The organism is Hymenobacter antarcticus (genome assembly GCF_039539545.1).
Classification (GTDB): domain Bacteria; phylum Bacteroidota; class Bacteroidia; order Cytophagales; family Hymenobacteraceae; genus Hymenobacter; species Hymenobacter antarcticus.
Genome location: NZ_BAABDI010000004.1, coordinates 63,521 through 178,863, shown reverse-complemented (window position 1 = coordinate 178,863; position 115,343 = coordinate 63,521). Strand labels below are relative to the sequence as shown.

The following is a 115,343-nucleotide window of genomic DNA, read 5'->3' as shown; positions in this document are numbered from 1 at the left end:
ATTTGCTCTCGAACATGATGGGCGCAATGGATGCGCGCAACGCCGACGAGGGCCGCAGCTTCCTGAGCAAAAAGGGCGGCGGCAACAAGAAGGGCGAGAAAGTTTTTGACGAGCGGGTGACCATCTACTCCGACCCCACGCACCCCGACGTGCCCGACCTGACTTTCAGCGGCGACGGCCGCCCGCAGCAAAAGGTGACCTGGGTGGAAAAAGGCGTGGTGAAGAACCTCTACACCTCGCGTTTCTGGGCCCAGAAATCGGGCGTGCCGGACATCGCGCCGCCCGGCGGCTGGATTATGGCTGGCGGCACGCAAAGCACCGCCGACCTCATCAAGGGCACGGCCAAGGGCATTCTGGTCACGCGCCTCTACTACATCCGCGCCGTGGACCCGCAAACGCTGCTCTATACCGGCCTGACGCGCGACGGGACTTTTTACATCGAAAACGGCGTCATCAAATTCCCGGTGAAAAATTTCCGCTTCAACGAAAGCCCGGTTATTATGCTGAATAACCTGGAAGCCATCGGCAAGCCGGTGCGGTTGGGCGGCAACCTGGTGCCGCCGCTCAAGATTCGCGACTTCACCTTCACCAGCCTGTCGGACGCGGTGTAGAGTGGCATGGTGCTATTCGTAGCGAAAAAGGTCGTCATGCTTCATCTGGCGTCCGCTTGTCGAAGCATCTCTATCTCAATAATAGTCAATTACTTGCGCGGTAGAGATGCTTCGGCTGCGCTCAGCATGACGTTCTAAATTTAAAAACACTTATGAAAAGACGCGACTTTGTGGGACTGACCAGCCTGGCGGCCGGTGCCTTATTTCTCCCCAGCCTGCCCAGCCTGGGCGGCACCCTGGTTGACCCCGCCCGGCTGCTGGAACCGGGGGCCGACGTGGCCATGAAAAAGCGCCTCGCCGATGCCGGCCTGAACGCCGCTAAAGCCGCCGGCGCGTCCTATGCCGACGTGCGCATTGGCCGCTACCTCAACCAGGGCATTTTCACCCGCGAAAAGCAGGTGCAGAACATTGCCAGCACCGAGAGCTACGGCGTGGGCATCCGCGTAATTGCCAATGGGACCTGGGGCTTCGCCTCCACTAACAACGTGACCGAAACCGGCATCGCCAAAGCCGCGCAGCTGGCCGTGCAAATCGCCAAGGCCAACTCGAAAGTGCAGAAGGAAAAGGTGCGGCTGGCCCCGCAGGCCGGCTTCGGTGAGGTGAGCTGGAAAGCGCCCATTCAGCAGAATGCGTTTGAGGTGCCCATCAAGGACAAGGTGGATTTACTGTTGAGCGTGAACGCGAAGGCCCTGGATTTGGGCGTGTCGTTCATCAACTCGGTACTGTTTCAGGTGAACGAGCAGAAGTATTTCGCCAGCACCGACGGCTCGTATATCGACCAGGATATTCACCGGATTTACCCCACGTTCGGGGTCACGGCCATTGACCGGGCCAGCGGCAAGTTCCGCTCGCGGCAGGCCATGAGCTCGCCCGTGGGCATGGGCTACGAGTACCTCACACCCAAGGCCGCCGACAAAGTGGCCGGCCCCACGGGCTCCGACATTGTGGGCTATAAATACAGCTACGATATGCTGGAAGACGTGGTATCGGCCGCCAAGCAGGTGAAGCAGAAGCTGAGCGCCAAGTCCGTCACGCCCGGCAAGTACGACCTCGTGCTCGACCCGCACCACCTGGGCCTGACCATCCACGAAAGTGTGGGCCACCCGCTGGAGCTCGACCGCGTGCTGGGCTACGAGGCCAACTTCGCCGGCACCAGTTTCGCCACCCTGGAATGGAAGGCCAAGAACATTCCCTACGGCTCGAAAGTGGTGAACATCGTGGCCGATAAAACCCAACCCAACACCCTTGGCGCGGTGGGCTACGACGATGAAGGCGTGAAAACCAAGCGCTGGGACCTCATCAGGGAAGGCCAGCTGGTGGACTATGAGAAAATCCGGGACCAGGCGCATATGGTGGGCCAGAAGGAGTCGGACGGCTGCTGCTACTCGCAGTCGTGGGCCGATGTGCAGTTTCAGCGCATGCCCAACGTGAGCCTGCAGCCCGGCAAAGCCAAGCTTAGCGTCGACGAGCTGGTGAGCAAGGTTGATAAGGGCATTTACATTGCCGGCAACGGCTCGTTCTCCATCGACCAGCAGCGGTTCAACTTCCAGTTCGGCGGGCAGGTATTCTACGCCATCGAGAAAGGGAAAATCACCGAAATGCTGGAGGACGTGGCCTACCAGGCCAACACCCAGGAATTCTGGAACTCCTGCGCCGGCTCGTGCGACGAGAGCGACTTCCGCTTCTTCGGCGCTTTCAATGACGGCAAGGGCCAGCCCAGCCAGAGCTCGGCCGTAAGCCACGGCTCGGCTACGACGCGGTTTAATGGCGTGAACGTGATTAATACGGCGCGGAAAATCGGGTAGAACATCACTCCCCTCCTCAGATGAGGAGGGGATGTGAGCGCCAATGAGGCGCGAACAGGGGTGGTTGAACTCGTTGAACGACACCCGAACCACTTCGCCCCCACGATGCAGTCGCCTACAACCACCCCAGTTTCAGCTTCGCTGAAACGTCCCCTTCTTGGTAAGGAGGGGAGTTTGTTCTCACAACTCAACTACAAACCAATGGCCATTCTCTCCAAAGACGAAGCCCAAACGATACTAAAAAAGGTCCTCAGCTTCAGCACCGCCGATGAGTGCGACATGACGCTGACCGGCGACATCGGCGGCAACGTGCGCTCGGCGCGCAACTCCATCAGCACGGCCGGGGCGAATGAAAACATCTCGCTGGCCGTGGAAAGCCGCTTCGGCAAACGGAGCGGCGTAGCCACCTGCAATGAGTTCGACGAAGCCACCCTGCGCCGCTGCGTGCAGCGGGCCGAAGGAATCGCGCGTCTCGCGCCCGAAAGCCCGGAGTATATGCCGCTGCTCGGGCCCCAGGCCTACCTCGATGGCAGCCGCTCTTTCGCCGCGGCCACGGCCGCCATCGACCCCGACTACCGCGCCCGGCAGATTGGAGCCAGCATGGCCCTCTGCGACCAGAAAAAACTGAGCTCGGCGGCCTTTCTCAACGACTCGGTGGGCTTTGTGGCCAAGCGCAACTCCAAGGGCCTGGAGGCTTACCAACAGGTTTCAAATATCACGTTTTCGGTGACGGTGCGCACGCCCGACGGTACCGGCTCGGGCTACGCCTCGGGCGATTATGTGGACGCCAGCAAGATGGACGCCGCCCGCTTCACGAAGATTGCCGCTGACAAGGCCGCATCCTCGATGAAAGCCCGCGCCATTGAGCCCGGTAAATACACCGTGATTATGGAGCCCAACGCGCTGCTCTCCAACGTCGACACGTCGCTGCTTGGGGCCCTGATGGGCGCGCTGGATGCCCGCAACGCCGACGAAGGCCGCAGCTTCCTCAGCAAGAAGGGCGGTGGCAACCGCAAGGGCGATAAGCTGTTCGATGAGCGGGTGACCATCTACTCCGACCCGTTGAATGCCGAAATCGGCGACCTGACTTTCAGCGGCGACGGCCGCCCGCTGCAGCGCACCACCTGGATTGAAAAAGGCGTGGTGAAGAACCTCTACTCCTCCCGCTATTGGGCCCAGAAAGCCGGCATTCCCGACCTGCCCCGCCCCAACGGCTGGATTATGGAAGGCGGCACCCAAAGTACCGCCGACCTCATCAAAGGCACCGCCAAGGGCATTCTGGTGACGCGCCTGTGGTACATCCGCCCCGTCGACCCGCAGACACTGCTTTTCACGGGCCTCACGCGGGACGGCACGTTCTACATCGAAAACGGCCAAATCAAGTTCCCGGTGAAGAACTTCCGCTTCAACGAAAGCCCGGTCATTATGCTCAATAATCTGGAAGCCATCGGCAAGCCGGTGCGGTTGAACGGCAACCTGGTGCCGCCGCTCAAGATTCGGGACTTCACGTTCACGAGCTTGTCGGACGCGGTGTAAATCAGAACGGAGTATTTTTTGAACGTCATGCTCATCTAGTGTCCGCGTAGTCGAAGCATCTCTACCGCTTCGTATGAGCCATTCAACGAAGCGGTAGAGATGCTTCGACTACGCGGACACTAGATGAGCATGACATTCCGAAGCCACCAATCTGCTTAGAATGGTGGCTTTTTCCGTTGCTGGTATGGCTCGGGCAACTTACAGCCTGCCAACGGCATCTGCCTGCTTGGGCGCAGGCATTCCTCGCCTATCTTGCGGCCTCCTCTCCTACTTTCTGCGATGAAGTTTTTCCTGATTGCCGGCCTGCTCCTGGCCAGTACCATCCAGCCCGCCGCCGCGCAGTCGCGCCTCACGGGCAAAGTGCTGGATGCCGCCACCGGCCAGCCGGTGCCCTACGCCAGCGTTTCGGTGCTGAACACCACCGCCGGCACCACCAGCAACGCCGAGGGCGAGTTTGAGTTGAAGACCACGCTGCCGGGCCGGCTGGTGGTATCGGAGCTGGGCCATGAGCGTGACACCGTGGCCGTGGCGGCCGCTACCCAGCCCCTGCTGATTCGGCTGCAACCCGCTTCGGTGTTGCTGCCCGAAGTGCAGGTGGGCAGCTACCTCGGCGATTTGATTGCGCAAGCCTACCGCCAGCTGCGCAAAACCCACGACCAAAAGCAGTATGGCCAGGCTTTCTACCGCCAGGTTACCCAACTGGATGGGGATGCCACCGAGGTGCAGGAAATGGTGTGGAACGCGGCCAGCAGCAGCGCCGGCGTGGAAGGCACGGCCCTGGCGCAGGGGCGCTTCGCCAAGAAAAAAGGCCTGCTTAACTTCAACAATTTCTCGGTGTACACCAAGGGCAAGGCCCTCTACAGCGCTAAGGAAGACAGCAGTACGCAAAAAAGTATCATTGGACTCCGCGTGGCTGATTACCTAACGCTACGGCTGCTTGGCGTAACGCAAGACGGCACCCATCAGTTGGTCGAAATCGGCTTTGCCAGCAAGTCGAATGCCGGGGCCCATGGCAGCATGGTTATCGATGAGACGACGCATCAAATACTGCGCGTACGCGTCACACTCACGGCTCTTAACACCAAGTCCACCAACCCCATGTTCAAATTCAAGGACGAAGCTTTGCAGTTGGAATGGGGGTTCCAGCCCCGGCCGGGCGGCGCGGCTACGCTGGACTACCTGAAAGTGGATTACCAAACCAACCTGGGCCGGGTGATGAAGCCCGACCTGCCTATTCACGTTACCTCGTTTGCGTACTTTTATAACGGCCGCGCCACCCCCGATGCCAGCGTGACCTATGCCCCCGTCAAAGGCGGCGAAGTAGACCTGGCCGCCATCAGGCAAACGACTTACGACCCCGCTTTCTGGCAAAATAATGCAGTTGTGAAACGTACGCCACTGGAGGACCAGGTCATGAAATCCTTCGAGCAGAAAGGCGCTTTCGGCACCATGCTCACCCCGTGATTTAACGGTTAACGGTTAGTGATTAACGGTTAATATCGAGTTGCAATTTCAAGGCATTTATTTCCTGCTGACCATTTGTAATTAACCGCTAATCATTAACCGCTAACCGTTAATCGTTAACCACTAATCATTAACTGCCAACCACTAAAAAAACACCTTTTTTTTCTGCACCTTATGAAAAGACGCGACTTTGTGGGCCTGACCGGCCTCGCCGCCGGAGCCCTGTTTTTGCCGAGCCTGCCGGGCTTTGGCTACGCACCCGTGGACCCCGCCCGCCTGCTGGAGCCGGGAGCCGATGTCATCGTGAAAAAGCGGCTGGCTGATGCCGCGCTCAACGCCGCGAAAACGGCCGGCGCGAGCTACGCCGACGTGCGCATTGGCCGCTCGCTGAACCAGTACGTGTTCACGCGCGAGAAGCAGGTGCAGAACATTGTGAGTACCGAGAGCTACGGCGTGGGTATTCGGGTGCTGGTGAATGGCTGCTGGGGCTTCGCCTCGACCAGCGTGGTGACCGAGGCCAGCCTGGCCGCCACCGCCCGCGTGGCCGTCGACATTGCCAAGGCCAACCGCCTGGTGATGAAGGAGCCCGTGCAGCTGGCCGCCCAGCAGGGCTACGGCGAAGTGAGCTGGAAAACGCCCATCCAGCAAAGCGCCTTCGAGGTGCCGGTGAAGCAGAAAGTAGATTTGCTGCTGGCCGCCAACGCCGCCGCCCTGGATGCGGGTGCCAACTACATCAACTCGGCCCTGTTTCAGGTGAACGAGCAGAAGTATTTTGCCAGCACCGACGGCTCGTATATCGACCAGGACGTGCACCGGCTCTGGCCCACGTTCTCGGCCACGGCCGTGGATACCAAGACCGGCAAATTCCGCTCGCGGGAGGCGCTGAGCGCGCCGGTGGGCCTGGGCTTCGAGTACCTCACGCCCAGCGCGGCCGAGCAGATTGCCGGGCCAGCCGGCACCGGCACGGTGGGCTACAAGCTACGCTACGACATCCTGGCCGATGCCGCGATGGCCGGCAAGCAAGCCAAAGCCAAGCTGACCATGAAATCCGTCACGCCCGGCAAGTACGATTTGGTGCTCGACCCCGGGCATTTGGGCCTCACGATTCACGAGTCCGTGGGGCACCCCACGGAGCTCGACCGCGTGCTGGGCTACGAGGCCAACTTTGCCGGCACCAGTTTCGCCACCTTGGAATGGAAGGCCAAAAACCTGCCCTACGGCTCGAAAGTAGTGAACATCGTGGCCGACAAGCTGCAGCCCGGCTCGGTGGGCAACGTGGGTTACGACGACGAGGGCGTGAAAACCCGCGAGTGGGACCTCATTAAGGAAGGCAAGCTGGTGAACTACCAGAAAATCCGGGACCAGGCGCACATCGTGGGCCAGAAGGAATCGGATGGCTGCGCCTACGCGCAGTCGTGGGAGGACGTGCAGTTCCAGCGCATGCCCAACGTGAGCCTGCGCCCCGGCCCCGCCAAAATGAGCGTGGATGAGATGATTAAAGGGGTTGACAAGGGCATTTACATTGCCGGCGCGGGCTCGTTTTCCATCGACCAGCAACGCTTCAACTTCCAGTTTGGCGGGCAGCTGTTCTTTGCCATCGAGAAGGGCAAAATCACGGAGCCGCTCGAAGACGTGGCCTACCAGTCGAATACCCAGGAATTCTGGGGGGCCTGCGCGGGCAGCTGCGACCAGTCGGACTACCGCATTTTCGGCACCTTCTTCGACGGCAAGGGCCAACCCAGCCAGGTATCGTCGGTGAGCCACGGCTCGGCCACCACGCGCTTCAACGGCGTGAACGTCATCAACACCGCCCGGAAGGTGTGATGCAAGAACAACCACTCCCCTCCTCAGATGAGGAGGGGATGTTTCCGCGCAGCGGAAACTGGGGTGGTTGAATTGATTGAACGGCACCCGAACGAGTCTCGGAACGACATCCGCGTGAGTCGTTCGGGTGTCGTTCAACACCCCAACCACCCCCGTCCGAGCCTGCGGCTCGAACATCCCCTCCTTGGTAAGGAGGGGAGTTTTTTCCACCTTCCCAAACCTGCAAAATCAACATCATGGCTATTCTCTCTAAAGACGAAGCCCAGACGCTCCTCAAAAAGGTCCTCAGCTACAGCACGGCCGACGAGTGCGCGGTGTCGCTGAACGGGCGCACCATGGGCAACATTCGCTACGCCCGCAACAGCGTGAGCACGGCCGGCGCGGCCGATACCGTGTCGCTGGCAGTGGAGTCGCGCTTCGGCAAACGCTCCGGCATTGCTACCTGCAACGAGTTCGACGACGCGGCTCTGCGCCGCTGCGTGCAGCGAGCCGAAGAAATCGCGAAGCTCGCGCCCGAAAGCCCGGAATACGTGCCGCTGCTCGGCCCCCAGACCTTTCTGAGCCCGCCCTCCACCGCTACCACGCTGCTCACGGCCGCCACTCGTGCCCAGGCCGCCGCCGACAGCATGGCCCTGTGCGCCGCCAAAAATCTCACCGCCGCCGGCTTTCTTGATGGCGGCACCCGGTTCCAGGCGCTGCGCAATTCCAAAGGGCTGGAAGCCTACCAGCAGTCGACCAACACCGACTTTTCGGTAACGGTGCGCACCGCCGACGGCCGCGGCTCGGGCTACGCCATTGCCGACGTGACGGACCCAGCCAAGCTCAATGCCAAAGCCCTCACCCAGCGCGCCGCCGACAAAGCCCTGGGCTCGGTGAACGCCAAGGCCATTGAGCCGGGAAAGTACACCGTGATTCTGGAGCCCGCCGCGCTGATGGACGGCGGCGACCTCTCGCTGCTCGGCGGCCTGATGTACGGCCTCGATGCCCGCTCGGCCGACGAGGGCCGCAGCTTCATGACCAAGAAGGGCGGCGGCAACCGCAAGGGCGAAAAGCTCTTCGACGAGCGCATCAACATCTACTCCGACCCCATGAATGCGGAGGTGCCCGGCAGCGCCTTCGACGGCGAGGGCCTGCCCACCAAGCGCCTGAGCTGGATTGAGAAAGGCGTGGTGAAGCAGCTGTACTACTCGCGCTTCTGGGCCGAGAAAAACAAGATGGCCGCCACGGCTTTCCCCAGCGGCTTCATCATGGCGGGCGGCACGCAAAGCACGGCCGAGCTCATCAAGGGCACCGCCAAAGGCATTCTGGTCACGCGCCTCTGGTACATCCGCGAAGTCGACCCCCAAACGCTGCTCTACACCGGCCTCACGCGCGACGGAACGTTCTACATCGAAAACGGGAAAATCAAATTCCCGATTAAAAACCTGCGCTTCAATGAGAGCCCGATTATTATGCTGAATAACATCGAGGCGATTGGGAAGCCCCAGCGGCTGGCGGGGTGTATGATTCCACCGCTGAAAATCCGGGATTTCACGTTCACGAGCTTGTCGGACGCGATTTAGGCTGAGCAAGAAAAGCAGAACGTCATGCTGAGCGTAGCCGAAGCATCTCGCGTGTGGTAGTAACTCAATCAATTGGATTACTTGAGCACGCGAGATGCTTCGGCTACGCTCAGCATGACGTTCTGGTTTTCCTTATTTCCCGCCAAATTGCAGCGCCGCGTACACCTGAAACACCCGGTTCTGCAGCCGTGGGTCGTTGATGCCCGACAGGTTTTTCGCGTCATTAATATCATTAAGCCCGGCTACCAGCCGGCCGCCCAGCGATAGACTGCCACCCAGCTTTAGCCCCACACCACCCACCACGCTGAAATCGTTGCGCTTGAACTCGCTGGTAGCCGGGCGCGACTCGTTGCCGTAAGCCGGCTGGCCATTTGGCGTGAAACCCACCTGCATCGTGCCCGACTTACTGGCGCTGAGCAGCACGCCGTACTGCGGCCCGGCCTCCACGAATACCGGCCCTAGGGTGAGTTTGAGCAAGATGGGCACCGTGAGGTAGTGCAGTTCGCTGTCGTAGTTGGTGAAGGCTGATTTCAGGTTGCCACCGGCTACCGAATACTGCACCTCGGGCTGAATGGACAGCGGCCCGAACAGGTTAGCCTCGTAGAAGGCCCCGACGTGGTAAAACGGTTTGTACGACGCGCTTTCGCCGTCGCGGCCGGTGAGCTCCGCTACGTTTAGCCCGCCTTTAATCCCGAACTGTGCCTGGGCCAGCGGCGTAATGAGCAAGCTCAACACCCCAATAATCAGCAGCTTTTTCATAGGACAAAGGAGTATATAGTGAGTGCGGTGAACCGGGGGCGGCCGATGATTCAGCAGTAGCTTCGCCGGCGGCTATGCCAGTTGGGTAAGCCGTAAAAGTAAATACCGCGCCGGCTGGCCAGAAAGTTGCGCGCTGGCTCGAAGCTGAAATACAGGGGCCCTGCCTCGGTTTAAACGCTGATAATTCAACGCCAAAGCAACTCGTTTATTTTTAGTCCGACTATCGCTCAGGCGCCCGGCTTACTCGTCCTAAATTTTCTTACGCTTCTACTTCGTCCGCTGTGCCCGCTGCCCCTTTCACTTTCGTGCGCCTGAAATACCACTCCGGCGACTGGGATGCCGTGGATGAGCGCATGCCGGCCAACTTGCTGCACTCGCTGGTACAGTACACCAAAGTACCCATCGACCCCAAAGAAAAAGTGGTGGCCCTCGATAGCCCGGAGCTGTTCAACTACCCGTTCTGCTACCTCTCGGGCCACCGGCTGGTGCAGTTTTCCAGCGCTGAGAAACAGAACTTTACCCAGTACGTGCGCAACGGCGGCTTCGTATTTGTGGACGACTGCAATCACGACATCGACGGCCTGTTTGCCCGCTCCTTTGAGGAGCAGATGCGCCAATGCTTCGGGGCCACTGCGCTCAGGAAAATTCCCAAAACCCATCCGATTTACTCCCAGTTTTTCACCTTCAAAGACGGTCCGCCCAATACCGGCTTCGAGCTGAATGGCTGGGGCGACGACCTCGTGCACGACTACCTGAAAGCTGTGGAAATAAAAGGCCGCATCGGCGTGCTGTATTCCAATAAAGACTACGGCTGCGAGTGGGACTACGACTTCCGCAACAAGCGTTTTTTGGCGGAGGACAACACGAAATTTGGGGTAAATATTCTGCTGTATGCCCTGACTTAGAACCGACTACAGAAACAGTCATGCTGAGCGAAGTCGAAGCATCTCTACCTCAGTAGTAATCAATGCTAGCACAGCGAAGCGGTAGAGATGCTTCGACTTCGCTCAGCATGACCGTTTTGCCCTTCCTCCAAATATCCGAATGACCGAACAAGAAGTAAACTCCCTGCTAGCCAAGCTACCGGTTCTCAAAGCCGAAATCGGCAAAGTCATTGTCGGCCAGGAAACTGTGCTGGATGAAGTGCTGGTGGCTTTACTAGCCGGCGGCCACGCGCTGCTCGAAGGCGTGCCCGGCCTGGCCAAAACCCTGCTGGTGCGCACGCTGGCCGCCGCCACCGATTTGCCCTTCCGCCGCATCCAGTTCACCCCCGATTTGATGCCCACCGACATCCTCGGCACCGAAGTACTGGAGGAGGACCACGGCACCGGGCACCGCTCATTCAAGTTCAATCCCGGCCCCATTTTCGCCAGCCTGGTGCTGGCCGATGAAATTAACCGGACACCGCCCAAAACCCAGGCCGCGCTGCTCGAAGCCATGCAGGAAGGCCACGTTACCTACGCCGGGCAGGAGCACGCACTGCCCAAGCCGTTCTTCCTGCTGGCCACCCAAAACCCCATCGAGCAATCGGGCACCTATCCCCTGCCCGAAGCCCAGCTCGACCGGTTTTTGCTCTACGTACGCATCGGCTACCCCACGGCCGACGAGGAGCTGGCCGTGCTGCGCGGCACCACCGGCGCGGCTGGGCAGGCCGTGCAGCCAGTGCTGGGCGGGGCCGACATCCGGGCCCTGCAGGCGCTGGTGCGGCAAGTCAGCCTCAGCCCCGAGCTAATGGATTTTGTGAACCGGCTGGTGCGCGCCACGCGGCCGGCTACGTCGGAAGTGAAGTTTATTAAGGACTACGGGCGCTGGGGCGCGGGGCCTCGGGCGGGGCAGGCGCTGATTCTGTGTGCCAAAGCGCGGGCCCTGCTGCACGGCCGCTTCGCCGCCACGCTGGAGGACATCCGCACGCTGGCTCCGCCGGTATTGCGCCATCGGGTGCTGCTTAATTTTAATGCCGAAGCGGAGAACCTGACTACCGATGATGCCGTGGTGGAATTGCTGAAAGCGGTTCAGGTTTAATCGTAGCGCGGACTTTGTAGTCCGCACCATTTTCTGATTCCCAACTACTCGCGGACTACAAAGTCCGCGCTACATTATGCTCTCCCCCGAACTACTGCACGGCCTGCACAACCTCTCCCTGGCCGCCCGGCAAGCGGCCGAGGGCTTCCTGAATGGCGCGCACGCCAGCCGGCGGCACGGCGCGGGCATGGAGTTCAGCCAGTACCGGCCCTACCAGCCCGGCGACGACCTGCGCCGCCTCGACTGGCGCCTGGCGGCCCGCTCGGACCGCTACTATTTGCGGGAGTCCGAAATCGATACCAGCCTGACCGTGCACCTGCTGCTCGACGCCAGCGCCAGCATGAACCACCGCGACGACAACGGCCTCACCAAGCTCGACTACGCGCGGCTGCTGCTGGCCGCGCTGTCCTACCTCGCCACCCAGCAAGGGGATGCCGTGGGCCTCACCATTCTCAGCCCAACCGGCCTGCGCCACCTGCCGCCCCGCGCCGATGCCCGCCAACTCCCGCGCCTCTACCACGCCCTCGAAACCGCCGAGGCCGCGGGGCGCTTCCCCGACACGGCCACCCTGGCTCCGCTCACGGCCCGGCGGCAGCGCGCCCTCACAGTCTGCGTGAGTGATTTGTATGAGTCGGAAGCTGAAATCAGCACTCTGCTCACCCGCCTGCGGGCTACCAGCGGCGACGTTCTGCTACTGCATTTATTATCCCATAACGAGCTTACATTCACCTACCAGGGTGCGGTTACCTTCCGCGATTTAGAAAGCGGCCAAACCCTGCAGATTGATGCCGACCAGCAGCGCCCGGCTTATCAGCAGCAGTTGCAACAGTGGCTGCGCGACACGGCCCAAACCGCCCGCCGCCAGGGCTTCGACTACCACCAGCTCAGCACCGCCGAACCGCTGGACCAAGCCATCCGAGAGTTTCTGCGGCGGCGAAATACTATAAACTGACCCAACCGAAACGGCACGCGCAGGTCTTCATCCGGACTTTAACTTCAATCGCCTTCTTTGTTCACGCTCCTCAATCCGTTTGCGCTGCTGGCCCTTCTCGGCCTTTTGGTGCCGGTGGCCATTCACCTGTGGAACCGCCGGCCGGGCCGCGAAGTGGCCGTGGGAAGCCTGCGCTGGCTGGCAGCCGGGGCCAACCGCCGCCTGCGCAACCTGAAGCTGGAGCAGGTGTGGCTGCTGCTGCTCCGCGCCGCGCTGCTGGCCGTGCTGGCCGTGGCCGTGGCGGAGCCCGTGTGGCGGCAGCGGCAGCCAGCCAGCCGGGGCCAGGTACTGCTGAGCCCCGAGGTGCTGGGCACGCCCGCTTTCACGGCCCTGCGGCCAACCATCGACTCGCTTCGGCGGCGGGGCTACGTGGTGCGCTGGCTGGCGAATGGGTTTTCTCGGGTGCCGAGTGGCGCTTGGCGAGCTGATTCGGCAGTCCGGCGCGGTGGCTCAATGGCGGGAAAGGCAACGGATGCCGAGCAGTCAAAAGGCTTTGCCTGGGCGCGTATGCAGGAGGCGGCCGACGTGTTTTCGGGCCAGCCGCTTTTTGTGGTGACATCGGCGGCAATGCGGAATTTTCAAGGGATTCACTCCCCGCTGCCCACGGCTGTGACTTGGCAACTACTTCCCAATGGTGTTGCCAACACCTGGCTGCAGGCCGCGGCCTTGCGCGCCGACAGCCTGCAGCTGCAGCTGCAGCTGGGCCAAAGCAATGAAATGCAGACCTCATTTCGGCTGGTTTCGGTGGCCCGGCCCCAGCCGGGTGCGGAACTGCGCGTGACCGGGTTGCCTGCATTGCGGTTTGAGAAGGACGCAACAGGGAGCCAATTGAAACCGTTGCGAATTAGTGGAGACACCCTGGCAAATCCAGCGCTGACCATCCCAGTGCGCACCCAGCCTTTGCACGTTATTATCTACGCAACAGCTGACTACGCGGCAGATGCGCGCTACCTGCGAGCGGCGCTGCGGGCCGCGGCCGTTGGCCTGCCCGTGCCGTTGGCTCTCACCACGACGGCCCAAATCCCTACTTCAACCACGCCTGCCGATTGGCTTTTCTGGCTGAGCGATGCGCCCCTGCCCGCCGAATGGCGCACCGCACTCAGCAAAGGCACCAAAATCTGGCAGGAAGCCCGAGGCGCAGGAGTGGCCGATACGGCAACCCTGGCAACCAACGAAGCTGTAGCAGCGGCAGTCGTCGTGTTCCGAAGAGACAAAATTGTGCCCCTGAAAACGGCCCTGCCGCTTTGGACGGATAGCCAGGGACGGCCCGTACTTACGCGCCAGGCGCAGGACGCCGGGGCGATTTACCAACTTCACACCCGTCTGGACCCAGCGTGGAGTGAGCTGGGCGACGACCCGGCCCTGCCCGCCCAACTGCTGGCGCTGTTGCAGCCAGCGCTTACCGACGGCCCTCCTGCTCCCGAAACGGCCCTCGACCAGGCGTTGGCAACCCAGGACCAGCGCGTACTTGACCCCGCGCAGCTTTTCAACGGCAGCGCTTCGCCAGCGAAAACAAACCCAGCCCCACTAATGCGTTTAACACCAGCGTTTCGCGTCACCGATTTGCGGCCCTGGCTGGTACTGGCCGCCGGGCTGCTGTTCCTGCTCGAACGCCTGCTCGCCCGCCGACGGGAAGTCCGGACCTTGTCTTCGCCACTATCATGAGCCAGGTACTTGATTCTTCGCTGACGACGGATGTAAACCAGGCCCGGCAGGCGCTTCGGGCCGTGGGCCGGCGCTACGTGGCCCGGCGGGTGGCGGCAGTGCTATTGCCGGCACTGGCCGGGGCGGCGCTGCTGGCAGTAGTGGGTGGGCAGTGGCCGGCAGCGGGGCCAGCGCTGGTGGTAGCGGCCAGCTTAGCTCTGGCTTTAATTGGATGGCAGCTGTGGCGCTTGCGGCAGGTGCGGCCCGCTACCATTACCCCCCGGCTCGACCGGCAGTTTGCGGAGCTGGAGGATAGCAGCGGCCTGCTGCTGCGCACTCCCGCAGACCTGAACTTACTGGAACAGCTTCAGCAGCAGCGGGTGGCACGGCGCGTGGGCGAGCTACGGGCAGCCGATGCGCTGACCTTACCCGTGGATTTTCGAAAAGCCGCGTGGCTGACGGGGATATTGATTCTGACCAGCGCCGTGGCCTGGTGGTGGCCAGCGGCGCAAACCGAAAAGCAGTCCGCCGGAGTACCCATTCACTTTTCAAATCCCAGTAAGCCCGCGGTGGCTGGTCAGGTGGTGCCCCGCATCACCGAAACGCAGCTGCTGGTAACGCCGCCGGCCTACACGCGCCTACCGGCTTTTGCCCCGGCGCAAGGCTCGTTTCAGTGCCCACAGGACGCCCGGGTGCGCTGGCAGGTACGCGTGAGCGGCAATGCGCGACAAGCCCCTGAGCTGGAGCTGGGCCGGCAGCGGGTGAGGCTGCGGCCCGTGACCGGGCAAGCCGGCACGTTTTTCACCGAGCAGCTGCTCACCAGCTCCACCCTGTACCGGCTGCGGTTCGCGGGCACGGTTTCGGATGATTATGCCATTGATGTGCGGCCCGACCAGGCCCCGGTCCTGCGCATCATCACCCCCAAATCCTACACGCTGGTAGCCGCCATCGGCCAGCGGCCCGAGGTGCCGATACGGGCCTCGGTGCGCGACGACTACGGCCTGAGCCGGGCCGAGCTGGTTATCACCGTGGCCCAGGGCCAGGGCGAGGCGGTGAAATTCCGGGAGGTGCGGCGCGATTTGAGCGCGAGCCTGGGCGGCAATTCCGCGCAGGCCACGCTCACCAGCCAGCTCAGCCTGCCCAACCTGGGCCTGACGTACGGCGACGAGCTCTACTTCTACCTCACGGCCCGCGACAACCACGGCCACACCACCCGCACCGATGCCTACCTCGTGCAGTGGCAGGACACGGCCGTGACCGACAGCCCTACCGACATGGGCATGGGCGTGAAAGTAGCCCCGGCCTACTTCCGCAGCGAGCGTCAAATTATCATCGATACCGAAAAGCTCATCGCCGAAAAGCCCAAGCTGGATGCTGCCACCGTGGCCAGCCGCGCCAACGACCTGGGCTTCGACCAGCAGAGCCTGCGCCTGCGCTACGGCAAGTTTATGGGCGAAGAATCGGAAGCCGGCATCGGGGCCCAGGCTCCGCGTTCGCCCATTGCCGAGGATGATGACGCCCCCGCCAGCCCCACCGCCGAGGCCCCGGAGCAGCACGATGAGCACGACGGCCACGACCACGGCAGCGCGCCGGTTTCGCCCGCCAAGGCCTCGCCCACCGCCGAAACCGACGCCTTGATGGACCCCTACATCCACAAACACGACGACTCCGAAACGGCCGACTTCCTGGAGCCCGCCGTGAAAGCCAAGCTCCGCGCCGTGCTCGACCAGATGTGGGCGGCCGAGCTGCGCCTGCGCACCGGCCAGCTCAAAGAAGCCCTTCCCTACGAGTACCGCGCCCTGCGCCTGCTCAAGCAGGTGCAGCAGCAAACCCGCGCCTTCGTCAAAAAAGCCGGTTTCACCCCGCCGCCCATGCCCGAAGCTACCCTGCGCCTCACCGGCGAGCTGGCCGGGGCCGCCGTGCCCCGCCGCCAGCAGATGCTGCCGGCTCCCGCCACCCAACCCACCGTGCGCGCCGCCCTGCGCTGGCTGGCCGCTGCCGATAGCGGCCAGCCCGGCCGCCCCGCCGATGCCGCGCTGCTCGACCAGGCCGGCACCGCCCTGGCCGGCGCGGCCCTGAGCCGGCCGGGCGCGTACCTGCCAGCCCTGCGGGCCTTGCGCGAGCTGGGGGCCGATGTCCGGGCCGGGCGACCCACCCGCGCCGCCGCCCGGCAGCCCGTCGCCCGCGCCCTCACCGATTTGCTGGCTGCCCCCACGCCCACGCCCCCCGCGGTGCCCGCCCCCGACCGGCTGGCCCGGCGCTACTTCCAGGAATTAAGCCGCTAGTCCGTTGCCCACTCTGTCCCCGAATCCGGTTATTTATTACGGCCTGCTGGCATTTTGCCTGCTGCTTGGCCTCGGGCTGATGGTAATGGCCTGGCAGCGCCCCCGCCAGCGGCAGCGCGTGGCGCGCATGCTGGCCGGCGCGGTAGCCGCGGGCGCGCTGTGGCTCACGGCGTTTCCGCCCTTGCGCCACCTGCCCGCCGCCCGCGCCGAAGCCATTCTGCTCACCGACAGTTATTCGCCCGACACCCTGCGGCAGTTATTGCGGCAGCTGGGCGCGGGCACGCCGGTCTGGGCTTATGGCGACGTAAAATTGCCTCCTAAAGCCAAGCCGCTGGCCAGTCTACTCACGCTGGCCGAGCAGCGGCCGGCCCTGCGCCGCCTGCACGTACTGGGCCAGGGCCTGTCTGCCACCGAATTGCCCACGCTTGGCCAACTACCGTTGCGGCTGCACCCAGGCGCGCCCTTCGGGGGCTTCCGCACGGCTTTCTGGCCGGCAAAGCTGAGTTTGGGGGAAGCCCTGAAAGTAGAAGGCTCCGTGACGGCACTGGCCGGGGCTGGCTCGGCCTGGGTGGTTTTGCGCGCCGCCGGCACCGGGCGCGACTCGGTGAAACTACCCACCGGAAGCGGGGCCTTTCGGCTGCGGTACCAGCCCAAAGCCGCCGGGCTGGCTACCTACGAATTGCTGCTGCGCCGACCAAATCAGCCGCTGTACACGGAGCCCGTTCCCGTCGAAATCACCACGCCCACGCTGCCGGCCGTGCTGCTGCTCACCGCCACGCCTTCCTTCGAATTCAAGTTCCTGAAAAACTACCTGGCCGAAGCCCATTACCCAGTGGCCCTGCGCACCAGCGTGAGCCGGGGCCTGGTACAAACCGATTTCACGAACCAGCCCGCCCTGGCCCTCGACCGCCTCACGCCCGCGCTGCTCACTCGTTACCAAGTCCTGATTGCCGATGCGGCCACGCTGGCCGCCCTTACTGCTGCTGAAACCCAGGCGCTGCAAGCCGCGGTCGGCGCGGGTCGCCTCGGTCTCATCACATTAGCTGAAGCGGCGCCCCTGCCGCGCGCCGTGCCCGGCCGCGCCGACTTCACCATTCGGGCCCGCCCTGCGGCTCCGGCCGCGCTCCCAGCCCTTAGCTGGCCCGATGCGCCCGGCGAGGCGCGCGCCCCGCTGCCCGCCCAGCTTCAGCCCCATCCCAACCTGCGCCCCCTCATCACCGGGCCCAACCGGGTGCTGGTGGCCGCCAGCCGGCGCGTGGGCCTGGGCTTTGCCGTGGTTTCGACGGTGCCCGAAACGTTTCGGTGGGCCCTGCAAGGACACGCCCCCGTGTACGCCTCGTTCTGGAACCGGCTGCTGACAGCCGCCGTGCCGCCCGCCCCAATGGCGGCCATCTGGCGCACCGGCACGCGCTGGCCGCGAACTTACCAGCCGCTTTCACTGCACCTGACCGCAGCCTTCCCCAGCGCGCAGCCAACCGTAGCGGCGCTGGCCGGTGGCCCCACCGCCCGGTTGGCCCTGCGCCAGGATGCCCGCCTACCCGAGTGGAGTACGGCGCAGTTCTGGCCCGGCGCGGCGGGCTGGCACCAGGTACGCGGGCCCCAACGGGCTACCCACAATTTCTACGTGTACCCCGCTGCTGCCTGGCCGGGTCCGGAACTGGCGGAACGCCGGCAGGCAGCAGCGCAAAGAACCACTGCATCGGCAGCTTCTCAGGCAGCTCAAGTCACCATCACGGAGCCGTGGCCGGCCGGCTGGTTTTTTGGTTTGTTCCTGCTGGCGGCCGGGTATTTGTGGTTGGAAGAAAAGCTATAAGAAGCGGTTTTGAAGCTGGGATGTAGCGCGGACTTTGTAGTCCGCGTCTGGTTCGTCCAGACGCGGACTACAAAGTCCGCGCTACATATATACGAACCTGGAAAGCGCTGTAAACAGCTTTTGAGGGAGGTATTTCAGGCAGCCGACTACTCCACCACCAGCTTTTTCACTACCACGCCCGCCGCGGTTTGCAGGCGCAGCGAGTACACGCCGGGGGCCAGGTTGGCCAATGGCAGGGTGTGCGTGGCCACGCCGGCGGGCAGCTGCTGCCGGAGCACCGTCCGCCCCAATCCGTCGAGCAGGGTGGCCGATATTGGAGCGTGGCGTAGCGCGGCCGGCAGCGCCACCGCCACCGACGTGGTAGCCGGGTTGGGATATAGCGCCACCTGGCGGGCCAGGCTGGCCGCCGCCGCTCCCAGCACGCCCGCCTGCTGCACGAACAACAGCTCGAAGCGCGGCGTCGTAGCGAGGACGTTCAGCGTAAAGGCGTAGCGGGGCTGCTGCTGCAGGTCGATGAGGACCCCGGCCTGGAGGTCGCGCAGGTACACGCGGGTGCCGGCGGGCAGGTTCAGCAGCTGGCTGGCTTCCAGGGTGTAGGCTCCGGTGGCGGGGCCCCACACGGCCAGCGGCACGGTCAGGTCGGGAGCGCCGGGCACCAGCAGCGGGCGGCCGTCAATGGCCAGCTCAGTGCCGGCAATCTGGGTGGCCAGATTCAGGCCGGTGGTGTTGGGCAGCTTCACGGCGTCGAACTGCGCGTCGAAGCCGGATTTGGCACCGGTTTCGAAGTAGACATACAGGTCGTCGCGCAGCCCGCTGGCGGCGGCCTGCAACCCGAGCTGCACCTGCGGCCGCAGGTCGGCGGTGGTCCGGAGCATGGCGGTGGCGTCGAAGGTGGTCAGCCGCTGGCTGTTGCGGAAAGTGAAGCTGCCGCCGGTCTGGGCCGCGCTCACCCGCACAAAAAAGCCTTGCCCCACCGGCACCACGGGGTTGCCGCCCAGGCCGTTGGCGAAGGTGCGGTACTGCCCGGTATAGCGGCCGGCCGTTTCGAACACGTAGCTGGCCCCGTCGAGGTTAGCGCGGTCGGCCGCGGCCACGGTGTTCAGGGCGAGCGGGGCCGGATAGGGGTTGCCCAACAGGGCCCAGCCCGCGCCGGCGGCCGTAGCGCCGGTGTTGCGGCTCAGGGCCACGGTCTGGTCGCCGTTGTTGAGGGCACCCACAAAATCCACCAGCTCGCCGCCACCGATTTGCACGGTGTAGCCCCGGCCCACCGCGAGGGCATCGGTAGGAGCCGCCAGCGAAAACCAGCCCTGGTCGAAGGGCGTCATGTTGCTGGTCACGGTAGCCAGCCGCGCCTGGTCGTAGCCATACACGGTAGGAAAGGGTGTCACGGCACCGGGCGTGGGCGAAGTGTTGTAAGCGCTGTTCAGCACCGGCGCGAAGCCGGCCGTGACCAGGTCGGCCACGGTGGTGTTGCGCACTGGCGCGCTGTAGTGGCGGTAGCCCAGGCCCGGGTTCAGGCGGGGGTCGAGGTAGCGCTGCACGATGGCGTCGCCGTTCACCACCCCGTTGCTGTTCACCACCAGCGCCGTGCCGCCCGGCCCGGAGAGCAAGGTGAAAGCATTCCCGTTGGTGCTCAGGTTAGCCCCCAGAGTCAGTACCCGCTGCAGGGCGGCTGTCCCGCTCAGCATGGCCCCGGCGGCGCCCACGCTCAGGTTCCAGAAGCGGGCCTCGCGGGTGCCGCCCACGGCCTGTGCGGCCGCTCCGCTCAGCGCCACTGTGCCGCCGGTGGCGGTGTAGGCACCGTTAATTACGAAGGCGCCTTTCAAATCGAGCGTGGCGCCGCTCTGGTTCAGTTGGCCGTCGGCGTCCAGGGTCAGGGTTTTGGCGGTGGGTACGCCGACCGTGAGCAGCGGGTAGCGCGGGGCACCGGCCGGAATCCGGGCATCGAGCGTCGGGGTGGGCACGCCCCCGGTCCAGTTATTGGCATCGAACCAGTCGGTGCTCACGCTGCCGTTCCAGATGGCCACGGGGCCGGTGGTAGTGAAAGCAACCACGCTGCTGTAGGCCGTGCCGGCCGTGCTGATGGCATAGGCCCGCACATAGTAGGTGGTGGAAAGCGTGAGCCCCGATGCGGTGGCCGAAAAGCTGCCCGTGCCGCTGCCGATGACCAGCTGCGTGGCGCTGCCAATGGCCGGCACCACGTTGGAGGCGCTGTACACCACGCCGCGCTCGGTGACGCCCGCGCCGCCGGTTTGGGTAACGGTGCCGCCGAGGATGGCCGATGTTGAGGTGAGGGCGCTGGCCGCGCCCGTCACCACGGTGGCCACCGTGGGCGTGGCCAGGGCCGTGATGTCGCTGCCGACGGGGTAGTTGCCGATTTGCGCCCCGTTGGTCAGGCTAATCACCCGAATGCCCCGGCTCACGGTTTGGCCTTCGTAGATAAATGCCCGGTTGTTGCCCGCATCCAGCCCCAGGTGCCGCGGCGAGTTGGTGACGGACGAGGCCACCAGGGCGGCACCGCTGCCATCGGGCCGGAAACGGCGGAGGGCATCGGCCGCGTTCTGGGCGTTCGACACGCCGGACGTGAGGTAGTAAATGAAGTTCGAGCCCTGGTCGTACTCCAGGCCCGTTGCGTGCTCTACCACAGCCGTGGTGCGCGTCGGTGCGTAGCTCGAAAAGTTCAGGGCGTTGATGGCCCGCGCGCCTGGGGCGTCGTCGTAGAAATACAGCTCCCCGCCGCCCACGTTCAACACCAGCAGCTGCGGGGCCGCAGCCAGCGACGCCTTGAGCACCTGGGTACCGGTGCCGTCGGCACGCACGCGGCTCAGCGCGTCGGCGGCTTCCACCACCGCGTCGTCGGGGCCTGCGGTGAGGTAGTAGAGGTAGTCGGCCGCCGCGTCGTAGCGCATGGCCGTAACGGCGCCGTTCACCGCGAAGGAGCGAATAAGGGCTCCGGTGCTCATATTCAGCACCTTGATGGAGCGGTTGGCGGGCTCCGACTCGTAGACGAAGGCGCGGGTGGCGTCGCCGTCGAGCGCCAGCAGGAAAGGCGAGCCGGTGATGGCCGAGGCGATGACCACGGGGTTGGTGCCGTCGTAGTCGATACGCGTCAGGGCGTCGTCGCTGGTAGTGGTGCCGCCGGGGTTGCTGCCGCCGCTGCTCGCCGTGAGGTAAAATACCTGGGCCTGGCCGGGGACAGCCAGGCCCAACAGCAGCGCCAGCAGCCCCACGGTATACCAAGTGCCGCCGGTAGGCGCGGAAGGGTAAGGTTTTTTCATGGGGAATTCGAAAATAGGCCGCCCTAACTAAGCGGTAACCGTGGGTGAAACACTTGCTCATTGCCAGATAAGCAGTCGGAAACAGGTGGCAGGGTAAAATCCTGCTCCTTGGTTCTCTACTGTATATCGGAAGCCCACTTTTAGGGCCGCTCAACGACAGGCAGGGCCGTTATTAGCCACTACCAAAGTTCCGACCCAACTACCCCACGACCTAACCTAAGACCTACCCAAAATGCGGTAGATGCCGTCCACGCATCAACCACTTGCCGTGAAGGTCAATACGAAAGGTATGCATCTCTATATCATTCTGATAACTCAATAATCAAGTAACTTAATAGCCACAAAAAAAGAGGCCCCTGCCATAGCAGAAGCCTCCTTTTTTGCAAACCGGAGTTCGACTAGTTTTTCTCGACGCGGCGCACGGCCGTTACCGAGCCCTGACGAACCTCGAGCAGGTACACACCGGCCGCCAGGCTGGCGGGCAGGCGCACCTCGTGGTTGGCCGCGAGGGTTGCGGGGGCCAGCACGATGCGGCCGGTCAGGTCGCGCAGGGCTACCGTAGCGGTAGCCACCGACGGCAGCACAACCGTGATGCGGTCAGTAGCCGGGTTCGGGAACACCGTGAGGCCGGGCAGGGCCTGGGTAGCCAGCGTGGCCGACACCAGGTTGAAAGGCGTGGCGCTGGTGGCCGTGCCGCCGGGCGTTACCACCGCGATGGTACCGCTGATGCTGCCCGTGCCGTTGGGCACTACGAACGTGATGCTGGTAGCCGATACCACCGTATAGTTCGGCACGTTGAACGTACCGATGCGGATAGCCGTGGCACCGAGCAGGTTGGTGCCCGTGACGGTCACCGTGGTACCGGGGCCGCCCGAGGTAGGCGTGAAGCTGGTGATGGTGGGCACAGGGTTGGTCAGGGTGAACGTCACGGCGTTGGAAGTACCACCGCCGGGGGTGGGGTTAAATACCGTCACGCTGTAGGTGCCGGCCGGAGCGCCGGCCGGTACCGTACCCGTCAGCTGCGTAGCCGAAACGAAGGTGCTGGGGATGGGCGCACCGTCTACGTTCACTACCGAAGCAGCGGTGAAGCCCGTGCCGGTAACCGTTACCGTTGGAGTGGAGCCTACTACGGCCGTGTTCGGCGTGATGCTGGTGATGGTCGGCACCGGGTTGGCCGGGGCCGTGAAGTTCGAGATGGAAATGTCATCAATGCTGATGCGCACCGTGGTAGCCAGCGTGTTGGTGATACGGAAACGCACGTTGCCAGCCTGGTTCACCGTGAAGGTGTAGGGCGTGAGCGTGTTGGTGAGCGTAGCGGGGGCACCGGGTACGGTGGTGAAGGTTACGCCGCCATCGGTCGATTTTTCGAGGATGAACGAAGCACCCGTGTCAATGCCGTACAGGGCCGCGTTCACGATAACCGTGCCGGCACCGGTGGTTTTATCGAAATCCATGCGGATGAAGCCGGCGCGGATACGAGCCGATTTCAGGCCGTTGAAACGGTCGGAGAACGTGGTGCCGATGAGAGCATCCGAGAACGTCCAGGCACCGCTGGCGAGCGTGACGGAAGCCGCGGCGTAGCTGGTCTTGGTGCCGGTTTCGAAGTTCTCATAAGCGCCGGCCGTGCTCGGGTTGCTCACCGTGAAGGTGTTGATGTTCGACGTGCCGGCCGTGTTCGTCACGGTCACGGCGTAATTGCCGGCCGTGGCCACGGCGCTGGCCGGGATGGTAACTACCAGCGACGTTGCCGTACTGCTGGTCTGGGCGTAGCTCACGCCGTTGAAGCTCACCGTGGAAGCCGGCGTGAAGCCCGTACCCGCGATGGTGAGGGTAACGGCCGCACCGCCCGCCACCTGGGCGCTGGGCGTGAGGGACGTAATGGTGGGGATTACCACCGGAGCTGATACCGTGAAGGTGCCGGTGCTCGTGGCCGTGCCGCCGGGGGTGGTCACGGTGATAGTACCGCTGGTAGCGCCGGTAGGCACATCAAACATCACCGAAGTAGCGCCCATCACCATGAAGTTAGTTACGGCCAGGCCGTTGAGCGTAGCGCCGGTTGCGCCGGTGAAGTCCGTACCCGTTACGGTTACGGTAGTACCCACCGGGCCGCTGGTGGGCGTGAAGCTCGTGATGGTGGGCACGGGGGTGGCGGCCGTGGTCACGGTGCCGGTCACGGCCACGTTCTGGGTGGTAGCGCCGGTGCTGGCCACGGTCACGTTGCCAGTGAAAGGGCCGGCAGTGGTGCCAGCCAAACGAACATATACGGGCGTGCTGGCGGCGGCACCGCCCGTCTGGGCTACGGTCACCGAAGCGGCGAAGCCCGTGGTGGCGCTCAGCGAAACTTCGTAGCCGGCCGGGGCCGTCACCACCAGGCCAGCGGTAAGGGTAGTTCCGCCCACGGTCACGGTCTGGGTAGCCGAAGGCGTGCCCACTACCGTGGAGAAAGCGGTGAGGCTGGCGGGCGTGGCGGTGATGGTAGCGGTGGGCGCGGTGCCGCAGGCGCTGGTGTTCAGCGGGGCATCGGTGGCGGTGAGCACTACGGCGGTGAGGCCCGTTACGGGGTTCACCGTATTTGCGCCGCTGGGCCAGATGCCGTCGGCATCGGAGGCGCAGCCGACCAAAGTACCGTCAACCACCGAACGCTGCTCTACGCGGCGCACACCGCTGGGCAATACGTTGGGGATAAGGGTATTCCAGTCGCCGGCAGCAGTGGTGTAGTAGGCCGGCACGCTGGCTACGGCAGCACCGGTAGCGGCAATGGCTTCCACTACGGTCAGGCCCAGGGGGCGGCCGGTGCCGGCCACGTTGTCGTACACGGCCACCAGGTTTTTCGGGGTGGCCGACGAGCTGCCTTTAAAGCCGGTAGCATCGGTGGCGGTGGTGCCGGTGCCGAGGGCCAGCGCGGTCAGGGTCTGGTCGAGGGCCAGGCGCTTCTCGATTACCGTGGGCGTGGCATCGGGGGCTAGCACGATGGTGGCATACACGGTATTGCCGGCTGTGAAGCGGGCATTACCGGTGTTCAGAAAGCCAAACCAGCCGGTGTACGTACCGGTGGCGCTGGTGGTGAACGTGCCGTAGTTGCCGGCGGTGGTCAGGCTGGCCGTGCTGGTGTAAGCGTAAGCAGTGGCGGCGGGCGTAGCGCCGGGGGTGATGAGCAGGGGGTTGCCAGCACCCGAGTTGGCCGTACCCAAGTCGGTGCTGATACCGGCCTGGTTGAAGTAGCGGTAGAGCGTGTTGGGGGTGAGGTTGCTGACCGTGGCCCGGAACAGCACCGGCACCCGCGTGGCCGTGCCGCTGCTGGTGTACTGCGGCACGATGACGCCGGTGAAATCGGCCTGGGTTAGGTTCTGCGCCTGCCCCATCAGGGGTAGGAGCAGCAGTAGCGTTGCCAGACAAGCCAGCAACCGCGTCGTGAAAAAGTGCTTCATATGAAGGGAAAAAGAGTAAAAGAGGAAGGTTTAAAAAGTGAATTTTCGAAATGCAGTCAACTGCCCAAACATGCCTCAAAGATAGCGGCCTGCCCCCACTCGGCAGGTTACGGATTTATGACCTTGCCTTGGCGCGCCCACTTGTCGGTTCGCCAGTGATTCCAAAGCGTCACCTTACTCCCAGAGCGGGTAGTGCTCCAGATGGACTTCCTGCTCGAAGAATAGCCGCGTGCTTTCCTCAAATGAGCGGGTGAAATCGGACACGTAGAAATGGTGCGCCGGCGGCGTGGCCGAAGCCGGAGCCAGCAGCCCGTGGGCCGCCAGGTAGGCTTCGGCATCGGCCGCTACCACGTCAGAGGCATCGAGCACGTCGACCTGACCGGCGTAGAAGCGCGCAATCTGCTCCTTGATGAGCGGGTAGTGCGTGCAGGCCAGCACCAGCGCGTCGATATCGGCCAGAGCAGCGTTGCTCAGGTAAGCACCAATAATGTCGTCGCTGATGGAATTTTTGAAAAAGCCTTCCTCAATCATCGGTACCAGCAGCGGGGTGGCCAGGGAGTGCAACTCCACGGCGGCGTCGAGGTTGTCGACTTTCTTCTTATACACGTTGGAATTCACGGTTTGCTTCGTGCCGATGAGGCCCACGCGGCGCCCCGCATACGCCCGGCCCAGGTGCGCTACAATGGGGTCAATCACGTTCAATACCCGCGCTTTGCTGCCCACGTACTCGCGCACCAGCTCGTAGGCGGCGGCCGAGGCCGAGTTGCAGGCAATCATAATCAGCTTGCAGTTCTGGCGCAGCAGCAGGTCGCAAATCTTGACGGAATAGGCCTGGATGGCGGCCGCGCTTTTGTCGCCGTAGGGCAGATGGGCGGTATCGCCGAAGTACACGATGCGCTCGTGGGGCAAGCGCCGGGCCACGGCCCGCGCCACCGTGAGGCCGCCAATGCCGGAGTCGAACATGCCAATGGGCCGGGCGGCCAGGGCCGCGGCCGCACCAGCGGCCTCGGAAGCAACAGCAGTAGTCATGCGGCAAAGGTAGGCCGGGTGCGCGGCTGCCGTTTATATATTCAATTTCCTGTTTCCTGAAAACCCTCGCTATATTTCCGCCCCCACCAAGCTCGCTCCCCATCCATGAGCACTATTTTAACTGAGATTGACCAGGCGCTGGCCACGCACGACGCCCGCCGGGGCCGGCCCGTGGCCATCTACCTCGGCGAGCGCAAGCTCACCCAGCTCACCCTCGATGCCGCCCGCGATGCCCTGCCCGACCTCAGCACCGACGACGGCCGCCCCCGCACCTACCGCAACCTGGAGCTGTTGCGCGACGAAGTGAACGTGGACGTGGTGCGGGTGATTTAGGGCAGAAGAATGTGAGGGTAAGAGGGTAAGCGGGTAAGCGGGTAGGAGGGTAAGAGGGAATGTGAGTTTGTCCTACCCTCTTACCCTCCTACCCTCCTACCCTCCTACCCTCCTACCCTCCTACCCTAAACCACCCTAAACCACCCTAAACCACCCTACTTCAGCACCGGCTGCAACACCGCCCACACCGTGCGGGCCACTATGCGGTGCCCGGTGGGCGTGGGGTGAATGCCATCGGGCTGATTCAGCTTCCGGTCGCCGCCCACGCCTTCGAGCAGGAAGGGAATCAGCACCAGCTTGTTTTTAGTGGCGATTTCCTGGTAAACGGCTTTGAAATCACGGGCGTAGGCTTGGCCGAGATTGGGCGGAATCTGCATGCCGGCCAGCACGATTTGGGCCTTGGGACTGCGCCGCCGCACCGTGTCGATGATGCCTTGCAGGTTGGCGCGGGTAGCCGTGAGGGGCAGGCCGCGCAGGCCGTCGTTGCCACCCAGCTCCAGCACGAATACGTCTACCGGCTGGCGCAATATCCAGCCCACGCGGCTGCGGCCGCCGGCGGTGGTTTCGCCGCTCAGGCCGGCGTTTATCACCTCATAGCCCAGTTTGAGGGAGTCTATTTTATCGCCAATCAGCGCGGGAAAGGCTTGCTCCGGCTCCACGCCATAGCCGGCCGTGAGGCTGTTGCCGAAAAAAAGCAGGCGCTTGCTCGTCACTTTTGCGGCGGCTGGCGCTTGCGTGGCGGGCGTTTGTGAAGCAACCGGCGGCTCGGCCGTGGGGCCGGAATTGCAGGCGGTGAGGGCCAGGCCCAGCAGGGCGGCGAAGGGCAAATGCAGGAATTTCATAAGCAGTGTTTGAGGCACGAAACCGTAAAGCCGGAAAACATGCCGCCGGTTTCAACGTCTTAGGTAACGAACGGGCGGCGGCGCGGTTGTGAAGCGAGCGTACGCCAATAGCTGCCATAATGTGATGCCCACGCTCGTTTTACAATTAAGAACGTCATGCTGAACTTGTCGAAGCATCTCTACCGCTTCGTTCAAGCCGTTCCAACGAAGCGGTAGAGATGCTTCGACAAGCTCAGCATGACGTTCTTCTTGCCCATACATTCCTACCCTCCTACCCCCATCCCCTCCTACCCTATTACATGTCCATCCTCCGCGTCGATAACCTCACCAAAACCTACGTTAGCGCCGGCGAGCCGCTCACGGTGCTACACGCCGTCAGCTTCGACCTCCAGGCTGGCGACACCTTCGCCATCGTCGGCCCCTCGGGCTCGGGCAAAACCACGCTGTTAGGCCTCTGCGCCGGCTTGGACCGAGCCACTTCGGGCAGCGTGTGGCTCAATAACATTCAACTCGACAACCTGAACGAGGACGAGCGCGCCGCCGTGCGCAACCAGCACGTCGGCTTCATCTTCCAAAATTTTCAGCTCTTGCCTACCCTCACGGCCCTCGAAAACGTGCTGGTACCGCTGGAGCTGCGCGGCCAGCGCGGCGCCACCAAAACCGCCCTGGAGCTGCTCGGCCGCGTGGGCCTGGCCGCCCGCGCCGGGCACTACCCCGCCCAGCTCTCGGGCGGCGAGCAGCAGCGCGTGAGCCTGGCCCGCGCCTTCGCCAACCGCCCCGCCGTGCTCTTCGCCGACGAGCCCACCGGCAACCTCGACCCCGACACCGCCGAGCGGGTGGTGAATTTATTATTTGAATTGAATCGGGAAGCTGGAACCACTTTGGTGCTGGTGACGCACGATTTGGAGCTGGCCGCCAAGACGCAGCGCACGTTGCGGCTACGCGGCGGCAAGGTGGTGGAGGCAGTGCTGAGCTGATAAAACTTACTCCCCTCCTTACCAAGGAGGGGATGCCGACGCGCAGCGCCGGCTGGGGTGGTGGCACCGCAGGGTGGCGTTGAACGGCTCGCTGCTGGTTCGTGCAAACATTCGTTCGGGTATCGTCCAACGATTCAACCACCCCCGTTTCAGCTTTGCTGAAACATCCCCTCCTTACCAAGGAGGGGAGTCATCCGCCTAACATCGTCCCAACAATGAATGACACCTCCTGGCTTTTCCGTATGGCGTGGCGCGACAGCCGCCGCAGCCGGGCGCGGCTGCTGCTCTTTATGGCCAGCATTATTCTGGGCATCGCGGCGCTGGTGGGCATCAATTCCTTTGGCGACAACCTGGCCCGCAGCATCAGCGAGCAGGCACGGGAATTGCTCGGGGCCGACCTGGTGCTGAGCGCCAACCAACCCTTCGAGCCCAAGCTGGAGCCCGCGCTGCGTCGGCTTGGCACGACCCGGACGCGGGAAGTTTCCTTTGCCTCGCTGGTGCAGTTCCGGCCGGGCCGGGGCACGCGGCTGGCCCAGGTGCGGGCGCGGGATGGCGGCTTTTTCTACGGCGATTGGGACACGGAACCCAAAGCTGCCGCCCAACGCTTCGCCGATACCACCGCTGCTCCCGGCGCGCTGGTTGACGATGCGCTGCTAGTGCAGTTCGGGGCCAAAATCGGCGATTCGGTGCAGGTAGGGCAGGTCACGCTGCCCATCATCGGGCGGGTGCTGAAGACGCCGGGGCAGTCGGGCATCACCACGGCGGTCGCGCCCACGGTGTTTTTGCCGCTGGGCCAGGTCACGGCCACCGGCCTGGTGCAGCGCGGCAGCCGCGTGAAATACACCCGCAGCTACCAGTTTGCGCCGGGCACCAGCGTGGCGGCCCTAATCAAGCCCCTGCAGGCCCGCCTCGACGCGGCCGACATCGACACCGATACCGTGGCCAGCCGCCAGCAAAGCACCGGCCGCGCCTTCGCCGACCTCACCCGCTACCTCAGCCTGGTGGCCTTTGTGGCGCTGCTGCTGGGCTGTGTGGGCGTGGCCAGCGCCGTGAACCTCTACGTGCGCGAAAAGCTGGCCGCCGTGGCTGTGCTGCGCTGCCTGGGAGCCAGCGGGAAGCAGGCGCTGCTTATTTATCTGATTCAAACGGCCGGCCTCGGGCTGGTGGGCGCGGTGCTGGGCGCGGGCCTGGGGGCGGCCGTGCAAGGGCTGCTCCCGCGGGTACTGGGCGATTTCCTGCCGGTGGATATTACCGTGAGCGTGTCGTGGGCGGCCATTGCCACGGGCCTGGTCACGGGCCTGTTGATGGCGGTGCTCTTCGCGCTGCTGCCGCTGCTGAGCATCCGGCGGGTGTCGCCGCTGCGGGTGCTGCGCACGGCGTTTGAGGACGACACGGCCGCGCCCGACCCGCTGCGGGGCGTGGTGATTGGCGTGATTGGGCTGTTCATTCTGGCTTTCGCCTACGGGCAAACCCGCGACTGGAAACTTACCCTGGGCTTCGGGGCGGGGCTGCTGGCGGCGTTCGCGGCGCTGGCCGGCCTGGGCCGCCTGCTGATGTCGGCTGTCCGGCGCTTTTTCCCGGCCGGCTGGGGCTACGTGTGGCGGCAGGGCCTGGCGAATCTGTATCGGCCCCAAAACCAGACGCTGACCCTGGTGACGTCCATCGGGCTGGGCACTTTTTTGCTGGCCACGCTTTTCCTCACCCAGGCTATGCTGCTGGGCCGGGTACAGATTGCCGGGCAGAAATCAGCGGCCAACCTGGTGCTGTTTGATATTCAGCCCGAGCAGCGCGCCGGCGTGGAGGCGCTACTGACGGCCCAAAAGCTGCCCGTGCTCCAGCGCGTGCCCATCGTGACCATGCGCCTGACGGCTATCAACGGCACGTCGGTTTCCATCATCAAGAAGGATACGGCCCGGGGCATTCCCGCCTGGGCCCTCACCCGCGAGTACCGCGTGACCTACCGCGACTCGCTGAACTCCTCCGAAAAGCTTACTTCCGGCACCCCGCCCATCATTGGCCCCGATAAAATTCCGCGCATCTCGGTGGAGAGCGGCTACCTGGAGCGCGTCAAGCTCAGCCTCGGCGACACACTCGATTTCAACGTGCAGGGCGCGCCCATGCGCACCATCATTGGCGGTACGCGGGAAATTGACCGCAGCCGGGTGCAGCCCAGCTTCCTGGTGATTTTCCCGGCCGGAGTGCTGGAGCAGGCCCCGCAGTTTGAGGTGGTGCTCACGCGCACGGGCAGCGCGGCAGCGCTGGCCGCGGTGGAGCAACAGCTCGTGCGGCAGTTCCCCAACGTGTCGGCCATCGACCTGGGCCTGATTCTGAACACGCTGAACGACATCGTCGATAAAATCTCCTTCGTCATCCGCTTCATGGCCGGGTTCAGCATCCTCACCGGGCTGCTGGTCCTGAGCAGCTCGGTCGTCATCAGTCGCTACCAGCGGGTGCGCGAAAGCGTGCTGCTGCGCACGCTGGGGGCCAGCCGGGCCCAAATCCTGCGCATCACGCTGGTCGAATACGGCCTGCTGGGGCTGCTGGCGGCGCTGGCAGGCATCGGGCTGGCGGTGCTGGCGGCCTGGGCGCTGGCGGTGTGGGTGTTCGAGGCCAGCTTCGGGCCGGCGGTGCTGCCGCTGCTGGGTCTGGCGGCGCTGGTCACGGCCCTCACGGCGGGCATCGGCCTGCTCAATAGCCGCGACGTGCTACGCCGCTCGCCGCTGGAAGTATTGCGCGCCGAAGGATAAACTGCATTCTAGGCGGTCGCAGGCGGGTTGGCGAAAATAAATAATAAAAATTCACCGAATATTTATTATTTATTCCTACATTTCAGCATGAATACAGCTTTCGAACAGGCGTACCAAGCGTACGTTGCGCGTAAACAGGCCGAGCGCCAGGCCCACTTGCTGCAGCTGCGGCAGGAACTCATCAACTCGCGTGTGACCGCCCCACTGGGTTCGGTGAGTCGCATTACAAACAATCCGCATCGGGGACGACCTGCTGCGAGATAATTGTTTGGCTGGAATTACGGTCCGCTAAAAGCTTTCATCTGACCTTACCTGCGCCGCGCTCCGCCTGGAGATGGTTCAAACATCGGGTTAAGACGGCGGGCCGACACGTCCATTTAGGTGGAATCTGCGGCGGCTTGGCTTGCTTTACGGCATGATGCCCGGCCCGCAGCTCAGCCACGACGAGTTCACCCGCGCCTACCATGCCCACGAGTGGGGCGGGCCGGTGACCGATGCCGGCATTCTGTTGGAGTACGTGGTTCTGCACCCGTTTCGGGTCGGGCTGCCGCTACGCTCAACCACTCGTGCTTTACCCTTGCCCCGGCGGGTTAAGACTGGCATGGACTCACTGCCCGGCAACTGCCGAACGGCTTGGTGTGGGGCGGGAAGCGAGCCCACGGGCGGAGTATATTTGGGAATAATCCCATTATACCCATGCCCAAACTCCTGCTGCTCCTCGCCTGCTTCGTTTGCCTGCACCCCGCAGTGGCGCAGCAAGTCGCCAAAAAACCGCTGGACCACTCGGTGTACGATAGTTGGGAAAGCGTTGCGAACCAGAAAATAAGCAGCAACGGCAAGTACGTGCTGTTTCAGGTGAAACCCCAGCAGGGCGATGGCACACTGCACATCAAAACGGCCGCCAACCGCCCGCTGGCCCAGATTAGCCGCGGCGACTCGGCCGTGTTCTCGGCTGATTCGCGCTTCGTGGTGTTCCCCATCAAGCCGCCCTACCAGCTGGTGCGCCAGGCCAGAATCAAGAAGAAAAAGCCCGACGACATGCCCAAGGATTCGCTGGGCATCTACGCCCTGGAAACCGGCAAGCTCACCAAATACGCCAACGTGAAGTCGTTTCAGCTGGCCGAGAAGGCGTCGGTGCTGGCCTTCCTGGGCACCAAGCCGCTGGTGAAGGACACCAAAGCCAAGGCCCCGGCCGATACGCTGAAGAAGCTTACCGACGGCCTGCTGGAGGCCAACAAAGCCGGGGCACCCCTCACCGTACTGAACCTGCTAACCGGCAAAGCGCGCGAATTCGCCGCGGTGACCGAGTATCAGCTAAGCAAGCTGGGCAACAGGACGGCGTTTGCCGTGCTGGCCCCGAAGACCAGCAAAGACGTCCAATCGGGCTTGTTCGCGTTCGATTTAGCCGCGGGCAGCCTCAAAACGCTGAGCACGGGCAAGGGCGTGTACAAGAACCTGGCGTTTGACGACGCGGGCCGGCAGCTGGCCTTCACCGCCGAGAAGCACGCCGAAAAAACGCTGGTGAAGCCGTTCAGCCTGTATTATTCCGACTTCGGGGCCGACAGCGCGGCCATCCTGGTGCGGCCCGGCGACAAGGTCCTGAAAACGGGCTGGTCGCCGAATGGCTTTGGCAAAATCGTGTTTAGTGAAAACGGCGAGAAGCTGTTTTTCGGCACCGCGCCCGACCCCATTCCGCAGGACACGACGCTGGTGGACTTTGAGCACGCCAAGCTCGACATCTGGAACTACAAGGACGACTACCTGCAGCCCATGCAGCTCAAAACGCTGAAGAAGGACCTGCAGCGGAATTACCAGGCGGTGATTTACCCCAAACAGGCCAACAAATTCATTCAGCTCGAAGACGAATACCTGCGCGATTCCTACCTGGCCGAGAATACCAACGCCGAATACGTGCTGGCCGTGACGGACACCGCCAAGCGGATTTCGATGCAGTGGGAAGGCAGCACCCGCAAGCAAGCCTATTTGGTTTCGACGCGCACCGGCGACCGAATTGCCATCAATCCCAGGGCCGCTAAAAGCCGCTTCCAGATTTCGCCGCACGGCGACTACGCCGTGTGGTACGACGACGCGGCCAAGGCTTGGTTTGCCTTCGCGGTGGCCACGCGCCAAACCGTTAACCTGACCCAAAAAGCGGGCGTGTCCTTCACCGACGAAGAAAACGACTCGCCCACCGACCCCGAGCCCTACGGCGTGGCCGCCTGGACGAAAAACGACGAGGCCGTGCTGATTTACGACCGGTACGATATCTGGAAAATCAACCCCAAAACCGGCGTGGCCGTGAATTTCACCACTGGGGTGGGGCGCAAAAACAAATTGAAGTTCCGCTACCGCATTCCGGTGGATAAACAGAAGTTCATCGAGCCCAAAGACGAGCTGCTGCTGCAGGTGCAGAACGAGGTGGACAAAACCTGGGGCTACTACCGAAAAGGCATTGCCAGCACCAAAAGCCCGGAGCTGGTGGTGATGGCCCCCATGAGCTACTCGAACCTTGCCCAGGCCAAAAACGCCCGCAACTTCGTCTACACCAAGTCCAGCGTGAGCCAGCCGGCCGACGTGTACGTGAGCAGCGACTTTAAAAAGGAAACTACGCTCAGCGCCATCAACGCCCAGCAGCGGGATTACAACTGGTTCACGGCCGAGCTGGTGCACTGGACCACCCCAAAAGGCTACCCGGCCACGGGCGTGCTGTATAAGCCCGAAAATTTCGACCCAAACAAGAAATACCCGATGGTGGCGTATTTCTACGAAAAGCTGTCGGACGGCATCTACCGGTACCAGGCACCCGCGCCGTCGCCCTCGAAGCTCGACATTGCCCTGTTTGCCAGCAACGGCTACCTGGTGTTCACGCCCGATATCAGCTACACCATCGGCGAGCCCGGCCCATCGGCCGTGGAATTCATCAACTCCGGCGTGGAGGAGCTGAAGAAAAACAGCTGGGTTGATGCCGCGCACATTGGCATTCAGGGCCAGAGCTGGGGCGGCTACCAGGTGGCCTATCTCATCACCCAGACCAACATGTACGCCGCCGCCTGGGCGGGCGCGCCGGTCGTGAACATGACCTCGGCCTACGGCGGCATCCGCTGGGAATCGGGCATGAGCCGGCAGTTCCAGTACGAGCGCACCCAGAGCCGCATCGGCGGCACGCTCTGGGAAAAGCCCGACCTCTACATCCGCAACTCGCCGCTATTCCAGCTGCCCAAGGTGCAGACTCCCGTGGTCATCATGTCGAACGATGCCGACGGGGCCGTGCCGTGGTACCAGGGCATCGAAATGTTCACCGACCTGCGCCGCCTGGGCAAGCCCGTGTGGCTGCTGCAATACAACGGCGAGGCCCACAACCTGGTGAAGCGCGAAAACCGCAAGGACATTTCGATTCGCGAGCTGCAGTTCTTCGACCACTACCTGAAAGGCGCACCCGCCCCCGTGTGGCTGGAACGCGGCGTGCCCGCCGTGGAGAAAGGCCGGAACTGGGGGTTGGAGGTGCCGAAGGGCAGCGGGTTGTAAGCGGTACTGGCGTTGAGCAAAAGCTCAGCGGGTGCTGCTGTTACGACGGGCGACGTTGCGGAAGCTGCGGCGACCAACCTGCTGCCGGGGCCATGCGCACGGTGCAGCCGCGGGCCACAAAATGCGTATCGCTGGCCACGTCGCGCATCAGCTGTGGGCCGGTGGTGGCGTGGATTTCATCTTTGCGGAACCCGGCGTCGTTGCGGGCCTGGCAAACTATGGGCGTGCGCAGGGCCACGGTCCCGGCACTGGTGCCGGGACTAGCAATGGGCTGGGGGAGGGAGGCGTAATATTGTCCTCACACAGCGGTAAACTTTTGGTAAAAATGTGCGGGCCTGGTTGAGGCAGCGCGGTCAATAAATGAGAAATCTGTTAATCATCATCCTGGTCCTGATAGCCAGTGCTGCTCATAGTCAACCCTCCGACTCGTCGGCCCGGGCACCCGCCCCGGCCAAGGCCTGGTTTGAAACCTTTGCCATCCGCGGGTACGTGCAGGCGCGCTACAACCGCCTGCTAGAAACCAACCCGGACCTGAGCTGTGAGCAGTGCGACCGGTCGTGGGGCAACAACGGCGGCATCTCGCTGCGCCGGGTACGCATCATCTTCTTCGGACAGCTGCACGAGCGGGTATATTTCTACATTCAGCCCGATTTTGCGAGCGCCCCCAGCGGCAGCACGTCGCTGAATTTCGGCCAGCTGCGCGACGCCTATTTCGACGTGGGGCTCGACAAAACCAGCCAATACCGCATTCGACTGGGCCAGAGCAAAATTCCCTTCGGATTCGAGAACATGCAGTCGAGCCAAAACCGGCTGCCCCTTGACCGGGCCGACGCCCTAAACAGTGCTTTTTCCAACGAGCGGGATTTGGGTGCGTTTTTCTACTGGGCACCCACTGCCGTACGCCAGCGCTTTGCCCGTTTGGTAAAAGAGGGCCTGAAGGGCTCGGGCGACTACGGCGTGCTGGGCCTCGGGGTGTTCAATGGCCAAACGGCCAACCGCGCCGAGCTCAACAACCAGCAGCACGTGGTGGCCCGCTTCAGCTACCCGCTGCTGCTGGGCCGGCACATCATATAGCCTGCTCTGCAAGCCTACAGCGGTGAGTTCGTGGTGGCCCGGGACCAGCTGACGGCCAACGTAAAGCACCGCCCCGACTTGCGCTACCCCGACCAGCGCGTGGCCGCCACGCTGGTGCTCTACCCGCAGCCGTTCGGGGTGCAGGCCGAGTACAACGTGGGCCGGGGCCAGGAATTCAACCCCCGCACCGACAGCATCGAAACCCGACGCCTCCACGGCGGCTACGTGCTGCTCAACTATCGGCTGCGCTACCAGAAGCAGCAGTTCTACCCGTTTGTGCGCGCCCAATTTTACGAAGGTGGCAAAAAGCACGAGCGCGACGCCCGCAGCCACTCCGTGCGCGAAGCCGAGCTGGGCGTGGAGTGGCAGCCGCTCAACAGCTTCGAGTTCGTGGCCATGTACACACTGTCCTCGCGCCGCTTCGAGGACTTCCAGCGGCCCGACAACCGGCAGCGCGGCGGCCTGTTGCGGCTGCAAGCGCAGCTTAATTTTTAAACAGCGGCGCAACGGGCCTTCGCAACCGCCGCGACGGGCAGTGTCGGGGGCAGCTGGAGGAGCTTGGGAAGCTACCTGTCCGCACGGACCAGTCCTTCTTAAAAAAGTCGACCAATGCTGAATTTATGGTCAATCAGAGTGCGATTATTCATGGCTATTGATACCAGCTGATTATTCACATCAGTTGCGTAAATAATGAAATTGCCCACAAGGTTTCCGCGCTGCTTTCCGAGCACAATATCCGGCTGCGTAGTGCATTGAGCACGGTGTACTTCAGGCGAGTATAGCCGCCGGCTTAGTTCACCATAAAAAATAGGCAATGTGCCCGATGCAATAGCCTGTTTTTCCTCATCGCTGATTTCAAAACGAATAGAATCAAGACGTTTATACTGGATATCTTTTGTGTGAAAGTCCATGGTAAGCACGTAGTTCTTAGTGTGCTTTATTTTTTTGAGGCCTTTGAGGTCATCAGGAACAGGCCCCCCAAACACGGGTTTCTCCAACACAATTTCGATGAAGGGTTGTGTGTCATCAGTTTTGGAAATCAATTGCGTATGGCTCTTGTATGGCATCTTAACCAAGCAACTGCTCACCAGAAAGTAGCAGGCGAACAAAACGATTCCTTTTGGAAATATTGGCTTCATGGCGCTGCTAATGTAATAGATGAGGGCAACAGGCATTGGGTTTCAGAGCCAGAATTAGCCCCCGCCCGCCCCGGCCGTACCTTTGCGGCCTATGAATCTGTTATCCGCCGAGAACATCTCGAAGAATTACGCCGACCGCTGGCTATCTGATTCCTCCCGCAGCCGATAAGAGGTGCTTCGCCCCCCGGCCGACTCCTTCACCAGAATCTGCTGCGCCATCAGCGCCTGAATGTCGCGCCCGGCCGTATCCTGCGAGCATTTAGCAATCGTCGCCCATTTCGAGGAAGTGAGCTTCCCCTCAAAGCCATTCAGCAGTAGATTGAGCAGCTTCTGCTGCCGGGCGTTGAACTGCTTCGGCGCGTGCTGCTCCCAGAATCGGGCTTTATCCAGCACCTTCGTCAGCGTTTGCTCGGTGGCAGCCAGCGCCCGGCCCAGGCAACCCAAAAACCATTCCAGCCACGCCGTTATATCGAGTCCGCCTTTCTGGGCTGCTTCCAGCTGCGCATAGTAATCGGAGCGTTCCAGCCGGATTTGGGCCGACATGCTATAGAAGCGCTGGGCCGTGCCATCGGCCCGCGCCAGCTGCAAGTCGGTGATGGCCCGCGCCAGCCGCCCGTTCCCGTCCTCAAACGGATGAATGGTGACAAACCACAAGTGCGCCACCGCCGCTTTCAGCACGGCATCCAAGCTTCTCGCCTCATTAAACCATAGCAGAAACTGCCGCATCTCGGCCGCTACCACAGCAGCTTCGGGCGCTTCAAAATGCACCTTCTCCCGCCCCATGGCCCCCGATACAACCTGCATCGGCCCCTTGCTGCCCGTGCGCCACGCCCCCACCCGGATGCGCTGCAAGCCGCTGCGCCCCGCCGGAAAAAGCGCCGCCTGCCACCCAAACAGCCGCTCCGCCGTCAGCGCCTGTTGAAATTGCTGAGTGGCATCGAGTAGCATTTCCACCACGCCTTCCACGCGCCGCTCGGCCGGAACCAGCCCGGCCACGTCCAGCCCCAACCGCCGGGCCAGCGAGGAGCGCACCTGGTCGGCCGGCAGGTGCTCGCCTTCGATTTCGCTGGATTTCAGCACGTCCAGCGTGAGGGTCTGGAGCGTGGCCTCGGCCTGCACCGCAAAGCCCCGCGCCTGCATCTGCCCCAGCACGCGCCCTTGCTGGTGCCGCACGGCCCCCAGCAGCGGCTCCAGCCGCGCCGGCTGCCAGGTGAAGTGGGGCCACTCGGGGCGCTGGTAGATGTACATGGTTATTCTCCGCAGATATTGCGGCGAATGTATGAGTTATTCTCCGCATCGGGCCTTCGCCACCGCCGCGACGGGCAGTGTCGGGAGTTGCGGGAGAGGCCGATAAACAGCGTAAATTACTTCGCTACGCCGCTGCCAATATAAAATCGGCCGGAATATCCAGCGTTTTGTAGAGCTTCTTCGCTAGGCTCATGGTCACGCTGGTTTTGCCGTTGAGAAAGTCGCTAAAGCGGCTGGCGGGAATCCCGAGCAGCTCGGCCATCTGCTTGCGGTTGAGCTGGCGGTTGAACATCTCAATTTCCAGCCGGCCAATCAGCGTATCGGGCCGCACCGGACCGTGGCCGGCTCTGATTTCGTAGTCGTCAATGGCTTCGGCCAAGGTGGTAATGGCCGAGTCGCCTTCAGGGGCAGTGGTAATAAGCCGCTTCAGTTCAAGCAACGCGGCTTGGTATTCGGTGGCGGTGCGAATGGTCATAACGAGATGGTTTAATACAGTTAAAGTGCGCTCACGTCGAGTTTATCGTAGTCGGCGTGCGTACCGATGAACAGGATGTACAGCGTGCGGGTGCTGAAATGCACCAGCGTAATCACCCGCAGGCGGTTACCGCACACGTCAAACACCAGCCGGTCAGGAGCCACGTAGTCGGTGTTCCGATACGTCTGCTTCACGGCCAGGAAATCCTTCCAGTTGGCGGCGCGGGTCACGTCGTACCACTCATTCAGCGCCTTGGCGCAGCTGGGATATCGAATGGCCGCTTCCTTCACCGCCGCTTTAGCCAGCACCACCATTCGATTACATATTTTGTAATTCCCTAACGTTTTTACGAAGCTAACAGTTTGCGGCTGGCAAACCAAGCGCCGACGCGTCGTTCACAGCGGACCTGCACTACCGCCGCGACGGGTGGTGTCGGGGGCCTCGGGAGGGGGTGGAGGTGCTGTGGGCGATAAAGTAGATTCCACGCCGTTAGTTCTGCTGGAAAACGTTATGTTACACTAAATTTGTGATAGGACAAAGCTTGGTGAACGCATGATTTATTGAGACATACCAGCACTTTATAAGTTGTATAATACATTGACAATGAAAATAATAGCGCAGATTATAGCTCTGACTTGGCTCTCTATTTCGGCCGGCTGTATAAGCAGCAAATTGGTTCAGCACAATCGTGAATACGACACTGCTATAAAGCCCTCATCTGTTCAAGTTTATTTTGCAACGACGAAAGAGCAACTAGTATCAATTTGGGGTAATAATCAGAGATACTACTATGTGGGAAGCGATGCTGATTTTCATTATATAAACCTATATTATGACACGTATCTTAAAAAAAAGTACTACTATAAAATCCCGAGCACTACAAAAATTGACAACACACTTTTTGATTTTTTAAAAAACAATTCGTTAGCGCAGCCGCAGAGAATTGAGTTTTCGTTAAATAATTGATTATGGGTTTTGCAGGTAGCAGTGCGGCAGTTTAAGGCGAGTTATAAATCATGACGGTTGATAGCTACTTCTACCTTTAGCTTCATCGCCTCTACCCAACCCCGCCCGCCCCGGCCGTACCTTTGCGGCCTATGAATCTGTTATCCGCCGAGAATATCTCGAAGAATTACGCCGACCGCTGGCTGTTTAAAGACCTCAACTTCGGCTTGCAGCTGGGCCAGCGCGTGGCCTTTGTGGGCATCAACGGCACCGGCAAAACCACGCTGCTGCGCATATTAGCCGGTTTCGAAACCCCTGATACCGGCCTGGTGAGCTCTCGCAAGGGAATCCGCGTGACCTACCTGGGCCAGCAGCCCGTGTTCGACGAAAGCCTGAGCGTGGAAGAAACCATCTTTGCCAGCCAGAACGACACACTCAAGGCCATCCAGGAGTACGAGCACGTCATCAACGACGCCGACCACAAGCCCGATGACCTCCAACGCGTGCTCGAACGCATGGACGCCCTTAATGCCTGGGACTACGAAGCCCAAGTGCAGCAGATTCTCGGCCGCCTCGGCATCCTCGGCGACCTGCTCCAGCGCAACGTGAGCCAGCTCTCGGGCGGGCAGCGCAAGCGCGTGGCCCTGGCCCGCGTCCTCATCGAAGAGCCCGACGTGCTGCTCCTCGATGAGCCCACCAACCACCTCGACCTGGCCACCATCGAGTGGCTCGAAAACCGCCTCTCCTCCCCCACCCTCACCCTGCTGATGGTGACCCACGACCGGTACTTTCTCGACAAGGTGGCCAATGAAATCGTGGAGCTCGACAAGGGCCAGATGTACCGCTACCAGGGCAACTACGCCTACTTCGTGGAGAAAAAGGCTGACCGCGAAATGCGCGAAACCGTGGAGGTGGAAAAGGCCCGCCAGCTCTTCAAAAAGGAGCTCGACTGGATGCGCCGCATGCCCCAGGCCCGCGGCACCAAGCAAAAAGCCCGCATCGACGCTTTCTACGTCACCAAGGAAAAGGCCAGCACCAACCTCAACAAGCAGCAGATTGAGCTGAGCGTGAAAACCACCCGCCAGGGCGGCAAAATCATCGAAGCCCACAACCTGACCAAGAAATTCGGCGACCTCACCGTGCTCGACGATTTCAACTACGTGTTCAAGAAAAAGGACCGGATTGGGCTGGTCGGCCCCAACGGCGTGGGCAAATCCACGCTCATGAACATGCTCACGGGCAAGCTCCAGGCCGATTCCGGCAGCATCGAGGTGGGCACCAACACCGTGTTCGGCTACTATACCCAGACCGAGCTGGAATTCGACCCCACCCAGCGCGTCATCGACATCGTGAAGGAAGTGGCCGAAGTAGTGGAGCTCGCCAACGGCGACGTGCTCACCGCCAGCCAGTTTCTCAACCTGTTCCTGTTCCCGCCCGCCCAGCAATACACGCTGGTAAACAAGCTGAGCGGCGGTGAAAAGCGCCGCCTGCAATTGCTGCGCGTCCTCATCAAGAACCCCAACTTTTTGATTCTTGACGAGCCGACCAACGACCTGGACCTGGCCACGCTCAACATCCTGGAAGACTTCCTGCTGCACTTCACCGGCTGCCTGCTCATCGTGAGCCACGACCGGTACTTCCTCGACCACCTCGCCGAGCACCTGTTTGTATTGGAGCCCGGCGGGGCCGTCCTCAACTTCCCCGGTAACTACACCGACTACCGCGACTACCTCGAAGAGCGCGAAACCGAAGCCGCCTTGATGGAAGAAGAAAAGGCCGCCAAAGCTGCCCGCGCCGCCGCCAAGCTGGCCGCGCCCGTAGCCGTGAGCACCGCCGTAGCGCCATCGCCCGCCAAGCGCCGCGCCACCTTCGCCGAGAAAAAGGAGTATGAGCAACTCGAAAAAGCCATGGCGACGCTGGAAACCGAGAAGCAGGAAATCACTGCCAAGCTGAACGGCGGCGCGGGTAGCCCGCAGGATTTCGCGGCCTGGGGCGCGCGCCTGGGAGCTATTGAAAAAGAGCTGGGTGAGAAGGAAGAACGGTGGCTGGAGTTGGCCGAATTGGGCTAACCCATCGGTATCGAAAAAAAGAAAGGCCCCGCGAATTAATTCGCGGGGCCTTTCTTTTTTTCGGCATTATTAATTCTGCTCTGCTGCGAGTCCGTCAACTCAGTTTGACGTTGCAATAAGAATCACCTTATTGTTTGCATCGAATAATATTTCAATTGAGGCATCACTATTTATTGTGCCGTACCGGATACTGTTGTAGGCTACGGTCGAATAGTTGACATTTCTGGATTTCCCCGGTTTGGTGTCTACTATCAAATCCACTAAAGGCTGATTATTCAACAGATAGCGTTTGGCAGAAGCTGTCTTCGCTTGTCCGGCCACAACAATTAGCCGGGAGCCAATGCGAAGCGCTTGGTCAGGCGTTTTGCCAAAAGCCAGTGTGTTGTCGTTCAATTCAAAATCTATCAAATGCCCTTTGAGAAAATACAGCTTGTTGGTCCGGTAGTAATACACGACGGCCGTATCATGCTCTATTTCGAAATACATTTTCGCCGTTTTGGTCGGCTTGCCCAAGACCTTTACCGCTACGGCTCGGTTATCGCCATAATTCAGCTTCGATGTGCCTGGCTGCTGGCCCTTCATCAATCCCATGCCTTTGGTGTCGAAGAACCGCTGGGCTGTGGCAACCGGAGCACTCGCCAGCTCCAACAAAGCCAAGATGACCAGCACTATTGAAATTCTTATCATGGGATTACGGTAATTGAGGAAAGGAGCAGCAAGAGACTTTACTGCCGCCGGCGCACTTGCGCGAATTCCAGCGGCACCACACGGCTGCCTACGGGGGCCTTCACCACCAGCGCATCGGCCGCGTCGTAGCGGGGGAAGTAGAGGTAGCCGCGCACCTGCTGGCCGGGTGCAAGCGTGACTTTGCGCAGGGCGTATTCCTGCAACTGGGCGGCACGGTGCTGGAGCACATCAGCGGCCACGGCGTGCTCTATTTTGTTGGCCGCCGATACAACGTTGTAGGCAAACGCCGCGTCGCGGATACTGGCGCGGCTCTGATACTGCTGTTGCGTTTCGCGCTTGCCGATGCTGGCCACGTCGGTGGCCAAGCTGGCCGCGCTCAGAACGATGCCAAACCAGTCGATGCGGGCGGCTTTGGCAGCTTCGCTCTCGGCACGGTCGTGCAGGGCAGTGATTTCGGGCTCGGGGTCGAAAGCCGCGATGGGTTTGGGCGGCAGTGGCGGCAGCACCAGCCACTGGCTGGCCGCCGCCACGGCCGCCGTTACTTCGGTGCCCGGCAGCGGCTTGGGGCGATGGCCTTTGAAGTCGTAGGCCGGGGCAGGCCGGCGGCTGGGTTCGTACTGAAAAGCGGCCGGGTCGACCACCAGCGCGTGCGTGGTGGGGTTGCGGTATTCGGCCTCAAAAACCACGCGGGTCGGCTCGTAGCACACAAAGCTCAGGCGTACTTCCACGCTGTCGGCGGTGGCCTGAGCCTGCTCGCGGCCCTCCACAAACAGGTTGGTCGATTGGGCGGGCTTCAGGCCCAGCTGGTAGGTGGGGGCGCAGGCCGTAGCCAGCCCGAGCAGTGCCAGTAGCGGCAGCGAACGCAAGTAGAAAGGTTGCATAAGTCTGAAGAAAGAGGAAAGTGCTTCTGGTGGGAAGATGCCGCCGGGCGAACTGTGGTTGCACGCTTCCCTAAATTTATTCTTTTGCAACGGAAATTCCAGCGGGTAACTGAAATTCCCCCGCCGCATCGGCCCCAAAGGGCCAGCTACGCCGCACTGCCACCAACGGCACGGCCCCAAAAACGTGCGCAAAATGCTGGTTCCGGCTGGCCACCCATTCGCGCGCTACCCGCACCCCGGCGGCGGCGAGGGCAGCCTCGTCCCATTCCAGCAAAACCAAATCGGCCCGCCCGGCATAGTACCGGCGGGCCGTTTCGAGAATCTGGTGCGCCTCGGAGGCATGAATAAAACCTTCGGCGGCGAGGTCGGCGCTGGCGAAAAAGCCGGTTTGCCGGGCGTGGGCCCAGTCGGCGGGCTCGGCAAGACGGTAGAGCATGAGGTTGAATTTATTGATAAGGAGAGAACGTCATGTCGAGCGTAGCCGAGACATCTCGCTCGGGTTAGTAATCATAATCGTTGAACGATTGGGTTACTACCCCACGCGAGATGTCTCGGCTACGCTCGACATGACGTTCGGCTTTGTTTCGAAAACGTCAGGCTATTCGCCTAATCTACGCTTTCCACAGCTCCTGCTGCACCTGCTTACCCACGGTGAGCATGATGCGCACGGGATTCGGAATGAGCGTAATGCGGGCTTCTTTACCGGGATATTTCTCGGAATCAACCCACACGCCTTCTTTGGGCGAGGGCGTGGAGTTGGGGTCGCTGGGCAGGTAGGCGGTGGGCAGCAGCACGTCGGTATCGGATTTCAGGTCGGTGTGCACCTTGTCGAGGGCGGTTTCGAGAAAGTCGCCGTACTCGTCGTTGAAGTCGTCCTCCAGGTCGTGCAGGGCCTCTTCCACGTCGTCGTAGCGGGTATCGTCATACTTGAGGGTGTGCAGCTCGGCTTTTTTCTCAATCAGGGCCACGAGGGCGCGGTTCAGTTCTTCGGTATTCATGGGGCGCTAAGGCAGGTGATTGGCTACAAAAATGGGGATGAATTGCTAAACACGCGCCATCCCCACCGGAAGCACCGGTCCGTTGCCAGCCGATTTCCGTGCTAAACCAATAGAACCCGTATTTTTACCCCCCTAACCCCCCACCCAATTCCGCTCCGCCCATGCAAACCATGACCTCGCCCGAAGTGCTGGCCCAACCCGCCCAGGACTTCCTCCCCCTCAAAGGAACCGACTTTGTTGAATTCTATGTCGGCAACGCCAAGCAGTCGGCTTATTACTACCAGGCCGCGTTCGGCTACGAGCTGGTGGCCTATGCCGGCCCCGAAACGGGATTGCGCGACCGCGCCAGCTACGTGCTCCAGCAGGGCAAAATCCGCCTCGTGCTCACCACTTCCCTCCTGCCCGACTCCGAAATCTCGGAGCACGTGCGCAAGCACGGCGACGGCGTGAAAGTAATGGCCCTGTGGGTGGACGATGCCCGCAAGTCCTACGAGGAGACTACCAAGCGCGGGGCGCGCTCGGCTTTCGAACCCTATACCATTGAGGATGAGTTCGGCTCGGTCACGCTGGCCGGCATTTATACCTACGGCGAAAGCATCCATACCTTCGTGGAGCGCACCAACTACACCGGCCCGTTCATGCCTGGCTACGTGGCCCGCAGCAGCGGCGTGCCCCAGGCCAATCCCGTGGGCCTGCTGCACGTCGACCACTGCGTGGGCAACGTGGGCTGGGGCGAAATGAACCAGTGGGTGAAGTTTTACGAGGACGTAATGGGCTTTAAGCTCCTGCTCACCTTCGACGACGAGGACATCAGCACCGAGTATTCGGCCCTGATGAGCAAGGTGGTTTCCAACGGCAACGGCTACGTGAAATTCCCCATCAACGAGCCCGCCGAAGGCAAGAAAAAGTCGCAGATTGAGGAGTACCTCGACTACTACCACTCGCCCGGCGTGCAGCACATCGCCATTGCTACCAACGACATTCGCACCACCGTCACCGAGCTGCGCCGCCGCGGCGTGGAGTTCCTCTCCGTGCCCGGCACCTACTACGAAGACCTGCTGGAGCGCATCGGCGCGATTGACGAAGACCTGGAGTCGCTCAAAGCCCTGAACCTACTCGTCGACCGCGACGAAGAAGGCTATTTGCTCCAGATTTTCACCAAGCCCGTGGAAGACCGGCCCACCGTTTTCTACGAAATCATCCAGCGCAAAGGCGCCAAAAGCTTCGGCAAAGGCAACTTCAAGGCCCTGTTCGAGAGCATTGAGCGCGAGCAGGCCCTGCGCGGCAACTTGTAAGAACTGGGTTGCGCGGCTTGCTGAAATACCGCACACCAATTGTAACGTCATGCTGAGCGCAGCCGAAGCATCTCTACCACGCAAGTAACTAATTACTGTTGCGGTAGAGATGCTTCGACTGCGCTCAGCATGACGTTCTTCTTTTATTCTACCACTTCGTCAATTTTCCCCTTGATAACCAGATTATTGCTGCTGCTGGGGCTGTTCCTGGTGCTTGCCGCCACGCCCGCCGTCCTGGCCCAGCGCGTGGAACCGGCGCGCCCTGCCCGCGCCCACCCCAGGCGCATGGTCCGGCTCGATTCGGCGGTGCCCGAAACATCGGCTTTGCTCTACACCAGCGGCGCGCTCTGGACGCTGAACGATGGCGACAACCCGCCAGAACTGTTCCGGATTGACTCGGCCAGCGGGCGCGTGGTGCAGCGCGTGCGCATCGTCAATTTTCCGAATACCGATTGGGAAGAGCTGACCGCCGACAGCCGCTACTTCTACATCGGTGACTTTGGCAACAACGCCGGCAGCCGGCGCGACCTGCGGGTGCTGCGCCTGCCCCGGCCCGGCCCCACCGACACCGTGGCCGTAGCCGAGGAAATCGCCTTCACCTACCCCGAACAAACGGAGTTTGCGCCCGGCACCTACCGGCATAACTTCGACTGCGAAGCCTTTTTCGTGGCCCACGACTCGCTGCACCTGTTCGCGAAGCGCTGGGCCGATGGGCACACCCGCCACTATACGCTACCCACCCAGCCCGGCCGCTATATAGCGCGGCCGCACGGGCTGCTCGACGTGCAGGGCCTGGTAACGGCCGCCGCACTTGCCCCCGACGGGCGCACCGCCGCGCTGCTGGGCTACACCAAAAATGGCCGCGTGTTCCTGTGGCTGCTCACGGACTTTGCCGATACTAACTACCTGAGCGCCAGGGCCCGCCGGCTACGCCTGCCTACTGCCCTCCGCCTGGGCCAGGTAGAAGGGCTGTGCTTTACGGGACCCGCCCGGGTATTCATCTCCAACGAGCGGCTGGCGCGGCACCTGGCACTGGTGCGGCAGCGCTTATACGTGCTGAACCTGCGGCGCTGGCTGACGCGCTGAAGCGCTAAGTTGTTAGTCATTAGTTGTCAGTTGTTAGCAGGATGGCAATCGTCTGACTGACAACTAACAACAAGCAACTGATAACCCGTTTACTTTTGAACGACTGCTTAAGGCCCATTTCGCCGGATTTTCCGGCCAACCTCTTTCCTTTACGGCCGTTTCGCTTCTGACCCCCGCACTTTACTTACGCTTTCGCCCATGTCCCTCTCCCCCGCAATCCAGAACACCATTGATACCTGGCTCACGCCGGACTACGACGCGCAAACCCAGCAGGCCATCCGCGAAATGGTGGTTTCCGGCCACACCGAAGCCCTGACGGATGCGTTCTACCGCAGCCTGGAGTTTGGCACCGGCGGCCTGCGCGGCATCATGGGCCCGGGCTCGAACCGCATGAACCGCTACACGCTGGGCATGGCCACCCAGGGCCTGTGCAACTACCTGATTCAAAGCTTTCCCGCCCAGGAAATCAAAGTTGCCATTGCCCACGACAGCCGCAACAACAGCCCGGAATTCGCGCAAATCGCGGCGGGCATTTTCTCCGCCAATGGCATCACCGTGTACCTCTTCGACGGCCTGCGCCCCACGCCGGAGCTCTCGTTTGCCATTCGGGAGCTGGGCTGCCAAAGCGGCTGCGTGATAACCGCTTCGCACAACCCCAAGGAATACAACGGCTACAAAGTGTACTGGAACGACGGCGCGCAAGTGGTATCGCCCCACGACACGAACATCATCGTCGAAGTCAATAAGATTGCCAGCGTGAGCGAGGTGAAGTTCGAGGCCGACCCGTCGAAAATCATTTCCATTGGGGCTGATATGGATGCCCGGTACTTTGCCCGCGCCCGGCAGCTGAGCATCGACCCCGCCGCCATCCAGCGCCAGCACGATTTGAACATCGTGTACACGCCCATCCACGGCTCGGGCATCACGCTGGTGCCCGGCCTGCTGCGCGAATTCGGCTTCACCAACGTGAACGTGGTGCAGGCCCAGGCCACGCCCGATGGCAACTTCCCCACCGTCCAGTCGCCCAACCCCGAGGAGAAAAGCGCCATGCAGCTGGCCCTCGACCAGGCCCAGGCCACCAATGCCGACCTCGTGCTGGCCACCGACCCCGACGCTGACCGCGTAGGTGTGGGCGTGAAAAACGACAAAGGCGAATGGGTGTTGCTCAACGGCAACCAGACTGCCGCCCTGCTCACCTACTACCTGCTGAGTGCCCGCCACCGCGCCGGCCAGACCACGCCCCAGGATTACATCGTGTACACCATCGTGACGAGTGAAATCCTGGGCGACATCGCCCGCCAGCACCAGGTGAAAAGCTACCGCACGCTCACCGGCTTCAAGTACATCGCCGGCCTCATCCGCGACTTGGAAGGGCAGGAAACCTACATCGGCGGCGGCGAGGAGAGCTACGGCTTCCTCATCGGTGATTTTGTACGGGACAAGGATGCCGTGTCGGCCTGCGCGCTCGTGGCCGAAATGGCCGCCGTGGCCAAAGACCAGGGCCGCACCCTCTACCAGGAAATGACCCAGATGTACGCCCACTACGGCCTCTACGTTGAAGACCTGATTTCCCTCACCAAAAAAGGCCAGCGTGGCGCCGAGGAAATCCAGGAGATGATGGCCAGCCTGCGCGCCAACCCACCCGCCCACATCGCGGGCCTGAAAGTGGTGGAAATCCGGGACTACAAAACCGGCAAAATCCACGACCTGGCCACCGGCCTAACCACCGCAACCGGCGTGGAAAGCTCCAACGTGCTGCAGTTCCTCACCGAAGACGGCAGCAAGATTTCGGCCCGCCCCAGCGGCACCGAGCCCAAAATCAAGTTCTATTTCAGCGTGAAGCAGCCCCTGAAATCAACCGTTGATTTTGACCTGGCCGAGCGGTTGGGCCGCGAGAAAATCGCGGCGATAATTGCGGATATGAAACTGCAATAGCGGCTAATTTTATTACGCGATTCAGCGTTCTTAATCGCCCGGCATGAGCACCTGCCGGGCGGTTCGGTTGCCCCCTGCTACCTTCAATTCCACGGCCGGGCTATCTTGCGCGAATTGTAACCGAGGACCCTTTCATCGTGCGCTTTCTACTACTCGCCGCCCTGCTGGCAAGCAGCTCTTTGCTGGCTACTGCTCAACGTGCCGCCGGCCCCGACTACGTCGTGACCACGACCGGTGATACCCTGCGCGGGCATCTGCGCCAGGTCGGCCGCCACTACCAAAAGGTGCGTCTGTATCGCCCCGACCAGCAGCCTACCGACTTCAGCGCGGCCGACATTATTAGCTTCGGTAGTAGCCAAGGCCCCGAAAAAGTAGCGCGACGCCTGGACCCCTCGGCTCCGCCGCGCTTCCTGACGCCCTTGGCAGAAGGGACAGTGAGCCTGATGACGGGCGAAAACACGCGCCATAAGTCAGCATTTTTTCTGCAACTGCCCGACTCGGCCAATCTGGTGGAGGTGCCACCCGGCAACAATGTACTCGTGCTGGCCCGAGCCTTGCCGGGCTGTTCAGCCATCGACTTCGGCACCACCGAGTTTCAGCGCCGCTACCCTTATTCCAGACGCGGCCTTACCGCCCTGGTGGTCGACTACAACCGCTGCCGATACCCCAAACGCCCAAGCCGCGACCTGACGCGCGTGCGCACCACGCAGCTTTATTTCGGCGTGAAAGCAGGCCTTAATGTCTTGCGGCTGGAGCTGTCCCCGGAAGTTTTCCCGGTTTCGGCGGCTACCCAAAACACCGGCCTGCAGGGGGGCGCTATGCTGCACATGGCCACGCGCACCCGGTTTTCGGGCCAGGCGGAGTTGCTGTTTGTGGTGCTTCGCAGCACGTACGCTCCCGTGGTGATTGACCCGCTCAACCCGCTTAGCTCCACCAGCGTGGTTTCGGCTACGGTGCGCTACAATCAGCTGCAACTTCCGCTGTTGGTGCGCTACACGGCCGGATACGGCGCAGTGCGACCCTTTGCCAACGCCGGCGTGATAGTAGCCAGCACCCTAAACAACTCGTCGGCCCTCCATTTCCCCAAAGACCCGGGATACAACCCGAGTATCGACATTGCCAATTTCACCTACGGGGCAACCGTGGGCGGAGGCTTGATGCTGTACCAGGCCTGGCGGCCCCGCCTCAGTCTGGAGGCGCGTTACTTACGAAACAACACCCAAGCCCGCTTTGGCGAGCGCAACGCTACGGTACAGTTCGACGCTGGATTTTATTTTTAGCTTTTACGGCCCGCGCCAGCCGCACGCGGCTGGTGCGAGTTTAGCGCAGGATAACTCGCGCCGGTCATGATGGGAAAGCTGTGCTTACCCTGCCGCGCCAGCGGCAAGCCGGTACTGCGCCGCCGAGGTCATTCTGATGGAAAGCACAGCCTCCCCCGAAAACACGGCACGAATAAGATGCGCTACACCCGCGCCAGTGCCGCCAGTGGCCGGCCTTATGGTTTCTCGCGCCGCCTCGTACCCAGCAGCAACAACACCACCAGCAGGAACCCCGTTGCTCCCAGGCTCCACCACGTTATTTCGGGCACGCCCCGGTAGTACGGCATGGCCGGAGAGTAGCGGCCCAGCAGCGTGAGACCCGAAAACAGCAGCCCGCCCACGCTCAGCAGGGCCAGAATGGTGCGGCTCACCAGCTGGTCGGCTTTGCGCAGCAGGATGCTATAGCCGCTCAGCTCTACTTTCACCCGCAGCTCGCCCTTGCTGATTTTGCGCACAATCTGGCGCACGTCGGCCGGCAGGGTTTGCAGCAGGGCCAGCAGCTGCGTGCCCGTGTACTCGGCCTCGCTGAGCAGGTTTTGCCGCGAATACTGCTCCCGAATAATCTTGGCCCCGTAGGGCCGCACGAACTCGAAGGTGTTGAAATTCGGGTGCAAAACCTTGCCGATGCCTTCCAGAATAACCAGCGCCCGCAGAATAAGGAACACCGCGCCCGGCACCTGCAGTTTGTAGTTGTAAATGATGGTTTGGAGCGCGTCGGCGAGGTCGCTCATGCTCATCTCCTTCACATCGAGCATCGCGAAATCCTCAATTAGCTGGCTCAAATCAGCCTCGAAAGCCCGCATATCCGGAATTTCGGCCGTGAGCGCCAGCCGGCGGAAGTTGAGCGCCATGCTGCGCGCATCCTGCCGCGCCATACCGATAAATACGCCCGCAAAAGCGTATTTCTGCTGCTTACTGAGCCGGCCCACCATGCCGAAATCGATGAGCACCACCGTGCCATCGGGCCGCACCAGCACATTGCCGGGGTGCGGGTCGGCGTGAAAAATTCCGAACTCGAAAATCTGCGTCAGGTAGATGTCCATGCCGTTTTCGGCCACGGCGGCGGGGCTCAGCCCCCACTCCTGCAGCTGCGCCTTATCGGTGATTTTGCAGCCGCTCACAAATTCAATCACCAGGATGCGCTCGGTACTCAGCTCCCGGTAGGGCTTGGGCACGTAGAAGGTGGTGTAATCTTCGTAGAGCTTCCGAAACTGCTCCATCGAGCGGGCTTCGGCGGTGTAGTCCAGCTCCTTGCTCATGCTCCGCTCGAAGGCGTCCACAATATCCTGCGGGTTGGCCAGGCCCTGCTTTTGCAGGAAGCCGGCCGTGAGGCTGACCAGCTCGTGCAGCAGGGCCAGGTCGGAGCGCACTTTGTCGCGCACGCCGGGGCGCTGCACTTTTATAACCACCTCCTCGCCCGTGAGCAGCCGCGCCCGGTGCACCTGCCCAATGCTGGCCGAACCCAGCGTCACGTCATCAAATTCGCTGAAAACTTCCGAAATCGGACGGCCCAGCTCTTCCTCAATAATCTGCCGGGCCACCACCACATCGAAGGGCGGCACGTTGCTCTGCAGCTTCTCAAACTCGTCAATCAGGCCCTGGGGCAGCAAGTCGGCCCGGTTGCTCATGGCCTGGGCCAGCTTGATAAACGTGGGTCCGAGCTCCTCAATTATCAGGCGCACCCGCTCCCAGCGCGTGGTTTCAAACACCTGCCGGTCGGCCCGCTGCCAGCTCAGGCGGCGGGCCTGGCTCACGAGGCGGCGCAGGGGCGTCGTCGTCACCACATCCTCAAAGCCGTAGCGCAGCAGTACCTCGGCCACCTGCCGGATGCGGGTGAGGTTAGAAATCGTGTTTTTAAACATAGACCGCAGATTTACGCAGATTAATCTGATTTCGCAGATTCAGCCGGGTCGTGGCGGTGGCTCAACCCGGCCATTTTAGGTGATTTTCAAATCAAAAACCCCGCTTGCTCCGGGCAAACGGGGTTTTTAAAAACTGGCAACTCCTACTATCTAGGCGTTGTCTTCAGCTTTGGCGGCGGGGACAGCGGAAGTAGCGGCGGGCTTCTTGGCAGCGGGCTTGCTGGTTGCGGGCCTCACAGCAGCTTTGGCGGCGGGCTTAGCAGCCGGCTTGGCGGCCGGCTTGGCGGCCGGCTTGGCGGCCGGCTTGGCGGCAGCGGAGGCCCTGGCGGCCGTCGAGCGCTGGGCCGAACCAGCGGCGGCGCTCACGCGGTCGGCTACGTTTTTCACGGCTCCGGCGGCTTTGCTGGCGGCTCCGTTGGCGGTGGCAGCGGCCGATTTGGCGGCGGGCTTGGCGGCCGGTTTTTTGGCGGAGGCTTTGCCTTTAGGCTTGGCATCGCCCAGGCCCACGGTGGTTTTCACGCGGTCGGTCAGGCCCTGGAATTGCTTTTCGAGTTCGGCGCGCTTGGTTTCGCCGCTTTTCATCAGCTCATCCACAATTTTCTTGCCCTCGGCCTGGGTCATCTTGTTGTCCTTCACCAGCTTCTCGATGGTGCTCTGAACCGACTTGCTGCCTTGAGCAATGTAGCCAACGCCAGCATTTACGAACTTTTTAAACAAATCTTCCATGGTGACAGACGGGTTGGGGTGAAATAGAAAAAAGGGAAGTGGTTGATGCAAAAGTCGTTGCCACCAAAAGTAGTATGCAAGCCGACTATTTTCGTTGCAAACCTACGAACACTCTGCAATATAGTTGAGTCGTTTACGCCGGAATTCTTCAAAAGTGGCTCAGAATCATCAGAAAGTGAATTTATTTTTTCAATTCTGTGAATATTCTCTGGTTGCCAAGTGCGCTACAACCAGTTCATTCGCGATTTAAGCAGCACGGCGGCGCGGCGCGGGTTGCCGCACGGTGGCAGGCAGCTGCATTGGCACCACGCCCTGCTGGGCCCAGATATTTGCCACAAATTCGGCCACCTGGTCGAGCGCCTGCCGGGCTTCGGGTACGATGCGCCAAAACAGGTGCCACCAGTGCACCAGGCCTTCGAAGGGCTGCACGATGACGGGCACGCCCGCCGTCCGGGCCTTTTTGGCAAATTTCAGCACGTCATCATACAGCACTTCGGCCGTGGAAATCTGGATTAGCAGCGGCGGCAGGCCGTGCAAATCGGCCTGGGCCGGCGAGAGCAGCGGGTGCGTAATGGGCGTTTTGTGAGCGTAAAGTGGGCCCCAGGTGCGCATTTGCAGGGCTTCGAGCAGGAGCGCTTCTTCGCGGGCCACGCGGCGCAGGGCCGTGATGGGCAGGTTCAGGTCGGTCCAGGGCGAGAGGCCGATGCCGGCGGCGGGCTGGGCCTCGCCGGCATCGCGCAGGGCCAGCAGCAGGGCCAGGGCTAGTCCGCCCCCGGCCGAGTCGCCGGCCACCACGATGTCGTGGGGCTGGTGGCCGTGGCGCAGCAGCCAGCGGTAGGCCCGCTTGGCATCGTCGAGGGCGGCCGGAAAGGGGTGGTCGGGCGCTTTGCGGTAGTTGATGGTAAGGACGTTGAGACCGCAGCGCTGGGCCAGACTGCCCACCAGACTGCGGTGCGTGTTGAGCGAGCCCAACACATAGCCCCCACCGTGCAGGTAGAGCAGCACCCGCGTGGGGTGCGCGTCGCGGGGCCGCAGCCACTCCGCTTCGAGGCGCTTATCGAGCGTCAGGCTCTCCAGGTTCACTTTCCAGGGCATGAACTGGAACAGCGCGCCCGCCTCCATGGCCAGGCGTATGGCTCCCACGCTGGGCTTGCGGCGGGCCAGCGGGGCCGCCGCGGCCGTGAGGAACTGCTTGAGGAGCAGATGTTGGAATGAGGGCATTGGGTGGGATAAATGCAGGAAGTGGGAAGCGAAAGAACGTCATGCTGAGCGCAGCCGAAGCATCTCTACTGCTTCGTTTCAACAGAACGAATTACTTGCGCGATAGAGATGCTTCGGCTACGCTCAGCATGACGTTCTTATTTATTCTGTACAACGTACTTAATTACTACGATAAGCCTTAGGTTTTTGCCCCAGCTTATTGTCTTTATACCCCTTGATGGCCAAGGGTATCCAGCCAATCAACGGAATGAAATAGGCCAGGGTTATGGGGTTGCGCCAGACCATCTTCAGCCACGCCCCGGGCTTATCGAGCTGCATGTTGAAATCGCGGCGGCCTTCCTTCACAAACAGCCGCTCGAACTCGGTGAACATGGCCGGCCAGGCGAAGGGCAGGAAGAAGGGGAAATAGCGGCGGTTTTCCTTCATGCGCTGCCAGAGCTCGGCCCAGCGGTAGGGCTTTTGGCCGTGGGCAAGCACGGCGGCGTCCATCTCGGCCTGCATCCGCTGGCGGATTTGCTCCGACAGGTCCAGGTATTCTTCGCGGGTGAGCTCGTCGGTGGTTTTGCTGGTAAGGTCGGAGGGCCGGATACGGGTGCCCATCACGAAGGTGAGCTTGGCGGGCAGGGCCAGGTAAAAGGCCCAGGGCTGAATCAGGACCAGGATTAGCAGCACCGTGAGGGGCAAAAACGGGATGCCGATTTTCTTGGTGAATTGGTTTATCCAGTCCCAGGAATAGGCGTAGGGATTTAGGTATTCGGCGTTGATGGTGTAGAACGGCACGATGTCGGTGCCGTGTTGCAGGGCCAGGCGCACCATGCTGGTGGCCAGGCGCTGAAACTGGTACTTGCGGTTGAACCCCTTGCCGATGCCGGGCACCCCTTCGGGGTACAGCATCAGGTTGTGGTCCTGGTAGTACATCATGGTCTCAAAATTCAGCGTCGTGGCATCCACGGAGCCGCATTTCTTCCAGAACTCATTCACCAGGTACGGGTTCATGAGGGCCGTTTGGGAGAGCAGCGGGGCCGAGAGCGGCCGGGGCAAGTCGCGTAGCGTGCCATGCTTGTCCAGCAGGTGCCGCCACAGGTGCGAGAGGGCCACGATGGCATCCCAGGGAAAGGCCATGCCCGAGTGGTTGCTGGCGAAAATCAGCGGCCGGTCGGGGTTGTTGCGCTGCGGGAAATTCTCGAAGCCCACCAGCTCGGAGCGAAACCACACGCGGTCCAGCAATTGCAGGATGTTTTCGTCCAGGGTCTGGGTGAATTCCTCCCGGAAATAGTCGTCGTAGATGTGCTGGTTGGCCACAATGGCCGGCGGGGGCAGCGAAGTCGAAGTAGTGGCGGGCATGGTGGGAATTTGCGGCAGACGAAGGACGGAAGATAGGAGATTTTCTGCCGCCGTGCCCGTGGGGCTTGCCTGGGAAAGTCCTGGCGCGGTTTCCCGCACAAGACACCGTACGCAAGCGCAACAGTGCACAAGGCTTGGCCCTTAGCCGCGCCTGCCGAAAATAGCGCTGCCCACCCGCACGATGGTGCTGCCCTCGGCCGCGGCCAACTGGTAGTCGCCGCTCATGCCCATGGATATATCGCGAAAAGCTTCAGACTCGGCGAAATGCGCGCTTTTCAGGCGCTCGAAGTAGCCGCGCAGCTGCTGAAACTCGGCGCGCAGCTGGCCTTCGTCGGACGTGAAGGTGGCCACGCCCATCACGCCGGTAATGCGGACGTGGGTGAGCTGCGAGAATTCCGGGTCTTCCAGAATTGCTTCAGCCTCGGCCAGCGAGAGGCCGGATTTTGTTTCTTCCTGGGCGATGTGGAACTGCAGCAGGCAGTTGATGACGCGCCGGCTGGCGGCGGCGTGCTTGTTTATTTCGCGCAGCAGCTTCAGGCTATCCACGCTTTGGATGGTGTGCACGAACGGCGCGAGCAGCTTCACTTTGTTGGTTTGCAGCTGGCCGATGAGGTGCCATTCCACATCGGGCGGCAGCTGGGGCTGCTTGGCGGCCATTTCCTGGGGCCGGTTTTCGCCAAAGCAGCGGGCCCCGGCGGCGTAAGCCTCCTGAAGCAGCTCCACGGAATGGGTTTTGGTGACGACGCACAGGCGGGCGGCGGTGCCGGCCAGCTCGGCATTGATGCGGTGGATGTTATCGGAAATCACTGATTATCGCTGATTAACCGTGATTTCGCTGATTATTGTTCAGCGAAAACCACTTGGTTGGATGAATGAATGAATGGACGAACGGAAACTACCTGTTACGGCCCTTTTGGCCCTGGTTACTTCGTTAACAGGCTCCGAAAAGTAAACAGCGCAGGTGCTGATTCAGCCAAATCCCCACCACCATTACGGCGGCCCTGCCAAAAATACGAACAGAAAAAATCAGCGAAATCACCATCAATCAGCGGTAATCAGCGATTCAGTCTTCCAGCGGGTTGCTCAGAAACGTACTCCGCAGCAGTAGCCAGAGCAGCCACAGGCCGATGCTTAGCCACAAATACGGGCGGTAAAAATCCTTGGTATTGCGAAACCGTAATTGCTTGATTTCGGATTTCTCCAACTTATTTATCTGGTCGAAAACCTGGCGCAGGCCGGCCGTGTCGGTGGCGCGGAAAAACTGGCCGTCGGCGGCGGCGGCCAGCTGGCGCATGGTGGTTTCGTCGAGACGGGTTTGCACGTAGCGGGGGCGGCCGAGCGAGTCCTGGCCGTAGGGCACGAAGCCGTCCTGGCCCACCCCGATGGTGTAGATGCGGATGCCAAACGCGTGGGCCAGCTGGGCGGCCAGCAGCGGGTCGAGGCTGCCGGCGTTGCTTTCGCCATCCGAGAGCAGAATGCAGACCCGGGAGCGGGCCTGGGATTCGCGCAGCCGGTTGGTAGCCACGCCCAGGGCCGTGCCGATGGCCGTGCCGTCGCTCGTAATCAGGCCCACGCGCAGGCTGGCGAGGCTTTCGCGCAGCAGCTCATAATCGGTGGTGAGGGGAGCCAGCGAGTAGGCCTCCCCGGCAAAAGCCACCAGGGCCAGCCGGTCGCCAACGCGGCTGGCCACAAAATCGGTGGCGATGCGCTTGGCGGCTTCAAGGCGGTTGGGGCGCAGGTCCTGGATTTCCATCGAGCCCGACACGTCGAGGGCCAGCACGAGGTCGATGCCGCGACCGGACTGCTCCACCCGCTCGTCGGTGCGCTGGGGGCGGGCCAGGGCCACAATGGCAAAGCTGAGGGCCAGGCCCAGCACCACGTCGGGCACGAAGCGCAGGGCAGCGGTCCAGTCGCGCCGCACGGGGCCGGGCGCCAAGGCCACGGCCACCTGGGGCCGCCGCCGGGCCAGCAGCCACCGCAGCCCAAACAGCAGCGGCACGGCCGCGATGAGCAGCAGCAGGCGCGGCTGCTGCCACTGGTACCCGGCCAGGGTGGTGTAGCGTAAAAGGTTAAAAAATTCGTTCATTATTAATCAGTAGTTACTAATTAATAATTAGTAACTACGACGGTTAGCAACTGCTGTTTCGTGAGCTATTTTAGGCGCTTGTGTTTCAACTTGCTTCTCGTTGTTTGTTGCTTGTTACACTCGTCGCGAAGTAGGGTGCGGGGTCGTACCCTACTTGACTTTCGCAAACCATTTCGTAACGAGTATAGGTTTTAACCTGAAAACCGGCCCACCTACTTCAAACCAGCAACAGGAATCAGACTACGTAATACCAATTAGCAATTAACCCCGTGCCGCCAACTCCATGCAAATTGCTCATTACTAATTATTAATTATCAACCGAGGCGTAGCGGCGCTCGGCAAAGCCGCGCAGGCGCTGGAAGGCCCGGTCTACCTCCTCGGCTTCTTCGGTTTGCACGTTGCCGTAAATGACTTTATCCGTCGCGTTCAGGGCCTTGCGCACGTCGTTATCGTTTTCGAAGTACGCCACGATTTCGCGGGTGGTGAAGGAGTTCAGGCCGCTGTTTTCCAGGCTGGCGAGGTAGTTTTTCCAGAGCACCACGGCCCGCTCCACGTTGGTGGCCGAGCGCGAGAGCTCGAACCGCTCGACGTGCCGGGCAAACTGGGCCAGGAAATAGCCGTGGTTTTTGCGCCGCTTGTAGGTCTGGTAGCGGCGCGAGAGCCGCCGCCGAAACAGCGCCACCGCGCCCGCCAGCAGCAGCAGCAGCGCCAGCGCCCCGGCCAGCCAGTAGGGGTAGTTGAACAGGGGCTCGACGGGCACCAGCTTCAGGTTTTGGCGCAGGGCGGGCAGCGGCGGCGTGGCCCCGAAGGGCGTGGGGGCCACGGTGCGCCGGAGCCGCACCCGGCTGGGCAGTGGCAGGATGCTCAGCGTATCGGCCCCTTTCAGCACGGCCACGGGCAGCGCCAGGGTCTGCACCGAATCGAGGCGGAACGTGCGCAGGTGGTAGATAACCCGGTCGAGGCTCACGCCCCGCCGGGTGCGGGTGGGGAAAAACGTTTTGCCCGTGTACTCAAACGGCGCGAACCGGGCCAGCGAATCCGGGAATACCACCTCCAAATCGGGGGCGTGCACGTAGCGCAGCTCGTAGTCCAGGGGCTCGCCCACGAGCACGGCGGGCTTCAGAAAACGGCCGGTTGGCACGGGCAGCGAAGTTTGCGCCGCGGCCCTGCCGCCGGGCAGCAGGCTCAGCAGGAGCAGCACCGTGGCCGATATGAGAACGGCGGGCTTACCCACGGCGGCCCGATTGACGACGGTGACGGAACAGATTCACCAGCTGGGGCACGAAATCGCCCTCGGTGCTCAGCGACAGGAAACCGGTGCGGTGGCGGCGGCAGATGTTTATCAGCTCGGCTTCCTGGCGCTCGGCGGTGGCGGCCACGCTGGCCCGGAAGCTGGCCAACGAAGTATTCACCCAGCGCACCTGGCCGGTTTCGGCATCGCGCAGCGGCACGATGCCCAGCGCCGGGAAGTCGCGCTCGCGCGGGGCCAGCAGCTGCACCACAATCAGGTCGTGGCGCTGGGCCAGCATGGTGAGCTCCCGCTCGTAGTTGCCATCAATAAAATCGGACACCAGCACCACCAGGCTGCGGCGCTTGAGCAGCCCCAGGGCCTGCCGGATGCCCGCGCCCACGCCCGTGCGGCGCGAAACCGGCTCCAGGGCAAACAAGCGGCTGATGAGCGCAACCGCCGCCCGCGGCCCCTTGCCCGGCGGCAGGTACAGCTCCTTCTGGTCGGAAAACGCGAACAGCCCCAGGGCCGAGCCCTGCCGGGCGGCCGAGAGCGCCAGCAGCCCCGCGATGTCGCGGGCCACGTCGAGCTTGCGTCGCTGGCCATCGCCCACGTCCAGCGACGCGCTCACGTCGAGCAGCACCAGCACCTGCTGCTCTTTCTCCTCCTTGTAGGTTTTGATGAAGGTGCCGTGGCCCTTGCTGCTCACGGCCCAGTCGATGGCCCGCACCTCATCGCCGTACTGGTAGAGGCGCACATCGTCGAATTCGAGGCCCGTGCCTTTGAAAACGGAATGGAAATCCCCTTGGAGCTGGGCCTCCACCGCTTTGCGAATGCGGATTTCGAGGTGGCGCAGGCGGCGCACCAAGTCGGTGAGGGCCGGGGGCACGGAAGGGTTCATGGGTGAGTTAAAGGTTAAGAGTTAAGAGTTAAGAGTTAGAGGATAAGAATCAGGGACTAAAAAATCAAACCCCTAACTCTTAACTCCTACCTTTTAACTCTTAACTCTTTGAGTAGCGAAGCTACGGCGCGGGGCTAACTTTGCGTCGTGAAATCATTCTGCCGCTGCTGCCTGGGCCTGTTGCTGCCCCCTCTCCTGCTGGCCCTGCCCGCCTGCCAGCGCCCCGAAGAGCCCCCCCAGCCCGCCGACCTGCTGCCCAAGGCAACAATTGTGCAGCTCGTAGCCGACCTGCATGTGCTGGAAGCCCGCGTGGAAAACAGCCGGCTATCCGGCGACTCGTCGCGGGCCCTGTACCTAGCCAATCAAAAGGAAATCTTCTGGAAAAACGAAGTCACCGATTCGGCCTTCCAGCGCAGCTACCGCTACTACAGCATTCACGGCAAGGACCTGGACGAGATTTACGGAGCCGCCATCGACACGCTGGCCCGGCGCGAGCTCCGGCTGGCCCCGGCTCCCGCTGGCACGGTGCCGCCGCCCGGCGCAGTCAGGTAATTGCGGTTGCGCAGGCAACTGGTGCGGCTGGCGCGCGTCTGAGACGCGCGCCAACCCGAGGACTATCAGTAGCTATACAAGGCGACTGCCGTTGGGCACGGCCCCGGCCACGCTGGCCAGTACAATGTGGCCCTCGGCATCGGCAAAGCCCGTCACCAGCACTTCGGAGCGGAACTTACCAATCTGCTTGGGGGAAAAATTGATTACGGCCAGCACCTGCCGGCCTACCAGGCCCTCGGGCGAGTAGTGGTGGGTAATTTGGGCACTGGATTTTTTGAGCCCGATTTCCGGCCCGAAATCAATCAGCAGCTGATAAGCGGGCCGGCGGGCCTCCGGAAACTGGCAGGCCTCGCAGATGGTGCCCACCCGCAGGTCGACGTGCTCGAACTCGGCCCAGGTGAGCGGTGCGGTGGTCATAAAGGAGTGGCGTAAGAAATAAATCTGCGGCTACTGCGCGAAGGCCTTCAGCGCCTCCAGCTTCTGCTGGGTTTGCGTTTCCCAAAAAGCCTGGCGGGCCGCGTTCAGGCCGTGGTTGCTGTCCTGGTCGTAGCGGTTTTCTTCCCGGTCCCACTCCGCGTACACGCCTTTGGTGAGGTTGTTGAAGGCCGGTTGCAGCTTGAGGCAATTGGCTTTGGCCGCAAACGCGACCAGCTTCTGGCGCATCATGCGGGCGTATACTTCGGTAATATCGAAGTGCGTTTGCTCGTGGCGAAGCAGAGTCGGCGACGCATTTTTGGGGTCTCGAAACCACGAGGTATTGGGGTCGAAGGTGGCCTGGGCCGTACCCGTAAATACAAAGTCGCGGCAGGCCGCATTGGCATTGATATTAGACGAGGTAGAAGAGGCGAGCCGGTCGCCCATACCGGGCCGGGCCAGATAGTCGGCCATGGTGAGCGGCCGGCTGGCCGACCACACGATGGGTGCCGCCGGCGTGGGCCTGGCGGCGGGCGCTTGTGCGGGCGGCGGCGTGGCCGCGGTAGCCGGGCGCGGCTTGGTAGCCGGGCCTTGCAGCAGCGAGGCCGCCACCAGCAAGGGAGTCAAAAAAGAGAGCATCAGCGGGTGATTAATAACCAGCACACCTGGCCAGTCCGTGGCAATTTAGGAATCCGGCCGAAATTCCGTAGCACGGGTCTACTCAGCGGGCACTGGCTGGGCCAGCGACGCGGTGTACTCCGGCGAAGTTTCGCGCCGGAAGCGCACTAGCAAGACTCCGGCCACAATGGTGAGGCCCAGCAGCAGGCCCGTCCACACGCCCGGCGCGCCCAGGTGCAGCTTGAACCCCAGGAAATACCCCAGCGGCAAAGCCACGGCCCAGTATGCCAGCAGCGCCACCACCGAGGGCACCTTCACGTCCTCCAGGCCGCGCAGGGCGCCCAGGCCCATCACCTGCAAGCCATCGGAGACCTGAAACAGGGCCGCGATGAGCAGCAGCGTACCCGCCTGCGCCACCACCACCGGGTCGTGGCTGTACATGAGCGGGGCCAGGTGCCGCGTGGCGATAAAGAGCACCGCCATGCTTGCCATGAACCCAAACCCCAGCACGTAGGCCGCGAAGCCGGCCTGCCGGGCCTCGGCCAAGTTGCCGCTGCCATTGAGGTTGCCCACCCGGATGGTGGCCGCCGCCGCGATGCCGGTGGCCGCCATGTAAGTTATCGAGGCCAGGTTGATGGCTACCTGGTGGGCCGCCAGCGGCACCGCCCCCAGCCAACCAATCATGATGGCCGCCGCCGCGAAGGCCCCCACCTCAAAGCCCATCTGCACGCCAATGGGCGCACCCAGGTTCAGGAGCCGGACCAGGGTATCCCAGTCGGGCCACCAGCTGCGCACGGCGGCGCGGTAGGTGTGCAGGCGCTGGGCCATGAGCACATAGGCCGCCATGAGCCCGGCCATGAGCACGCGGGCAATGAGCGTGGCCCAGGCCGAGCCCATCAGGCCCATTTGGGGCGCGCCCCAGTGGCCGAATACCAGCGCGTAGCACAGCACGGCGTTCACCACGTTGGCCAGTACCGACAGCCACATGGCCTGCCGGGTGAGACCCAGCCCCTCGGCGAATTCGCGAAAGCCCTGAAACACCATCAGCGGGAGAAACGACCAGCTGATGACCCGCACCCAGGGCGCGGCCAGGGCCTCCACCTCGGGGGCCTGGCCGAGGTAGTGCAGCAGCGGGGGCACCAGCTGGCCCAGCCCGGCCAGGGCCAGCCCCGCCAGCACACTCAGCCACACCGACGATACCAGCAGGCGGGCCAGGTCGGGCAGGTCGCGGCGGCCATCGGCGGCGGCCACCAGCGGCACGCTGCCCATGCTCAGGCCAATGCCCACTATCAGCAGCACGGTGGTGCTGCTCACGCCCAGGCTCACGGCGGCCAGCGGCACGGTGCCCGTGCGCCCCACCAGCACCGAATCGACGAAACTCACCATAATATGCCCCAGCTGGGACAGCACCACCGGATAAGCCAGCAACAAAGTCGGGCGCAGGTGCGGACGAATATCTTTCACCTCAATAACTTCTAAACTACCGGGCAGCATAGCCCCCTCAAAGGTACGCCCGCCCACTTGGAGCAGTGGGCAATACCAGCCCGAAAGGCGGGCCGCAGACTACCAAGTCCCTATTTGAGTTGGCGGAAAGCCGTTGGCCGAGTACCCCGAATTTTCAATTCGGCCCGGGCGAGCTGTTAAGTTGTTAGTCATTACTTGTCAGTTGTTGGCAGGATGGCAATCATCTGACTGACAACTAACAACGAGCAACTGACAACCCGTTTACTTTTGAATGACTACTTGGAACGACCAGTGCTTGTGGCGCGTGCGGGCCGAATTGAAAATTCGGGGTACTCGGCCAATGGCAGCAGCGCCCCGCGCAACCGGGCCAGGGCCAGCCGCAGGTCAGCGGGCGGCACGGCATACGAAAGCCGCACGAACCCCGGAGCCCCGCAGGTGGCCCCGTCCACTACCTCTACTCCCGCTGCCGCCAGCTGCCGTACCAGCTGCGCCGAGGCCGCCTCGGCCGGAGTATCGGCGGCCAGAAACCGGGTGAAATCGGCAAAAACGTAATATGTGCCCTCGGGCGCGGCTATGGCCGGGGCACCGGGCAGCGCCGCCAGGGCCGTCAGCATCAGCTCGCGGTTGGGTGCCAGCTGCGCGCACAGGGCCGCGCCAATGGCCTTGGCGTGCTGCGTGGCGGCCAGGGCGGCCAGCTGCGCCGGCACGGGCACCGCCACGCCGGTGCTGAACAGCCGCGCCGCCACGGCCTCGGCCAGCGGCAGCGGGGCCACCACGCAGCCCACGCCCCAGCCCGCCAGCGCCAACGACTTCGAAAAGCCGCTCACCACTACGTGCCGCTGGTGCGGGTCGGGTAGCGCGAGCAGCGTCGTCACCGGTTCGGGGCCGAAGCGGATGCCTTCGTAAATCTCGTCGCTGAGCACCCAGAGCTGCGGAAAATCGGCTGTAACGGCCAGCAGGGCCGTCCATTCGCCCCGCGAATACACCCGGCCCGTGGGGTTGTTGGGGTTGCTGAGAATGAGCAGCCGGGTGGCGGGCGTGAGGGCCTGCCGCAGCACCTCCGGCCTTAGCAGGTAGTTATCGGCCCCCGCCAGGGGCAAGGGGCGCAGCACGCCTCCGGCCCGCCGCACCAACTCCTGAAACCCGAACCAGTTGGGCGTGGGCACCAATACCTCGTCGCCGGCCGTGAGTAGTTCGCTGAGCAGGGCAAACAGACCGGTTTTAGCGCCGGCAGTTACCAAAACCTGCCCGGCAATGATGCTGGCGGCCCCGCGCTGGCGGTAGCGCTGGGCCAGGGCCTCGCGCAGCGCGGGCAGGCCGGCGGCGGGGCTCACGGCCAGGGGCGCGCTCTGCTGCCCGGCGCTGAGCAAGGCTTCGGTGGCCGCGGCCAGGGCCACGCCGGGCACCGCGAAATTCCCGTATCCGGAAGCCAGGCTTATCATGACAAAGCAGGATTTACTCCTCGTGAATGGCCAGCACTACGTCGGCAAAATCGGTAGCCGCATCGGTAAAATACGTCACGACCCGCAGCCCGGCCTCAGCAGCCAGCTCGTGGATTTGGGGCAGGGTGAATTTGTAGGAGTTTTCGGTATGAATGACTTCCCAGGCCGCGAAATCAACGGTTTCATCCAGGGCATCGAAGTGGACCTGCTGGGCCCGGGCACTCACCAGAAACGAGCGTACGGCCCCGGTCAGGGGGTTGTAGTCGGTGTAGTGCTGCCAGTGCGCCAGGTCAAAATCAGCCCCCAGCTCGCGGTTGAAGCGGGTGAGCAGGTTGAGGTTGAAGGCGGCCGTCACGCCCTGGGCATCGTCGTAGGCGGCCCGGATGCGGCGGGGGTCTTTCTGCAGGTCGAAGCCGATGAGCAGGCGGTCGGCCGGGGCTAGGGGAGCTGCCAGCTGGCGCAAAAAATCCAGCCGCTCGGCCGGACCAAAATTGCCAATATTCGACCCCAGAAACAGCACCGCTTTGCTGCCCGGCCGGGTGCGCAGCTGGCCCAGGGCCGTGGCATAGTCGGCCACCACCGGGGCTACGTGCAGGCTGGGCAACTCCTGCCGCAGGGCCGTGACCAGGCCCGTCATGGCCCCGGCCGAAATATCGACCGGCGCGTAGGTAAACGCGGTGCCGGTGCGCAGTAATTCGCGCAGCAGCAGCTTGGTTTTGGCCCCGTCGCCGGCCCCCAGCTCTACCAGGGCAAACTCGCCGCCCGCCGCCGGAGCCAGCGCCGCCGCGATGGCCGCGCCGTGCTCCCGGAAAATCGCAAACTCCGTCCGGGTGGGGTAATACTCCGGCAGGGCCATAATCTGCTGAAAAAGCCGGCTCCCCGCGTCGTCGTAGAAATACATTGACGACAAGGTTTTGGGCACGCGCTGCAAGCCAGTTGCGACGTGCTGCGCCAGTTCACTTAGTACATTTACCATGTATCCATTACCGTTTATCGCCCGCCCGGCACTTGCTGGCCGGCGGGGGTTGACTGAGGAAATCGGGCATCGTCCGTTCGCTAATACGAAGGTGCCGGTTTATTTGCTAAACGAAAAGGGCTAGCCGTTGGATGAGCGGGCCAGCCGGATGCCGGTGAACTGCCAGCGCTTGTCGGCGTGGAAGAAATTACGGTAGCTGACGCGAATGTGACTTTCGGGCGTGGCGCAGGAGCCCCCGCGCAGCACCAGCTGATTCACCATAAACTTGCCGTTGTACTCGCCCAGCGCCCCGGCCGCGCGGGCGTAGCCGGGGTAGGCGTGGTAGGCCGAGTACGTCCACTCCCAGCAGTCGCCGAGCAGCTGGTGGCACTGGGTGGGGTCGGCATCGCCAGGCACGGGCTGGGGGTCGAAGCAACTGCTTTCCAGCCAGGTACCATTCTCCGTAGCGGGCCCAAAATGCCGGGCTGCCGTTTCCCACTCCGCCTCGGTGGGGAGGCGGGCCCCGGCCCAGTTGGCGTAGGCATCGGCCTCGTAAAAGCTGACGTGCGTGACGGGGGCGGCCAGGTTCACGGCTTGCAGGCCATGGTGCGTGAAACGATACCAGCCAGCTTCTTTCTTCACCCAGTACAGCGGCGCTTCCCAGCCTTCGGCCTGCGCCAAATCCCAGCCCTCCCCCATCCAGAAGCGAAAATCCCGGTAGCCGCCGGCTTCCATAAAGGCCAGGTAATCGGCGTTGGTCACCAGGCGGTTTTGCAGCTCAAAAGGGGCCAGCAGCACGTCGTGAGCCGCCAGCTCATTATCGAAGCAGAAGCCTTCTTCCTGAAAGCCAATTCGATGAATCCCGCCCGGCACCGGCAGCCAGGACGCTTTATTGGAGTTAAAAGTTAAAAGTGAAGAGTTAAAGTCAGTTGCTGCCTCGCTGATAGCCCCGGTTAACTCTTCACTTTTAACTTTTAACTCATTCCGAAGGTATGCCGGAGCTAACGGGCTGGTGCTGAGAATGTACTTTATGTCGGTGGCCAGCAGCTCCTGGTGCTGCTGCTCGTGTTGCAGGCCCAGCTCCAGCAGCTCGAAGAAAACCGGAGGTAACGCCTCGGGCGCGGCCAACAGAGCGGTTAGGGCTTCGTCGACGTGGGCACGGTAGGCCAGCACGTCGGCCAGGGCCGGGCGCGAGAGCGTGCCGCGGTCGGCCCGGTTCACCCGCGAGCCCAGCGAGTTGTAGTAAGAGTTGAACAGAAAGGCGTATTCCGGATGAAAAACCTGGTAGCCGGGCACGTATTCTTTCAGCAGAAACGTCTCCCAAAACCAGGTGGTGTGCGCCAGGTGCCACTTGGGCGGGCTCACGTCGAGCATGGGTTGCACCACGGTGTCTTCGGGCAGCAGGGGCGCGCACAGCGCCTGGCTTTGGGCCCGAACAGCCTGATAACGAGTCTGCCAGGAAGTGGCGAAGGGGGCAGCAACCGGTGATGGGTGAACCTGAAACATAATTTGAGCGGGCAGAGGAAATGAGACTTGTGCTACTAACTCCGGGGGCCGGCCCGAGGTTACGCTGGCGCTTCCAAAAATGCACTCAACGGTAGCCTCATGCACCGAGCCACCGGATGGCAAAATAAACACGTAGAAGACCCCCAAAAAATACGTAGAAGCACATGCGTAGAAAGCGGTATTTTATGGTGAATAAGCCTGAAAACTGGGCTAAAATCAATCATATACCATGAAAAAATAGTACACTTGCACTTTCCACATTCTCAACATACTGCAATGGTGTCTTCGATTTCCACTATCGCCTCTCCTACCGCTACCACGGTAAAAGTATCGCCCCGCCCTGCTGCCCGCGTAGGCACCAAGAGCCGCCGCGGCTTTGCCGCCATGAGCCCCGAAACGCAGCGCCGCATTGCCAGCGAAGGCGGCAAGGCCTCGCACGCCAGCGGCCGGGGCCACCGCTTTTCGGCCGATGAAGCCCGCGACGCCGGCCGGAAGGGTGGCCTCGTGAGCCGGCGCGGCAAAAAAGAAGAGAGCAAATAAGCCAGGTTCCACCGCTTGAGTACCCCGCCTGCCGCGCATCTTTGTGGCATGCTACGTCTCCGGTTTTCGCAACGCGCCCTCCGCTTCAATTTTCCGGCCCGCACCTCGCGCGGGGCTCTTGCCGAACATGTGGCCTGGTACCTGCACCTCTGCGATGCGGACACGCCAGCCGTGGAAGGAATTGGGGAGGCCGCACCGCTGGCGGGCCTCAGCCCCGACTATGGCCCGGATTTTCCGGCCGCCGTGGCGCAGCTCTGCGAGCGTTTCAACGCCGGGGAGTTTGCGGCATTTGCCGTGGCCGATGCCCCGGTATTCGTGGGCCCGGCGCTGCCGGCGCTGGTGTTCGCGCTCGAAACCGCGCTGCTGGATCTGGCCCACGGCGGCCGGCGGCAGCTCTACGCCAATGCGTTCAGCCGGGGCCAGGCGGCCCTGCCCATCAATGGCCTGGTCTGGATGGGCGACGCGGCCTTCATGCGCGAGCAAATTGGGCAGAAGCTGGCGGACGGCTACTCGTGCCTCAAGCTGAAAATCGGGGGGCTGGACTTTGCTACTGAGCTGGCCATTCTGGCCGAAATCCGGGCGGTGGCAAGTCCGCAGCAGCTGATTCTGCGCGTTGATGCGAATGGAGCCTTCAGCCCCGCCGATGCGCCGGGCCGGCTGGCGCAGCTGGCGGCATTTCACATCCACTCCATCGAGCAGCCGGTAGCCGCCGGGCAGCCAGCAGCCCTGGCGGAGCTCTGCCGGAGCTCTCCCCTGCCCATCGCCCTCGATGAGGAGCTGATTGGGCTCACCGACCCGGCCCGGCAAGCGGCGCTGCTCGATGCGGTGCGGCCGGCTTACATCGTGCTCAAGCCCACGCTGCTGGGTGGCCATGCCGCCACCCGCCACTGGATTGCGCTGGCCGAAGTCCGCGGCATTGGCTGGTGGATTACTTCAGCCCTCGAATCCAACGTCGGCCTCAATGCCGTGGCGCAGCTCACCGGCGAATATGATGTGCACGGCTTTGCCCAGGGCCTGGGCACGGGCCAGCTCTACCATAATAACGTGGCCGCGCCCCTGCACATCAGCGGCGGCCATTTGCGCTTCGACCCGGCCGGTACCTGGGGCGAGTAGCCGCCGGGCAACAACCCAATTAGGTAAATGCGCGGCTAATTCGCTAAACTTACCAGTTGGGTTGCGCTTTCTGCATTATGGTTATTTTTCGCCTTGTGCTTTTGCTGGTTTCCCTGGGCTTGGGCGGGAAAATTGGTGCGGCTGCGCAGGCACAAACCGCGCCACCCTTCGGGCCTTTCCGTTTCGAGCGGCCCCAACGGCGACACGCCCGGGTATCTTTTCAGATGCATCGCAACCTTTTGGTGGTGAAAGCACTGGTGAATGGCACCGGGCCGTACAATTTCCTGCTCGACTCCGGGGTGGGCGTGTCCATCATCACGGCTCCGGCCCTGGCCGATTCGCTGGGCCTGAAGCACGGCCAACAGTTCCGGGTTGTGGGCGCGGGCGGCCTCGATTCGGGCCTGCTGGCCTACCAAACCGACAGTGTCCGCATTGCCCTGCCCGGCGTGGTAGCCCCGCACATGACGTGGCTGGTGCTCTCCGATGACGTGCTCAACCTCTCGGGCTACGTGGGCGTGCCCATCCACGGGATTCTGGGCTCCGAGCTGTTTCGCAGCTTCGTGGTGACGCTCAGGCCCCAGCTCGACTACCTCTCATTAAACGACCCGGCCACGTACAAGCAGCCGGCGGGCAAGGACTGGACAAGTATTCCGCTCACGGTCGAAAACAACAAAGCTTATTTCACCGCCCCGGTCCAGCTCACCGATTCGCTCACGCTGCCGCTCAAGCTGGTGCTCGATACCGGGGCCAGCCACGCGCTGTCGCTGGAGCTGGATTCGGACCCGCGCCTGGTGGCCCCCGCGCGCCGCCTGCCTACCGACTTGGGCAGGGGCCTCACGGGCACGGTGCACGGCTTTTTGGGGCGGGTAGCCACCCTGCACCTGGGGCGCTACGTGCTGCGGTCGGTGCTCACCTCTTTTCCCGACGCGGCCGATGTGCACCGCCGGGTAGATGTGCCCCGCAATGGCAACATCGGCTACGAGCTGCTCAAGCGCTTCACGCTGGTAATCGACTACCCCCACCAGCGCCTGCTCCTCCGCCCCAACGTCAGTTTCCGCGACCCTTTCGAGCACGACATGTGCGGCATCGAGCTGCTGGCTACTGGTCCCAACTACCGCCGTTTCGTGGTGCTGCGCGTGGTGCCCGGCTCGCCGGCGGCCATAGCGGGCCTCGAACCCGATGAGGAGCTGCTGAGCATCAACCTGATTCCGGCCAATGAGTTTTCGCTCAGCGAGCTCGACCGGATGCTGCACTCTGTTGATGGACGAGACTTGTTTATGATACTACGGCGGCCCGACGGCAACCTGCACACCACCTCTGTGCGCCTGAAACGGCAAATCTGAGCCCTTTGCCAGCCCGGCAGGCCGTACCTTCGTGCCCACTGCCCATCACTCCCACCTCTTTCTTATGACTGTTCGTCTTCTGCTTCAACTTGCGGCCCTGCTGGGTGGCCTCGGGGTCGCCATCGGGGCCTTCGGGGCGCATGCCCTGCACGATACCCTGGTGCGGGCCGGCCGCCTCGATACTTTTGAAACGGCCGTGCGCTACCAATTTTACCATGTACTGGCAATGCTGGCGGTGGGCGTGCTGTGGGCGGCCCGCCCCGAGCTGCGCACCCTGGGCACCACCGGCTGGCTGTGGCTGGGCGGCATCATCGTGTTCAGCGGCTCGCTCTACGCGCTGTGTTTCACCGGTATTACCAAGCTGGGGGCAGTAGCGCCGGTAGGTGGGCTGTTGCTGATGGCGGGCTGGCTCAGCTTATTCTGGGCCGTGCGCGAGCTGTAACAGCCCGCCCGGGCTGGCTACTCGGCCGCAAGGCGGCGGCGAACTTCTTGCTTTGCGACGGCGCACTCGCACAAAATCTGACCACGAAAAAGGGCGGCCCGCAGATGCGGGCCGCCCTTTTGGCATCGTTCAGCGGCTTAGCCAGCTTACTTGATTTTGGCTTTCATTTTAGCGTCGCCGCTCTTCTCTTTCACTTTGCTGCCATCGGCTTTCACCTTGGTGCCATCACCCGAAGACTCTACCTTCATCTGGGGAGCGGCGTTGGCGGTGGCACTGGCTTCTTTCACTTCACCCACCAGGGCTACGGTAGTGCTGCCAGCGGCGGCGTTCGACTCAATGGTCAGCACCTTGTTCTGCATGCCTATTTTGCCGGTCGAGTTGAAGTGCGCGGTGATGGAGCCGGTTTTGCCGGGCATTACCGGGGCCTTGGTCCACTCCGGGGTGGTGCAGCCGCAGCTCACGCCAATGTTGGAGATGACCAGGGGCGCGTTGCCAGTGTTCTTGAACTTGAACGTGTGGTCGACCGTGCCGCCCTGCGTTACGGAGCCGAAGTCGTACTTCACTTCTTCGAACGTGATGCCGGGTCCGGCTACCGGGCCAGCGTTAGCGGCCGGTTTCGTGGCCTGGGCCTGCGCGGTGTAAGCGGCGGCGGTCAGGCTCAGGGCGAGGAGCAGGGTTTTTTTCATGGATGCGAAAATGGTTAGCGAATTAGTTGAGGAGGAGGAGGGGAATCTATTGGGCCGAAACAGACCCAAACAGCCGGGTGGAGCCTAACAAATTTACGACCAAACTACTCAATCTAATCTGAATAGTGGATGAAATTTATCCAACCGAATTTCTAGCCTTTAAATTCTTTAGAGTAGGGAAACTGACGCGAAGCCTTGCGCATGATGGTGGTGATGATGGAGTTGGTATCGGAGCCGAAGCCGCGCGACAGGCTCTTGTCATATTTCCACAGCAGCTCGCCGCTCTTGCCATCGTTGATGCTGATAGCCAGCTTGCCCGTGTTGGTGGGGCCCGAGAAGCCGCCCACCATGAGCATGGCCACGGCCGCGCCGCCCGACATGGGCTGGCTGCTTTCGAACGTGCCCGAAATCACGCCATCGACCCCCAGCAGCTGAGCCAGCTCTTCCATGGTCATGGTAAGCATTTTTTCGGTGGTCATGCCGTTTTTGGCGAGCAGGGCATTGGTTCTGGCTACGTCCTGCACATCCACGGTGATATCGTTATCGGCTTTCTGCTTGAGAAAATACGATTGCAGGGCGCTTTGCACGCCCAGGCCCTCGCGCTCTTCGAGCACGCGCACGCCTTCTGCGCCGCCGTTCTTCTTCACTTCGGCGGGCCGCAGCTGCAGGGGTTGCCGGAAGCACTTTCCGGTCGGCGTTGGCCGAAAGCCCGGCCGTTAGTCCTCCTCCACGGGGTCGCTGATTAGCTTCTGCTGAAAGTTGAGCAGAAACAGCCGCTCCGAGGCGCGGGTGATGGCCGTGTAGAGCCAGCGCGCAAACTCGCCGGCCAGCGGCTCGTCGGGCTTCAGGAAGCCGTGGTCGACGAACACGGCCTGCCACTGCCCGCCCTGCGCCTTGTGGCAGGTGAGGGCGTAGGCAAACTTGATTTGCAGGGCGTTGAGGTAGGGGTCTTTGCGCATTTCCTTGTAGCGCTCGGCCTTGGTTTTGAGATGAGCATAATCCTCGCTCACGGCCATGTACAGGGCATTATTGCGGTCCGAAGGCAGGGCCGGGCTTTCGGTATGCAGGGTATCGAGCAGCAGCTTGACTTCGATTTCGGGCTCGTCGGGGTAGTCCACCAGCCGCACCTGGGCCTGCGCAAAGTGGAAGCCATAAACCTCCTCGCGCCGCACGATTTTGGTGATTTGCAGGAAGTCGCCGTTGGCCAGGAAACCGATTTCGGAATCCTTCGGCAGCCAGTAGTAGTTGTTGCGCACCACCATGAGGTAGTCGCCGCCCTCAATCTCCTCCTCGGCATCAAACAACGCCCGCCTGATGAGCTGATTATACTGATTAGCGTTGCGGTTTGAGCGGCAGATAATGGTGGTATTCTCGTGGCCGTAGTTGCGGTAGGCCCAGCGCAGGCCGTCCTCCAGCTTGTCGCCACCCATTTTGAAGATGTCGCGAAAACCCTTGGTATGCAGCTGGATATTGGGATGCTCCTCGCGTAATTCCTCCCGCAATTCGGTGGCATTCACCAGAATACCCGATTCCTGGGCCTGGCGCATCACCTGGCGCAGCTCCACGCTGCCCACCTCGGCGCGGAAGCGGTGGGCCAGCAGCTCGGGGTCGAGGGCCGGGCTCAGGAGCTGCCCCACCGGCGGCAGCTGCGCCGTATCGCCGATGAGCAGCAGCTTATTGCTCGTTTTCTCAAACGCAAAACCCATCAAATCATCAAGCAGGCCGTTTTCGCCAAAGGCTTTCTCGTCCGAAATCATCGAGGCTTCATCCACGATGTAGAGCGTTTGCTCGGCGCGGTTGGGCTGGCGCTGGAAGTTGAGCCGCTCGGCGGGCGCGCCGGACGTCTGGCGGTAGATTTTCTTGTGGATGGTGCTGGCGGGCACGCCCGCGTAGCCGGCCATCACCTTAGCGGCGCGGCCGGTGGGGGCCATCAGGGTGTATTTGCGCTGCATTTTGTGCAGCCACTGCACCAGGGCGCTTATGACGGTGGTTTTGCCGGTGCCCGCGTAGCCGCGCAGCACAAACACCTTGCGGCCCGGCAGCTGGTCGCGCAAAAACGCGTCGAGCTGCGTGAACAGCAGGGCCTGGTCGTCGGTGGGCTGGTAGGGAAAGTAGTCGCGGACGGAAGGGGTGCGGAGGGAGAGCATAAGTGGTTGTCAGTAAGAGCCGATTCTGCTTTGCGGAACTTGCCTCCACAAAATTGCGTGTATTTGTACTGGATGGGGTGAGAACCCTGCCCCCCCCCGGGGAGATGCAGCACGCTGCATCTCCCCATTTTTTTTACCCCATCCGTCCGCGGAACGTGTGGTTGAGGATTTCCGCACGGGTGAAATGATGGAGCACATCCGCCAACAGAGTGGCTACTTCCAAAATATTTTCGGCCCGCCGCACCCGGTCATAAATGGCCTGTTCCAGCATTTGACGGTCGAATTCTTCCGCTACCCGAATTAGCACCCGAGCGGCTTGCCGGCTAGCTCCACGCAGGGCCTTATCGATGGCATTGGCAGTGACGCCTTCGGGCACTTTGAATTCCCACTCAACTTCGTCACGGGTGGCGTCGGCGCATTTACTACCCGGCACCCGCAACACCGGCAGCAGTGGCACCTGTTCCCCACGGGCCGCCCGAAACAAGGCAATAGGAATGTTCTGACGGCTTTCGAGCTTGCCGTGGGTCTCGTGCATATCTACGAAGCTGCCGTCCAGCCCCTGAAATTAGTAGGTCGTGGGAATTAGTTTGACTTATCAGTACGTCATGCTGAGCCCGTCGAAGCATCTCTACCGCTTCGCTGAACGGCCCTACTGAAGCGGTAGAGATGCTTCGACTGCGCGGACGCCAGATAGGCATGACGTTCTTTTTTATTGCAAAGTAATTTACCCGACCTACTTACCCGAAAATACCCTGGCCGAAGATTCTCGAATCCACTCACGCTCCCACCGGCTCAATTACCGCCATCGTGGCGCTGGCCTTGGCAATCAGCACGTCGTCGCACCACACCTCAGCTTCGCAGAAATGCAGCCGCCGGCCCGACTTCAGCACCCAGCCAATGGCTTTGATGTGCTGGCCCACGCCGGGGTTGAGGTAGGAGATTTTCAAATCGGAGGTCACCACGCCAAAATCGTCGGGCACGAGCGTGACGGCGGCGAAACCGGCCACCAGGTCGGCCATGGTGGCAATGAGGCCGCCGTGGGCAAAGCCGCGCTGCTGCAAGTGCTGCTGACCCAACGTCAGCGCGGCCTCCACCCGGCCCGGGGCAATGGCCGTGAGGTCGGCCCCGATGAGGTGCATGAAATGCTGGCGGACCAGCTTACGCCGGATGCGGGTTTCTAATTCCGCATTGGCCGCTACAGCAGCAGCAAGTGGTTCTTTGTTAACAGATGACACAGGAATTGAATAGGTTTATGAATAAGAGAATGAGCAACTTTGCTTTCGCAAGGGTGGGTTGTGCCAGTTTGTACTGCGGGCCAGGCCGTAGAACTTCTTAGAACCGTAAAGCGGGCCTGACAGCCTCTCAGCAGTGTTTGCGAGGTGCCAGGTCAAAGGTACTGGCTTGACTACCGCGCCCGTATCTTTCGGCTCCACTTTAGCCTTTAGTATCCGATGGAACACAGCCTGACAATGCAGTATCTGGTGGCGGGGGCGCTGGGCCTGGGGCTGGCGGCCAGCAGTGGCTTTCGCGTGTTTGTGCCTTTGCTGGCGGCCAGCGTGGCCTACCACACGGGCTACATGGCACCATCGGCGGGGTTTGCCTGGCTGGGCACCTGGGCGGCATTGCTCACGCTGGCCACGGCCACGGTGGTGGAGGTGGCCGGCTACTACATTCCGTTTGTCGACCACTTGCTCGACACCATCACCACGCCCGCCTCCTTTATAGCCGGCACCATTCTGATGACTTCGGCCCTGCCCCACCTCGACCCCACCCTGCGCTGGACGCTGGGCATATTGGTGGGCGGCGGCACGGCCGGACTGGTGCAAACCGGCACGGCGCTGCTGCGCGGCGCATCCACGGCCACCACCGGCGGCCTGGCCAACCCCGTGCTGGCGACCGTCGAAAACACGCTGGCCGTGGGCGGCGTGGCGCTCACGCTCCTGCTGCCACTGGTGGCGGCGGGCTTGGTAGTGCTGTTGCTGGTTTATATCCTAAGCCGGCTGCGGCGCTGGCGGGCTCGCCGCCAGCGGGTGGCTTAGGGGCGCGGCGGTTGGGCAAGCAGCCACAAAAACAGCTGGTTTCCGGACCGGCCAAAACAATCCTGAAAAGCCGACGTTAGGCTTGCAGTGCGTTGTATTTGCTGCCGGTCTTTATTTTATGCTCAATTCGATTATTAATTCTCCCGACGCCTTGCTCCAGGCGTATTCCGGTAAGGTGCGGGTGCGGGTAGGTGGCCTCTTGCTGCGCGATGGGGCCATGCTGCTGGCCTCGCATCGGGGCCTGTTGCCCAAGGGTGCGCCGTTCTGGTCGCCGCCGGGTGGCGGGTGGCAGTTCGGCGAGAGCATTCGACAAGCCCTGATTCGCGAATTCAAAGAAGAAACCGGATTAACGGTGCGCGTAGGACGGTTCCTACACCTGCACGAGTTTTGCCGTGATGAACTGCAAGCGCTGGAGCTTTTCTTCGAAGTGCTGGCCGATGATGCCAGCCTGCCCGCACTGGGCCACGACCCCGAGCACGCCGCCGACCAGCAAATCCTGACCGAGCTAGCCTGGTTCAGCCCGCGCCAACTCCAGCATCTGCCCCCGGCCCAGGTGCATCCCATGCTGCGCCACGTGCTCAGTCCCGATGATATTTTCGTGCCGCAGGTACATTTTGCGCAGTAGCGGACAGAGAATTGGTCATTAGTACCTTTTAACGCATGCTACCGGGCGGAGCAGCTGCCTATTTCCTGGCAGGTAACGCAGGCTGGCACTGCCTGTTTTTCCGGCACCCCTATCCATCGGCACGAAGCCACGCAGTATCTTTAGCACCGGCCAAAAGGCCTGCTTAGCTCCTATTCGTGCCTTCCACTTCTGCATCTGCTGTTTCTCCGGCCGCGCCCTCGGCGCTGCTGCGCCTGCGCGACGAGACGTTTGACCCCACCAACCTCGGGGCCTACAACCTGTATCTGCTGGCCGCGCCCAGCCGCCTGTGCGTAGCCATGGCCGATGTAGAGCGCCGCAAGTTTGTCGCCCTCGAAGAGTACACCCTGCCCCCCGGCGGCCTCCCGGCCCTGGCCGAGCAGCACGACGTGCTGGGCCAGCGCGGCTGGAACGCGGTGCGGCTGGCGGTTACGGGCCGGGCCTTCACGCTGCTGCCCGCGCCGCTGTTCCGGGCCGGCGATGAAGCGGCGGCCCTGCGCCTGCACCATACCCCCACGCCCACCGAAACCGTACGGCACACCACCCACCCCGGCCAGGAGCTCGTCAACGTATTCGCAGCCGATGCCGCATTAGCGGACTGGCTGGCGGCTACCCACGGCGCGGCCGGGCGGCTGCTGCACCACACCAGTGCATTTCTGGTGGGCCTGATGCATCAGCGCGGGGCCGCCGCGCCGCGCCGCCTCTACCTCAGCCCCGGCCCGCAGGAGCTCACCCTTGTGGTGATGGGCCAGCACCTGGAATACTGCAATGTATTTGCCTGCACCACCGCCGAGGACGTGGTGTACTACACCATTCTCGTGATGCAGGAGCTGGGCCTCGACCCTGATTTGGACGAAGTGACCGTGTGGGGCGAGCTAACGCCTGACTCGACCGTATTCAGCCTGCTGCGCACCTACGTGCGCAACGTCCGGTTTGGGCCCCGCCCGGCTGATGTCCAGTACAGCTACCGCCTCAACGACGTGTTCGAGTACCGTTATTTCGACCTGTTCAGCCTGCACTTCGCGTGAGGAAGACAGGAATTCTGAGGTATGAATTAAAAATTATGAGTTGGGCCGAACGGGTGCCCGACTTCAGCCTCTAACTCATAACCTTTAATTTACAACTCACCTCCGTGTCCCGCATCGCGCTTTTCCCCGGCTCCTTCGACCCTTTTACCAACGGGCACCTCGACATTGTGCGGCGCGGCACCGCCCTGTTTGATGAGGTGATTGTGGCCATCGGCACCAATAGCAGCAAGCAGCGCTACGTGCCCGTAGAGCAGATGCAGGCGCTTCTGCTGGAGCTATTCCGGGATGAGCCCCAGGTTTCGGTACGCACTTTCAAGGGGCTTACGGCCGAGTTTGCGCGCGAAGTGGGAGCCCGCTACCTGCTGCGTGGCCTACGCAACAGCCTCGATTTTGAGTACGAAAAGCCCATTGCCTACGGTAATCAGCACATCAATGCCGAGTTGGAAACGGTGTTTCTGCTCACCTCCCCCCTGTTAGGTGCTATCAGCAGTACTATCATTCGGGATATTCACCGCTTTGGGGGCGACGTGACGGCTTTTCTACCCTACCCAATGCCGCCGCTTAGCTAATCCCCTGACATTACGCATCGCCTGCGCCCAAGCGATGCTGGGAATGTAGCGCGGACTTTGTAGTCCGCGAGTTCAACGGTTCCACTCGCAGACTACAAAGTCCGCGCTACAACTGACCGCATCATGGCAGTCATTACGCCTTGCTAATGCAGGGGCTGGGCCGCCAGCACCCGCAGTCCCATCAGCTGGGCTGGGCGTTGCGTTTCAAAGACCGGCAACACCAGGTAGCCGGGCGCGCCCAGCTCCAGGTTGGCGCGGCGCATTAGTTCGCCCTCGTCGGCTCCCAATAACAGCAGGCCACTCACGCGCCGGGTACGCTGATTGTAGGCGGCCACCACCGCCAGGCCCCGGTACTGGAAAAATCCAGAAGAGTCTATCTGCTGCTGATGCAGCAGCAACGGTGCCTGGGTGGGGTCGATGAAACCGGCGGGCAAAGGACGGCGGGGGCCCAACCGCCGGATTAGCTGGTCAATTGACAGGTGAATAATGCCGGGGACATCCAGCCCCACCAAGCCCCGCGATGGGGCCACGGTGGACCGGGGCCGGTCGCGCACCGGCTCGTGCGAACCCGAGCAGCCCCCCGCAAAAGGAACTGCTGAGACCATAAAAAGCATTGCTACGAGCGGCCGCATAGGCCACAAGGTAGGCTTATTTTCCGGTGGTTGGCACTTCTTTGGCGGGTTTGCCGGCCAGGGTGCTCAGATAGTAGCGCACCACCAAGGCGATGGAGGCGTACGACTCCTCCAGCTTGGCCAGGGCCTCTTGAGGCGACATCCAGCGCACTTCCTCGATGTACTCCTCGGTCTGGGGCTTCATCAGGCTGTCGTCGATGGACTTCATCAGGTACCAGTCCGTCTTTTTCAGCATTTTGTTGCCTTTGTAGGCGTAGCTGTGCCAGGTGCTGGGCAGCTTTTCGCCCAGTTCCAGCTTGATGTTGGTTTCCTCCTCCACTTCGCGCAGCGCACCCACGGCCGTGTCCTCGTCGCTCTTGAGCTTGCCCTTGGGCAGGTCCCACTTGCCGAGGCGGTAAATCATCAGCACCTGGTCGTCCTTCACCACCAGCCCGCCGCCGGCTTTGGCAATTTTGAACTGGTCTTTGAAGTGCAGCATGATGAATTTCTTCTTCTTGACCAGCATGGTCAGCGACTTCAGCTTCTTGAGCTTTTTCACCTCCATCAGGCGCAGCAGGCGGTCGACAAAGAGTGGGCCCGCGTCGCGCACCAGCACATCGCCCACCAGGTCCTTGGACGTGAAATCGTCGTCGGGGCTGAGAATCAGGTCGAACTTGTGCTTGTACACTTTTTCGCTGAGCTTTTTAATGACCAGCGGAATGTCGTTGATGAAAATATTCATCGGGAAATGCGAATTGAGAAGATGATGACTGGCAGCTGGTGCGCCGGAGTCAGAAATGAGTTGTGAAAGTAGGCCCAGGCTGCGGCTGCAAGATACGGGACCGGGCCGATTTGCCGGACGGCCGCATCTTTGCGGCATGACGCGTATTGGCTTGCTTTCGGACACCCACGGCTATTTCGACGAACGAATTGCGCACCATTTGCGCGACTGCGACGAAATATGGCACGCCGGCGATTTCGGCGATGCCCACGTGGTGGACGAATTGCAGGCCTTGGCGCCGTGCTTTCGGGGCGTGTACGGCAATATCGACGGCACGGACGTCCGCCGGACCGAACCCTTGGTCCAGGACTTTGTGGTTGAAGGCTTGCGGGTGCTCATGACCCACATTGGCGGCTACCCGGGGCACTACGCCCCGGCCGCCCGGCCCCTGCTCGATGCCGCCCGGCCGGGCCTGTTCGTGACCGGCCACTCGCACATTCTGCGCGTGATGCCGGACAAAGGCCGCGGCCTGCTCCACCTCAACCCCGGAGCGGCCGGGCGGCACGGGTTCCACCAGGTGCGCACGCTGCTGCGCTTCGGCATCGAGGCCGGCAAGGTGGTCGACCTGCAGGTGGTGGAGCTGGGCAAGCGCGCCGGCTAGCCGCAATTCCACTGGCTTTTGCGCTAGCCTATCCTGAAACCGACAAGCCCCGCCGTCTGCAGGGCAGGCGGCGGGGCTTAGCACAGGGCTTGGCTGGTGGCGGTGGGCCGCTCGACTTTCGTCGGGCAGCTGGTGCTACCGGCGAAAATCCTTACAGCGCGATTTCGGGCTTGGGGTGCTCGCCGGGCTGACCATCGGCGTTCACCGGCTTGGTCACGGAATCAGCGGCTTCGAAAGCGGCGGCATTGTCGGCCACTTCGGCGGTTTCAGCAGCAGCTTTCTTGGCGGGAGCCTTGGCAGCCGGCGCATCACCGGTGGTGGTGAAACGGGCTTTCAGCTCTTCGATGTCCACGTTTTTCAGAACGGGCGTACGGAGCAAATCCTTGATAATGCTCTTCTTATTGTTGGCGCGGGCAATGTTCTTGCGGTGCTTGCGCTTGAGGCGGGTAACGGACATGGTGCCGGATTGGTTAAAGTCTAGGGCTTACGAAACGGAGGGCAAAAGTAAGGCTTTCATCTTGAAAGTGCAAGCCCGAAAGGCATTTTGCTGAATTACTGCGGATTCGGGCGGGTAAGCGCCGGGCGGTTTCGGGCGCTACTTTTGCCCCGGCCCAGTCATTGCTCATCCACGGCCCCACTTCGCCCTTATGCCGACCCAAGACCCAGCTTTGCCCCTCATCGACCTGCGCTCCGACACCGTGACGCGCCCTACTCCCGCCATGCTGGCGGCCATGTTCGCAGCGCCCGTTGGCGATGATGTGTACGAGGAAGACCCCACGGTGCGCCGCCTCGAAGAAGCCGCCGCCGCCCGCTTCGGCATGGAGGCGGGGCTGTTCTGCCCCTCGGGCACGATGACCAACCAGATTGCCATCAAGGCGCACACCGAGCCGCTGAGTGAGGTGATTTGCGAGCAAACGGCCCACGTCTACCTCTGGGAAGTGGGCGGCATCGCGTTCCATTCCAGCGCCTCGGTGGCATTGCTGGTCGGCGACCGGGGCCGCCTCACGGCCGCTCAGGTGGAAGCCGCCATCCGGCCCGAGAACCTGCACTACCCCACCACCCGCCTCGTGTGCCTCGAAAACACCCACAACCGTGGCGGCGGCAGTTGCTACAGCTGGGACGAGATGGCAGCCATCAGCGAAGTGGCCAAGCGGCACGGGCTGGCCCGCCACCTCGACGGAGCCCGGATTTTCAACGCCCTGGTGGCATCCGGCCAGCGCAGCGAGGACTACAGCCAAGTATTCGACTCAATATCAGTGTGCCTGAGCAAGGGCCTGGGCGCGCCGGTGGGCTCGGTGCTGCTGGGCACGCAGGCGTTTATTCAGAAGTGCAAGCGCATCCGCAAGGTGATGGGCGGCGGCTGGCGGCAGGCCGGCTACCTGGCCGCCGCTGGCCTCTATGCCCTCGAAAACAACGTGGACCGCCTGGCCGACGACCATCGCCGCGCCGCCCGCCTGGCCGAGGTGCTGCGCCAGCAGCCCTACGTGGCCGAGGTGCTGGCCCCGGAAACCAACCTCGTCATTTTCCGGCTGCACGAGCGCCAGCCTTCCGCCGATTTTCTGGCCGCGCTGGAGGCCCAGGGCATCCGGGCCAGCAGCTTCGGCCCGCAGTGGATTCGCTTCGTGACGCACCTGGACGTGGATGACGCCATGCTGGGCCGGATTGAGGCGGCCTTGCAGCAAGTGGCGCAGGTTGCGCAGGCCGCTTAGAAGCTGTTTGAGTTAGCTGGAGGCCATTGGCCGAGTACCCCGAATTTTTAATTCGGCCCGTCTGGGCGGTAAAAAACGCGGTTCCGAATCGGGCAAACGGGCCGAATTAAAAATTCGGGGTACTCCACCTGCTAACTTAAACAGCTTCTTAGGCCTCGGCGGGCTCGGCTTCGAGGGTTGCTTCAGTGTCGTCCTCGTCCGGTTCTTCCACATCATTAGTGAACCAGAGCACTGCAGCCCCTACCACGGCGGCTAGGACCGAGCCCAACAGCACGGCCAGCTTGGCCACGTCCACGACCTGCGAATTGGGGAAAGCAAGGGTGGCGATGTAGATGGCCATGGTGAAGCCAATGCCCGCCGTGAAGCCCAGCCCGACCATCTGCCGCCAGTTGACGAGCGAGGGCAGCTGGGCTACCCCCAGGCGCACCAGCAGCGCCACCACGCCCAAAATGCCCAGCGGCTTGCCCAGCACCAGCCCCAGCCCAATGCCCAGCGCCACGGGAGAGCCCAGCACCGGCCCCCAGCCACCGCTCAGCACGATGGCGGTGTTGCAGAGGGCAAACAGCGGCAGCAGCACATAGTTGACGGGCCGCTGCAAGGCGTGTTCCAGTACTTCGATGCGGGACAGCGGAATGGTGAGGGTCAGCAGCACGCCGGCCACCGTGGCGTGAATGCCCGATTCCAGCACGCAAAACCACAGGCCAGCACCCAGCACCAGATACGGCACCAATGTCTTCACTCGAAGCCTATTAAGCAGCACCAATACCCCGAAAACCACCGCCGCCCCCCCGAGATACGCCCAGTGCAGGCGGTCCGAATAGAAAAATGCGATGATGAGTACGGCCAGCAAATCGTCGATGACGGCCAGGGCAGTGAGGAAAATGCACAGACTGGCTGGCACGCGCTTGCCCAGCAACGCCAGAATGCCGAGCGAAAAGGCAATATCGGTGGCGGTGGGAATGGCCCAGCCCGCGGCCCCGGGCGTGCCGTGGTTGAAGGCGAGGTATAACAGGGCGGGGACCACCGCGCCGCCCACGGCCGCCAGGGCGGGCAAAAGGGCCTGGCGCGGCTGGGCCAGCTCACCGTCGATTACCTCACGCTTGATTTCCAGGCCTACCAGAAAAAAGAAGATGGCCATAAGCCCATCGTTTATCCAGTGCGCCACGGATTTATTCAGCAGGCCGTAGCCGACGTGCAGCTCCCACAGCGAGAGGTAGCGGGGGCCATAAAGGCTGTTGGCGAGCAGCAGCGACACCAAAGTGGCCAGCATAAGCAGCAAGCCCGCCAGCTTGCTACTGTCTGGCAACTTACGAATGGGAGGCAGAGCACGGCGGATGGGCATGGGCATGGCAGGAAGTTCGCACCCGAAAACGGATTACTATTCCTTAAAAATACAGCCTGGGTACTTATCAGGGGCGGGGGCCGGTGGCTGAGACGCTTTGAGCGGAGGGAGTGCTGCCGGAACCTGGTGGTTTGCCAATTTGAATCGGCGCTTGGTAGCGGCCACGCCGACCCAGAGCCGCGCTTTTTACGTTATTAAGCCCATGAATCTACTCATCATTGGCGACGTACACGGGTGCATCCACACCTTCAGCGAGTTGCTTACGCACTGGCGGCCCGCCACCGAGCACCTCATCCAGGTGGGCGACCTGGTAGACCGGGGCCGGCACGTGCCCGAAACCGTGGCGCTGGCCCGCCAGCTCAGCGAACAGCACCCCGATACCACCACTTTTCTGATGGGCAACCATGAGCAGAGTATGCTACGCCACTACGGCCCCGAGGGCCCGTACCTGGACTGGCTGGAGTGGGGCGGCCGCACCACCGTGGCGCAGTACAAAGCCCGCCCGCGGCAGCTGGCGCAGCACCTGCCCTGGCTGGCCCAACGGCCGCTGCTGTGGCAGAATGAGCACGTGCTGGTAAGCCACGCTGGCCTGGCCGATTCGCTCCATGCCCTCGACCCCACGCACCCCGACGGCCTGCTCTGGCGGCGCGGCCCCCTCCGCAAGCTGCCCACTCAGCGCCAGGTGGTGGGCCACACTCCCACCGACGACGGCGACCCGCAGCTTGATACCGACTCCGACACCATTTACCTCGATACCGGGGCGTACCTGGGGCGCAACCTGGCCGGCGTGCGCCTCACCCCCACGGGCGAGGTACTGGACATGATTTTGATTCCGACCCACGCCACCGATTTGCGCTGACCCTCTGCTTCGCTAAGCGAGTTAAAAGTTGAGAGTTAAAAGTTGAGAGTTAAAAGTTAAAACCCACTAGGTCCGATTTTTAACTTTTAACTCGCAGCTCTGCATATGAACTTCGAAACCACTCTAACGCCTTGCTACTATATGTCCCAACAGGCTGCCATTCAATACCTTGTCGCCGCCGACCCGCTCCTGGGCGGCCTCATCGCGCGGGGCCGCGCCATTGAGCCCAGGCCTCACGAAGACCTGTATCTGGCGCTGCTGCGGGCCATAGTAAGCCAGCAGATTTCGACCAAGGCGGCGGCGGCCATCTGGAAGCGGTTTCAGGCGCTGTTTCCGCCCGAGGGCTACCCCGAGCCGCGCGAAGTGCTGGCCCGGAGCGAGGACGAGCTGCGCGCCGCCGGGCTTTCGCGCCAGAAAGCCGGCTACCTCAAGGCCATTGCCGAATACAACGAGCGCGGCCTGCTTGATTATGAGCACCTCACCAGTTTGTCGGAGGAGGCCTTCACCCAGCACCTTACCGCCATCAGAGGCGTGGGCCGCTGGACGGCCCAGATGCTGCAAATGTTTGCCCTCGACCAGCCCGACGTGTTTGCCGAAGGCGACCTGGGCGTGCAAAACGCCATGCGCCGCCTCTACGGCCTGGAAGAAACCGGCCGCGCCCTGCAAAAACGCATGATTAGTATCGCCGAGCGCTGGCGGCCCTACCGCAGCCTGGCCTGCAAGTACCTCTGGCAGTCGCTGGACCAGGGCACCCAGGTTCCGCCCACGATGTAGCGTCGGCGGGGCACCCCGCTGCGCCACGGGCGGCCATTGGCCCATTTAATTGGCAAAAGGCTGGCAATCGACGAGTTATTTCGTTGATAACCAGCCTTTTTTAGCTAATAAATATTTCGTTAACCCGTCCTCTGGAACGTTAAAACAGCGGTCAGGCAGAGCTGAATAATCGATTATTACGGGAAAATAATTAATTTATACTATATATAACTAATTTTCTATTAAATTAGCTTTTATAATCCTCACCCAGGTTACGGGCGGAAGTAGAACCGGCCGGTTCCCGGCTGGCTTTGCTCACCCGCACTGCCTATTTCCGTCTTTCCATGCGCACATCATTCTACACCAGTTTGCGAATGACGGTGCTGGGGCTGCTGCTGGGGCTGCTGGGCAGCTGCGTGGCGCAGCGCGAGCTGCCCTATCTGCAAGGCAAGGACTACTCGACCCGGGCCGCGGTGCTGGTGGATAACGAGCGCCAGGTGTACCGCCTGCAGCCCGGCGATGTGCTCAGCATTCTGGTGCAGAGCGTGCAGCCGGCCCTCAATGAGATGTTCAGCATGACCACGGGCCAGAACATTCAGAGCGGCGACCCCGGCAACCTGTTCGTGTCGGGCTACTCCGTGGATGCGGCCGGCAGCATAGCCCTGCCCACGGTGGGCCGCCTGAAAGTAGCCGGCCTCACGGTGGAGGAAACCCAGCTACTGGTGCAAAAGGAAGTGGCCCGCTTCATGCGCGAAGCCAACGTGGTGGTGAAGCTCACCAGCTTCAAGCTCACCATTTTGGGCGAGGTGCGGACCCCCGGCCGCTACTTCGTGTACAATACCCAGGCCACCGTACTGGAAGCCCTGGGCCTGGCCGGCGACCTCACCGAGTTTGGCAGCCGCACCAACGTAAAGCTGATTCGGCAAACGGCCAAGGGCTCGGAAGTGGTGCTGCTCGACCTCACCGACCCCAACCTGCTGCGCTCCAAATACTACTTCCTGCTGCCCAACGATGCCCTGTACGTGGAGCCGCTGAAGGCCCGCACCAACCGGGGCAACGCCAACAACCTGGGGCTGGTGTTCGGCGGCCTGTCCACCATCATCCTGCTCCTGAGCTTCATTAAGGCCAATTAGCGCCCCGGCATTGCGTCCGGCCGGCCCTGGCCCTCACCCCCTACCCGTTTCTGCTTATGGAAACCCGGCCCTCCTCCTCCGACGAAATAGATTTGCACGCCCTGTTCTTTAAGCTGCGCACCCGCTGGCCGCTGTTTGTGCTGGCGCTGGCGCTGGCCACTGGCGGGGCCTACCTCTACTGGCAGACGAAGGCTCCGGTGTTCGCCTTCCGGGCCACCATGCTGCTCGGCGACCAGGGCACGGGCTCGAAACAGGCCCAGGAGCTGCTGCAACTACTTCAGGTGAAGGATAAAGGCGTGAAGATGGAGGACGAAATCGGCGTGCTCACCTCGGGCGAGTTTGTGCGGCAGGCGGTGGCCAAGCTGCCCTACGCCGTGAGCTACTACGCCCAGCCCCGCACCTGGCTCAACCAGCTGCGCCCCCTGAAAGTGCGCGAGCGCCCGGCCGCCGCCGTGCCGTTCAAAGTTTGGGTTGATTTGACGGCGCCGCAGCTCACCGGCGTGCCTATTTACGTGGAACCGGCCGGGCCGGGGCGCTTCCGGCTGCGGGCCACGGCCAAAAAAGCGGCCCTCTTCAGCCTGCCCACCAGCGAGCGGCTGGCCGACGTCAACGACGTGGCCCTGGACCAGACCGGCACCTGGGGCGACACCCTGCGCACCCGCCTGCTCACGGCCGTGCTGCGGCCCGCGCCGGGCGTGGCTTTCGGGGCCGAGCCCACGGCGTACTACTTCGTACTGAATGATTTGAACGGGGCCGCCGGTGAGTACCAGGGCAGCTTGGCCGTGCGGCCCATCGACCACGAGTCGCGCATCATCGAGCTGAGCGCCAAAAACACGGTGCCGGCCAAGGGCGTGCAGTTTCTGGACACGCTGATGGCCCAGTACATCGCCTCCGATTTGAACGAGAAAGACCGGACCGGCCGCAAAACGCTGGCTTTTCTGAACCAGGAGATTGATAAGATTTCGGGCATGCGGCGGCAGTCGGCTGAGGCGCTGGCTTCGTTTCGGGCCACGCGTGGGGTGCTGGACGTGGCCGCGCAGTCCACATCAGGTATTCAGCGCATGAGTGGGCTGGAAATAGACCGCGCCCAGGTGGCCACGCGCCGCAAGTATTACCAGAACATGCTGGCCTACCTGCGCGCCAACCGCAACGCCAGCCAGGTGGCCTCGCCCAGCAGTGCGGGCATCGAAGACCCGGTGCTGAACAGCCTGATAATGCAGCTCACCAACCTCAACGAGAAGCGCGCCGAGCTCTCGGCCACGGCCAGCAACGACAACCCCTTGCTGACGGTGCTCGACGGCCGCATCCGCAACACCAAAGAATCGCTGATTCAGACACTGGACAACATGAGCCAGGCCAACGACATTACCCTGCGCGACCTGGACAGCCAGCTGGGCACGGTGCGCGGCCAGATGAGCCAGATGCCCGAGAGCGAGCGGCAGCTCTCGTCGCTGAAAAGCACGAGCGACTTCAACGAGAAGAACTATAACTTCCTGGTTGACAAGCGTAACGAGGCCGCCATTGCCCTGGCTACCAACGCCACCGACAAGAAAATAATTGACCCGGCGCAGCAAACCAGCAGCGCCCCGGAGTCGCCGAAGCCGCTGCTGGTGGGGCTGCTGGCCCTGCTGGTGGGGCTGCTGCTACCCACCGGCGTGGTGCTGGTGCTGGACAAGGCCAACCGCCGCATTCAGGGCCGCGACGACCTGGCCGAGGTAACCACCATTCCGTTGCTGGGCGTGGTGGCCCACGGCTCGAAAACCGACAAAGTGTCGATGCTGCGCGATGCCAAGGGGCCGATTGCGGAGTCGTTTCGGTCCATTCGGGTCAATTTGCAGTACCTGGCGGCGGGGCTCGATAAGAAGGTACTGGGCGTGACTTCATCGATTCCGGGCGAGGGCAAAACCTTCTGCGCCGTGAACATTGCCGCCGAGCTGGCCATGAGCGGCCGCCGCGTGATGCTGGTGGAAACCGACCTGCGCCGGCCTACCGTGGCCAGCTATTTCGACCTCGACCCCAGCCCCGCGCACGGCCTGGCCAGCTACCTGGCCGGGGCCAGCACCCTGGACGAAGCCTGCCGGCCCAGCGGCATCGCCCGCCTCGACGTGCTCACCTGCGGCCAGGTGCCCCCCAACCCCACCGAGCTGCTGGAAGGCCCCCGCATGGCCGAGCTGCTGACCCAGCTGCGGGCCGAGTACGACTACGTGGTGCTCGATACCCCGCCGGTGGGCTTCGTGGCTGAATACTTCGTGCTGGTGCGCTTCCTCGACGCCAACATTTACGTGGTGCGCCACAACTACACCGAGCGCGGCCTGGTGAGCCAGATTGACGAGCTGCACCGCACCCAGCGCATCAAGCAGCTCTACATGATAATCAACGACATGCACTTCGACCGCAACTACGAGTACCGCTACAAAAGCAAGGCCTACGCTTACGGCTACTGATTCAGACTGCCCGACTTGCCGGCGGCGCAACCTCACCTCCCCGCGCCATGAAACCCGTCATCGCCCCAGCCCCGGACCCGGAACCCGAGCCGGAGGTCCTGATTGTCGCGACCGTCAGCGAGCTGAAATGGACGCGCACCACCGTGCCCGTTGACCCGCGGAGCACGGCGATGGTCGATGCCATCCTCGTCAACAAGCACAGCATCACCGACTGCCTGACCATGACCCTGACTTCGACCCCCGCTCCTACTACCCCGCCCGAAAGCCCCAGCACCACCGCCATCGAAACCTGACTTTTGCCCCGCCCGCGCCATGGCCTCCGAACAAGAAAACCTGACCGTTGCCACCGTGAACGGCGTGAAGTGGACGATGATGGCCACCATCGTCAACTCCGTGCTGCAAGTGGGCTACACCGCCGTGATGGCCCGGCTGCTGAGCCCGGCCGCGTTTGGGCTGGTGGCGCTGGCGGGCGTTATTCTGCGCTTCGGCGTGTACTTCGCCAAGATGGGCATGGAGCGGGCCATCATTCAGAAGCCCGACCTGACCGAGCGCGACGTGCGGGTGGCCTTCACGTCGTCGGTGCTGCTGGGGGTGTTGTTTGCGGGGCTGCTGGCAGCGGGCGCGCCGCTGGCCGCGCGCATCGTGCACCAGCCCGAGGTGGTGCCCGTGGTGCGGGCCCTGGCGCTGGGCATTTTGCTGAGCGGGCTGAATGGCACGGCCGTGAGCCTGCTGCACCGCGCCATGCGGTTCCGGGCGCTGGCCATTTTCGAAACCATTTCTTTCCTGGTCAGCTACCTGGGGCTGGGGCTGCTGCTGGCCTGGCAGGGCTTCGGGGTGTGGGCGCTGGTGGGGGCCACGCTGGGCCAGAGCCTGCTCATGACCGTGCTGAGCTACGGCGCGGTGCGTCACACGCTGCGGCTGCTCTTCAGCTGGGACGCCTACCGGCCGCTGCTGGCCTACGGCAGCCGGATGTCGGCCATCAGCTTTGTGGAGTTCGTGACGATGTCGCTCGATACGCTGCTGATTGGGCGGCTGCTGGGGCCGGCGGCGCTGGGCATCTACAGCCGGGGCTCGCTGCTGATTGGCTTGCCGGTGTACCTGCTGTCGAGCAACGTGGCCAAGGTGGTTTTCCCCTCCTTCAGCCAGGTGCAGGCCGACCGGGGCCGCCTGCGCGAGGTGTACCTGAGCAGCATCACGCTGGTAGCCATGCTGATAACCCCGGTGTGCGCCGGTGCGGCCGTGGCCGCCCCGGAAATAGTGCGCGTGATGCTGGGTCCGGACTGGCTGGCGGCCGTGCCCATCCTCCAGGTCATCAGCCTGACTTACGTGCTGAGCGCCGTGACCATGTTTGCCGGCGTGGTGTGCGATGCCACCGCCGCCCTCAGCCACAAGCTGCTGCTGAACGTGGTGTGCCTGGCCGTGCTGGCCGGGCTGCTGTGGGGCGGCAGCCGGTTTGGGCTGGTGGGCGTGGCCTGGGCGCTGGTGGGCGGCGAGCTGCTGCGGGCCGGGCTGTACTCGGCCGTGATGCGGCGGGAGCTGGGGGCCAGCCCGTGGGCCGTGCTGCGGGCCTACGGGCCGGGCGTGCTGGCCGGGGCCGTCGCGGCCGGGGCCGTGGGGGCCGTGCGCTACGGCCTGCTGGCCCTGCACGCCCCGGCATTGGCCCTGCTGGTGGCCGAAATGCTAACCGGGGCCCTGGTGCTGGCTGGCCTGGGGCTGGTGCGCCCACCGGCGCAGCTGCGCGGCGTGATGCGGAACCTGCTGGCCCGGCTCGTCGGACCTGAGGTCTCGGGCAGCCCCGGCCTCATGCCGCGCCTGCTGCGCGCCCTGGCCCGGCACCTGGCCCGGCAGGCGGGCGAAGTGCCCACCGGCCCGCCGGCCCCCACCACCCCACAACCCACGATGAGCACCGCGCCACCCGCGCCGCAGCCCGCGCATTATTCACCCGCCGCAACCGAGCTGGCATAGTTCTCCGGCCATGAAAGTCCTCTTCGAACCCGAGACGTTTTCCATCCAGGATTTTGGGGGCGTGTCGCGCTATTTCTTCGAGCTCATCGACCACGCCGGGCCGGAGCTCACCTGCGAGCTGCCCGTGGTGCTGAGCAACAACCTCTACCTGCGCGACCGCCGGCACACCCGGCACCTGGGCCTGCTGCCCGGCGTGCCGGTGCCGGGCAACTGGCGGCTGATGCAGTTTGCCAACCGCCGCGCCGCCCGCCGCGCCATCGCGCGGCAGAACTTCGATGTGTTTCATCCCACGGTGAACGACCAGACCTGGTTTCTGGAGCTGCTCGGCGATAAACCCTTCGTTATCACGATTCACGACATGATTCCGGCGCTGTTTGGGCAGTATTACCACACGCCGGGCCCCGAGCTGCTGGAGCTGGCCAAGCGGGCCGCCCGCATCATCACCGTGTCGGAAAACACCCGGGCCGACGTGCTCCGCCTGCTGCCCGTGCCCGCCGAGCGCGTGACGGTGGTGCACCACGGACACGCCACCCGCCACTACCCCTACGAGGCCCGCGTGCCTACCCCCGACAGCTACCTGCTCTACACCGGCAGCCGCCGGACCTACAAGAATTTCGGCTGCCTCATCACGGCTTTCGGGCAGCTGCACCAGCACACGCCCGGCCTGCACCTGGTCTGCGCCGGGGGCGGGGCCTTTACCCCCGATGAGCAGTACCAGCTGCGCGAAGCGGGCATTGCCGGGCACACCCACCAGCTGGGCTATCTGACGGATGGCCAGCTCAACCACCTCTACCACGGGGCCCGGGCCTTCGTGTTTCCTTCTGAATACGAGGGGTTTGGCTTCCCTATTCTCGAAGCCTTCGGGCAGCATTGCCCGGCGGTGCTAAGCAAGGCCTCGTGCTTTCCCGAAATCGCACACGACGCCGCGCTCTACTTCAACCCCCACGACCCCGAGGACCTGCACGAGCAGCTCGACCGGGTGCTGCACGACCGGGCCCTGCGCCAGATACTGACGCGCCGGGGCCAGGGCCGCGTCCTCGACTTTACCTGGCCCCGCACCGTGGCCGACACCCACCGCGTGTACGAAGAGGCCCGCGAGGATGCGGCGGCGGTGGCGCATTGAAAGTACGTCATGCTGAGCTTGCCGAAGCATCTCTACCTCAATAGTAATTAATGCTACCACAACGAAGCGGTAGAGATGCTTCGCTGCGCTCAGCATGACGTTCTTTTTTAAAAAACCTCCCTCCCCATGAAGCTTAATATTCGGTTTCTGTACTTGCTGCCGGTGCTGGCGGTGCTGTTCACGGACCGCGCCTTCACGGAGTTTGTGTTTCCGGACGAGGGCTCGCCCGTGCTGGCGCACTACGGGCTGCTGCTGCTGGCGGGCTCCTGCGGCCTCACGGCGCTCTGCTTCCGCTACCTGGGGCTGACGATGCGGCGCTGGCTGCTGCTGATAATGGTGGCGCTGGGGGCGCTGGCCCTGGAATCGTACGCCGGCTGGCAGTCGTGGATGGTGTACCCGCACGTGTTTGCCAAGTTCCTGGTGATGGTGCATGTGTTTGCCCTTCACGCGTTCTACCGGCGGTTTGGCCCGCCGCCGTTTGGGCTGCTGATGGGCGTGCTGCTGCTGGGCCTGCTGGCCAACCTGGCCGTCTATCATCCTGACTCGCTGAGCTTATCGGCCTTTCTGGACAATGAGCGCGGGTTTGCCTCCACCTCGGCCATGCTGCTGCTGCTGCCCACGCTCTACTACCTCAACCAGTACCTGACGCGGGGCGGGCTGCCGCGGCTGCTCACGTTTTTTATGGGTGCGGCGCTCATCATCTTCCTGCAGCACCGCTCGGTGTGGGTGGCCATGGGCGTGGCCCTGGCCCTGAACGCCGTGCTGCTGCTGCTGGGCCGGGTGGAGGGCGCACGGCTGAGCTCGGCGCGGCTGCTGCCCATGGTGCTGCTGCCGCTTTTCGTGCTGATTTCGGGCGGCCTGGTGGCCCTCAACGACCCGCATGTGGTGAAAAAGCTCGAAGCCAGCCTCAACGACATTGCCCACCCCAACACGCGGGGCACGGGCGGCTGGCGAATGAAGCAGTTTGAGGCCTACCAGCCCTTTCTGGAAGAATACCCGGTGGCCGGCATGCGCTTGAGCGGCTTCGAGCTGCCCGTGCAGTTCTACACCCTGGCGGCCCACGGCGGCAGCGACGAGCAGGTGTGGGCCGATGGCACCGGCCACCACTTCCACAGCTTCTACGTCGACCGGCTGTTCTACTTCGGCGGGCTGGGGCTGGGGCTCACGCTGCTGGTGCCGCTGCTGCTGCTGGGCCGCCGCCTGCTGAGCCGCGCCCCGCTGCCCCCGGCCACGGTCACGCTGGCGGTATTCACCCTCAGCTCCCTGGTCTACGGCATTTCCTACGACTGGCCGCTGTATTTCTTCGGGCTAATGGGGCTGACGCTGGCGGCGGTTGCCGACCCCGGCCGGGTGCCCGTGGCGGCCCCGGCCGCCCCCCGGCCCCACCGCCAAGCCCTGCAGTCTCTCGGCCCTTTTCCCACTCCCCACCATGCCAACCCCGCTGCTGCCGTCGCCCGCCGCTGAGCTGGCCGCGCCCGTTCTGCTCATCGTCTTCAACCGCCCGCAGCCCACGCGGCGCGTGCTGGCGGCCGTGCGCCAGGCCCGCCCCGCCCGCCTCTACGTGGCCGCCGACGGCCCCCGCCCCCACCACCCCACCGATGCCGCCCGCTGCGCCGAAACCCGCGCCCTGGTCACGGCCGGCGTAGACTGGCCCTGCGTGGTGCACACGCTGTTTCGGACGGAGAACCTGGGCTGCGGCCGGGGACCGGCGGGGGCCATCAGCTGGTTTTTCGAGCAGGAGCCCGAGGGCATTATCCTCGAAGATGACTGCCTGCCCACGGCCAGCTTCTTCCGGTTTTGCGCCGAGCTGCTGGCCCGCTACCGCACCGATACCCGCCTGATGCACATCAGCGGCAACAACCTGGCGCGCGAGGCCCGACAGCCCGGCGGGTCCGGGGCCGAGTCCTACTACTTTTCGGGGCAGGTGCACAGCTGGGGCTGGGCCACCTGGCGGCGGGCCTGGCAGCACTTCGATTTCGACCTGAAGCTGCTGCCCGAGCTGCGCCGGCGCGGGGCGCTGCCCACTATTTATCCTGGCTGGCTGGCGCGGCAATACTGGCTGCACAAGTTTGAGGCCGTGCGCACCGGGCCCCGGCCGGCCCACGTCTGGGACTACCAGTGGCACTTCGCGGTGGCGGCCAACGGCGGCCTCAGCATCGCGCCGGCCCGGAACCTGGTCACCAACATCGGCTTTGGCGACGACGCCACCCACACCTTCGACCCCCACGACCAGAGCGCGCACCCGGCCGCGCACGAGCTGGCCTTCCCGCTGCGCCACCCGCCCGTGGTGCTGCGCGATGCCCGCCGCGATGCCCGCCATTTCCGCGAGCACCTGCTGAACCGGGCCTGGGCCACGGCCCGGCGGCGGCTGGCCCGGCTGCTGCCGGCCGCGCCCGCCCCGTCCGCCGCAGCTGCTTCAGCTGCTTCAGCTACCTATTCTCAGCCTATTTCAGCCCTATCGCCATGAAAGTTCTCGTATCCGCCTATGCCTGCAATCCCGCCCAGGGCGGCGAGTCCGGCAACGGCTTCCACTGGGCCTGGGGCATGGCGCAGCGCGGCCACCAGGTGTGGTGCTTCACCACGCCTGGTGGCCAGGCCGGCATCAAGGCCTTTCTGGCGGCCAATGCTGATGAAGGGGCCGTAGAGCGCATTCAGTTTATCTATCCCACGGTGCCGGGCTGGGTGCAGTTTCTGTACCGCTGGCAGTTTGGGGTGTATCTGCACTACTTCATCTGGCAGTTCGCGGTCTGGCGGCTGGCGCGCGAGTACGACCGGGCCGTTGACTTCGACCTGGTGCACCACGCCACTTACAGCAGCCTGAAAATGGGCTCCTGGCTGTGGCGGCTGGGCAAGCCGCTGGTGTACGGCCCGGTGGGCGGGGCCCAGAAAGCGCCCATCGCCTTCCGCCAGTACCTGCCCGACTGGTTTCAGACCGAAACCCTGCGCTCGGCCTTTACCTGGCTGCTACTCAAACTCGATTTCAACCTGCACCAGAACCTGCGCCACGCCGCGCTGGTGCTGGCTTCCAACGACGAGTCGGCGGCGCTGGCCCGGCGGCTGGGCGCGAAACGGGTCGAGCTCTTTCTTGATACCGGCCTGTCGGAATCCTTCCGGGCCGCTACGTTTCCGGAGCGGCCGGGGCAGCCGGTGCTGCAGCTGCTGTGGGTGGGCCGGCTGTATCCCAACAAGGCCCTGCCGCTGGTGCTCGATGCCCTGTCGCAGGTAGGAGCGCGGGTGCCGTTTCAACTCACCGTGCTCGGCGATGGGCCGATGCGCGACCTCGTGCCGGGCTGGATAGCGCAGTATGGGCTGGTGGGCCGCGTGACGTGGCGCGGCGGCGTGCCGTGGACCGAGGTACACACCGCCATGCTCAGCCACGACGTTTTTCTGTTCGGCTCGCTGCGCGACTCGTTTGCCTCGCAGTTTATGGAGGCCCTGGCCACGGGCCTGCCCATCATCACCCTCAACCACCAGGGAGCCCGCACTTTCCTGCCCGATGCGGCCGCCATCAAGGTATCGGTGGAGTCGCCGGCCGTGGCCACCGCCGCCATGGCCCGGGCCGTGGAATACGTATATGACCACCCCGCCGAGCGCCGGGCCATGGGCCGGGCCGGCTACGAGTTTGCCCTGTGCCAGACCTGGCCCCAGCGCCTCACGCGCCTGCTGGGGCTGCTGGGGCAGGCGGGCATCAGCCCGGCCGTGTCGGCCCTGCCCCTGGCGCGCCGGCACCACCGCTACCAACAGGCGCACCACCACCAGAAGCCCCGACGACCATCCCCAGGCCGACAGCCGCTGCCTGCCGAATAAGTAATCGTTCAAATTAAAGCATTTGTTAGTTACTGGTTATCAGTTGTTAGTCGTAATTCAACCAACCACTGCACGCCTGATTTCTGGCAACTAACAATTGACAACCAACAACTAACATCTCCTCACTTCTGCGACCCGCGCCATGCTTTACATCGTCATTCCCGTCTTCAACCGGCAGCAGTTCACCCGGGCCTGCCTGCTCTCGCTTCGCCAGCAAACCCGTACCGATTTCCGCGTCGTCGTCGTCGACGATGGCTCGACCGATGGCACACCGCAGATGCTGGCCGGGGAATTCCCGGAGGTAGACGTGGTGACCGGCGACGGCAATATGTTCTGGACGGCCGGGGTGAACGCCGGCATCCGGCGGGCCCTGGTGCTGGGCGCCACGCGCATCATGACGATGAACAACGACGTGCTGGCCCTGCCCGATTTCGTGGAGCAGATGCTGCGCTGGGCCGACCGCCACCCCCGCGCCATTCTGGGTGCGCTGGAGCTCGATGCCGCTTCGGGCCAACCCGTGTACGGCGGCGAGCGGCTGGACTGGCGCACCAACACCCGCCAGGACCTGCTGGCCGCCCTGCCGCCCACCGAGCACCACGGCCTGCACCCCGTAACCTACCTGCCCGGCCGGGGCCTGCTCATCCCGCTCGAGGTGATTGAGGCCATCGGCCTGTTCGATGAGAAGCGCCTGCCCCACTACCTCGCCGATTTCGACTACACCAGCGTGGCCCGCCGGCACGGCTTCCCGGTGTTCTGCAACTACGATGCCCGCCTGAGCACCTACCCCGACGAGAGCGGCCAGGAGCAAACCCGCCGCGAGCACAGCCTGCGCGGCTATTTCCAGCATCTGTTTGGCATCCGGGGCGGCGGCAACCTGCGCAATTTCACCCATTTCACCCTCAAAAACTGCCCCCGGCCCTTCCTGCCCTACTTCCTGCTCAATGGCTACGCCCGCCGGCTGGTGGGCTACTTCATGCACTAGAGCAGTTTCCGAGTTAGTGTACATTTTTTAAACCAGTTAAAAGTTGAGAGTTAAAAGTTAAAACCCACTACGTCTGATTTTTAACTTTTAACTCTCAACTTTTAACTCTGTACATGGACTTGGAAACTGCTGTAAAGGCCTATCCGAATAGGCTAAAGAAGAACGTCATGCCGAGCCCAGCCGAGGCATCTCGCTCGCATCGTTGCCCCGATTGAGTCACTGCCGCACGCGAGATGCCTCGGTCTCTGCTTAATGCGCAGAATGCTCGGCATGACGGCCTATTCGGATAGGCGCTGAGGTGGCCCTGCCACTACTCAACTCACCTATTCATCCACCTTTTTTTTTTCTGTATCATGGTTATTCTTACCCAGGACCTCGACGGCTTCGGCAACCACTTGCTGCTCACTTCCCATTTTTTGGTGAATGCCGTGCAGTACAACTACGAGCTGGCCATTCCTTCATTTGCGCGGTACGCGCCGTATTTTGAAGGCCCCACCGGCAAGCCCACGGCCTTATTCGGCCGGCTGCCCGTGCAGTTGCAAACCAACCAGGCCACCACCGAGCTGCTGTTTCGGGGGCTGCGCAGCCGCTGGGGGGGGCCCGCGCTCCTGCGCCTGCCCTGGCTGCACCGCCTGCTGGGCGTGCGCGTCGTGGTGGACCAGCCCACCGGCGATGTCGACCTCAACAGCCCCGCCTACCTGGCCCAGGCCCGGGACCCGCGCCACCTGCTGGTGCACGGCTGGCAGTACCGCGACAAAGTGAACTTTGGCCGGCACGGCGACCTGCTGCGGCGGTTTTTTCGGCCCATCGAGCAGCACCGCGAGGCCGTGGCGCGCGTGCTGGCCACCAACCGCGCAACCGGGGCCGATGTGCTGGTGGGCGTGCACATCCGGCGCGGCGACTACGCGGGCTGGTACGGCGGCGCGTTTCTGTACAACAACGCCACCTACGCCCGCGCCATGCGCGAAACCCAGGCCCTGTTTCCGGCCGATGCGCGGGTGCGCTTTCTCTTGTTTTCCAACGAACCCATCGTGGACGAGGATTTTGCCGAATTCGACACCGGCCGCTCCACCGACCACCCCGTGGAGGATTTGTACGCCATGGCCGGCTGCGACTACATCGTGGGCCCGCTGAGCACCTACTCCATGTGGGCTTCGTTCTACGGCCGGGTACCGCTCTGCCACCTGCACCGCCCCGACCAGCCCATCCGCGCCCTCGATGAGTTCATCGTGTTCGACGACCAGGAAACCGTGCGCTGGGAAACCACCATGCCCAGCGTGGTATGAGCCCGGCCCACACCCGCCGGTGGGCCTGGGCGGCCCTGCCGGTGCTGGCGGCGGCCGTGGCCGGGCTGGTAGCCTGCCAACTGCGGGCCGGCAGTGCCGAAGCCGTGCTCGTAATCCGCCACGGCGGCACCTACACGGGCACGTATCGCAGCCCCGATTCGGCGGTGCCCTGCGTGCTTATTGCCACCACCGAGCCCGTGGTGCTGCGCGACTGCGTGCTCTACGGAGCCGGCGACCTTATCCGGGCCACCCGGGGCGGGGCGCAGCTCACAGTGCTGAGCTGCCGGGGCTACGGCCTGCCCCAATCCCTGGACCAGACCCGCCACGGGCACTTTCTGGAGGTGAATTCGGGCCGCTCGGTGCGCATCGAGCACAACTACTTCGAGCGCACCACCGGCATCAGCATCTACCAGTGGAGCGGCGACGGCACCCCGGCCCAAACCCTGACCGTGCGCTACAACTCGGCCCGCAACATCGACGGGCGCTACCGCGACGGGGGCAGCACCATGGCCAATTTCCTGGGCCTGAACGGCCTGCCCGGCCTGGCCAATATGGAAGTAGCCTGGAATCAGGTGATTAACGAGCCCAATCAGTCGCTGGTCGAGGACAATATCAACTTCTTCAACTCGGGCGGCACCCGCACCAGCCCGGCCCGCCTGCACGACAACTACGTGCAGGGGGCCTACCCCTACCCGGCCACCAGCGCCACCTACAGCGGCTCGGGCATCACGCTGGATGGCGACGGCCGGGCCGCCGCTTCTACCACCGCCTACGTCGAAGGCTATGATAATCAGCTAGTCAGCACCTGCGCGGCCCTCAACATTGCCGCCGGGCACCACAACCATTTCTACCGTAACCGGCTGATTACCGCCGGCCTGCTGCCCGATGGCACCCGGCTGGTGGCCAACTACGCCGCCGCCGGCCTCTGGAATGCCTACCGCCAGCCCGCCACGGTTTTCCACCACAATCAGTTCAGCAACAACGTTATCGGGTTTGTGCATTGGGGCGGCAGCAGCCCCTGGCCCGACCGCCAGGACCTGAGCACCGGCGCCTGCACGCCCTGCACCGGCACGGTACACCTCCCCAACCCCATCACCCTGCGAACCGAGCAGGCCGAATGGGCCCGCTGGCAGCAAAAGCTGCGGCGGCAGGGCCTGCGCGTGGGGCCGGCAGCAGCCCAGGCCCGCCCCGCAGCCGTTGCGCAGGCCCGCTGAGGGGCCGGCCCACTGTGCAGCTACTGCGGGTATCCAACGACTCAGGGTCTGGCCATGGCAAAACTTGATAACAGCATAATGCAATTGGGAAGCAAATTCAGCTGGCATATTCGCAAAAAACAATATTGTCCTTTTTTAACAACATACCTGAACGTTAATTGCATTTTATCAAGTAGTCAAAATTTTAATCTGAAATTTTTGACTACTTTTCAGCGCTTATTCGCTCCCGAATCCGATTACCAGGCCCGTATAATAGTAGGCAAGCAGCACAACCTGCAATTACGATTTTGGGAATGACTTTATGCCATAATCTTTATCAGTTATCTTTATTGAGGCTTTATATGGGCAATAATTGCTGCATCCACCCTTCCATAATAGTAAAACCGTTGGTTGCCGATTAGGGACGTGAGGCGGCGGCGGGTACCAAACCCGGAAATACAGCTATTTTAAATTGCATTTTATGATTTATAACAAAATCTATTAGCAGGCTTGGAACAAATTGATTTTTGGCCCGGTTTAAGGGGCCATTGCAAATCATTTTTTTCGTTTCAAGATTATTTAGAATGCAAAAAAATCCGAAGCACACCCCCGCACTATCTTTCCTTAAGCGCCCACTGGCTAAACTCCTTCCACTAGCCGCACTGTCCTTTCTCACGTTGGTACCGGGCCTGGCACCGGTGATGGCCCAGGCGCCCAACGTCTCGTACTCCGGCCCGCTGGTTATCACACAGGGCGGCACCTATTCCGGCAACTACCGCAGCACCAACTCCAACGTGCCGGCTATCACGATTCAGACGACGCAGCCGGTTATCATCGAGAACTGCATCCTGGCCGGCGCCGGCGACCTGATTGACGCCAAGAATGGCGGCAGCAGCCTCATTATCCGCAACAACCGGGGCTACGGCCTGGCGCAGAGCGCCGACAACACCCGCCACGGCCGCTTTATTGAGGTGAACTCGGGCAAGTCGGTACTCATCGAGTACAACTACTTCGAGCAGACTACCGGTATCGATATCTATCTGTGGGGCGGCAACGGCACGACCGCGCAAACCCTGACTATCCGCTACAACTCGGCCAAGAACCTGGACGGGCGCTACCGCAACGGCGGGGGCACGTACTGCAACTTCCTGGGTGTGAACGGCGGCCTGAACATCGCGGGGGCCGAAATTGCCTGGAACCAGATTATTAACGAGCCCAACAACTCGCTGGTGGAGGACAACATCAACTTCTTCAACTCGGGCGGCACGGCCAGCAACCCCATCAAGCTGCACGACAACTACGTGCAGGGCGCGTATCCGTTCCCGGCTACGGGTCCGAACTACACGGGCTCGGGCATCACCATCGACGGCGACGCGCAGACGGCGGCCGGGGCCACGGCCTTTATCAATGGCTACAACAACCAGCTGGTGAGCACCTGCGCGGCCATGAACATTGCCTCGGGCCACGACAACCACTTCTACAACAACCGCATGGTAACCTGCGGCCTGCTGCCCAACGGCTCGAAGATGCCCGCCGGCTACGCGGCCGCCGGCCTCTGGAACGCCTACCAGCAGTCGGGGTCGGTGTTCTTCAACAACGACATGCTGAACAACACCATCGGCTTCTTCTTCGAGGGCGGCAACACGCCTTACATCAACCGCCAGGACACCAGCCCCGGCGCTTGCCCCACCTGCACGGGCACCAATCACCTGCCCGACCGCCCGCTGACGCTGGCCGATGAGCAGAACGAATGGAACATCTGGCTCCAGAAGCTGCAGCAGAACGGCATCACGCTGGGAGCCGGTGGCACCAGCACCCCCACCACTCCCACCACCCCAACCACGCCAGTTGCCACGCCGCCCACGGTGAGCCTGAGCGCCCCGGCCACCGGCACCGTCGGCACGGCCCTGAGCCTGACGGCCACCGCCGCCACGGCCAGCGGCACGATTACCAAGGTTGAGTTCTTCAGCGGAGCCACCAAGCTCGGCGAAGACCTGACCGCCCCCTACGCTTTGGGCTATGTGCCCACCGCTGCCGGCACCCTGAGCCTGACGGCCCGCGCCACCAATAGCGCCGGTGCGGCTACGACCTCGACCACGGCTACCGTAGCCGTGGCCGCCGCCCCTACCACCACCACGCCCACCACCACGCCCACCACGCCCACTACGACCACGCCGGGCACCACGCCCGATAACTCGACCTTCTTCCGGGCCCTGAACGTGAACGGCAGTGCCACGACCATCGACGGCCAGAGCTGGGAAGCCGGCAACAGCGCCGCTAACTTCCAGGTGAACGGCGGGCCATTTGCCGTGCAGACCGCCACCCTGGACCCGGCCACGGATGCGGCCCGCGCCAGCATGATTCGTTCGTCGGTGTACGACGGGGCCATCAGCGCCGCGGTGAGCGGAGTAGCCAGCGGTACCTATAGTGTGTACCTCTATGTGTGGGAAGATAATAACGCCGAAATCTTCAGCATCACGCTCGAAGGCCAGACGGTGCAGGCGAACTACAACAGCGGCGCGGCCGGCCGTTGGGACCGTCTCGGCCCGTTCACGGCCAACATCACCGATGGCACCATCAACGTGGGCACCACCGGCGGCTTCGCCAACCTGTCGGGTATCGAAATCTGGAAGCAGAACAGCGGCACCACCACGCCAGTTGCCACGCCGCCCACGGTGAGCCTGAGCGCCCCGGCCACCGGCACCGTCGGCACGGCCCTGAGCCTGACGGCCACCGCCGCCACGGCCAGCGGCACGATTACCAAGGTTGAGTTCTTCAGCGGCGCTACCAAGCTCGGCGAAGACCTGACCGCCCCCTACGCCCTGGGCTACGTGCCCACCGCCGCCGGCACCCTGAGCCTGACGGCCCGCGCCACCAACAGCGCCGGCGCGGCCACCACCTCGACCACGGCTTCCGTAGCCGTGGCCGCCGCTCCTACCACCACGCCCCCCACCAGCACGGTTCCGACCTTCGTCCGGGCCATTAACCTGGGCGGTGGTGCCATCACGGTAGACAATCGGAGCTGGGCCGCTGGCAGGAGCGCCACCAACTTCCGGGCCAGCGGCGTCACCACGTTCGCCAACCAGAACATTACCCTGACCCCCACCACCGGGACGGCCCGCGCCAGCATGATTCGCTCGTCGATGTACGGCAACAACCCCAGCCTGGCCATCGGCGGTATCGCCAGCGGTACCTATAGTGTGTACCTCTATGTGTGGGAAGACAACAACGCCGAAACCTTCAACATCACGCTCGAAGGCCAGACGGTGCAGTCGAACTACAACAGCGGCGCGGCTGGTCACTGGGACCGCCTCGGCCCGTTCACGGCCAACATCACCGATGGCACCATCAACGTGGGCACCACCGGCGGCATAGCCAACCTTTCAGGTATCGAAATCTGGAAGAAGTAATCGGCGACACGCCCCAACAGGGCCAAAAGGCAGTATCTACCGCCTCATCCCAAAAAAACCCGGCCTTGTGGCCGGGTTTTTTTTTGCCCTTCCCACCAGGCGCATCCCGTCGGTATACAACCCGAATAGTGCTTACTGACAGCGCATTCTACCTGTCCTGAAATTGGTGATTCGATGAATAAATTGATTTAATCATTATTTTATTTATTTTTAATATATAAATCTTAATACATTTAACTATCTTAGTATTGGTCTTAAGGCAAAGCTCGTCGGCCATTCTATCTCATATCACCCGATTTCACCCTTCCAGCCTATGAAATGCGCATTAATTACCGGAATCACGGGCCAGGATGGGGCCTACCTCGCCGAGCTGCTGCTGGCCAAAGGCTACGAAGTACACGGCATCAAGCGCCGCTCCTCCCTTTTCAACACCGACCGGATTGACCACCTCTACCAGGACCCGCACGAGAAAAACGTGCGCTTCCGCCTGCACTACGGCGATTTGTCGGACGCCACCAACCTGATTCGCATCGTGCAGGAGGTGCAGCCCGATGAGATTTACAATCTCGGGGCCATGTCGCACGTCAAGGTATCGTTCGACACGCCCGAATATTCGGCCGACGTGGACGGCCTGGGCACGCTGCGCCTGCTGGAAGCCGTGCGCATTCTGGGCCTCATCAAGAAAACCCGGCTCTACCAGGCCTCCACTTCGGAGCTCTACGGGCTGGTGCAGGAAGTGCCCCAGCGCGAAACCACCCCCTTTTACCCACGCTCGCCCTACGCCGTGGCCAAGCTCTACGCCTACTGGATTACGGTGAACTACCGCGAAGCCTACGGCCTGTATGCCTGCAACGGCATCCTGTTCAACCACGAAAGCCCCCGGCGGGGCGAAACCTTCGTCACCCGCAAAATTACGCGGGCCGTGGTGCGCATTGCCCTGGGCCTGCAGGACCGGCTGTACCTGGGAAACCTGGACGCCCGGCGCGACTGGGGCCACGCCAAAGACTACGTGGAAGCCATGTGGCGCATGCTGCAGCAGGACGAGCCCCGCGACTACGTCATCGCCACCGGCGTAACCACCAAGGTGCGCGAGTTTGTGCGCCTGGCCTTTGCCGAGCTGGGCGTGGAGCTGGCCTTTGCCGGCGAGGGTGCGGCCGAAGTGGGCTACGTGAGCGCCTGCCACCACCCCGATTTTCAGCTGCGCACCGGCCAGGAAGTGGTGGCCGTGGACCCCGCCTACTTCCGGCCCACCGAGGTGGAGCTGCTCATCGGCGACCCCACCCGCGCCCGGACCGAGCTGGGCTGGGAACCCACCTACGACCTGCCCGCCCTGGTGAACGACATGGTGCAAAGCGACCTGCGGCTGTTTCGGCGCGATGCCGTGCTGCTTGAGGCCGGCCACTCCGTGCTCAGCTACCACGACGAGTAACGCCTTGGTTGTTAGTCATTGGCTGTCAGTTGTTTGACAGGAAACTGACACCCGACAACTAGCAACTGCCAACTACAGCAATTTTCAGGTTGGTGTAAGGAGTTAAAAGTTGAGAGTTAAAAGTTAAAACGCAGATAGCATGATTTTTAACTTTTAACTCTCAACTTTTAACTCCTTACAAAGACTCCAAAACGTCTCTAAAAACCAGCAACCAATAAATTCCCCGCTCATGGAAAAGACTGCGAAAATCTACGTTGCCGGACACCGCGGCATGGTCGGCTCGGCGTTTATGCGCCTGCTGGGCCGCCTGGGCTATACCAATCTGATAACGCGCACCTCGGCCGAGCTGGACCTGCGCGACCAGGCCGCCGTGGCCCGGTTTTTTGCCCGCGAAAAGCCGGAATACGTACTGCTGGCCGCCGCCAAGGTGGGCGGCATTCACGCCAACAATACCTACCGGGCCGATTTTCTCTATGATAACCTCATGATTGAGGGCAACGTGCTCGACCAGAGCTACCGCCACGGGGTGCGCAAGCTGCTCTATCTGGGCTCGTCGTGCATCTACCCCAAGCAGGCCCCGCAGCCCATTCGGGAAGACTACATGATGACCGGCCCGCTGGAAGCAACGAACGAGCCCTACGCCATTTCCAAAATAGCGGGCGTGAAGATGTGCGAGGCCTACCGCGACCAGCACGGCTGCAACTTCATCACCGTGATGCCGACCAACCTCTACGGCCCCCACGACAACTACGACCTGGAAAACTCGCACGTAATGGCGGCCCTGCTGCGCAAGTTCGTCGAAGCCGTACAGCTGCAGCTGCCCCGCGTGGAAGTGTGGGGCACCGGCACCCCGCGCCGCGAGTTTCTGCACGTGGATGACCTGGCCGAGGCCTGCCTGTTTTTGATGGAGCACTACAACGAGCGCGGCGCCGTGAACGTGGGTACCGGCCGCGACATGACCATCCGGGAGCTGGCCGAGCTCATTGGCGAGCTGGTGGGCTTCCAGGGCGAAATCCATTTCGACTTCTCGCGGCCCGACGGCACCATGCGCAAGGTGCTTGATGTGAGCAAAGTACATAACCTGGGCTGGCACCACCGCATTTCGCTGCACACCGGCCTGCGGGCCGTGCTGGCCTCGGCCGAGTGGGAGGCCGCCACCCAGCCGCCCGTGCTGACCGCCTAACGGCCGGCCTTCCTTCTCATACTTAACGCCTTCGCCTCATGCCTGATATCCTGAACCGCGTGCGGCAGCGGGCCGGCCGCATGCTGCGCGAGCTGGTGCCCCACCACGCGCACTACCGGCCCCTGGCCGTGCACCCCAGCAGCCGGGGCCTGGCCGCCCGGCCCGGCAGCGGAGCCACCTATACCGAGGTGTACCCGGAGCGGGTATCCTACCTGGGCGTCACGCCCGATTTCTGCGCCCACACCTCCGACTACGGCGGCCTGCACGCCAAGCCCAACCGCGTGGAACAAGCCCCCGCGGCCTTCGTGCTGGCCCTCGCCAACGGCCGCCTGCTGGCCGACAACAGCTTGAGCGTGGCCGTGATGAGTGCCGACAACCGGCTGGTGGGCGATGCCTCGTTTCAGTACGACCCGCGCCGCACCGACCTGGCCCGCGCCGAGGAAAACAACGTGTTTGCCCAGCGCTGGTTTGAGGAGCCGCGGCGCGTGCGCGGCACCGTGGCCAGCCTGCTCTCGGGTGGCGGCGCGGCCGGGGGCAACTACTACCACTGGCTGATTGACTCCCTGCCCCGGCTGCATTTGCTGAAGCAGGCCGGCTACTGGGACGCCATCGACTACTTCCTGGTGTATGACCGGCACCGGCGCTTCGTGGCCGACTCGCTGCGCGCCCTGGGCGTGCGCCCCGAGCAGGTGCTGGACCTGAGCACCCACCGCCACCTCGTGGCCGACCGCCTGCTGGTGACCTCGGCCGTGCGGGGGCGCGGCACCCACACGCCGCAGTGGGCCTGCTCGTTTCTGCGCCAGGAGCTTCAGGTGCCGCCGGCCCCGGCGCGGCCCTTCAGCCCCTTCGTGTACCTGAGCCGCCGCGACGCGCCGGCCCGCCACGTCCTCAACGAGCCGGCAGTGGAGGCGCTGCTGCGGCCCTACGGCTTCCAGACGCACGTGCTCAGCGACTACAGCTTCGCGCAGCAGCAGGCGCTGTTTGCCGGGGCCCGGGCCGTGGTAGCTCCCACCGGCGCGGGCCTGGCCAACCTGGTTTTTTCGCCGGCCGGCACGCCGGTTATTGAGCTGTTTCCCAGGCACTTCACCGTTGTCGAATACCCCGAGCTGTGCTACCGCCTGGGGCTGCGCCACCAATTTCTGGTGGCTGAGGCGGCCAACGGGCCGCTGCACTCCCGCCGCGCCGGCTGGCGCGAAAACCTGACCGTGGACCTGGCCGCCCTCACCCGCTGCCTGCATACCGTACTGTAGCCAACGCCCCGAACCTACGGCCCCGCCCGGGCTCTTCCTTAACCGTCATTCATCATGCAAGACCTGCTACTTCGGGCCCAGCGCCGCACCAGCCAGCTGCTGCGCACCATGCTCCCCCGCAACGAACATTTCCGCCCCACCGGCCTGCACCCCAGCAGCCAGAGCCTGGCCGCGCACCCCGCCAGCGGCGTGCACTACGTGGAGGTGTACCCCGCCTACACCTCGCACCTGGCCGTGCCCGACGACTTTGTGACGCTAGCCCCGAGCTACTACGACCGCATTGCCGCCCAGGAGCAAGTGGCACCGGCCTTCGTGTGCCTGCTGCCCGGCGGCCGCGTGAACGTGGACAACCACGGCAGCCTGGCCATCATCGCGGCCGATAATCATCTCGTGGGCGACGCCTCGCTGCAATTCTCGCCGGGCAACTATGCGGTGGCCTGCCCCACCGAAAACCCCATTTTCCGGCAGCGCTACTTCCGGCCACCGCTGGAGATTTCGGGCACGGTGTGCAGCCTGCTCTCGGGCGGGGGGGCGGCCATGGGCAACTACTACCACTGGCTGCTCGACTCGCTGCCCCGCCTGCACCTGGTGGAGGAGGCCGGCCTGTGGGATGAGGTCGACTACTTCCTGATTTACAGCCGCGAGCAGCGCTTTGCCGTGGAAACGCTACTGGCGCTGGGCATTCGCAACGAGCAGATTATTGACGTGGCCGCCGCCACCCACCTGCGGGCCCAGCGCCTGCTGGTGACTTCGCCGGTGCGGGGCCACGGGCGGCACGCGCCCCGCTGGGTGGGCGGGTTTATGAAGGATGCCTACCGGCCGGCCGGGGCCAACCACCCGCAGCGCTTCAGCCCCTATGTGTACGTGAGTCGGCGCGATGCCGCGTTTCGGCGCGTGCGCAACGAGGCCGCCGTGGAGGCCGTGCTGGCCGAATACGGCTTCGAGAGCTACGCCCTCACCGAGCTCAGCTTCCGCGAGAAAGTAGACCTGTTTGCCGGGGCGCGGGCGGTGGTGGGGCCAGTGGGCGCCGGGCTGGTCAACATCGTGTTCTGCCCCGAGGGCACGCCGCTCATCGAGCTGCTGCCGCGCAACCTGGTAGTGCCCGACTACCTCGACCTCACCGCCCGGCTCGACATGCCGCACTACCCGCTCATCAGCGCCCCCGAGGCAGCGTCGGCCCAGCGGGCCACCGCCGACCGCCAGGACGACATCACCGTGGACCTGGAGGCCCTGCGCCGCACCGTGCGGCTGGCCCTGCGGCAGCCGGTAAACGCGTAAGCATCATTGGTGCCTGGTGCCTGGTTTGCGGCACTATAGCAGTTTTGAAGCTCATGTACACCGTTAAAATTTGAGAGTTAAAAGTTAAAAATCAAACAGATTGGGTTTTAACTTTTAACTCTCACCTTTTAACTGTATTCACCAATAGGAGAACTGCTGTAAGCACCACGCACCAAGCACCACCAAGCACCACCAAGCACTTTACTCCGACCAGCCATGTCCGCGCCCTCCGTGCTGCTTTCCATCGTTACCTGGAACAGTGCCGCCGTTATCGAGGCCTGCCTGGCCTCGGTGCTGGCGCAAACCCACGCTGATTTTACGGTGTGGGTGGTCGACAATGCCTCGGCCGATGACACCTGCGCCCGCGTGGCCGCCGTGGCCGCCACCGATGCCCGCGTGCGGCTGCACCGCCTGGCCCGGAATACGGGCTTCTGCGGCGGCCACAACTATGCGCTCGACCGCACCTCGTCGGAAGCGGTGCTGCTGGTGAACCCCGACATTGTGCTGCGGCCCAACTACCTGGCCCGGGCCCTGGCCGTGCTGCGCGCCGATGCCGGCATTGGCACCGTGTGCGGGCTGCTGCTGCAAAGCGACGGCCCTAATCCGCGCATCGACAGCACCGGCCTGGAGGCCCTGCCCGATGGCCGGTTCCGGCTGCGCCACCACGGCCGGCGGCTGGCCGAAACCGACCTCCGCCCCGGCCTCGTGGACGGGGCCGACGGGGCCCTGCCCCTCTACCGCCGCGCGTTCATCGATGACCTGCGGGTGGAAGGGCAGTTTTTCGACGAGCGTTTTTTCGCCCACAAAGAGGACTGGGACATTGCCTGGCGCGGCCGGCTCTACGGCTGGCGCACGGTGTTTGAGCCCGGCTGCCGGGCCCTGCACCCGCGCGAGTTCCGGCCCGCCGACCTGCGCCGCCGCCTGCGCCTGGACGGCTCCATTAAGGCCGATGCCGTGAAAAACCAGTGGCTGCTGCTGCTCAAGAACCCGCTCCCCCGGCAGCTGCCGGGGCTGTGGCTGCGGGCCCTGCCCCGGCAGCTGGTCATTCTGCTCTATGCCCTGCTGCTGGAACACCCCTCGCTGCGGGCCTACCGCTACGTGTGGCAGCAGCGGGCCGGCATTTGGGCCACGCGCCGCCTGATTCAGGCCCGCGCCTGCCTGCCGGGGCCGGCCGGCCGGCACGCCACGCCGGCCCAGCCGACGCTCGCGGCGCAACCCGCTCCCACCCTGGCGGCCCCTGGCGTTTTTTAGGGGCCGGCAAAACCAGTCCCCCGCTACGGGCCTGCTTTCGCGCCAAAGCCTTCTGAAACACCTTTTTTACTCGATGACTCGGAATAGCGGGCCAACATGGGCTTTTGAGTGCGCTAACGGGATGTCGTATCTAAATATATTTTTATTAATAGAAAATTTATCAATTTATTATTATTTAAATTCACTATATTTGATATATACTATTAATCACTGAGGCGGTTGGCTGGGAGGAGTGTGTAGAGCCGACCTGGTACTAATATCCACCATAAACCTGTCGGCCATGAAAATCAAGCATTACTTTCCAAATTTCTTGATGGTAGCTGCCCTGGCTTGGGCGATGCCGCTGATGCCAGCCGCGCTGGTCGGCACCGGGACGCAGGCAGCGGCGGCTACCATCACCAGCTTCACGCTGGTAGATGCCTTTACCAACAGAGACCTTTTCGAGCTGACGCCGGGCATAGTGCTGGACCTGGCCGGGCTACCCGCCACCCTGAACATCCGGGCCAATACCGACGGGACCCCGGTAGACAGCGTGGTGTTTGCCCTGACCGGGGCGCAGGTCCGAAACCATGTCGAACGTATCGCACCCTACGCATTATTCAGCGACTTAAATGGGGATTATTTTCCCTGGTCGCCGCCCTTGGGCAGCTACAGCCTGCGCGCTACGCCGTATACAGGCGGAGTGGATGGCGGGCCCCTCACCCGGAGCTTCTCAGTGATAAATTCGGTGGGCTTCGTGACCAGCCTGGTGCTGGTGAACGCCGATACGGACCTGGATATTATGGCCGTTACGCCGGGCATGACCCTGGACCTTCGCGCCCTGCCCACTACCAGGTTGAATATCCGGGCCAATATTAGTCCCACCACGGTGGGCAGCGTAACGTTTGACCTCACGGGTCCGCAGCCGCTGTTCAACATCGAAAACCTGGTGCCTTATGCCTTGGTGAGCGACTTCCAGGGCAACTACCCCGCCTGGACGCCGGTTTCGGGTAGTTATTCGCTCACCGTCACGCCCTTTTCGGCGGGTGGCGGCGGCGGCGTACCAGGGTCGGTGTTCACCCTTGCCTTTAGCGTGGTGAACTCGCCGGCGCTGCCGGTGCGGCTCACGGCTTTCGCAGCCGAGGCGCAGGGCACGGCCGCCGTGCTGCTGCGCTGGGCCACGGCCACCGAGGAGAACAACCGCGAATTTGTGGTGCAGCGCAGCTTCGATGGCCGCGAGTTCACGGCCATTGGCCGCGTGGCCGGCCATGGCAGCACCACCATGCCCCAGGCCTACACCTTTGCCGACAAGGAGCTGCCGGCCCGCCGGGCCCTGCTCTACTACCGGCTGCGGCAGGTAGATACTGACGGCACGTCCACCTTCTCGCCGGTGCGCACGGTGACGGCGAAGGGCGAAGCCGGCAAAATCGCGCTCCAGATTATGGCTCCCGACCAGCCCGGCATGGCCCTGCGCTACCAGTTTACGGGCCCGCTGCTGGGCGCCGAGCAGGTGGAGATGTACAGCATAATGGGCCAGCGGCTGGGCAAGTACCGGCTGGCGGCCGACGGCACCGGCAGCATTCCCGTGGATGGGCTGCCCACGGGCACCTACGTCCTGCACCTGGTAAGTGCCGGGGGCCACTACGCCAGCCGCTTCGTGCTGCGCTAGCGCGGTTTTCGCCTTGGCACCACCGAGCTGGCGCGCGTCTGTGACGCGCGCCAGCTCCGCTGCGTAACAGCAGTTTAAGTAGTTAAGGATAAATAATCGACACGAATTTGAACGTCATGCTGAGCGCAGCCGAAGCATCTCGCGTGTAGCAGTAAACCAATCGATTGAGTTACTACCACACGCGAGATGCTTCGACTTCGCTCAGCATGACGTGCTTTTTTTAGTGACGATTATTTAGGCACTACTACTTATAAACAGCATTAAAAATTTGGCAATCCTATTTTTAATTCCTCTAAAAACGGTACGCTGCCCCGGAAACCGCGCTTGCGCCCGGCCAGCGGCAGCCCGACCTGAACAAGCGAATGGCCCGGGATGGTAACCCCGGGCCATTCGCTTGTTCATGGGAATTTACCCGCTCCGGCCGCTACCTGTGCACGAGACTGCGCCCGGCGCGGCCATCACTGGTTGCCACGCTTAGCTGATAGAGGCCGGCGGGCAGGTGGGCCAGCTCCACGGTGGCCGTTCCGTTGGTGATAAGGCCCTGGCCAACTTCCTGGCCCAGCTGGTTCAGCAAGCGGTAGCGGGTGGCGGCGGGGGCAATGATGGTGAAAAAGTCGTGGGCCGGATTGGGAAATACCGCGAGCTCCGTGGCCGCTTTACCGGGCACCGCTACTATGGCCGAAAACGTGGCCGCCCCATCAAAGTCAACCTGCCGCAACCGGTAGTAGAGCGGGGCCGGGGGGGCCTGCCGGTCGAAATACGAATAGCTGCGGGGCTGCGTGGCCGTGCCGTGGCCGGGCTGCGTGCTCACGGTGGTAAAGTGCGTTCCGTCGGAGCTGCGCTGCACCGCAAATTCGCGGTTGTTTACCTCGGTGGCCGTGGCCCAGCGCAGCTGCACGCCCGCCGGCTGCCGCTGGGCCACAAATGAGGTGAGCACCACCGGGAGCGGGCCATTCGGCGCCATCACCTGCTCGTAAGCCAGCTGCTGCAACGCGGCGGCCACCACCGGGCTGATGCCCAGGTCCACGGCGACTTTCTCGGCGCGGCCCAGCGTGCGCGGGTCGCGCCCGGTGAGCTGGGCAAACAGCACACTGGCGGCCAGATAAGCGCCCCATTTGCTGGGGTAGATGTGGTCGACGTTCCAAAGGTTGAGCAGGCCGGGCGTGGGATTGTAGGGGTTGCGCAGGGCCACTCCGGCCCGGATGGCCCGCAGCCAGGCATTGCCAATGGGCACCACGGCCGCAAAGCGCGGATTGCGAACCACGAGGCCGTAAAAGGCCTTGTGCAGGTCATGCGTCATCGAATCGATAGGTAGGCCCGAATAGGGCGTATTGGCCGGGTACGTCAGGTCGGCCCGGGCCCAGTGCTGAAACAGGTAGACCTGGGCCGCCGGGTTGCCCGCGTGCACGGCCACTTCCAGCCGGGTGGCGTAGTCAATAAACAAGCTGGGCTGGCCCGTGCGGGCCACTGGCAGCGGCCTGGTGGTCAGCTCCTGCAGCACCACTTTGTCCCAGCGTAGTCGCTGCACTACGCTCATGGCGTAGGCCTCGTGGTATTCGAGCGAGGCCCCATTGATGGCTTCGATGTGCACCTCATAGTTGAGACCTGCCTGGTCGGTGAATTTCTTGAAGATGCCCGGCAAGCCGCCCCAGGGCCCCGGCGTGGTGGGGTCGAGCTGATGCCGCGGGGTGTTGGGGGGCAGGCCGAAGTTCTCGTCGATAATCGAGGCGGCGTTGTAGTTCAGCACCGGCGGGTACTTGGCATGGGTGAAGCTGTTGCCCACGAACAAAACGCGGGTCTGGCTACGGGCCGGGCCAGCGGACAGCACCGTCAGCCCAACCAATAACCAGACCCACAGCGAAAGCGAGAAAATCCGATGCATACTACATTATGTAAGTAACTATTTTTCAATCAACAACCTGCGAGCCTGCCGCGCCTATGGGCGGGTTGCGCCTACTGTTTCAGCAGCTTCAGCTGCACCTGGGGCCGGCGGGGGCGGGCGCTGGGGTCGGAGCCGGAGTCGAGCAGCAGGTAGTAGACCCCGGTGGCCAGCTGTGCCGCTGAGAAATCAAGCAGCTGAACCGGACTGGCTTCGACGGGCAGCGTGCCGGTGGCCAGCGTGGCCCCCAGGGCCGACACCAGCCGGTAGCGCACCGCCCCGCCAAAATCGGCGGGCAGGCGCACGGAGAAGCGGCCATCGGGTGAGGGATTGGGGTAGGCCGAGGCCGCCTCCCCGGCGCGCGGAGCCGCCGCTTTGGCGGGCAGGGCGGTGGCCGCCGGGGCGCTCGCCGGGCGGGCGGCAACGTCGCTCACGCTGAAGCTGATGGTGAGGGCCGTGCCCGCCGTGCCGCCCCCGCCGGCCGCCGTGTAGGGCCGGGCCGTGAGCGTGTAGCTGCCCACCGGCGGCGTCCACGCGAAATAGTCGCTGAGGTAGTCGCTGAACAGCGCGTACGGGGCCACCGACTCGGTATGGGCGCGAGTGGCCGCGCCGCTCAGGGCAAACACCACGCTGCCCACCGTGGCGGGGCTGGTAGTGGCCCGAATATTCAGGTTGCGGGTGGGCAGCGTGGCCAGATTCAGCGTGGCCCCGGTGGCCAGGGCCTGAATATCCAGGTCGGTATCGGCATTCACCAACGTATAGCCGGTTACCTGCTGGCCGGCGTTGGCCGTGAAGGTGGCTGTGATGGCCTTGTCACTGGTCATACTCACGCTCAGCGGGTTGGCGCTGCCCGTGGCCGCCCCGCTCCAGCCCGTGAAGGTGAAGCCCGCCGCCGGCGCGGCCGTCAGGCTCACCGTGCTGCCGCTGGCGTAGGTGGCCTGGTTCGGATTTTTACTCACCGTGCCGCTGCCCGAGGTGTTCACCGTGAGCGTGTAGGTAGTGGTGGCGATGGCCGTGAAGGTGGCTGTGATGGTCTTGTCGCTGGTCATGCTCACGCTCAGCGGGTTGGTGGTACCCGTGGCGCTGCCGCTCCAGCCCGTGAAGGTGAAGCCGGCCGCCGGCGCGGCCGTCAGGCTCACCGTGCTGCCGCTGGCGTAGGTGGCCTGGTTCGGATTTTTACTCACCGTGCCGCTGCCCGAGGTGTTCACCGTGAGCGTGTAGGGGCCGGCCACCTGGTCGATTACCGAGAAAGCCAGGGTGAGGGCGGTGCCCGCCGTGCCGCCCGCGCTGGCCGCCGTGTAGGGCCGGGCCGTGAGCGAGTAGCTGCCCACCAGGGGCGTCCAGGGATTATATGCCCCGCCGTTGTCGCTGAACAGCGCGTACGGGACCACCGACTCGGTATGGGCGCGGGTGGCCGCGCCGCTCAGGGCAAACACCACGCTGCCCACCGTGGCGGGGCTGGTAGTGGCCCGAATATTCAGGTTGCGGGTGGGCAGCGTGGCCAGGTTGAGCGTGGCCCCGGCCGCCAGGGTCTGGATATCGGCATTGGAATCCGCATTCACCAGGACAAAGCTGCTCACGCTTTGCCCGGCCGCGACGGCCGCGAAAGTGGCCATGATAGTCTTGTTGCTGGTCATGCTCACCGGGAGGGGATTGGTGGTGCCGGTGGCATCGCCGCTCCAGCCCGTGAACTGGAAGCCCGCCGCCGGCGTGGCCGTCAGCGTCACGTTGGTACCGCTGGCGTAGGTGGCCAGGGCGGGGCTCCGGGCAATGCTGCCGCTGCCAAAAACGGTTGTGGTGAGCGTGAATGGCCCCGGCGTGCCGTTGTCTATCACGCTGAAGCTGATGGACAGCGGCACGCCGGGCGAACCCGTACCGCCCGCGCCCGAGTAGGGCGTGGCCAGCAGGGTATAGTTGCCCACGGGCGGCGTCCAGGGATTGTAGTCGCCATTCACGTCGCTGAACAGGGCGTAGGGAACGACACTCTCGGTCTGGTTCTGGGTTTGGGCCCCGCTCAGGGCAAACACCACGCTGCCGGTGGTGGCGGGGTTGGCGTTGGCCCGGATGTTCAGGTTGCGCGTGGGCAGGGTGGCCAGGTTCAGAATTGCGCCGTCCACCAGGGGCTGAATGTCGATATCAATCAGGGCATCGGCATCGACCAGGGTAAAGCTGGTCGCGTTACAATCGGGGTTGAGGCGCACTTCCTGAGTAGTGGCCAGCCCCCCGGCATCGGTCACGGTGAGCGAGATGGTGTAGTAGTAGGTTTCGGTGCCGCAGCCGTAGGGCACGATGGTGGTGCTGGTCTGGCGGGTGGTATCAATGGGATTGGGGTGCTGGTGGGTATTGTGGCGCAGCACGGTTTGCCAGGCATAGGCGAGCTGGCCGCCACTGTGCTCAGTATCGACCACGGTGGCCCGCAGCGGGTAGGTGGTGTTGCCCGTGAGCGGGTAGGTGCTGTTGTTGGCCGGGCTGGTGATGGTGACCTGCGGCGGGGTGTTATTCACCGAAATAGTCAGTGAGGCCTGGTTGGTCAGGCCCGCGCCGTTAGTCACGGTCAGCGTCACGGTGTAGTTGATGGGGGCCGCGCTGGGGGCCGCGAACGTGTGGCTGGGATTAGCCGCCGAGCTGGTGGCCGTGCCGTCGCCGAAGTTCCAGCGGTAGGTGAGCGTGCCCCCGCCGGGGTTGGTGGACGCGCTGCCCGTGAGCTGCACCAGCAGCGGGGCCGGCCCAAAGGTTTTGTTGGAAGAAGCCACGGCCACGGGCGGGCTGGCGGCCGTGATATAGCTGATTTTACGGATTTCCGAAGGGAAGAAGTTCACGTAGAACAGGCCCGTTTCGCCGGGGCTCACGGCGAAGGCCACCGGCACGGCCCCGCTGTTCACGAAGTTGCCCACCGCGCTGGGCTGGTTGCTGCCGTTCACGGTCATATTCCGTATCCAGCTGCTCACGTAGTCGCCGAAAAAGTAGGAATTCGCGTACGGGGCCGGAAAATCGGTGTAGGGATAAAACACCCCGCCCGTGGAAGCATTGCCCCCAAACTGCGCCCCCGAAACGGGCGAGCCGCTCGCCCCGATATTAATCGTAGCGGCCGTGGAGCCGCTGAAGGTGCCCGTGCGCGCCGGCCCCGCCCCGTGGCCCCAGTCGATGAGCGGCCGGGTCTGCACGAACGTGGGCACGGAGCCCGGAATGGTCTGGCCCGAATTGCAGGGGTTGAGGAACGTGGCCGTGCCCGTGGGCGTGGCCTGCTTCACCAGGTCCTGAAAGTAGAAAAACTGCCGCGTGCAGCCGCCCGTGTTATAGAGCGGGTTGGGCGCGTCGCGGTTATACACGTTCGAGCTGGTGAAGGCATCGTAGGGCGTGAGGCCCTCAAACAACGGCCAGCCGAAATTCTGGCGGGCGCTGCTCACCACGTTCACCTCTTCCCAGCTGGCCGCGCCCACGTCGCCGATGTAAAGCGTGCCGGGGTTGGCGGCGGTGGGGTTGGTGCTGCCGGTGCCGGGCTTCAGGCACATCCGGAAGGGGTTGCGGAAACCCAGGGCCCACACCTTGGAACGGGCCGCGCTGGGGTTGGCCGCATCGTAGAAGGGGTTGCCGGGAATTCCCGCGCCGGTGTTGGCATCGATGCGCAAAACCTTGCCGCTCAGGCAGTCGACCAGCTGGGCGCGGAGCGAGCCCACGTCCTCTTTGGCCCGGATAATGCCATCGGCCAGGGCCTGGGCGGCGTAGGTGGCGTTGTAGTTGCCCAGGTCGGGGTACGGGTGCGCCCCGTCGCCGGTCGAGACCAGCAGCGTGCCATCGGTGCCAAAAAGCAGGGCATTGGTTACGTGGCCGTTGAAGGTGGACGGAATGCCATTTGACTTCGTGGTGCCAATCAGGACTTTGCGGCTGGCCGGGTTCACGCTGTAGCCCGTGCCGGCCGGTGTGGCCGTGTAGCGCGTGAGCCGGCCAATAGTGGCGCTGTAGTAGTCATTGGCCGCGGCGCTGTAGCTGGCCGTGCCGAAATTCAGCAGGTGATGGCGGTCTACCACGTACAGCAGGTACAGGTAGCCGTTGGTGTCGAAGTTCGGGTCGAGGACAAAGCCCAGCAGGCCGTGGTCTTCCCAGCCGCCGACTTCGGGCGAAATATCGAGCACGAGCTGGCGCTGGCCGTTCACCACCACCCACACTTTGCCGGGCCGCTCCCACACAAACATCTTACTGCCGGTACTAGTGAAGGTCAGGCCCACCGCCTCGTTCCAGCCCGAAGAGACGACGGTGGAGGTGAAGCCCGTGGGCGGGGTTTGGGCGTGTAGCGGAAAACAACAGACCAGAAAAATGGCCAGGAGGAAGGAAGTGGGCAGGGCTTTCATGGGGTCGCGGGGGATAGCGTGGCATCATCGGAAAAAAGCATGAGTAGAGCAGGCTGGCGCAGCTTTCGCCTTAATGAAGGGATTAAAAATCTGACTATCAAATTTTTAATCCCTCCACTAACGATACACTGACCCTGAAGCCACCTAGTTGCGCAGGAGCTTGAGTTGAGCGGTATGTTGCTGCGTTTCGAGCAGCAGGTAATACAGGCCGGTAGCCGGCATCACCCGCGAAAAATCCAGGCGCGGGGCCATCCCGGCGCTGAGCGTACCGGTGGCCAGCGTGGCCCCCAGGGCCGATACCAGCCGGTAGCGCACGTCCCCGCCAAAATCGGCGGGCAGGCGCACGGAGAAGCGGCCATCGGGCGAGGGATTGGGGTAGGCCAAGGCCGCCTCACCGGCGCGCAGAGCCGCCGCTTTGGCGGGCAGCGCGGTGGCCGTGCCCGCCCTGACTGCGGTTTGCTGCCAGAGCTCCACGCCCGAAAAGTTGGGCCAGCCGCCGCTGCTCGTGAACTGCACTTGCCCGGTGGCGGCCAGCGTCACGGCGTAGGGGCCCAGCCGCGCCCAGGTCCCGGCGGGGCCGGT

94 protein-coding genes (1 of these 94 cut by a window edge) are annotated in these 115,343 nt (G+C 63.0%); 54 read left to right on the top strand and 40 right to left on the bottom strand.

All coding sequences use genetic code 11. From position 1 onward, the window contains the following. The 6 genes from ABD819_RS05170 to ABD819_RS05145 all read left to right on the top strand — a co-directional run. Positions 1-611, top strand: the 3' end of a protein-coding gene (locus tag ABD819_RS05170; RefSeq protein WP_345121716.1) for a TldD/PmbA family protein. It extends 709 nt beyond the left edge of the window; only the last 611 of its 1,320 coding nucleotides appear in the window; the start codon falls outside the window, past its left edge; it ends in the stop codon at positions 609-611. A gap of 152 nt (positions 612-763) precedes the next feature. Further along, positions 764-2,416: a TldD/PmbA family protein gene (locus ABD819_RS05165; protein WP_345121714.1), complete on the top strand. Its 1,653-nt coding sequence runs from the start codon at positions 764-766 to the stop codon at positions 2,414-2,416. A gap of 201 nt (positions 2,417-2,617) precedes the next feature. Beyond that, positions 2,618-3,952, top strand: coding sequence for a TldD/PmbA family protein (locus tag ABD819_RS05160; RefSeq protein WP_345121712.1), 1,335 nt, complete (start codon positions 2,618-2,620; stop codon positions 3,950-3,952). A 279-nt stretch (positions 3,953-4,231) separates the two neighbouring features. Further along, entirely contained in the window at positions 4,232-5,416 is a 1,185-nt protein-coding gene (locus ABD819_RS05155) for a carboxypeptidase-like regulatory domain-containing protein (protein ID WP_345121710.1), read from the top strand. A 174-nt stretch (positions 5,417-5,590) separates the two neighbouring features. After that, a complete protein-coding gene (locus tag ABD819_RS05150; protein ID WP_345121707.1) occupies positions 5,591-7,240 on the top strand; it encodes a TldD/PmbA family protein in 1,650 nt (549 codons plus the stop codon). Between the two features lie 236 nt (positions 7,241-7,476). Beyond that, positions 7,477-8,802 (top strand): TldD/PmbA family protein, encoded by a 1,326-nt coding sequence (locus ABD819_RS05145; RefSeq protein WP_345121705.1) that lies wholly within the window; start codon positions 7,477-7,479, stop codon positions 8,800-8,802. A gap of 132 nt (positions 8,803-8,934) precedes the next feature. Here ABD819_RS05145 and ABD819_RS05140 read toward each other — a convergent pair whose 3' ends face one another. Continuing rightward, positions 8,935-9,561 carry a porin family protein gene (locus tag ABD819_RS05140; RefSeq protein WP_345121703.1) on the bottom strand — a complete coding sequence of 209 codons (627 nt, stop codon included), beginning with the start codon at positions 9,559-9,561 and terminating at the stop codon, positions 8,935-8,937. A gap of 281 nt (positions 9,562-9,842) precedes the next feature. Here ABD819_RS05140 and ABD819_RS05135 point away from each other — a divergent pair, with 281 nt between their 5' ends. The 6 genes from ABD819_RS05135 (at position 9,843) to ABD819_RS05110 (ending at position 18,316) form a co-directional block, all read left to right on the top strand. Continuing rightward, positions 9,843-10,466 carry a DUF4159 domain-containing protein gene (locus ABD819_RS05135; protein ID WP_345121701.1) on the top strand — a complete coding sequence of 208 codons (624 nt, stop codon included), beginning with the start codon at positions 9,843-9,845 and terminating at the stop codon, positions 10,464-10,466. Positions 10,467-10,605: 139 nt separating this feature from the next. Further along, the gene (locus tag ABD819_RS05130) at positions 10,606-11,583 is read left to right on the top strand and encodes an AAA family ATPase (protein ID WP_345121700.1); all 978 of its coding nucleotides are present in this window, start codon (positions 10,606-10,608) and stop codon (positions 11,581-11,583) included. Between the two features lie 76 nt (positions 11,584-11,659). Then, positions 11,660-12,535: a DUF58 domain-containing protein gene (locus ABD819_RS05125; protein WP_345121698.1), complete on the top strand. Its 876-nt coding sequence runs from the start codon at positions 11,660-11,662 to the stop codon at positions 12,533-12,535. A 57-nt stretch (positions 12,536-12,592) separates the two neighbouring features. Then, the gene (locus ABD819_RS05120; protein ID WP_345121696.1) at positions 12,593-14,239 is read left to right on the top strand and encodes a BatA domain-containing protein; all 1,647 of its coding nucleotides are present in this window, start codon (positions 12,593-12,595) and stop codon (positions 14,237-14,239) included. Beyond that, positions 14,236-16,503: a hypothetical protein gene (locus tag ABD819_RS05115; protein WP_345121694.1), complete on the top strand. Its 2,268-nt coding sequence runs from the start codon at positions 14,236-14,238 to the stop codon at positions 16,501-16,503. Before ABD819_RS05120 ends, ABD819_RS05115 begins: the two co-directional genes overlap by 4 nt. A gap of 4 nt (positions 16,504-16,507) precedes the next feature. Further along, a complete protein-coding gene (locus ABD819_RS05110) occupies positions 16,508-18,316 on the top strand; it encodes a hypothetical protein (protein ID WP_345121692.1) in 1,809 nt (602 codons plus the stop codon). Positions 18,317-18,462: 146 nt separating this feature from the next. Here ABD819_RS05110 and ABD819_RS05105 read toward each other — a convergent pair whose 3' ends face one another. The 3 genes from ABD819_RS05105 to murI all read right to left on the bottom strand — a co-directional run bounded on the left by ABD819_RS05105 (position 18,463) and on the right by murI (position 26,051). Then, complete coding sequence (locus ABD819_RS05105) at positions 18,463-21,594, bottom strand: T9SS type A sorting domain-containing protein (RefSeq protein WP_345121690.1); 3,132 nt, start codon at positions 21,592-21,594, stop codon at positions 18,463-18,465. Positions 21,595-21,992: 398 nt separating this feature from the next. Then, complete coding sequence (locus ABD819_RS05100) at positions 21,993-25,022, bottom strand: beta strand repeat-containing protein (protein ID WP_345121688.1); 3,030 nt, start codon at positions 25,020-25,022, stop codon at positions 21,993-21,995. A gap of 174 nt (positions 25,023-25,196) precedes the next feature. Then, the gene (gene murI, locus ABD819_RS05095; protein WP_345121686.1) at positions 25,197-26,051 is read right to left on the bottom strand and encodes a glutamate racemase; all 855 of its coding nucleotides are present in this window, start codon (positions 26,049-26,051) and stop codon (positions 25,197-25,199) included. 105 nt (positions 26,052-26,156) lie between these two features. On the opposite strand from murI, the gene ABD819_RS05090 reads away from it, so the two are divergent. Continuing rightward, positions 26,157-26,384 carry a hypothetical protein gene (locus ABD819_RS05090; protein WP_345121684.1) on the top strand — a complete coding sequence of 76 codons (228 nt, stop codon included), beginning with the start codon at positions 26,157-26,159 and terminating at the stop codon, positions 26,382-26,384. A 155-nt stretch (positions 26,385-26,539) separates the two neighbouring features. On the opposite strand, the gene ABD819_RS05085 is transcribed toward ABD819_RS05090, so the two are convergent. Next, complete coding sequence (locus tag ABD819_RS05085) at positions 26,540-27,226, bottom strand: arylesterase (protein ID WP_345121682.1); 687 nt, start codon at positions 27,224-27,226, stop codon at positions 26,540-26,542. Positions 27,227-27,525: 299 nt separating this feature from the next. On the opposite strand from ABD819_RS05085, the gene ABD819_RS05080 reads away from it, so the two are divergent. From ABD819_RS05080 to ABD819_RS05070, 3 genes are all read left to right on the top strand, one after another. After that, positions 27,526-28,203 carry an ABC transporter ATP-binding protein gene (locus tag ABD819_RS05080; protein WP_345121681.1) on the top strand — a complete coding sequence of 226 codons (678 nt, stop codon included), beginning with the start codon at positions 27,526-27,528 and terminating at the stop codon, positions 28,201-28,203. A gap of 215 nt (positions 28,204-28,418) precedes the next feature. Next, positions 28,419-30,950, top strand: coding sequence for an ABC transporter permease (locus tag ABD819_RS05075; protein ID WP_345121679.1), 2,532 nt, complete (start codon positions 28,419-28,421; stop codon positions 30,948-30,950). 696 nt (positions 30,951-31,646) lie between these two features. After that, a complete protein-coding gene (locus tag ABD819_RS05070) occupies positions 31,647-34,475 on the top strand; it encodes an alpha/beta hydrolase family protein (protein WP_345121677.1) in 2,829 nt (942 codons plus the stop codon). Positions 34,476-34,515: 40 nt separating this feature from the next. Here the strand turns inward: ABD819_RS05070 and ABD819_RS05065 are convergent, their stop codons facing one another. Continuing rightward, the gene (locus ABD819_RS05065) at positions 34,516-34,713 is read right to left on the bottom strand and encodes a hypothetical protein (RefSeq protein WP_345121675.1); all 198 of its coding nucleotides are present in this window, start codon (positions 34,711-34,713) and stop codon (positions 34,516-34,518) included. A 122-nt stretch (positions 34,714-34,835) separates the two neighbouring features. Here ABD819_RS05065 and ABD819_RS05060 point away from each other — a divergent pair, with 122 nt between their 5' ends. Both ABD819_RS05060 and ABD819_RS05055 read left to right on the top strand, forming a co-directional pair. Beyond that, a complete protein-coding gene (locus ABD819_RS05060) occupies positions 34,836-35,549 on the top strand; it encodes a porin (RefSeq protein ID WP_345121673.1) in 714 nt (237 codons plus the stop codon). A 30-nt stretch (positions 35,550-35,579) separates the two neighbouring features. Next, positions 35,580-36,044: a porin gene (locus ABD819_RS05055; RefSeq protein WP_345121671.1), complete on the top strand. Its 465-nt coding sequence runs from the start codon at positions 35,580-35,582 to the stop codon at positions 36,042-36,044. A 98-nt stretch (positions 36,045-36,142) separates the two neighbouring features. On the opposite strand, the gene ABD819_RS05050 is transcribed toward ABD819_RS05055, so the two are convergent. From ABD819_RS05050 to ABD819_RS05035, 4 genes are all read right to left on the bottom strand, one after another. Continuing rightward, a complete protein-coding gene (locus tag ABD819_RS05050; protein ID WP_345121668.1) occupies positions 36,143-36,724 on the bottom strand; it encodes a hypothetical protein in 582 nt (193 codons plus the stop codon). Positions 36,725-36,814: 90 nt separating this feature from the next. Next, complete coding sequence (locus ABD819_RS05045; protein WP_345121665.1) at positions 36,815-37,936, bottom strand: Fic family protein; 1,122 nt, start codon at positions 37,934-37,936, stop codon at positions 36,815-36,817. A 124-nt stretch (positions 37,937-38,060) separates the two neighbouring features. After that, positions 38,061-38,411 carry a helix-turn-helix domain-containing protein gene (locus ABD819_RS05040; RefSeq protein WP_345121663.1) on the bottom strand — a complete coding sequence of 117 codons (351 nt, stop codon included), beginning with the start codon at positions 38,409-38,411 and terminating at the stop codon, positions 38,061-38,063. A 20-nt stretch (positions 38,412-38,431) separates the two neighbouring features. Further along, positions 38,432-38,725, bottom strand: coding sequence for a type II toxin-antitoxin system HigB family toxin (locus ABD819_RS05035; RefSeq protein WP_345121659.1), 294 nt, complete (start codon positions 38,723-38,725; stop codon positions 38,432-38,434). Between the two features lie 783 nt (positions 38,726-39,508). Between ABD819_RS05035 and ABD819_RS05030 the strand changes: the two genes are divergently transcribed. After that, entirely contained in the window at positions 39,509-41,425 is a 1,917-nt protein-coding gene (locus tag ABD819_RS05030; RefSeq protein ID WP_345121656.1) for an ABC-F family ATP-binding cassette domain-containing protein, read from the top strand. A 99-nt stretch (positions 41,426-41,524) separates the two neighbouring features. Here ABD819_RS05030 and ABD819_RS05025 read toward each other — a convergent pair whose 3' ends face one another. The 4 genes from ABD819_RS05025 to ABD819_RS05010 all read right to left on the bottom strand — a co-directional run bounded on the left by ABD819_RS05025 (position 41,525) and on the right by ABD819_RS05010 (position 43,991). Then, on the bottom strand, positions 41,525-42,112 hold the full coding sequence (locus tag ABD819_RS05025; protein WP_345121654.1) for a hypothetical protein: 588 nt from the start codon (positions 42,110-42,112) through the stop codon (positions 41,525-41,527). A 38-nt stretch (positions 42,113-42,150) separates the two neighbouring features. Further along, a complete protein-coding gene (locus tag ABD819_RS05020) occupies positions 42,151-42,993 on the bottom strand; it encodes a hypothetical protein (protein ID WP_345121652.1) in 843 nt (280 codons plus the stop codon). 76 nt (positions 42,994-43,069) lie between these two features. After that, on the bottom strand, positions 43,070-43,429 hold the full coding sequence (locus ABD819_RS05015) for a DUF952 domain-containing protein (protein WP_345121650.1): 360 nt from the start codon (positions 43,427-43,429) through the stop codon (positions 43,070-43,072). Between the two features lie 175 nt (positions 43,430-43,604). After that, positions 43,605-43,991 (bottom strand): hypothetical protein, encoded by a 387-nt coding sequence (locus tag ABD819_RS05010; RefSeq protein WP_345121647.1) that lies wholly within the window; start codon positions 43,989-43,991, stop codon positions 43,605-43,607. 161 nt (positions 43,992-44,152) lie between these two features. Between ABD819_RS05010 and hppD the strand changes: the two genes are divergently transcribed. The 4 genes from hppD to ABD819_RS04990 all read left to right on the top strand — a co-directional run bounded on the left by hppD (position 44,153) and on the right by ABD819_RS04990 (position 49,587). Further along, positions 44,153-45,286 (top strand): 4-hydroxyphenylpyruvate dioxygenase, encoded by a 1,134-nt coding sequence (gene hppD / locus ABD819_RS05005; protein WP_345121645.1) that lies wholly within the window; start codon positions 44,153-44,155, stop codon positions 45,284-45,286. 171 nt (positions 45,287-45,457) lie between these two features. Then, on the top strand, positions 45,458-46,372 hold the full coding sequence (locus ABD819_RS05000) for a hypothetical protein (RefSeq protein ID WP_345121643.1): 915 nt from the start codon (positions 45,458-45,460) through the stop codon (positions 46,370-46,372). A gap of 198 nt (positions 46,373-46,570) precedes the next feature. Next, the gene (locus ABD819_RS04995) at positions 46,571-48,307 is read left to right on the top strand and encodes a phospho-sugar mutase (protein WP_345121641.1); all 1,737 of its coding nucleotides are present in this window, start codon (positions 46,571-46,573) and stop codon (positions 48,305-48,307) included. Between the two features lie 137 nt (positions 48,308-48,444). Further along, on the top strand, positions 48,445-49,587 hold the full coding sequence (locus tag ABD819_RS04990) for an outer membrane beta-barrel protein (RefSeq protein ID WP_345121639.1): 1,143 nt from the start codon (positions 48,445-48,447) through the stop codon (positions 49,585-49,587). 215 nt (positions 49,588-49,802) lie between these two features. On the opposite strand, the gene ABD819_RS04985 is transcribed toward ABD819_RS04990, so the two are convergent. The 8 genes from ABD819_RS04985 to ABD819_RS04950 all read right to left on the bottom strand — a co-directional run bounded on the left by ABD819_RS04985 (position 49,803) and on the right by ABD819_RS04950 (position 58,994). Continuing rightward, the gene (locus ABD819_RS04985; RefSeq protein ID WP_345121637.1) at positions 49,803-51,488 is read right to left on the bottom strand and encodes an ABC1 kinase family protein; all 1,686 of its coding nucleotides are present in this window, start codon (positions 51,486-51,488) and stop codon (positions 49,803-49,805) included. Between the two features lie 150 nt (positions 51,489-51,638). Then, positions 51,639-52,214, bottom strand: coding sequence for a phasin family protein (locus tag ABD819_RS04980; RefSeq protein ID WP_345121635.1), 576 nt, complete (start codon positions 52,212-52,214; stop codon positions 51,639-51,641). A gap of 246 nt (positions 52,215-52,460) precedes the next feature. Next, positions 52,461-53,435 carry an alpha/beta hydrolase gene (locus ABD819_RS04975; RefSeq protein ID WP_345121632.1) on the bottom strand — a complete coding sequence of 325 codons (975 nt, stop codon included), beginning with the start codon at positions 53,433-53,435 and terminating at the stop codon, positions 52,461-52,463. A 159-nt stretch (positions 53,436-53,594) separates the two neighbouring features. Continuing rightward, positions 53,595-54,779, bottom strand: coding sequence for a lysophospholipid acyltransferase family protein (locus ABD819_RS04970; RefSeq protein WP_345121630.1), 1,185 nt, complete (start codon positions 54,777-54,779; stop codon positions 53,595-53,597). A 141-nt stretch (positions 54,780-54,920) separates the two neighbouring features. Beyond that, positions 54,921-55,586, bottom strand: coding sequence for a YggS family pyridoxal phosphate-dependent enzyme (locus ABD819_RS04965; protein WP_345121628.1), 666 nt, complete (start codon positions 55,584-55,586; stop codon positions 54,921-54,923). Positions 55,587-55,842: 256 nt separating this feature from the next. Next, a complete protein-coding gene (locus ABD819_RS04960) occupies positions 55,843-56,865 on the bottom strand; it encodes a VWA domain-containing protein (protein ID WP_345121626.1) in 1,023 nt (340 codons plus the stop codon). A gap of 307 nt (positions 56,866-57,172) precedes the next feature. Further along, entirely contained in the window at positions 57,173-58,099 is a 927-nt protein-coding gene (locus tag ABD819_RS04955; RefSeq protein WP_345121625.1) for a hypothetical protein, read from the bottom strand. Next, the gene (locus ABD819_RS04950; RefSeq protein ID WP_345121623.1) at positions 58,092-58,994 is read right to left on the bottom strand and encodes a DUF58 domain-containing protein; all 903 of its coding nucleotides are present in this window, start codon (positions 58,992-58,994) and stop codon (positions 58,092-58,094) included. Before ABD819_RS04950 ends, ABD819_RS04955 begins: the two co-directional genes overlap by 8 nt. 147 nt (positions 58,995-59,141) lie before the next feature. On the opposite strand from ABD819_RS04950, the gene ABD819_RS04945 reads away from it, so the two are divergent. Then, the gene (locus ABD819_RS04945; protein WP_345121621.1) at positions 59,142-59,546 is read left to right on the top strand and encodes a DUF4296 domain-containing protein; all 405 of its coding nucleotides are present in this window, start codon (positions 59,142-59,144) and stop codon (positions 59,544-59,546) included. 72 nt (positions 59,547-59,618) lie between these two features. Here ABD819_RS04945 and ABD819_RS04940 read toward each other — a convergent pair whose 3' ends face one another. The 6 genes from ABD819_RS04940 to egtB all read right to left on the bottom strand — a co-directional run bounded on the left by ABD819_RS04940 (position 59,619) and on the right by egtB (position 65,945). After that, positions 59,619-59,963 carry a tRNA-binding protein gene (locus ABD819_RS04940; protein WP_345121620.1) on the bottom strand — a complete coding sequence of 115 codons (345 nt, stop codon included), beginning with the start codon at positions 59,961-59,963 and terminating at the stop codon, positions 59,619-59,621. A 30-nt stretch (positions 59,964-59,993) separates the two neighbouring features. Beyond that, positions 59,994-60,599, bottom strand: a complete 606-nt coding sequence (locus ABD819_RS04935) for a DUF922 domain-containing protein (RefSeq protein WP_345121618.1) — start codon at positions 60,597-60,599, stop codon at positions 59,994-59,996. Between the two features lie 78 nt (positions 60,600-60,677). Next, the gene (locus tag ABD819_RS04930) at positions 60,678-62,042 is read right to left on the bottom strand and encodes an MATE family efflux transporter (protein ID WP_345121614.1); all 1,365 of its coding nucleotides are present in this window, start codon (positions 62,040-62,042) and stop codon (positions 60,678-60,680) included. Between the two features lie 275 nt (positions 62,043-62,317). Next, positions 62,318-63,484 carry a pyridoxal phosphate-dependent aminotransferase gene (locus ABD819_RS04925; RefSeq protein WP_345121612.1) on the bottom strand — a complete coding sequence of 389 codons (1,167 nt, stop codon included), beginning with the start codon at positions 63,482-63,484 and terminating at the stop codon, positions 62,318-62,320. Between the two features lie 13 nt (positions 63,485-63,497). Then, complete coding sequence (egtD, locus tag ABD819_RS04920; RefSeq protein ID WP_345121610.1) at positions 63,498-64,460, bottom strand: L-histidine N(alpha)-methyltransferase; 963 nt, start codon at positions 64,458-64,460, stop codon at positions 63,498-63,500. A 120-nt stretch (positions 64,461-64,580) separates the two neighbouring features. After that, positions 64,581-65,945: an ergothioneine biosynthesis protein EgtB gene (egtB, locus tag ABD819_RS04915; protein ID WP_345121608.1), complete on the bottom strand. Its 1,365-nt coding sequence runs from the start codon at positions 65,943-65,945 to the stop codon at positions 64,581-64,583. Between the two features lie 276 nt (positions 65,946-66,221). On the opposite strand from egtB, the gene ABD819_RS04910 reads away from it, so the two are divergent. From ABD819_RS04910 to ABD819_RS04895, 4 genes are all read left to right on the top strand, one after another. Further along, positions 66,222-66,485, top strand: coding sequence for a KGG domain-containing protein (locus tag ABD819_RS04910; protein ID WP_345121606.1), 264 nt, complete (start codon positions 66,222-66,224; stop codon positions 66,483-66,485). A gap of 48 nt (positions 66,486-66,533) precedes the next feature. Next, positions 66,534-67,598 (top strand): o-succinylbenzoate synthase, encoded by a 1,065-nt coding sequence (locus ABD819_RS04905; RefSeq protein WP_345121604.1) that lies wholly within the window; start codon positions 66,534-66,536, stop codon positions 67,596-67,598. Positions 67,599-67,822: 224 nt separating this feature from the next. Beyond that, entirely contained in the window at positions 67,823-68,941 is a 1,119-nt protein-coding gene (locus tag ABD819_RS04900) for an aspartyl protease family protein (RefSeq protein ID WP_345121602.1), read from the top strand. Between the two features lie 64 nt (positions 68,942-69,005). Further along, positions 69,006-69,383, top strand: coding sequence for a DUF423 domain-containing protein (locus ABD819_RS04895; protein ID WP_345121600.1), 378 nt, complete (start codon positions 69,006-69,008; stop codon positions 69,381-69,383). A 146-nt stretch (positions 69,384-69,529) separates the two neighbouring features. Here the strand turns inward: ABD819_RS04895 and ABD819_RS04890 are convergent, their stop codons facing one another. From ABD819_RS04890 to ABD819_RS04870, 5 genes are all read right to left on the bottom strand, one after another. Beyond that, positions 69,530-70,069, bottom strand: coding sequence for a DUF1573 domain-containing protein (locus ABD819_RS04890; RefSeq protein WP_345121598.1), 540 nt, complete (start codon positions 70,067-70,069; stop codon positions 69,530-69,532). A gap of 152 nt (positions 70,070-70,221) precedes the next feature. After that, positions 70,222-70,716 (bottom strand): DUF4136 domain-containing protein, encoded by a 495-nt coding sequence (locus tag ABD819_RS04885; protein ID WP_345121596.1) that lies wholly within the window; start codon positions 70,714-70,716, stop codon positions 70,222-70,224. Positions 70,717-70,785: 69 nt separating this feature from the next. After that, positions 70,786-72,216 (bottom strand): ATP-dependent DNA helicase, encoded by a 1,431-nt coding sequence (locus ABD819_RS04880; RefSeq protein WP_345121594.1) that lies wholly within the window; start codon positions 72,214-72,216, stop codon positions 70,786-70,788. Between the two features lie 133 nt (positions 72,217-72,349). After that, complete coding sequence (locus tag ABD819_RS04875) at positions 72,350-72,751, bottom strand: hypothetical protein (RefSeq protein WP_345121592.1); 402 nt, start codon at positions 72,749-72,751, stop codon at positions 72,350-72,352. A 241-nt stretch (positions 72,752-72,992) separates the two neighbouring features. Continuing rightward, on the bottom strand, positions 72,993-73,451 hold the full coding sequence (locus ABD819_RS04870) for a PaaI family thioesterase (RefSeq protein WP_345121590.1): 459 nt from the start codon (positions 73,449-73,451) through the stop codon (positions 72,993-72,995). Positions 73,452-73,667: 216 nt separating this feature from the next. Between ABD819_RS04870 and ABD819_RS04865 the strand changes: the two genes are divergently transcribed. The 4 genes from ABD819_RS04865 (at position 73,668) to coaD (ending at position 76,495) form a co-directional block, all read left to right on the top strand. After that, positions 73,668-74,255: a DUF4126 domain-containing protein gene (locus ABD819_RS04865; protein ID WP_345121588.1), complete on the top strand. Its 588-nt coding sequence runs from the start codon at positions 73,668-73,670 to the stop codon at positions 74,253-74,255. A gap of 118 nt (positions 74,256-74,373) precedes the next feature. Further along, positions 74,374-74,880 carry an NUDIX domain-containing protein gene (locus tag ABD819_RS04860; protein WP_345121586.1) on the top strand — a complete coding sequence of 169 codons (507 nt, stop codon included), beginning with the start codon at positions 74,374-74,376 and terminating at the stop codon, positions 74,878-74,880. A gap of 176 nt (positions 74,881-75,056) precedes the next feature. Continuing rightward, positions 75,057-75,926, top strand: a complete 870-nt coding sequence (locus ABD819_RS04855; RefSeq protein ID WP_345121584.1) for a DUF3822 family protein — start codon at positions 75,057-75,059, stop codon at positions 75,924-75,926. A gap of 104 nt (positions 75,927-76,030) precedes the next feature. Beyond that, positions 76,031-76,495, top strand: a complete 465-nt coding sequence (gene coaD / locus ABD819_RS04850; protein ID WP_345121582.1) for a pantetheine-phosphate adenylyltransferase — start codon at positions 76,031-76,033, stop codon at positions 76,493-76,495. Positions 76,496-76,638: 143 nt separating this feature from the next. Here the strand turns inward: coaD and ABD819_RS04845 are convergent, their stop codons facing one another. Together ABD819_RS04845 and ABD819_RS04840 are read right to left on the bottom strand one after the other, a co-directional pair. Continuing rightward, entirely contained in the window at positions 76,639-77,100 is a 462-nt protein-coding gene (locus ABD819_RS04845) for a hypothetical protein (protein ID WP_345121580.1), read from the bottom strand. Between the two features lie 43 nt (positions 77,101-77,143). Next, positions 77,144-77,848, bottom strand: coding sequence for an NUDIX hydrolase (locus ABD819_RS04840; protein ID WP_345121578.1), 705 nt, complete (start codon positions 77,846-77,848; stop codon positions 77,144-77,146). Positions 77,849-77,984: 136 nt separating this feature from the next. Here ABD819_RS04840 and ABD819_RS04835 point away from each other — a divergent pair, with 136 nt between their 5' ends. Next, the gene (locus tag ABD819_RS04835; RefSeq protein WP_345121576.1) at positions 77,985-78,488 is read left to right on the top strand and encodes a metallophosphoesterase family protein; all 504 of its coding nucleotides are present in this window, start codon (positions 77,985-77,987) and stop codon (positions 78,486-78,488) included. Positions 78,489-78,639: 151 nt separating this feature from the next. Here the strand turns inward: ABD819_RS04835 and ABD819_RS04830 are convergent, their stop codons facing one another. Beyond that, a complete protein-coding gene (locus ABD819_RS04830; protein WP_345121574.1) occupies positions 78,640-78,945 on the bottom strand; it encodes a hypothetical protein in 306 nt (101 codons plus the stop codon). Between the two features lie 190 nt (positions 78,946-79,135). On the opposite strand from ABD819_RS04830, the gene ABD819_RS04825 reads away from it, so the two are divergent. Beyond that, positions 79,136-80,197, top strand: coding sequence for a threonine aldolase family protein (locus ABD819_RS04825; RefSeq protein WP_345121572.1), 1,062 nt, complete (start codon positions 79,136-79,138; stop codon positions 80,195-80,197). A 148-nt stretch (positions 80,198-80,345) separates the two neighbouring features. Here the strand turns inward: ABD819_RS04825 and nhaA are convergent, their stop codons facing one another. Continuing rightward, positions 80,346-81,539, bottom strand: a complete 1,194-nt coding sequence (gene nhaA / locus ABD819_RS04820; protein ID WP_345121570.1) for a Na+/H+ antiporter NhaA — start codon at positions 81,537-81,539, stop codon at positions 80,346-80,348. A 202-nt stretch (positions 81,540-81,741) separates the two neighbouring features. Here nhaA and ABD819_RS04815 point away from each other — a divergent pair, with 202 nt between their 5' ends. The 20 genes from ABD819_RS04815 to ABD819_RS04720 all read left to right on the top strand — a co-directional run bounded on the left by ABD819_RS04815 (position 81,742) and on the right by ABD819_RS04720 (position 108,533). Then, positions 81,742-82,398, top strand: a complete 657-nt coding sequence (locus ABD819_RS04815) for a metallophosphoesterase (protein WP_345121567.1) — start codon at positions 81,742-81,744, stop codon at positions 82,396-82,398. Between the two features lie 141 nt (positions 82,399-82,539). Further along, positions 82,540-83,172, top strand: coding sequence for a DNA-3-methyladenine glycosylase family protein (locus tag ABD819_RS04810; RefSeq protein ID WP_345121565.1), 633 nt, complete (start codon positions 82,540-82,542; stop codon positions 83,170-83,172). Positions 83,173-83,495: 323 nt separating this feature from the next. Then, positions 83,496-84,284 carry a polysaccharide biosynthesis/export family protein gene (locus ABD819_RS04805; RefSeq protein WP_345121563.1) on the top strand — a complete coding sequence of 263 codons (789 nt, stop codon included), beginning with the start codon at positions 83,496-83,498 and terminating at the stop codon, positions 84,282-84,284. 56 nt (positions 84,285-84,340) lie between these two features. Further along, on the top strand, positions 84,341-86,728 hold the full coding sequence (locus tag ABD819_RS04800; protein WP_345121561.1) for a polysaccharide biosynthesis tyrosine autokinase: 2,388 nt from the start codon (positions 84,341-84,343) through the stop codon (positions 86,726-86,728). A 47-nt stretch (positions 86,729-86,775) separates the two neighbouring features. Continuing rightward, positions 86,776-87,021, top strand: a complete 246-nt coding sequence (locus ABD819_RS04795; protein ID WP_345121559.1) for a hypothetical protein — start codon at positions 86,776-86,778, stop codon at positions 87,019-87,021. 19 nt (positions 87,022-87,040) lie between these two features. Then, a complete protein-coding gene (locus ABD819_RS04790) occupies positions 87,041-88,693 on the top strand; it encodes a lipopolysaccharide biosynthesis protein (protein ID WP_345121557.1) in 1,653 nt (550 codons plus the stop codon). 10 nt (positions 88,694-88,703) lie between these two features. Beyond that, entirely contained in the window at positions 88,704-89,816 is a 1,113-nt protein-coding gene (locus tag ABD819_RS04785; RefSeq protein WP_345121555.1) for a glycosyltransferase family 4 protein, read from the top strand. A gap of 126 nt (positions 89,817-89,942) precedes the next feature. Then, complete coding sequence (locus ABD819_RS04780) at positions 89,943-91,280, top strand: hypothetical protein (RefSeq protein WP_345121553.1); 1,338 nt, start codon at positions 89,943-89,945, stop codon at positions 91,278-91,280. Next, a complete protein-coding gene (locus tag ABD819_RS04775) occupies positions 91,246-92,283 on the top strand; it encodes a nucleotide-diphospho-sugar transferase (RefSeq protein WP_345121551.1) in 1,038 nt (345 codons plus the stop codon). Before ABD819_RS04780 ends, ABD819_RS04775 begins: the two co-directional genes overlap by 35 nt. Next, a complete protein-coding gene (locus tag ABD819_RS04770) occupies positions 92,280-93,623 on the top strand; it encodes a glycosyltransferase family 4 protein (protein WP_345121549.1) in 1,344 nt (447 codons plus the stop codon). Before ABD819_RS04775 ends, ABD819_RS04770 begins: the two co-directional genes overlap by 4 nt. 142 nt (positions 93,624-93,765) lie before the next feature. After that, the gene (locus ABD819_RS04765; RefSeq protein WP_345121547.1) at positions 93,766-94,605 is read left to right on the top strand and encodes a glycosyltransferase family 2 protein; all 840 of its coding nucleotides are present in this window, start codon (positions 93,766-93,768) and stop codon (positions 94,603-94,605) included. A 353-nt stretch (positions 94,606-94,958) separates the two neighbouring features. Next, positions 94,959-95,891 carry an alpha-1,2-fucosyltransferase gene (locus ABD819_RS04760; protein ID WP_345121545.1) on the top strand — a complete coding sequence of 311 codons (933 nt, stop codon included), beginning with the start codon at positions 94,959-94,961 and terminating at the stop codon, positions 95,889-95,891. Continuing rightward, complete coding sequence (locus tag ABD819_RS04755; RefSeq protein ID WP_345121543.1) at positions 95,888-97,105, top strand: hypothetical protein; 1,218 nt, start codon at positions 95,888-95,890, stop codon at positions 97,103-97,105. Before ABD819_RS04760 ends, ABD819_RS04755 begins: the two co-directional genes overlap by 4 nt. 656 nt (positions 97,106-97,761) lie before the next feature. Next, on the top strand, positions 97,762-100,494 hold the full coding sequence (locus tag ABD819_RS04750) for an Ig-like domain-containing protein (RefSeq protein WP_345121541.1): 2,733 nt from the start codon (positions 97,762-97,764) through the stop codon (positions 100,492-100,494). Between the two features lie 313 nt (positions 100,495-100,807). Continuing rightward, positions 100,808-101,923: a GDP-mannose 4,6-dehydratase gene (gene gmd, locus ABD819_RS04745; protein WP_345121539.1), complete on the top strand. Its 1,116-nt coding sequence runs from the start codon at positions 100,808-100,810 to the stop codon at positions 101,921-101,923. 229 nt (positions 101,924-102,152) lie between these two features. Next, positions 102,153-103,106 (top strand): GDP-L-fucose synthase family protein, encoded by a 954-nt coding sequence (locus ABD819_RS04740; protein ID WP_345121537.1) that lies wholly within the window; start codon positions 102,153-102,155, stop codon positions 103,104-103,106. A 38-nt stretch (positions 103,107-103,144) separates the two neighbouring features. Beyond that, complete coding sequence (locus tag ABD819_RS04735) at positions 103,145-104,356, top strand: glycosyltransferase family 61 protein (protein ID WP_345121535.1); 1,212 nt, start codon at positions 103,145-103,147, stop codon at positions 104,354-104,356. A 54-nt stretch (positions 104,357-104,410) separates the two neighbouring features. After that, complete coding sequence (locus ABD819_RS04730; RefSeq protein ID WP_345121533.1) at positions 104,411-105,634, top strand: glycosyltransferase family 61 protein; 1,224 nt, start codon at positions 104,411-104,413, stop codon at positions 105,632-105,634. Positions 105,635-105,850: 216 nt separating this feature from the next. After that, positions 105,851-106,885 carry a glycosyltransferase family 2 protein gene (locus ABD819_RS04725; RefSeq protein ID WP_345121531.1) on the top strand — a complete coding sequence of 345 codons (1,035 nt, stop codon included), beginning with the start codon at positions 105,851-105,853 and terminating at the stop codon, positions 106,883-106,885. 280 nt (positions 106,886-107,165) lie between these two features. Then, complete coding sequence (locus ABD819_RS04720; protein WP_345121529.1) at positions 107,166-108,533, top strand: T9SS type A sorting domain-containing protein; 1,368 nt, start codon at positions 107,166-107,168, stop codon at positions 108,531-108,533. A gap of 424 nt (positions 108,534-108,957) precedes the next feature. On the opposite strand, the gene ABD819_RS04715 is transcribed toward ABD819_RS04720, so the two are convergent. From ABD819_RS04715 to ABD819_RS04705, 3 genes are all read right to left on the bottom strand, one after another. Then, complete coding sequence (locus ABD819_RS04715; protein ID WP_345121526.1) at positions 108,958-110,415, bottom strand: T9SS type A sorting domain-containing protein; 1,458 nt, start codon at positions 110,413-110,415, stop codon at positions 108,958-108,960. Positions 110,416-110,486: 71 nt separating this feature from the next. Continuing rightward, on the bottom strand, positions 110,487-114,761 hold the full coding sequence (locus ABD819_RS04710) for an InlB B-repeat-containing protein (RefSeq protein WP_345121524.1): 4,275 nt from the start codon (positions 114,759-114,761) through the stop codon (positions 110,487-110,489). Positions 114,762-114,905: 144 nt separating this feature from the next. After that, a partial coding sequence (locus tag ABD819_RS04705) for a hypothetical protein (RefSeq protein ID WP_345121522.1) occupies positions 114,906-115,343 on the bottom strand: 438 nt, incomplete at its 5' end.

What these genes read in the sequence shown, in the direction of transcription:
- ABD819_RS05165 (WP_345121714.1), top strand. Translation starts at nt 764, where the DNA reads ATGAAAAGACGCGACTTTGTGGGACTGACCAGCCTGGCGGCCGGTGCC.
- ABD819_RS05160 (WP_345121712.1), top strand. Translation starts at nt 2,618, where the DNA reads ATGGCCATTCTCTCCAAAGACGAAGCCCAAACGATACTAAAAAAGGTC.
- ABD819_RS05155 (WP_345121710.1), top strand. Translation starts at nt 4,232, where the DNA reads ATGAAGTTTTTCCTGATTGCCGGCCTGCTCCTGGCCAGTACCATCCAG.
- ABD819_RS05150 (WP_345121707.1), top strand. Translation starts at nt 5,591, where the DNA reads ATGAAAAGACGCGACTTTGTGGGCCTGACCGGCCTCGCCGCCGGAGCC.
- ABD819_RS05145 (WP_345121705.1), top strand. Translation starts at nt 7,477, where the DNA reads ATGGCTATTCTCTCTAAAGACGAAGCCCAGACGCTCCTCAAAAAGGTC.
- ABD819_RS05140 (WP_345121703.1), bottom strand. Translation starts at nt 9,561, where the DNA reads ATGAAAAAGCTGCTGATTATTGGGGTGTTGAGCTTGCTCATTACGCCG.
- ABD819_RS05130 (WP_345121700.1), top strand. Translation starts at nt 10,606, where the DNA reads ATGACCGAACAAGAAGTAAACTCCCTGCTAGCCAAGCTACCGGTTCTC.
- ABD819_RS05125 (WP_345121698.1), top strand. Translation starts at nt 11,660, where the DNA reads ATGCTCTCCCCCGAACTACTGCACGGCCTGCACAACCTCTCCCTGGCC.
- ABD819_RS05115 (WP_345121694.1), top strand. Translation starts at nt 14,236, where the DNA reads ATGAGCCAGGTACTTGATTCTTCGCTGACGACGGATGTAAACCAGGCC.
- ABD819_RS05105 (WP_345121690.1), bottom strand. Translation starts at nt 21,594, where the DNA reads ATGAAAAAACCTTACCCTTCCGCGCCTACCGGCGGCACTTGGTATACC.
- ABD819_RS05100 (WP_345121688.1), bottom strand. Translation starts at nt 25,022, where the DNA reads ATGAAGCACTTTTTCACGACGCGGTTGCTGGCTTGTCTGGCAACGCTA.
- murI (WP_345121686.1), bottom strand. Translation starts at nt 26,051, where the DNA reads ATGACTACTGCTGTTGCTTCCGAGGCCGCTGGTGCGGCCGCGGCCCTG.
- ABD819_RS05090 (WP_345121684.1), top strand. Translation starts at nt 26,157, where the DNA reads ATGAGCACTATTTTAACTGAGATTGACCAGGCGCTGGCCACGCACGAC.
- ABD819_RS05085 (WP_345121682.1), bottom strand. Translation starts at nt 27,226, where the DNA reads ATGAAATTCCTGCATTTGCCCTTCGCCGCCCTGCTGGGCCTGGCCCTC.
- ABD819_RS05080 (WP_345121681.1), top strand. Translation starts at nt 27,526, where the DNA reads ATGTCCATCCTCCGCGTCGATAACCTCACCAAAACCTACGTTAGCGCC.
- ABD819_RS05075 (WP_345121679.1), top strand. Translation starts at nt 28,419, where the DNA reads ATGAATGACACCTCCTGGCTTTTCCGTATGGCGTGGCGCGACAGCCGC.
- ABD819_RS05070 (WP_345121677.1), top strand. Translation starts at nt 31,647, where the DNA reads ATGCCCAAACTCCTGCTGCTCCTCGCCTGCTTCGTTTGCCTGCACCCC.
- ABD819_RS05060 (WP_345121673.1), top strand. Translation starts at nt 34,836, where the DNA reads ATGAGAAATCTGTTAATCATCATCCTGGTCCTGATAGCCAGTGCTGCT.
- ABD819_RS05050 (WP_345121668.1), bottom strand. Translation starts at nt 36,724, where the DNA reads ATGCCTGTTGCCCTCATCTATTACATTAGCAGCGCCATGAAGCCAATA.
- ABD819_RS05045 (WP_345121665.1), bottom strand. Translation starts at nt 37,936, where the DNA reads ATGTACATCTACCAGCGCCCCGAGTGGCCCCACTTCACCTGGCAGCCG.
- ABD819_RS05040 (WP_345121663.1), bottom strand. Translation starts at nt 38,411, where the DNA reads ATGACCATTCGCACCGCCACCGAATACCAAGCCGCGTTGCTTGAACTG.
- ABD819_RS05035 (WP_345121659.1), bottom strand. Translation starts at nt 38,725, where the DNA reads ATGGTGGTGCTGGCTAAAGCGGCGGTGAAGGAAGCGGCCATTCGATAT.
- ABD819_RS05030 (WP_345121656.1), top strand. Translation starts at nt 39,509, where the DNA reads ATGAATCTGTTATCCGCCGAGAATATCTCGAAGAATTACGCCGACCGC.
- ABD819_RS05025 (WP_345121654.1), bottom strand. Translation starts at nt 42,112, where the DNA reads ATGATAAGAATTTCAATAGTGCTGGTCATCTTGGCTTTGTTGGAGCTG.
- ABD819_RS05020 (WP_345121652.1), bottom strand. Translation starts at nt 42,993, where the DNA reads ATGCAACCTTTCTACTTGCGTTCGCTGCCGCTACTGGCACTGCTCGGG.
- ABD819_RS05015 (WP_345121650.1), bottom strand. Translation starts at nt 43,429, where the DNA reads ATGCTCTACCGTCTTGCCGAGCCCGCCGACTGGGCCCACGCCCGGCAA.
- ABD819_RS05010 (WP_345121647.1), bottom strand. Translation starts at nt 43,991, where the DNA reads ATGAATACCGAAGAACTGAACCGCGCCCTCGTGGCCCTGATTGAGAAA.
- hppD (WP_345121645.1), top strand. Translation starts at nt 44,153, where the DNA reads ATGCAAACCATGACCTCGCCCGAAGTGCTGGCCCAACCCGCCCAGGAC.
- ABD819_RS04995 (WP_345121641.1), top strand. Translation starts at nt 46,571, where the DNA reads ATGTCCCTCTCCCCCGCAATCCAGAACACCATTGATACCTGGCTCACG.
- ABD819_RS04985 (WP_345121637.1), bottom strand. Translation starts at nt 51,488, where the DNA reads ATGTTTAAAAACACGATTTCTAACCTCACCCGCATCCGGCAGGTGGCC.
- ABD819_RS04980 (WP_345121635.1), bottom strand. Translation starts at nt 52,214, where the DNA reads ATGGAAGATTTGTTTAAAAAGTTCGTAAATGCTGGCGTTGGCTACATT.
- ABD819_RS04975 (WP_345121632.1), bottom strand. Translation starts at nt 53,435, where the DNA reads ATGCCCTCATTCCAACATCTGCTCCTCAAGCAGTTCCTCACGGCCGCG.
- ABD819_RS04970 (WP_345121630.1), bottom strand. Translation starts at nt 54,779, where the DNA reads ATGCCCGCCACTACTTCGACTTCGCTGCCCCCGCCGGCCATTGTGGCC.
- ABD819_RS04960 (WP_345121626.1), bottom strand. Translation starts at nt 56,865, where the DNA reads ATGAACGAATTTTTTAACCTTTTACGCTACACCACCCTGGCCGGGTAC.
- ABD819_RS04950 (WP_345121623.1), bottom strand. Translation starts at nt 58,994, where the DNA reads ATGAACCCTTCCGTGCCCCCGGCCCTCACCGACTTGGTGCGCCGCCTG.
- ABD819_RS04940 (WP_345121620.1), bottom strand. Translation starts at nt 59,963, where the DNA reads ATGACCACCGCACCGCTCACCTGGGCCGAGTTCGAGCACGTCGACCTG.
- ABD819_RS04935 (WP_345121618.1), bottom strand. Translation starts at nt 60,599, where the DNA reads ATGCTCTCTTTTTTGACTCCCTTGCTGGTGGCGGCCTCGCTGCTGCAA.
- ABD819_RS04925 (WP_345121612.1), bottom strand. Translation starts at nt 63,484, where the DNA reads ATGATAAGCCTGGCTTCCGGATACGGGAATTTCGCGGTGCCCGGCGTG.
- egtD (WP_345121610.1), bottom strand. Translation starts at nt 64,460, where the DNA reads ATGGTAAATGTACTAAGTGAACTGGCGCAGCACGTCGCAACTGGCTTG.
- egtB (WP_345121608.1), bottom strand. Translation starts at nt 65,945, where the DNA reads ATGTTTCAGGTTCACCCATCACCGGTTGCTGCCCCCTTCGCCACTTCC.
- ABD819_RS04910 (WP_345121606.1), top strand. Translation starts at nt 66,222, where the DNA reads ATGGTGTCTTCGATTTCCACTATCGCCTCTCCTACCGCTACCACGGTA.
- ABD819_RS04905 (WP_345121604.1), top strand. Translation starts at nt 66,534, where the DNA reads ATGCTACGTCTCCGGTTTTCGCAACGCGCCCTCCGCTTCAATTTTCCG.
- ABD819_RS04900 (WP_345121602.1), top strand. Translation starts at nt 67,823, where the DNA reads ATGCATCGCAACCTTTTGGTGGTGAAAGCACTGGTGAATGGCACCGGG.
- ABD819_RS04895 (WP_345121600.1), top strand. Translation starts at nt 69,006, where the DNA reads ATGACTGTTCGTCTTCTGCTTCAACTTGCGGCCCTGCTGGGTGGCCTC.
- ABD819_RS04890 (WP_345121598.1), bottom strand. Translation starts at nt 70,069, where the DNA reads ATGAAAAAAACCCTGCTCCTCGCCCTGAGCCTGACCGCCGCCGCTTAC.
- ABD819_RS04880 (WP_345121594.1), bottom strand. Translation starts at nt 72,216, where the DNA reads ATGCTCTCCCTCCGCACCCCTTCCGTCCGCGACTACTTTCCCTACCAG.
- ABD819_RS04875 (WP_345121592.1), bottom strand. Translation starts at nt 72,751, where the DNA reads ATGCACGAGACCCACGGCAAGCTCGAAAGCCGTCAGAACATTCCTATT.
- ABD819_RS04865 (WP_345121588.1), top strand. Translation starts at nt 73,668, where the DNA reads ATGGAACACAGCCTGACAATGCAGTATCTGGTGGCGGGGGCGCTGGGC.
- ABD819_RS04860 (WP_345121586.1), top strand. Translation starts at nt 74,374, where the DNA reads ATGCTCAATTCGATTATTAATTCTCCCGACGCCTTGCTCCAGGCGTAT.
- ABD819_RS04845 (WP_345121580.1), bottom strand. Translation starts at nt 77,100, where the DNA reads ATGGTCTCAGCAGTTCCTTTTGCGGGGGGCTGCTCGGGTTCGCACGAG.
- ABD819_RS04840 (WP_345121578.1), bottom strand. Translation starts at nt 77,848, where the DNA reads ATGAATATTTTCATCAACGACATTCCGCTGGTCATTAAAAAGCTCAGC.
- ABD819_RS04835 (WP_345121576.1), top strand. Translation starts at nt 77,985, where the DNA reads ATGACGCGTATTGGCTTGCTTTCGGACACCCACGGCTATTTCGACGAA.
- ABD819_RS04830 (WP_345121574.1), bottom strand. Translation starts at nt 78,945, where the DNA reads ATGTCCGTTACCCGCCTCAAGCGCAAGCACCGCAAGAACATTGCCCGC.
- ABD819_RS04825 (WP_345121572.1), top strand. Translation starts at nt 79,136, where the DNA reads ATGCCGACCCAAGACCCAGCTTTGCCCCTCATCGACCTGCGCTCCGAC.
- nhaA (WP_345121570.1), bottom strand. Translation starts at nt 81,539, where the DNA reads ATGCCCATCCGCCGTGCTCTGCCTCCCATTCGTAAGTTGCCAGACAGT.
- ABD819_RS04815 (WP_345121567.1), top strand. Translation starts at nt 81,742, where the DNA reads ATGAATCTACTCATCATTGGCGACGTACACGGGTGCATCCACACCTTC.
- ABD819_RS04810 (WP_345121565.1), top strand. Translation starts at nt 82,540, where the DNA reads ATGTCCCAACAGGCTGCCATTCAATACCTTGTCGCCGCCGACCCGCTC.
- ABD819_RS04805 (WP_345121563.1), top strand. Translation starts at nt 83,496, where the DNA reads ATGCGCACATCATTCTACACCAGTTTGCGAATGACGGTGCTGGGGCTG.
- ABD819_RS04800 (WP_345121561.1), top strand. Translation starts at nt 84,341, where the DNA reads ATGGAAACCCGGCCCTCCTCCTCCGACGAAATAGATTTGCACGCCCTG.
- ABD819_RS04795 (WP_345121559.1), top strand. Translation starts at nt 86,776, where the DNA reads ATGAAACCCGTCATCGCCCCAGCCCCGGACCCGGAACCCGAGCCGGAG.
- ABD819_RS04790 (WP_345121557.1), top strand. Translation starts at nt 87,041, where the DNA reads ATGGCCTCCGAACAAGAAAACCTGACCGTTGCCACCGTGAACGGCGTG.
- ABD819_RS04785 (WP_345121555.1), top strand. Translation starts at nt 88,704, where the DNA reads ATGAAAGTCCTCTTCGAACCCGAGACGTTTTCCATCCAGGATTTTGGG.
- ABD819_RS04780 (WP_345121553.1), top strand. Translation starts at nt 89,943, where the DNA reads ATGAAGCTTAATATTCGGTTTCTGTACTTGCTGCCGGTGCTGGCGGTG.
- ABD819_RS04775 (WP_345121551.1), top strand. Translation starts at nt 91,246, where the DNA reads ATGCCAACCCCGCTGCTGCCGTCGCCCGCCGCTGAGCTGGCCGCGCCC.
- ABD819_RS04770 (WP_345121549.1), top strand. Translation starts at nt 92,280, where the DNA reads ATGAAAGTTCTCGTATCCGCCTATGCCTGCAATCCCGCCCAGGGCGGC.
- ABD819_RS04765 (WP_345121547.1), top strand. Translation starts at nt 93,766, where the DNA reads ATGCTTTACATCGTCATTCCCGTCTTCAACCGGCAGCAGTTCACCCGG.
- ABD819_RS04760 (WP_345121545.1), top strand. Translation starts at nt 94,959, where the DNA reads ATGGTTATTCTTACCCAGGACCTCGACGGCTTCGGCAACCACTTGCTG.
- ABD819_RS04755 (WP_345121543.1), top strand. Translation starts at nt 95,888, where the DNA reads ATGAGCCCGGCCCACACCCGCCGGTGGGCCTGGGCGGCCCTGCCGGTG.
- gmd (WP_345121539.1), top strand. Translation starts at nt 100,808, where the DNA reads ATGAAATGCGCATTAATTACCGGAATCACGGGCCAGGATGGGGCCTAC.
- ABD819_RS04740 (WP_345121537.1), top strand. Translation starts at nt 102,153, where the DNA reads ATGGAAAAGACTGCGAAAATCTACGTTGCCGGACACCGCGGCATGGTC.
- ABD819_RS04735 (WP_345121535.1), top strand. Translation starts at nt 103,145, where the DNA reads ATGCCTGATATCCTGAACCGCGTGCGGCAGCGGGCCGGCCGCATGCTG.
- ABD819_RS04730 (WP_345121533.1), top strand. Translation starts at nt 104,411, where the DNA reads ATGCAAGACCTGCTACTTCGGGCCCAGCGCCGCACCAGCCAGCTGCTG.
- ABD819_RS04725 (WP_345121531.1), top strand. Translation starts at nt 105,851, where the DNA reads ATGTCCGCGCCCTCCGTGCTGCTTTCCATCGTTACCTGGAACAGTGCC.
- ABD819_RS04720 (WP_345121529.1), top strand. Translation starts at nt 107,166, where the DNA reads ATGAAAATCAAGCATTACTTTCCAAATTTCTTGATGGTAGCTGCCCTG.
- ABD819_RS04715 (WP_345121526.1), bottom strand. Translation starts at nt 110,415, where the DNA reads ATGCATCGGATTTTCTCGCTTTCGCTGTGGGTCTGGTTATTGGTTGGG.
- ABD819_RS04710 (WP_345121524.1), bottom strand. Translation starts at nt 114,761, where the DNA reads ATGAAAGCCCTGCCCACTTCCTTCCTCCTGGCCATTTTTCTGGTCTGT.